General features: G+C 71.2%; 86 protein-coding genes, 1 tRNA gene and 8 pseudogenes (1 of these 95 only partly in view). 56 read left to right on the forward strand and 39 right to left on the reverse strand.

Annotated features, from left to right (window positions below; genetic code table 11):
• From ACFPZI_RS14320 to ACFPZI_RS14335, 4 genes and pseudogenes are all read right to left on the reverse strand, one after another.
• Positions 1-421 carry the start of a restriction endonuclease subunit S domain-containing protein gene (locus ACFPZI_RS14320; protein WP_381363084.1) on the reverse strand. The gene continues 863 nt to the left of window position 1, outside the view, so 421 of the gene's 1284 nt are visible here — the first part of the coding sequence; the start codon lies at positions 419-421; its stop codon lies off the left edge, out of view.
• Positions 421-1902 (reverse strand): N-6 DNA methylase, encoded by a 1482-nt coding sequence (locus ACFPZI_RS14325; protein WP_381363085.1) that lies wholly within the window; start codon positions 1900-1902, stop codon positions 421-423. The genes ACFPZI_RS14320 and ACFPZI_RS14325 overlap by 1 nt, the downstream gene beginning before the upstream one ends.
• A 26-nt stretch (positions 1903-1928) precedes the next feature.
• Entirely contained in the window at positions 1929-2120 is a 192-nt protein-coding gene (locus ACFPZI_RS14330; RefSeq protein WP_381363087.1) for a hypothetical protein, read from the reverse strand.
• A gap of 237 nt (positions 2121-2357) precedes the next feature.
• Positions 2358-3140: pseudogene (locus ACFPZI_RS14335) on the reverse strand (aminotransferase class I/II-fold pyridoxal phosphate-dependent enzyme); the annotation flags it as partial.
• A gap of 139 nt (positions 3141-3279) precedes the next feature.
• Here ACFPZI_RS14335 and ACFPZI_RS14340 point away from each other — a divergent pair.
• From ACFPZI_RS14340 to ACFPZI_RS14375, 8 genes are all read left to right on the forward strand, one after another.
• Complete coding sequence (locus tag ACFPZI_RS14340) at positions 3280-3558, forward strand: hypothetical protein (RefSeq protein WP_381363089.1); 279 nt, start codon at positions 3280-3282, stop codon at positions 3556-3558.
• A 480-nt stretch (positions 3559-4038) separates the two neighbouring features.
• On the forward strand, positions 4039-4557 hold the full coding sequence (locus ACFPZI_RS14345; RefSeq protein ID WP_381363091.1) for a DUF2617 family protein: 519 nt from the start codon (positions 4039-4041) through the stop codon (positions 4555-4557).
• 253 nt (positions 4558-4810) lie between these two features.
• Positions 4811-6397 (forward strand): polyamine aminopropyltransferase, encoded by a 1587-nt coding sequence (locus ACFPZI_RS14350; protein ID WP_381363220.1) that lies wholly within the window; start codon positions 4811-4813, stop codon positions 6395-6397.
• A gap of 112 nt (positions 6398-6509) precedes the next feature.
• Positions 6510-7472 (forward strand): SRPBCC domain-containing protein, encoded by a 963-nt coding sequence (locus ACFPZI_RS14355; RefSeq protein ID WP_381363093.1) that lies wholly within the window; start codon positions 6510-6512, stop codon positions 7470-7472.
• 70 nt (positions 7473-7542) lie between these two features.
• Positions 7543-8340 carry an aldose epimerase family protein gene (locus ACFPZI_RS14360; protein ID WP_381363094.1) on the forward strand — a complete coding sequence of 266 codons (798 nt, stop codon included), beginning with the start codon at positions 7543-7545 and terminating at the stop codon, positions 8338-8340.
• Positions 8341-8387: 47 nt separating this feature from the next.
• Positions 8388-8936 carry an orotate phosphoribosyltransferase gene (pyrE, locus tag ACFPZI_RS14365; protein WP_332429511.1) on the forward strand — a complete coding sequence of 183 codons (549 nt, stop codon included), beginning with the start codon at positions 8388-8390 and terminating at the stop codon, positions 8934-8936.
• 473 nt (positions 8937-9409) lie between these two features.
• Positions 9410-10441 (forward strand): class II fructose-bisphosphate aldolase, encoded by a 1032-nt coding sequence (fbaA, locus tag ACFPZI_RS14370; protein WP_381208013.1) that lies wholly within the window; start codon positions 9410-9412, stop codon positions 10439-10441.
• A gap of 113 nt (positions 10442-10554) precedes the next feature.
• Positions 10555-12072 carry an MFS transporter gene (locus ACFPZI_RS14375; RefSeq protein WP_381363096.1) on the forward strand — a complete coding sequence of 506 codons (1518 nt, stop codon included), beginning with the start codon at positions 10555-10557 and terminating at the stop codon, positions 12070-12072.
• A gap of 29 nt (positions 12073-12101) precedes the next feature.
• On the opposite strand, the gene ACFPZI_RS14380 is transcribed toward ACFPZI_RS14375, so the two are convergent.
• Positions 12102-12524, reverse strand: a complete 423-nt coding sequence (locus tag ACFPZI_RS14380; RefSeq protein WP_381363098.1) for a DUF3151 domain-containing protein — start codon at positions 12522-12524, stop codon at positions 12102-12104.
• Between the two features lie 334 nt (positions 12525-12858).
• Here ACFPZI_RS14380 and ACFPZI_RS14385 point away from each other — a divergent pair, with 334 nt between their 5' ends.
• The 9 genes from ACFPZI_RS14385 to ACFPZI_RS14425 all read left to right on the forward strand — a co-directional run bounded on the left by ACFPZI_RS14385 (position 12859) and on the right by ACFPZI_RS14425 (position 22661).
• On the forward strand, positions 12859-13689 hold the full coding sequence (locus ACFPZI_RS14385; protein ID WP_381363099.1) for a tryptophan 2,3-dioxygenase family protein: 831 nt from the start codon (positions 12859-12861) through the stop codon (positions 13687-13689).
• Complete coding sequence (gene kynU / locus ACFPZI_RS14390) at positions 13682-14923, forward strand: kynureninase (RefSeq protein ID WP_381363101.1); 1242 nt, start codon at positions 13682-13684, stop codon at positions 14921-14923. Before ACFPZI_RS14385 ends, kynU begins: the two co-directional genes overlap by 8 nt.
• Before the next feature lie 181 nt (positions 14924-15104).
• On the forward strand, positions 15105-15992 hold the full coding sequence (locus ACFPZI_RS14395; RefSeq protein WP_381363102.1) for an alpha/beta hydrolase: 888 nt from the start codon (positions 15105-15107) through the stop codon (positions 15990-15992).
• A gap of 170 nt (positions 15993-16162) precedes the next feature.
• Positions 16163-17119: an alpha/beta hydrolase gene (locus tag ACFPZI_RS14400; RefSeq protein ID WP_381363103.1), complete on the forward strand. Its 957-nt coding sequence runs from the start codon at positions 16163-16165 to the stop codon at positions 17117-17119.
• Positions 17112-18359: an acyltransferase family protein gene (locus tag ACFPZI_RS14405; protein ID WP_381363105.1), complete on the forward strand. Its 1248-nt coding sequence runs from the start codon at positions 17112-17114 to the stop codon at positions 18357-18359. Before ACFPZI_RS14400 ends, ACFPZI_RS14405 begins: the two co-directional genes overlap by 8 nt.
• A gap of 22 nt (positions 18360-18381) precedes the next feature.
• Positions 18382-19728 (forward strand): sensor histidine kinase, encoded by a 1347-nt coding sequence (locus ACFPZI_RS14410; RefSeq protein ID WP_381363106.1) that lies wholly within the window; start codon positions 18382-18384, stop codon positions 19726-19728.
• Positions 19725-20387 (forward strand): response regulator, encoded by a 663-nt coding sequence (locus ACFPZI_RS14415; RefSeq protein ID WP_381363107.1) that lies wholly within the window; start codon positions 19725-19727, stop codon positions 20385-20387. The genes ACFPZI_RS14410 and ACFPZI_RS14415 overlap by 4 nt, the downstream gene beginning before the upstream one ends.
• A gap of 163 nt (positions 20388-20550) precedes the next feature.
• Entirely contained in the window at positions 20551-21927 is a 1377-nt protein-coding gene (locus tag ACFPZI_RS14420; protein ID WP_381363109.1) for a sensor histidine kinase, read from the forward strand.
• A 32-nt stretch (positions 21928-21959) separates the two neighbouring features.
• A complete protein-coding gene (locus tag ACFPZI_RS14425) occupies positions 21960-22661 on the forward strand; it encodes a response regulator (protein ID WP_381363222.1) in 702 nt (233 codons plus the stop codon).
• Here ACFPZI_RS14425 and ACFPZI_RS14430 read toward each other — a convergent pair.
• Positions 22631-23080, reverse strand: a complete 450-nt coding sequence (locus ACFPZI_RS14430) for an ATP-binding protein (RefSeq protein WP_381363111.1) — start codon at positions 23078-23080, stop codon at positions 22631-22633. The genes ACFPZI_RS14425 and ACFPZI_RS14430 overlap by 31 nt on opposite strands.
• Positions 23081-23108: 28 nt before the next feature.
• Here ACFPZI_RS14430 and ACFPZI_RS14435 point away from each other — a divergent pair.
• Both ACFPZI_RS14435 and ACFPZI_RS14440 read left to right on the forward strand, forming a co-directional pair.
• Positions 23109-23276, forward strand: a pseudogene (locus ACFPZI_RS14435) (transcriptional regulator); the annotation flags it as partial.
• An 8-nt stretch (positions 23277-23284) separates the two neighbouring features.
• Positions 23285-23485 (forward strand): DUF397 domain-containing protein, encoded by a 201-nt coding sequence (locus ACFPZI_RS14440; protein ID WP_381363224.1) that lies wholly within the window; start codon positions 23285-23287, stop codon positions 23483-23485.
• Positions 23486-23495: 10 nt separating this feature from the next.
• On the opposite strand, the gene ACFPZI_RS14445 is transcribed toward ACFPZI_RS14440, so the two are convergent.
• Entirely contained in the window at positions 23496-23903 is a 408-nt protein-coding gene (locus ACFPZI_RS14445) for a hypothetical protein (protein ID WP_381363112.1), read from the reverse strand.
• Positions 23904-24288: 385 nt separating this feature from the next.
• On the opposite strand from ACFPZI_RS14445, the gene ACFPZI_RS14450 reads away from it, so the two are divergent.
• Positions 24289-25509, forward strand: a complete 1221-nt coding sequence (locus ACFPZI_RS14450; protein WP_381363113.1) for a cytochrome P450 — start codon at positions 24289-24291, stop codon at positions 25507-25509.
• 79 nt (positions 25510-25588) lie between these two features.
• Here ACFPZI_RS14450 and ACFPZI_RS14455 read toward each other — a convergent pair whose 3' ends face one another.
• On the reverse strand, positions 25589-27253 hold the full coding sequence (locus tag ACFPZI_RS14455; RefSeq protein WP_381363115.1) for an ABC transporter permease: 1665 nt from the start codon (positions 27251-27253) through the stop codon (positions 25589-25591).
• Complete coding sequence (locus ACFPZI_RS14460) at positions 27250-28182, reverse strand: ABC transporter ATP-binding protein (protein ID WP_381363116.1); 933 nt, start codon at positions 28180-28182, stop codon at positions 27250-27252. Before ACFPZI_RS14460 ends, ACFPZI_RS14455 begins: the two co-directional genes overlap by 4 nt.
• A 159-nt stretch (positions 28183-28341) precedes the next feature.
• Here ACFPZI_RS14460 and ACFPZI_RS14465 point away from each other — a divergent pair, with 159 nt between their 5' ends.
• Complete coding sequence (locus tag ACFPZI_RS14465; RefSeq protein WP_381363117.1) at positions 28342-28842, forward strand: GbsR/MarR family transcriptional regulator; 501 nt, start codon at positions 28342-28344, stop codon at positions 28840-28842.
• Between the two features lie 184 nt (positions 28843-29026).
• Here ACFPZI_RS14465 and ACFPZI_RS14470 read toward each other — a convergent pair whose 3' ends face one another.
• The gene (locus tag ACFPZI_RS14470; RefSeq protein WP_381363119.1) at positions 29027-29911 is read right to left on the reverse strand and encodes a diacylglycerol kinase family protein; all 885 of its coding nucleotides are present in this window, start codon (positions 29909-29911) and stop codon (positions 29027-29029) included.
• 186 nt (positions 29912-30097) lie between these two features.
• On the opposite strand from ACFPZI_RS14470, the gene ACFPZI_RS14475 reads away from it, so the two are divergent.
• Positions 30098-31381 (forward strand): adenylosuccinate synthase, encoded by a 1284-nt coding sequence (locus ACFPZI_RS14475; protein ID WP_381363120.1) that lies wholly within the window; start codon positions 30098-30100, stop codon positions 31379-31381.
• Between the two features lie 63 nt (positions 31382-31444).
• Here the strand turns inward: ACFPZI_RS14475 and ACFPZI_RS14480 are convergent, their stop codons facing one another.
• The 5 genes from ACFPZI_RS14480 to ACFPZI_RS14500 form a co-directional block, all read right to left on the reverse strand.
• Positions 31445-32098: a TetR/AcrR family transcriptional regulator gene (locus tag ACFPZI_RS14480; protein ID WP_381363122.1), complete on the reverse strand. Its 654-nt coding sequence runs from the start codon at positions 32096-32098 to the stop codon at positions 31445-31447.
• 66 nt (positions 32099-32164) lie between these two features.
• Positions 32165-32455: a DUF397 domain-containing protein gene (locus tag ACFPZI_RS14485; RefSeq protein ID WP_381363124.1), complete on the reverse strand. Its 291-nt coding sequence runs from the start codon at positions 32453-32455 to the stop codon at positions 32165-32167.
• 317 nt (positions 32456-32772) lie between these two features.
• Positions 32773-33423: a hypothetical protein gene (locus ACFPZI_RS14490; protein ID WP_381363126.1), complete on the reverse strand. Its 651-nt coding sequence runs from the start codon at positions 33421-33423 to the stop codon at positions 32773-32775.
• Between the two features lie 183 nt (positions 33424-33606).
• Positions 33607-34314: a GntR family transcriptional regulator gene (locus ACFPZI_RS14495; protein ID WP_381363127.1), complete on the reverse strand. Its 708-nt coding sequence runs from the start codon at positions 34312-34314 to the stop codon at positions 33607-33609.
• A 178-nt stretch (positions 34315-34492) separates the two neighbouring features.
• Positions 34493-35854, reverse strand: a complete 1362-nt coding sequence (locus tag ACFPZI_RS14500) for an aspartate aminotransferase family protein (protein ID WP_381363129.1) — start codon at positions 35852-35854, stop codon at positions 34493-34495.
• Positions 35855-36023: 169 nt separating this feature from the next.
• Here ACFPZI_RS14500 and ACFPZI_RS14505 point away from each other — a divergent pair, with 169 nt between their 5' ends.
• The 4 genes and pseudogenes from ACFPZI_RS14505 to ACFPZI_RS14520 all read left to right on the forward strand — a co-directional run bounded on the left by ACFPZI_RS14505 (position 36024) and on the right by ACFPZI_RS14520 (position 39934).
• The gene (locus ACFPZI_RS14505; protein WP_381363131.1) at positions 36024-36629 is read left to right on the forward strand and encodes a DJ-1/PfpI family protein; all 606 of its coding nucleotides are present in this window, start codon (positions 36024-36026) and stop codon (positions 36627-36629) included.
• Positions 36626-37084 carry a MarR family winged helix-turn-helix transcriptional regulator gene (locus tag ACFPZI_RS14510; protein ID WP_381363133.1) on the forward strand — a complete coding sequence of 153 codons (459 nt, stop codon included), beginning with the start codon at positions 36626-36628 and terminating at the stop codon, positions 37082-37084. The genes ACFPZI_RS14505 and ACFPZI_RS14510 overlap by 4 nt, the downstream gene beginning before the upstream one ends.
• A 77-nt stretch (positions 37085-37161) precedes the next feature.
• Positions 37162-39087 (forward strand): serine/threonine-protein kinase, encoded by a 1926-nt coding sequence (locus ACFPZI_RS14515; protein ID WP_381363135.1) that lies wholly within the window; start codon positions 37162-37164, stop codon positions 39085-39087.
• A 182-nt stretch (positions 39088-39269) separates the two neighbouring features.
• Positions 39270-39934 (forward strand): annotated as a pseudogene (locus ACFPZI_RS14520) (hypothetical protein).
• A 22-nt stretch (positions 39935-39956) separates the two neighbouring features.
• Here ACFPZI_RS14520 and ACFPZI_RS14525 read toward each other — a convergent pair.
• Entirely contained in the window at positions 39957-40709 is a 753-nt protein-coding gene (locus ACFPZI_RS14525; RefSeq protein WP_381363137.1) for an SLATT domain-containing protein, read from the reverse strand.
• A 364-nt stretch (positions 40710-41073) separates the two neighbouring features.
• Here ACFPZI_RS14525 and ACFPZI_RS14530 point away from each other — a divergent pair, with 364 nt between their 5' ends.
• From ACFPZI_RS14530 to ACFPZI_RS37300, 5 genes and pseudogenes are all read left to right on the forward strand, one after another.
• A complete protein-coding gene (locus ACFPZI_RS14530) occupies positions 41074-41415 on the forward strand; it encodes a YbaB/EbfC family nucleoid-associated protein (protein WP_381207932.1) in 342 nt (113 codons plus the stop codon).
• Positions 41416-41474: 59 nt separating this feature from the next.
• The gene (recR, locus tag ACFPZI_RS14535; RefSeq protein WP_381363139.1) at positions 41475-42074 is read left to right on the forward strand and encodes a recombination mediator RecR; all 600 of its coding nucleotides are present in this window, start codon (positions 41475-41477) and stop codon (positions 42072-42074) included.
• Entirely contained in the window at positions 42067-42726 is a 660-nt protein-coding gene (locus ACFPZI_RS14540; RefSeq protein WP_381363141.1) for a DUF5063 domain-containing protein, read from the forward strand. The genes recR and ACFPZI_RS14540 overlap by 8 nt, the downstream gene beginning before the upstream one ends.
• A 94-nt stretch (positions 42727-42820) precedes the next feature.
• Positions 42821-43201: pseudogene (locus tag ACFPZI_RS37295) on the forward strand (type II toxin-antitoxin system RelE/ParE family toxin); the annotation flags it as partial.
• Positions 43202-43213: 12 nt separating this feature from the next.
• Entirely contained in the window at positions 43214-43546 is a 333-nt protein-coding gene (locus ACFPZI_RS37300; protein ID WP_055628579.1) for a helix-turn-helix domain-containing protein, read from the forward strand.
• Here ACFPZI_RS37300 and ACFPZI_RS14550 read toward each other — a convergent pair.
• Positions 43500-43940 (reverse strand): hypothetical protein, encoded by a 441-nt coding sequence (locus tag ACFPZI_RS14550; RefSeq protein ID WP_381363145.1) that lies wholly within the window; start codon positions 43938-43940, stop codon positions 43500-43502. The two genes, ACFPZI_RS37300 and ACFPZI_RS14550, sit on opposite strands and share 47 nt — an antisense overlap.
• A gap of 12 nt (positions 43941-43952) precedes the next feature.
• On the opposite strand from ACFPZI_RS14550, the pseudogene ACFPZI_RS14555 reads away from it, so the two are divergent.
• Positions 43953-44177, forward strand: a pseudogene (locus ACFPZI_RS14555) (helix-turn-helix transcriptional regulator); the annotation flags it as partial.
• 80 nt (positions 44178-44257) lie between these two features.
• Here the strand turns inward: ACFPZI_RS14555 and ACFPZI_RS14560 are convergent.
• Positions 44258-44446, reverse strand: coding sequence for a hypothetical protein (locus tag ACFPZI_RS14560; RefSeq protein WP_381363229.1), 189 nt, complete (start codon positions 44444-44446; stop codon positions 44258-44260).
• Positions 44447-44464: 18 nt separating this feature from the next.
• Between ACFPZI_RS14560 and ACFPZI_RS14565 the strand changes: the two genes are divergently transcribed.
• The 5 genes from ACFPZI_RS14565 to ACFPZI_RS14585 all read left to right on the forward strand — a co-directional run bounded on the left by ACFPZI_RS14565 (position 44465) and on the right by ACFPZI_RS14585 (position 50004).
• Positions 44465-44638 (forward strand): hypothetical protein, encoded by a 174-nt coding sequence (locus tag ACFPZI_RS14565; protein ID WP_381363231.1) that lies wholly within the window; start codon positions 44465-44467, stop codon positions 44636-44638.
• Positions 44639-44888: 250 nt separating this feature from the next.
• Entirely contained in the window at positions 44889-46166 is a 1278-nt protein-coding gene (locus ACFPZI_RS14570; RefSeq protein WP_381363147.1) for an aspartate kinase, read from the forward strand.
• Positions 46166-47242: an aspartate-semialdehyde dehydrogenase gene (locus tag ACFPZI_RS14575; protein WP_381363149.1), complete on the forward strand. Its 1077-nt coding sequence runs from the start codon at positions 46166-46168 to the stop codon at positions 47240-47242. Before ACFPZI_RS14570 ends, ACFPZI_RS14575 begins: the two co-directional genes overlap by 1 nt.
• Before the next feature lie 459 nt (positions 47243-47701).
• On the forward strand, positions 47702-48376 hold the full coding sequence (locus tag ACFPZI_RS14580) for a SigE family RNA polymerase sigma factor (RefSeq protein WP_381363151.1): 675 nt from the start codon (positions 47702-47704) through the stop codon (positions 48374-48376).
• Positions 48373-50004: an Ig-like domain-containing protein gene (locus tag ACFPZI_RS14585; protein WP_381363152.1), complete on the forward strand. Its 1632-nt coding sequence runs from the start codon at positions 48373-48375 to the stop codon at positions 50002-50004. Before ACFPZI_RS14580 ends, ACFPZI_RS14585 begins: the two co-directional genes overlap by 4 nt.
• Before the next feature lie 13 nt (positions 50005-50017).
• Here the strand turns inward: ACFPZI_RS14585 and ACFPZI_RS14590 are convergent, their stop codons facing one another.
• Positions 50018-50836 (reverse strand): SURF1 family protein, encoded by an 819-nt coding sequence (locus ACFPZI_RS14590; RefSeq protein WP_381363154.1) that lies wholly within the window; start codon positions 50834-50836, stop codon positions 50018-50020.
• A gap of 178 nt (positions 50837-51014) precedes the next feature.
• On the opposite strand from ACFPZI_RS14590, the gene ACFPZI_RS14595 reads away from it, so the two are divergent.
• Entirely contained in the window at positions 51015-52949 is a 1935-nt protein-coding gene (locus ACFPZI_RS14595) for a S9 family peptidase (protein WP_381363156.1), read from the forward strand.
• A 116-nt stretch (positions 52950-53065) separates the two neighbouring features.
• On the opposite strand, the gene ACFPZI_RS14600 is transcribed toward ACFPZI_RS14595, so the two are convergent.
• On the reverse strand, positions 53066-55030 hold the full coding sequence (locus ACFPZI_RS14600) for a potassium channel family protein (RefSeq protein ID WP_381363226.1): 1965 nt from the start codon (positions 55028-55030) through the stop codon (positions 53066-53068).
• Positions 55031-55176: 146 nt separating this feature from the next.
• Here ACFPZI_RS14600 and ACFPZI_RS14605 point away from each other — a divergent pair.
• Positions 55177-55327: pseudogene (locus ACFPZI_RS14605) on the forward strand (permease); the annotation flags it as partial.
• 43 nt (positions 55328-55370) lie between these two features.
• Here the strand turns inward: ACFPZI_RS14605 and ACFPZI_RS14610 are convergent.
• Positions 55371-55688, reverse strand: coding sequence for a twin-arginine translocase TatA/TatE family subunit (locus ACFPZI_RS14610; protein ID WP_381363158.1), 318 nt, complete (start codon positions 55686-55688; stop codon positions 55371-55373).
• A gap of 139 nt (positions 55689-55827) precedes the next feature.
• Here ACFPZI_RS14610 and ACFPZI_RS14615 point away from each other — a divergent pair, with 139 nt between their 5' ends.
• Positions 55828-56217 (forward strand): BlaI/MecI/CopY family transcriptional regulator, encoded by a 390-nt coding sequence (locus ACFPZI_RS14615; RefSeq protein WP_381363160.1) that lies wholly within the window; start codon positions 55828-55830, stop codon positions 56215-56217.
• Between the two features lie 6 nt (positions 56218-56223).
• The gene (locus tag ACFPZI_RS14620; RefSeq protein ID WP_381363162.1) at positions 56224-57159 is read left to right on the forward strand and encodes a M56 family metallopeptidase; all 936 of its coding nucleotides are present in this window, start codon (positions 56224-56226) and stop codon (positions 57157-57159) included.
• A 64-nt stretch (positions 57160-57223) separates the two neighbouring features.
• Here the strand turns inward: ACFPZI_RS14620 and ACFPZI_RS14625 are convergent, their stop codons facing one another.
• Entirely contained in the window at positions 57224-58105 is an 882-nt protein-coding gene (locus ACFPZI_RS14625; protein ID WP_381363164.1) for a sporulation protein, read from the reverse strand.
• 140 nt (positions 58106-58245) lie between these two features.
• Here ACFPZI_RS14625 and ACFPZI_RS14630 point away from each other — a divergent pair, with 140 nt between their 5' ends.
• A complete protein-coding gene (locus tag ACFPZI_RS14630; RefSeq protein WP_381363166.1) occupies positions 58246-58368 on the forward strand; it encodes a hypothetical protein in 123 nt (40 codons plus the stop codon).
• A 168-nt stretch (positions 58369-58536) separates the two neighbouring features.
• Here the strand turns inward: ACFPZI_RS14630 and ACFPZI_RS14635 are convergent, their stop codons facing one another.
• Positions 58537-58839, reverse strand: coding sequence for a zinc-ribbon domain-containing protein (locus ACFPZI_RS14635; protein WP_381363168.1), 303 nt, complete (start codon positions 58837-58839; stop codon positions 58537-58539).
• Positions 58840-59036: 197 nt separating this feature from the next.
• Positions 59037-59660 carry a TetR/AcrR family transcriptional regulator gene (locus ACFPZI_RS14640; RefSeq protein WP_381363170.1) on the reverse strand — a complete coding sequence of 208 codons (624 nt, stop codon included), beginning with the start codon at positions 59658-59660 and terminating at the stop codon, positions 59037-59039.
• 75 nt (positions 59661-59735) lie between these two features.
• Between ACFPZI_RS14640 and ACFPZI_RS14645 the strand changes: the two genes are divergently transcribed.
• Both ACFPZI_RS14645 and ACFPZI_RS14650 read left to right on the forward strand, forming a co-directional pair.
• Positions 59736-60578 carry a class I SAM-dependent methyltransferase gene (locus ACFPZI_RS14645; RefSeq protein WP_381363172.1) on the forward strand — a complete coding sequence of 281 codons (843 nt, stop codon included), beginning with the start codon at positions 59736-59738 and terminating at the stop codon, positions 60576-60578.
• Between the two features lie 30 nt (positions 60579-60608).
• Positions 60609-60785, forward strand: a complete 177-nt coding sequence (locus ACFPZI_RS14650; RefSeq protein WP_381363174.1) for a hypothetical protein — start codon at positions 60609-60611, stop codon at positions 60783-60785.
• A gap of 46 nt (positions 60786-60831) precedes the next feature.
• On the opposite strand, the gene ACFPZI_RS14655 is transcribed toward ACFPZI_RS14650, so the two are convergent.
• Positions 60832-61383 (reverse strand): EF-hand domain-containing protein, encoded by a 552-nt coding sequence (locus ACFPZI_RS14655; protein WP_381363176.1) that lies wholly within the window; start codon positions 61381-61383, stop codon positions 60832-60834.
• 146 nt (positions 61384-61529) lie between these two features.
• Between ACFPZI_RS14655 and ACFPZI_RS14660 the strand changes: the two are divergent.
• Positions 61530-61892, forward strand: a pseudogene (locus tag ACFPZI_RS14660) (site-specific integrase); the annotation flags it as partial.
• Positions 61893-61931: 39 nt separating this feature from the next.
• Here ACFPZI_RS14660 and ACFPZI_RS14665 read toward each other — a convergent pair.
• Positions 61932-62924: a GlxA family transcriptional regulator gene (locus ACFPZI_RS14665; protein WP_381363177.1), complete on the reverse strand. Its 993-nt coding sequence runs from the start codon at positions 62922-62924 to the stop codon at positions 61932-61934.
• 52 nt (positions 62925-62976) lie between these two features.
• Between ACFPZI_RS14665 and ACFPZI_RS14670 the strand changes: the two genes are divergently transcribed.
• Positions 62977-63372 carry a cupin domain-containing protein gene (locus ACFPZI_RS14670; protein WP_381363179.1) on the forward strand — a complete coding sequence of 132 codons (396 nt, stop codon included), beginning with the start codon at positions 62977-62979 and terminating at the stop codon, positions 63370-63372.
• Between the two features lie 95 nt (positions 63373-63467).
• On the opposite strand, the pseudogene ACFPZI_RS14675 reads toward ACFPZI_RS14670, so the two are convergent.
• From ACFPZI_RS14675 to ACFPZI_RS14690, 4 genes and pseudogenes are all read right to left on the reverse strand, one after another.
• Positions 63468-66518 (reverse strand): annotated as a pseudogene (locus tag ACFPZI_RS14675) (Tn3 family transposase).
• A 132-nt stretch (positions 66519-66650) separates the two neighbouring features.
• The gene (locus ACFPZI_RS14680) at positions 66651-67565 is read right to left on the reverse strand and encodes a hypothetical protein (protein ID WP_381363180.1); all 915 of its coding nucleotides are present in this window, start codon (positions 67563-67565) and stop codon (positions 66651-66653) included.
• Between the two features lie 289 nt (positions 67566-67854).
• Positions 67855-68004 (reverse strand): DUF397 domain-containing protein, encoded by a 150-nt coding sequence (locus tag ACFPZI_RS14685; protein WP_381363181.1) that lies wholly within the window; start codon positions 68002-68004, stop codon positions 67855-67857.
• Entirely contained in the window at positions 67961-68875 is a 915-nt protein-coding gene (locus tag ACFPZI_RS14690) for a helix-turn-helix domain-containing protein (protein ID WP_381363227.1), read from the reverse strand. The genes ACFPZI_RS14685 and ACFPZI_RS14690 overlap by 44 nt, the downstream gene beginning before the upstream one ends.
• Positions 68876-69052: 177 nt before the next feature.
• Here ACFPZI_RS14690 and ACFPZI_RS14695 point away from each other — a divergent pair, with 177 nt between their 5' ends.
• A complete protein-coding gene (locus ACFPZI_RS14695) occupies positions 69053-69547 on the forward strand; it encodes an ATP-binding protein (protein WP_381363182.1) in 495 nt (164 codons plus the stop codon).
• A 173-nt stretch (positions 69548-69720) separates the two neighbouring features.
• Here the strand turns inward: ACFPZI_RS14695 and ACFPZI_RS14700 are convergent, their stop codons facing one another.
• Positions 69721-70137, reverse strand: coding sequence for a PIN domain nuclease (locus tag ACFPZI_RS14700; RefSeq protein ID WP_381363184.1), 417 nt, complete (start codon positions 70135-70137; stop codon positions 69721-69723).
• A 2-nt stretch (positions 70138-70139) separates the two neighbouring features.
• On the reverse strand, positions 70140-70358 hold the full coding sequence (locus ACFPZI_RS14705) for a type II toxin-antitoxin system VapB family antitoxin (RefSeq protein WP_381363186.1): 219 nt from the start codon (positions 70356-70358) through the stop codon (positions 70140-70142).
• A 393-nt stretch (positions 70359-70751) separates the two neighbouring features.
• Between ACFPZI_RS14705 and ACFPZI_RS14710 the strand changes: the two genes are divergently transcribed.
• Positions 70752-71030 (forward strand): hypothetical protein, encoded by a 279-nt coding sequence (locus ACFPZI_RS14710; protein WP_381363188.1) that lies wholly within the window; start codon positions 70752-70754, stop codon positions 71028-71030.
• Positions 71031-71204: 174 nt separating this feature from the next.
• Here the strand turns inward: ACFPZI_RS14710 and ACFPZI_RS14715 are convergent, their stop codons facing one another.
• Positions 71205-72509, reverse strand: a complete 1305-nt coding sequence (locus ACFPZI_RS14715) for a cation:proton antiporter (RefSeq protein WP_381363190.1) — start codon at positions 72507-72509, stop codon at positions 71205-71207.
• A gap of 656 nt (positions 72510-73165) precedes the next feature.
• Between ACFPZI_RS14715 and ACFPZI_RS14720 the strand changes: the two genes are divergently transcribed.
• Together ACFPZI_RS14720 and ACFPZI_RS14725 are read left to right on the forward strand one after the other, a co-directional pair.
• A complete protein-coding gene (locus ACFPZI_RS14720) occupies positions 73166-73609 on the forward strand; it encodes a DUF6325 family protein (protein WP_381363192.1) in 444 nt (147 codons plus the stop codon).
• Positions 73610-73627: 18 nt separating this feature from the next.
• Positions 73628-73915, forward strand: a complete 288-nt coding sequence (locus ACFPZI_RS14725) for an SHOCT domain-containing protein (protein WP_381363194.1) — start codon at positions 73628-73630, stop codon at positions 73913-73915.
• 672 nt (positions 73916-74587) lie between these two features.
• Here ACFPZI_RS14725 and ACFPZI_RS14730 read toward each other — a convergent pair.
• From ACFPZI_RS14730 to ACFPZI_RS14740, 3 genes are all read right to left on the reverse strand, one after another.
• Positions 74588-74661: transfer RNA gene (locus ACFPZI_RS14730), tRNA-Pro, on the reverse strand.
• 33 nt (positions 74662-74694) lie between these two features.
• Positions 74695-75498 carry a Pr6Pr family membrane protein gene (locus tag ACFPZI_RS14735; protein WP_381363196.1) on the reverse strand — a complete coding sequence of 268 codons (804 nt, stop codon included), beginning with the start codon at positions 75496-75498 and terminating at the stop codon, positions 74695-74697.
• Between the two features lie 128 nt (positions 75499-75626).
• Positions 75627-76553, reverse strand: a complete 927-nt coding sequence (locus tag ACFPZI_RS14740; protein ID WP_381363198.1) for a metallophosphoesterase — start codon at positions 76551-76553, stop codon at positions 75627-75629.
• Positions 76554-76729: 176 nt separating this feature from the next.
• On the opposite strand from ACFPZI_RS14740, the gene ACFPZI_RS14745 reads away from it, so the two are divergent.
• Positions 76730-77194 (forward strand): GatB/YqeY domain-containing protein, encoded by a 465-nt coding sequence (locus tag ACFPZI_RS14745; protein ID WP_381363200.1) that lies wholly within the window; start codon positions 76730-76732, stop codon positions 77192-77194.
• Positions 77195-77330: 136 nt separating this feature from the next.
• On the opposite strand, the gene ACFPZI_RS14750 is transcribed toward ACFPZI_RS14745, so the two are convergent.
• Positions 77331-79655, reverse strand: coding sequence for a transglycosylase domain-containing protein (locus tag ACFPZI_RS14750; RefSeq protein ID WP_381363202.1), 2325 nt, complete (start codon positions 79653-79655; stop codon positions 77331-77333).
• 417 nt (positions 79656-80072) lie between these two features.
• Between ACFPZI_RS14750 and ACFPZI_RS14755 the strand changes: the two genes are divergently transcribed.
• Positions 80073-80411 (forward strand): WhiB family transcriptional regulator, encoded by a 339-nt coding sequence (locus ACFPZI_RS14755; RefSeq protein ID WP_381363204.1) that lies wholly within the window; start codon positions 80073-80075, stop codon positions 80409-80411.
• 313 nt (positions 80412-80724) lie between these two features.
• Here the strand turns inward: ACFPZI_RS14755 and bagB are convergent, their stop codons facing one another.
• Both bagB and bagA read right to left on the reverse strand, forming a co-directional pair.
• Complete coding sequence (gene bagB / locus ACFPZI_RS14760) at positions 80725-82146, reverse strand: ATPase BagB (RefSeq protein WP_381363206.1); 1422 nt, start codon at positions 82144-82146, stop codon at positions 80725-80727.
• Between the two features lie 217 nt (positions 82147-82363).
• Positions 82364-83341 (reverse strand): ATPase BagA, encoded by a 978-nt coding sequence (gene bagA, locus ACFPZI_RS14765; RefSeq protein WP_381363207.1) that lies wholly within the window; start codon positions 83339-83341, stop codon positions 82364-82366.
• An 81-nt stretch (positions 83342-83422) separates the two neighbouring features.
• On the opposite strand from bagA, the gene ACFPZI_RS14770 reads away from it, so the two are divergent.
• The 4 genes from ACFPZI_RS14770 (at position 83423) to ACFPZI_RS14785 (ending at position 85991) form a co-directional block, all read left to right on the forward strand.
• Complete coding sequence (locus tag ACFPZI_RS14770; RefSeq protein WP_019355547.1) at positions 83423-83584, forward strand: DUF4177 domain-containing protein; 162 nt, start codon at positions 83423-83425, stop codon at positions 83582-83584.
• Positions 83581-84051: a RidA family protein gene (locus ACFPZI_RS14775; RefSeq protein WP_381363209.1), complete on the forward strand. Its 471-nt coding sequence runs from the start codon at positions 83581-83583 to the stop codon at positions 84049-84051. The genes ACFPZI_RS14770 and ACFPZI_RS14775 overlap by 4 nt, the downstream gene beginning before the upstream one ends.
• Before the next feature lie 195 nt (positions 84052-84246).
• Positions 84247-85164: an NUDIX hydrolase gene (locus ACFPZI_RS14780; RefSeq protein ID WP_381363211.1), complete on the forward strand. Its 918-nt coding sequence runs from the start codon at positions 84247-84249 to the stop codon at positions 85162-85164.
• Positions 85161-85991: an MBL fold metallo-hydrolase gene (locus tag ACFPZI_RS14785; protein WP_381363213.1), complete on the forward strand. Its 831-nt coding sequence runs from the start codon at positions 85161-85163 to the stop codon at positions 85989-85991. The genes ACFPZI_RS14780 and ACFPZI_RS14785 overlap by 4 nt, the downstream gene beginning before the upstream one ends.
• Positions 85992-86049: the final 58 nt, after the last annotated feature.

Consider the following 86049-nt stretch of genomic DNA (forward strand, 5'->3'; position numbering starts at 1 on the left):
TCACGTCCTCGTCGATGCGAGCCTTCGCCGTGGGTGTCTGTAGCCAGATACGCAGCCATCGCACGATGTGCGACTCAGCGCGGATGATGCCGACCGACCTGGTCGCTGTACATCCCGCGTGCTCGGCGGTGACCAGTGCGGAATCGCCCACCCGTCGGACGAGGACGACGGCCAGGTCGCCCTCCCTGAGGGTTGCCCGGCTGGGCGGGGATTCGTCCGGCCGACACCCGTTGGCCCTGGGCGCGAGGATCCTGCCGTCCTGGACGAACGTCGAGCTGACGACTCCTGCAGTCTGATCGGCAGCCGCGTCGTCGAGGAAACCGGAAGTGGTGTAGATACGCCTGCGGAGCCGCTCGATTTTGATGGAGGTCGTCTGCCAAGCCGCTTTACCCGAGGCGACCTGGTCGTCATTGGCTTCCATCAGATCTCCTCCAAGACGTCCAGCAATCGGAGTTCCAGGTCGCGCATCTGGTCGAACTGATCGGCCAGTTCGAGCTTGAGCTGCTCGACCCGGCTCCGTGTGTCCCGCTCGGGGCTGGGAGGCTCCACGGCGTACGAGGTCGGCATCAGGCTGGACTCGCGGTCGGCGATCTCCTCGGTGGAGCAGCTTCGGGACCAGCCGGCTGCGTCGTTGTACGGCGAGGCCGCGGCACCGTTCTCGGAGAGGCCACGCCAGGCCGCCAGGGTGGTCAGGATCAATGCCGTGTTCTTGTCGCCCAGCCTCCTTGCTCTCGACTCCGGGACCGGTTCGAAGGCTCGCCGCGCGTTGACGAAAAGCACCTGCCGGCGACGGTCCAGGACACCCCAGCCGGGGCGCGCGCTCTTGTCCCTGTTGAGCACCCACAGACAGGCGGGGGCTTTGGAGTGACCGAACACGCGAGGTGGCAGAGCGATCACGCACTCGACGAGATCGTCACGCAGGAGGCGTTCGCGGAGCCTTCGGGTGATGGGCTGTCGGGTGTTGGCCACGCTGTCGGCCATCAGGAAGACGGCACGTCCGGCCGGGGCAAGCGCGTGCGCGATGTGCTGAATCCAGGCAGAGTTGGCAGATCCTCGAGACGGCGGTTCTTCCGGCCACCGGGGATCGACAGGGACAAGGGGAGCCGGTCGGCGAGCGCTCTGCTCCGTCTTGTCCTCCGGCGCCCAGTCGCGCTGGTTGAAGGGAAGGTTGGCCAGGATGATGTCGTGGCGCTCGGGTTCGGGCTCCGCGAGGCTGTCCCCGGGCGGGAAGACGTGGGCCGTGATCCCCCGCACCGCGAAGTTCATCCGGGCCACCTGTGAGGTGTGGGCGTGTTGCTCCTTCCCCTGCAAGGACATGGTCGGGTCCAGCTCGACGCGTTCGCGGACGTAGAGGTGACTCTCGACGAGCAGTCCCCCTGAACCGCAGACCGGGTCCAGCACTCTGTGTCCGTCGCGGGGGACGGCCGCACCGACCATGAGACGTGCCATGTCTCCCGGCGTGAAGTAGTGGCTGCCGTCAGCCTGGGCCTGGTCCGCCGAGAGGTCACGGAGGCACTGGTCGAGCAGGGGCCCGACCCGTTGGGTAGAGCCGATGGCCTGGATGAGAGCGTGCAGTGATCCTTCGGAACCGGAGGGCGGAACGGGCATCAGGCTCCTCGTGCCCATGTCTGCGCTCTGTTCGTCGGCTGCGGGAAGCCAGTGGCTCAGACACTTGCTCACGGCAGCGCGGATTCCCGAACCGCGCTCTGCCGGCTGCCTCAGCAACCACGACCATGTCGGTACGTTGGTGCCGGGAGCGGCGTGCGCCTTCCGGCTCAGGTACAGCAGCCCGATGACGAGGCGCGTCGCGTCGTGGGCGTTCATCAGCCGCGAGAGGTGCGTGCGGTGTCGGCGCACCTCGGCGAGCATCTCGTCGAGCGAGAAGGCACTCTCGGCCTGCACGTGTCCTCCAAGGGCACTCATGTCATTCACGAACCCACCACACCCAGAGCGCCCATGACCACGATGAGGAGCGTCAGGGAGCCGGCGAAGGTCAATGCTCCGGTCTTGAAGGCCGCCGTGGGACGCCCTCCCTCGGCGAGGGTCACGACGCTGCCGGCCAGAGCGGCGACAAGCGCCGTGAGGACCGCGATGATCACGTACATCAGCCTCAGCTGCACGACGTGGTTCCTTCCTGAGGTCGGGGGATCTCCCAGCAGAAGAGTGAGCCGGTGATCCCTGGCTTCAGGAAGGACAGTAGAAGACGTAGGCCACGCGCTGCTGGGCGCACGCCGTTTGGGATTTCTCTAGGCGCGCGCCCGGAGTTGAAGCATTTTCGGTGAGTGCACGCCGTTTGGAATCCAAGACACTGAGTCGGTGAAAGGGTGTGCTCGGGCGTCCGCCTCCCGATCTGAACAGGTAGGTGAAGCAGCCTTGACCCAGCCGACCTTCCAGCCAGTGAACGAGAAGGTCTTGCCGGCGCTGGAGATGGTGACCGTGCGGTCCCGCATGCCCGGGAAGGTCGCCAGGGGTACGTGTTCGGCGTCGTCGAAGACCAGGTGCTCGTACACCTCGTCCGTCACCACCAGCAGGTCGCGCTCCACCGCCAGCGCGGCGATCGCGGCCAGCTCCTCGCGGGTGAGGACGGTGCCGGTCGGGTTGTGCGGGGTGTTGATCAGCAGCAGGCGGGTGCGGTCGGTGACGGCGTCGCGCAGTTCGTCGAGGTCGAGGTGGAAGCGGCCCTCATGGGGGCGCAGGGTGACCGGCACGCGCGTGGCGCCCGCCATCGCGACGCAGGCCGCGTACGAGTCGTAGTACGGCTCCAGGGCGACCACCTCGTCGCCCGGCTCCAGCAGGGCGAGCAGCGACGCGGCGATCGCCTCGGTGGCGCCCGCGGTGACCAGGACCTCCGTGTCGGGGTCGACGGACAGGCCGTAGCGGCGCTGCTGGTGCGCGGCGATCGCGGTGCGCAGTTCGGGGATGCCGGGGCCGGGCGGGTACTGGTTGCCGCGGCCGTCCCGCAGGGCCCGTACCGCCGCCTCCCTGACCTCCTCGGGGCCGTCGGTGTCCGGGAAGCCCTGGCCCAGGTTGATGGAGCCGGTGCGCAGGGCCAGGGCGGACATCTCGGCGAAGATCGTGGTCCCGAACTCGGCGAGCCGGCGGTTCAGGAGGGGACGCGCGCTGGAGGTCATGCGGGCCATCCTGCGCCGAACCTCTGGAGTTGCTCAACTCTGCTTTGGGCCGCGCGGCCACCGGGCATCTCCCGTCCACACGCGTGAGCGAGGCACCCACGGGGGGCGCTTCGGGGGAATCGCGGGGGAACGAAAGGACGGTGACGTCATGGTCATCGGCATCATTCTGGCTCTGGTCCTCATGGTGGTGGTCGTGTCCCTGGTGGCCGCGGGCCGCCGTTCCGGGCGCCGGGCGCGCCGCGGCGGCAGCGGCGGCGGCGGGGACGGCAGTTGGTGGGCGGGCGGCGGGGCCGTCGCCGCGTCCTGCGGCTCGTCGCACGGGGGCGACGGGGGCGGAGGCGACGGGGGCGGGGGAAGCTCCGGTGGGTCGTCCTGCGGGGGCGGGTCGTCGTGCGGGGGCGGCGGCGGATGCGGCGGAGGCAGCTGACAGGGAGCCCGCTGAGGGGAGAGGCGGCCGACGGCTGAACGGGTTGGCCGCCGGCGGCGGAGGCAGCAGACGGGGGAGGCCGCCGAGGGAACAGTGGGGTCCGCGCCTGGGGCGGGCCCCACTGGCCGCGTTCATCACCCGGACGTCGGCATCGCCAGGTGCGCGTCAGTCGTGCGTCAGTCGTGTGCCAGGCACGTGCCGGATGTGCGTCCGTCATACGCCAGGTGTGCGCCACCGTGAACAGGTGATCCGATGAGCCCCCCAGGGGATGGAAAGCGCACGAAGTTGGGTAAAAACGCTGTGGTGGGGCCATAGTTCATGGTTCCCTCTCCTTACCAGCACAGCCCTCGGACCTCCTGCGGACCTCATCCGACCGGCCGACCGGGCTGGCGGGCCGAACCCCGGTACGACCGGGGCGTAACGGGCGCCCGCGTCCCCTTCTCCCCGCCCCTTCTCCCTGTGCGCTTGCGGAGCCGTTCCATGCTCACGACCCTGACCACCTCCTACACCGACACGCGTGCGGCCGATCTCGCCTGGGCCCTGGGGTGCGAGCCGCTGCCCGCGCTGGCCACGCTCGACCTCGAACTGACGGGAGCCAAAGTCCAGCTGAGGCTCCTCGGCGCGTCCCACCAGGTGCTGCTGGAGGAGGAACAGGGCACCTGTTCGGAGACCGTGGCGTGCATCCGGGGCTCCAGAACACCCCTCCCGTTGGGCGTCGCCACCCGGGTGGGCGACTGGGAGTACGAGTTCGCCGCCCGCGTGGAGATGCTCTCCCCGGGTTCCTTCGCGGGCCGCGCCCAGGAACTGCTCGCCCTGGTCTCCGACCATCCGCACGGTCTCGCCGGCGTGTTCCCCGGGAGCCCGCACGCGTTCACCGCGATGCTCGCCCAGCGCCAGGAGAGCCAGGTCCACTGGCGGACCTGGCACGCCTACCCGCAGGACGGCCAGGTGGTGGCGACCCGGACACGGGTGGGCGTACGGGTGAAGGCAGCCGTATGAGCGCCGTATGGGCGCCGTGTGAGAGGTGTCCCGTCGGCGACCCGCGCGAGGTTTCCCGGTCGTGCCACCACCGGTCAACGGTAAACAAACACCACACGTGTGGGTGACGGCCCGCAGTGGAGGCGTGACGTAACGTCGCAGAGTGATCGAACCGCAGGCCCCCGCTCCGCCCGGCTCCACGCAGCTCCGGGACAGGTCGCGCGGCAACGACAGCGACAGCGACAGCGGCGGAGGCAGCGGCTCGGGCAGTTCGCTGCGGCTGCCCGTACGGCAGGGCACCGGGCGGTTCCTGGTGCTCGCGGGTGTGTTCGTCTGCGCGGCCTGCGGACTGGTGTACGAACTCGAACTCGTCGCACTCGCGGCGTACCTGATGGGCGACTCGGTCACTCAGACGTCGGTCGTGCTGTCCGTCATGGTCTTCGCCATGGGCGTCGGCTCACTGGCCGCCAAGCGGCTGCGGCGGTACGCGGCGGCCGGTTTCGGCGCCGTGGAGGCCGCCCTCGCCCTCGTCGGCGGATGCAGCGCGATGGCCCTGTACGCCGTCTTCGCCTGGACCGGCGGCTGGGGCGGCCCGTGGGCGCACGGGCCCCTTGCCCTGCTGGTCGTCTTCTCGCTCGCCGTCGGCCTGTTGATCGGGGCCGAGGTGCCGCTCCTGATGGAGCTGATCCAGCGGATCCGCCGCCAGGACGCGGGCGGCGCGGTGGCCGACCTGTTCGCCGCGGACTACGTCGGCGCCCTCGTCGGCGGGCTCGCCTTCCCGTTCCTTCTCCTGCCGTTCCTCGGCCAGCTGACGGGGACGCTGATCACCGGCGCGGTCAACACGGTGGTCGGCGGCGCACTGGTCCTCGGCCTGTTCCGGCAGGATCTCTCCCGCCGCGCCCGCCGGCTGCTGGTGGCCGCCAACCTCTGCGTGCTGACTGTGCTGGGGTCGGCCACCGTTCTCGTCGACGACTTCGAACGGGCCGCCCGCCACACCATGTACGGCTCGGACGTCCGGGTGGCCCTGCGGACCGACGTACAGGAAGTGGTACTCACCGGCGACCGGGACGGCCGTGCCCTCGGCCTGTTCCTCGACGGCCGGCTCCGGGTCAGCAGCCGGGACGAACCCCGGTACCACGAGGCCCTGGTGCACCCCGCGATGACCGGCCCGCACGAGCGCGTGCTCGTCCTCGGCGGCGGCGACGGGCTGACCGTCCGCGAAGTACTGCGCCACCCCGGCGTGCGGCGGGTCGACGTCGTCGAACTTGACGCGGGCGTGGTGCGGCTGGCCCGCCACGACCCCGCCCTGTCCACGCTGAACGACCACGCCCTCGACGACCCGCGCGTACACGTCACCACCGAGGACGCCTTCGACTGGCTGCGCGGGGCACCCCCGGCCGCGTACGACGTGGTGGTGTCCGACCTGCCGCACCCGGAGATCACCGCGAGCACCAAGCTGTACTCGCAGGAGTTCTACGGCCTGGCCCGGCGCGCCCTCGCCCCCGGCGGACGGCTCGTGGTGCACGCGGGGCCGGTGACGTCCCGGCCCGAGACGTACTGGACGGTGGAGTCGACGCTCCGCTCGGCCGGCTTCCGCACCGCCCCGTACGGCACGGGCGGCCGGCCGGCCGGTCCCGTCACCGGGCCCGGCCGCACCCCGGCGGACACCACCCGCGCCCTGCGCGACCGGGGCTTCGTCCTCGCCGCACGCACGGACCCCGAGCTGCGCCTGGACCCGTCCGGCCCCCGCCCGCGCACCCTCACGGACAGCTCCCTCGCCGTCGGCGCGCGGGCCGCCGAGCGCACCCGCGTCCCCGGTCTCCCGCCGTCGACGCTGGTCCATCCCCGGTACGCGCGATGAGCCACGACCGCTGACGCGCGTCCACGCGGGCACGTGTGCCGAGCCGTGCCCGCTGCGCCTTTCGTGCCGACGGGGATACAGTCCGGCGTTCCCGTGGGTAGGCTCCGCAGTCATGGAGCACGAGGTGTTCGTTCCGGTTCCGGTGGAGCGGCTCAGGGAGGCGCTGGACGATCCCGCACGGGTCGCCCGCGCGGTGCCGGGGCTCCAGCACGACGTCGGAGCCGATCCGGTCGCCGGCCGGCTGAAGGTCCGCATCGGCAGTCACTCCATCACCTACCGGGGCGCCGTCCGGGTGACCCGGCGGGACGACGGTTCCTACGCCGTCGAGGGCGACGCCGTCGAGACCCGCGGCACCGGCGCCGTGAAACTGGCGCTGCGGCTGAGCCTGCGGGACGCGGAGGGCGGTGCCACGGTCGTCGTCGACGGCACGGCGACGGCCGACGGCCGGGTCACGGAGCTGCCGCCGGACGCGGTGGCCTCGGCGGTGGCCCGCCTGCTGAACCGCTTCGCGGCGAACCTGGGGACGACTGCGGGGACAACGGCGGGGGCAACAGCGGGGGAGGACTCCGAGAAGGAGACGCCCGAGAGGGCGACCCCCGAGGAGGCGACGCCCGAGGAGGCGACCCCTGAGGAGGCGACACCCGACGAGGCGACACCCGACGAGGGGACGTCGTCCTCGGAGGAGCCTTCCGCTCCGGAGTCGCCCTCGGCCCCCTCCGCCCTCGACGCGGAGATCCCCCTGCCGTCCCTCGAACCCGGGCTTCCGGACGATGTGGACGAGACAGTGGACGGGACAGTGGGCGGGAGAGCGGATCAGACGGACGGGGAGGACGCGGCCGACGACGTCGACGACGCCGACGAGGGCGCCGTCGCCGAGGCCGCGCACGCGCGCCGCACCATGATCGGCCGCAGCGCCGAAGAGGTGGACCACGCCCCGCCGCGGGGCCGCTACGCGCCCGTCCCCGCCCCCCAGACCGTCTCCACCTCCACCCCGCTGCGCTGGGCCGCCCCGGCGGCCGCCCTGGCGGTGGCCTCGGCGATCGTCGCGGTGCGGGCCCTCCGCAGGCGCGGCTGAAGCCGTATCCGGGTGGCGGGGCCGGCCCGACCGGCGGAGGCACTCTTGATCACCCCAGTAGGGTCGTCCCGTGAGTGACGAAGACATCACGCTGACCGCGGGCGACGCGGAGGTGACCGTACGGCCGGGGAACGGCGGGCGGGTCTCAGGACTGCGGGTCGGGGGAGTCGAACTGCTGCGGCAGGGCGACCGTTTCGGGTGCTTCCCGATGGTCCCCTGGTGCGGGCGGACCAGGGACGGCCGGTTCCGGGACGGGGCGACCGTCCACCAGTTGCCGTTGAACGCCCCGCCCCACGCCATCCACGGCACCGCCCGTGACGCCGCCTGGCGCACCGCCCGCAAGAGCGCCGACGAGGCCGTGCTCACGTACGACCTCGTGGAGCCGTGGCCGTACTCCGGGCGGGTGACGCAGCAGTTCACGCTCGGCGCGGACGCGCTGACGCTGGCCATGGCCGTGGAGACGTACGAGTCGTCCTTCCCGGCGCAGATCGGCTGGCACCCCTGGTTCAACCGCAGCCTCGGCGGCGCGGACGCCCAGGACGTACGTCTCGACTTCACCGCCGCCTGGCAGGAGGAGCGCGGTGACGACCACCTGCCCACCGGCAACCGGGCCGACCCCCGCCCCGGCCCCTGGGACGACTGCTTCGGCATGCCCGACGGGGTCGACGTCACCCTCACTTGGCCGGGGCGGCTGGAGCTGAAGGTGACCAGCCGCGAGGAGTGGGTGGTGGTCTACGACGAGCAGCGCGAGGCCGTCTGCGTGGAGCCGCAGACCGGGCCGCCCAACGGGCTGAACACCCACCCGCGTCTGGTCACCCCCCTGGAGCCGCTGGAGGCCACGACCACCTGGACCTGGCGGCGGCTCTAGAGCGATGCCCTGCGGGGCATGGCTCGGCGCCGTCTACCCTGGCTGCCATGAGTGACGTACGTGGCGCGCTGCTGCAGCAGATCAAGGACAAGGCCGTGGTGCACGGCAAGGTGACCCTCTCCTCGGGGCTCGAGGCCGACTACTACGTCGATCTGCGCCGCGTCACCCTCGACGGAGAGGCCGCCCCGCTGGTCGGCCAGGTGCTGCTGGACCTCACCGCCGAGCTGGACTTCGACGCGGTCGGCGGCCTCACCATGGGCGCGGACCCGGTGGCCGGCGCCATGCTGCACGCCGCCGCGGCGCGCGGTCGGCGGCTGGACGCGTTCGTGGTCCGCAAGGCGGCCAAGGCGCACGGCATGCAGCGGCGGGTGGAGGGCCCGGACATCAGAGGCCGTCGGGTCCTGGTCGTCGAGGACACCTCCACCACCGGCGGCTCCCCGCTCACCGCCGTCGAGGCCGTGCGCGAGGCCGGCGGCGAGGTCGTGGCCGTCGCGACCATCGTCGATCGGGCGACCGGCGCCGCCGAGAAGATCCAGGAGGGCGCCGGAGTGCCGTACCTGTTCGCCTTCGGCAAGGACGAGCTCGGCCTGGACTGACCGGCCGGCACCACCACATCGACCGGCCGGCACCACCACATCGACCGGCCGGCACCACCACATCGACCGGCCGGCACCACCACATCGACCGGCCGGCACCACCACATCGACCGGCCGGCACCACCACATCGACCGGCACCACCACACCGACCGGTACCCAGTACACCGACCGGTACCCAGTACACCGACCGGTACCCAGTACACCGACCGGTACCCAGTACACCGACCGGTACCCAGTACACCGGCCGGCGCCCAGTACACCGGCCGGCGCCCCGGCCCCCGGATCGGCGCCCCGGCCCCCGCCCGACATCCCCCGCCCGACATCCCCCGCATAACGACTCGACCGGCGCCGTCGACGGCCGGGGCAAGTCTGGGAGGATGGATCCGACAACGACGTCGCATCCAAGGTTCCAGGTCAGGACCGACAGTACGCAGTACGCCAACCCGCACGCGCATGCATAAGGAGCGGACAGATGCCCATCGCAACTCCCGAGGTCTACAACGAGATGCTGGACCGGGCGAAGGCAGGAAAGTTCGCCTACCCGGCCATCAACGTCACCTCGTCCCAGACCCTGCACGCGGCACTGCGCGGCTTCGCCGAGGCGGAGAGCGACGGCATCGTGCAGATCTCCACGGGCGGCGCCGAGTTCCTGGGCGGTCAGCACAAGAAGGAGATGGTGACCGGTTCGGTCGCCCTGGCCGAGTTCGCGCACATCGTCGCCGAGAAGTACGACGTCAACATCGCCCTGCACACGGACCACTGCCCGAAGGACAAGCTCGACGGCTACGTCCGTCCGCTGCTCGCGATCTCCGAGGAGCGCGTCAAGGGCGGCCGCAACCCGCTGTTCCAGTCCCACATGTGGGACGGCTCCGCGGAGACCCTCGCCGACAACCTGAGCATCGCCCAGGAGCTGCTGGAGCGTGCCCGCGCCGCGAAGATCATCCTCGAGGTCGAGATCACCCCGACCGGCGGTGAGGAGGACGGCGTCTCGCACGAGATCAACGACTCCCTCTACACCACGGTCGACGACGCGATCCGCACCGCGGAGGCGCTCGGCCTCGGCGAGAAGGGCCGCTACCTGCTGGCCGCTTCGTTCGGCAACGTGCACGGCGTGTACAAGCCGGGCAACGTCGTCCTGCGCCCGGAGCTGCTCAAGGAGCTGAACGAGGGCACAGCCGCCAAGTACGGCAAGCCGGCCGGCTCGCAGCCGTTCGACTTCGTCTTCCACGGCGGTTCGGGTTCCTCGCCGGAGGAGATCCTCACCGCGCTGGAGAACGGCGTCGTGAAGATGAACATCGACACGGACACGCAGTACGCCTTCACGCGTCCGGTCGCCGACCACATGCTCAAGAACTACGACGGCGTCCTGAAGGTCGACGGCGAGGTCGGCTCCAAGAAGACCTACGACCCGCGCACCTGGGGCAAGCTGGCCGAGGCGTCGATGTCCGCCCGCGTCCTGGAGGCCTGCCAGAACCTGCGTTCCACGGGTACGAGGATCAAGTAACCCGGCGACTCACCGGCAGCGCGCACCCGAGCCCGGCACCCCGCCCCGTCCGCACCCGTTGCGGCGCGTGCACAGGGGGTGCCGGGCTCGGCCCGCTTCCGTATGCTCCGAGCATGCCCGGTGTCCGGCTGGCCTCACCGCAGGGCAAGTGGATCCTGCTCACCACGGTGCTCGGTTCGAGCATGGTCCTGCTCGACTCCACCGTCGTCAACGTCGCCCTGCCGCACATCGGCCGTGACCTCGACGCGGATCTCGCCGCCCTGCAGTGGACGGTCAACGCGTACATGGTCACGCTGGCCGGCCTGATCCTGCTGGGCGGGGCGCTGGGCGACCGGTTCGGGCGCCGGAAGGTGTTCGTGGTCGGGGTCCTGTGGTTCGCCACGGCCTCTCTGCTGTGCGGTATCGCGCCGAGCGCCGGTGTGCTGATCGCCGCCCGTGCCCTGCAGGGGGTCGGTGGCGCGCTGCTCACGCCCGGCTCCCTCGCCCTGATCCAGGCGTCCTTCCATCCCGACGACCGGGGCCGGGCGGTGGGCCTGTGGTCCGGCTTCGGCGGGATCGGCGCGGCGGTCGGCCCGTTCCTGGGCGGCTGGCTGGTGGACGGGCCGGGCTGGCGCTGGGTGTTCCTGATCAACGTGCCGCTGGCCGTGCTGTGCGCCCCGATCGCCGTCCGTCACGTACCGGAGTCGGACAGCGGGGAGCAGGCCCGCGGCCGCTTCGACGTGCTCGGCGCGGTGCTCGGCGCGCTCGCCCTCGCCCTGGTGACGTACGCGCTGATCGAGGCCGGTGAGGGCTCCCTCGTGGTCCCGGTCGCCGGGGTCGCCGGACTGGCCGCCGCCGTCGCCTTCGTGCTCGTCGAGAAGCGCCGGCCGCGCCCGATGATGCCGCTGGACATCTTCGCGTCCCGTCAGTTCACGGCGGTCAACGTGGTCACCCTGTGCGTGTACGCGGCGTTCGGCGGCTTCTTCTTCCTTGCCGCGCTCCAGCTCCAGGTCGCCGTCGGCTGGTCCGCGCTCGCCGCCGGTACGGCGCTGCTGCCCACGACCTTGCTGATGCTGCTGCTCTCCGCCCGATCCGGCGAGCTCGCCACCCGGATCGGGCCGCGCATCCCGCTCACCGTCGGACCGCTGCTGTGCGCGGCCGGGATGCTGCTGATGACGCGGGTGGGGCCGGGCGCCTCGTACCTCACCGAGGTGCTGCCCGCCCTGCTGGTGCTGGGTCTCGGCATGGTCACCCTGGTGGCGCCACTGACCGCGACCGTCCTGGCGGCCGTGGACACCACGCGAGCGGGCCTGGCCAGCGGTGTCAACAACGCGGCGGCCCGCGCGGCCGGCTTGATGGCGGTGGCCGCGCTGCCCCTGCTCGTCGGGATGGGACCGGAGACGTACCGGGTGCCGGACGCCTTCAACGAGGCGTTCCACCGGGCGATGGTGCTGTGCGCCGGGGTCCTGGTGGTCGGCTCGGTCATCGCCTTCGCGACCGTACGGCGTCCCGCACCGGGCTGCCGCCGCCCCGAATGCCGTACGCACGGCAGTGTGGCCGTGCCCCCGCTGGAACCCGCGACCGAAGGGGGGCCGGGCGGTGGTGTTTCACGTGAAACACCACCGCCCGAGCCCCGGCAACCCGGAACCTAGGCCCCCCGGGGCAGGCCCTGATGCAGACGCTAGGCCCGCTTCAGCTCCTCGTACGCCTCGGCGCTGCTGTCCTGGAGGAACTGCTTGCAGCGCTCCGCCTCGTCCTTCTCGCCGATCGCCTCGGCGGCGCGGGCGAGGGCGGCGAGGCAGCGCAGGAAACCGCGGTTGGCGCGGTGGCTCCACGGGATCGGTCCGTGGCCCTTCCAGCCGGCCCGGCGCAACGAGTCGAGCCCGCGGTGGTAGCCCGTCCGGGCGTACGCGTACGACTCGACCACTCGCCCCGCCTCGAAGGCGTCGTCGGCGAGCATGGCCCAGGCCAGCGAGAACGTCGGGAACTTCGCCACCACCTCGGCGGGCGGCAGGGACTCCTCGCCGAGCAGGCGGTACGCCTCCTCGTTCTCGGGCAGATGCGTCGGGTCCGGGCCGCCGAGCAGGTTCTTTTGAGTGGTCATGACGCCAGTCTGCCACCTGTCGGGGGCCGTTCTGCCGGGCCGTGGTGCCGCGCCGCGGGCTACGCGCCGTGCCCGGGGCGGGGAGCCCGGGCGGCGTCCGGGGCCGGGGCGGTGGTGCCCGTGCCCCGTGCCCTATGCCCCGTGGTGCCCCCGTGCCTCGTGATGCCCCTATGCCCTGTGCCCCCGTGCCCCCGTTCTCCGTGGCCCGTCCGTGATCGGGCGGAGCTTGCGAGGCTGGGGGACCATTGCGGAGGATGCAGTACGGGGACCGGGGCCCCCGTGTCGGTAACGGCAGGGGCGGACCGCTACCCGGAGCACAATTCAGGAGACAGCGATGTCCCACGAGGCTTTTGAGCCGGAGACCCCGCATCTCGACTTCGAGGGGACGACCCCCTACGAGGACTACGTCAGGGCCGATGTCCTCACCCACCTCCAGCACCCCCTCTCCGAGGACCCCGGAGAGATGGTCTTCCTGGTCACCACCCAGGTGATGGAGCTGTGGTTCACCGTGATCGTGCACGAGTGGGAGACGGCGGCGAACGCGCTGCGGGGCGACGACATCCCCACCGCGGTCGACGCGCTGAAGCGGTCCGTGCGGGAACTGGAGGCGCTGAACGCCTCCTGGAAGCCGCTCGGACAGCTCACCCCGGCACAGTTCAACGCCTACCGCGGCGCGCTCGGCGAGGGCTCCGGCTTCCAGTCGGCGATGTACCGGCGCATGGAGTTCCTGCTGGGCGACAAGTCCGCGTCCATGCTCGTCCCGCACCGGGGCGCGCCGCGGACGCACGCCGAGCTGGAGAAGGCGCTGCACGAGCCGAGCCTGTACGACGAGGTGCTGCGCCTCCTCGCGCGCCGCGGGCACGCCGTCCCCGGCGAGGTGCTGCGCCGCGACGTGTCCCGGCGGTACGAGCCGTCGCCGCGGGTGGAGGAGGTCTGGACGGCCGTCTACTCGGGTGACGAGCGGGACGAGGTCGCCCGGCTGGGCGAGGCGCTCACCGATGTCGCCGAGCTGGTGTGGCGTTGGCGCAACGACCACCTGGTCGCCACTCGCCGCGCGATGGGCGCCAAGGCCGGTACGGGCGGTTCCGCCGGGGTGGCCTGGCTGGAGAAGCGGGCGCGGAACAACGTGTTCCCCGAGCTGTGGACGGCGCGGTCCTATGTCTGAACCGAGGCTCAGGGCGAAGGAGCTGGACGCGGCCGACGGACTGGCCGCCCAACGCGCCGAGTTCGTGTTGGACGAGGGCGGCGAGGCGGTCTACCTCGACGGCAACTCGCTGGGCGCGCTGCCCGTCGCCGTCCCCGGCCGGGTCGAGGACGTCGTCCGCAGGCAGTGGGGCGAGCTGCGCATCCGGTCCTGGACGGAGGGCGGCTGGTGGACGGCGCCCGAGCGGATCGGCGACCGGATCGCCCCGCTGGTGGGCGCGGCGGCCGGGCAGATCGTCGTCGGTGACTCCACCAGTGTCAACGTCTTCAAGGCGGTGGTGGGTGCGGTGCGCCTGGCCCGGTCGGCGGACGGCGCCGCCGGACCCGCCGGACCCGCCCGTGACGAGATCGTGGTCGACGCGACCACGTTCCCCACGGACGGCTACATCGCCGAGTCGGCGGCCCGGATGACCGGCTGCACCCTGCGTCCGGTGCCGCCCTCCGAGGTCCCGGACGCGCTCGGCGACCGTACGGTCGCCGTGCTGCTCAACCACGTCGACTACCGCACCGGCCGGCTGCACGACCTGCCCGCGCTCACGGCCGCCGTGCACGCGGCGGGGGCGTACGTCGTCTGGGACCTGTGCCACAGTGCGGGCGCGCTGCCGGTCGGACTGGACGAGCACGGCGTGGACCTGGCGGTCGGCTGCACCTACAAGTACCTGAACGGCGGCCCCGGTTCACCGGCGTACCTCTATGTGCGCGCGGAGTTGCAGGACCGCTTCGACTCCCCGCTGCCCGGCTGGAACTCCCACGCGGAGCCCTTCGGCATGCGCCCGGAGTACGCACCGGCGCCGGGTGCGCTGCGCGGGCGGGTCGGCACTCCGGACATCCTGTCCATGCTCGCCCTGGAGGCGGCACTGGACGTCTGGGACGGCGGCGGCGTCACGATCGAGGCGGTACGGGCCAAATCCCTTGCCCTGACGGACTTCTTCCTGGAGTGCGTCGAGGCGTACGTCCCCGGGGGCAGGGTCGAGTGTCTGACCCCGAGGCCGCACGGGGAGCGGGGCAGCCAGATCGCCCTGCGCTGTCCGGACGCGGGTGACGTCATGAAACGGCTGATCGAACGCGGGGTGGTCGGGGACTTCCGCCACCCGGACGTGCTCCGCTTCGGCTTCACCCCGCTGTACGTCGGCTTCGCGGATACGGAGCGTGCGGCACGGGTGCTGGCGGAGGTGCTGGCGGAGACCGGGGCGTAGGGCGCCGAGGCGGCGGCCGGCGGGCCCGTGAAAGGGGTGGGATCCGCCGGCCGCCTCCCGGGAGGTTCACCGAGTGTGATATCCCCATGTCCGCGCACATGATCGTCCTGTTACCGGCCCGGCCCACGGACGAATACTTCTCTGGTCCGCCGGATACGTTTCCTTGCTGAGAGGTTGGAGCATGACGGACGACGCCGCAGCCGCCCGGGCCGCCGCCGAGGAGGAGTCGGTCTTCTCCCATCCGCCGGTCGACCCCGACGCGACCGCGGCCTACGGCGACGACCCGGACCAGCTGATCGACTTCTACGTCCCGCGTGCCACGGGCGGTCCCGGCGGCCCCGCGCCCGTGGTCGTCGTCCTGCACGGCGGTGCCTGGCGGGCGCCCTACGACCGGCGGCACATCAGCCCCTTCGCCGATTTCCTCGCCCGCCGGGGCTTCGCCGTGGCCAGTGTCGAGTACCGACGCGGGGCGGGTGAGACCGGTGAGGCGGGCGGCGGGGACCCGGTGGCGGGGCGCTGGCCCGACACCTTCGACGATGTCGCCGCCGCGCTCGACGCGCTGCCCGGGCTGGCCCGCCGGCACCTGCCCGGAGCCGACCCGCGCCGCACGGTGGTCACCGGTCACTCCGCCGGCGGCCATCTGGCGCTGTGGGCCGCCGCTCGCCACCTCCTCCCCGCCGACGCCCCCTGGCGCACCGACCGTCCCGTGCCCCTGCGGGGCGTGGTCGCCCTCGCCCCGATCGCCGACCTCGCGGTCGCCGACAGGCTGGACGTCTGCGGCGCTGCGGTACGCCAACTCCTCGGCGGTGACGAGGGGTTCGTCGAGCGCCGGTCGTACGCCGACCCCGCGCTGCTGCTGCCCACCGGCATCGCCACCGCCGTCGTCCAGGGCCGTTGCGACGCCGATGTCCCGCAGGCGGTCGCCGAGTCGTACGCGGGCGCGGCGGCCAAGGCCGGCGAGGTGGTGGGGCTGACGTTGCTGGAGGGCGTCGGCCACTTCCCGCTGATCGACCCGGCGGCGGACGCCTGCGCGGTGGTGGCGGAGGAGATCGCCCAACTCGCCCGGTGAACATGGTGTGTTGAGGTACGTCCGGCGGGGTCCCTCCCAAGTACCGCCGGTCATACCTGAGAGCCATCCCGGAAGTGAGCTCCCCGGTGGGACGCGGACTACCTGCGCCGATCCGTAACTTCTTTCCCTGACGGGCCCGATGAGCGGGCGAACGGGCAGGGGGGCCGACCATGGGGTACCGGTGGCGCCGTGCCGTACTCGCCGTGCTGGTCGCATCGGCGGTGACGCTGCCCGTGATGGGGGCGGCCCGGCCCTGGGTCCCCGCCCCGCCGCCGGTCACGCTCGCCCCGCCGACCGCGGCCACCCTCGACGCCACCTACGCCGCCCACCGCGCGGGCGCCGGGAAGGCCGCCCGGATGGCCGCGGACCACGGCGACCGGCGGCGCGCGGCGGCCGACCGCGCCCTGGCCGACCCCGCCCGGCAGCTGCTCTCCTTCGACGGCCGCGGCGCCGGGCTGGTGACCGAGGTCCTGGGCGACCTCGCGCACGCCGACCGGGTCGCCGTCCTGGTACCCGGCTCCGACACCGGTATCGACACCTACGGCCGGTTCCGCGCCGCCGCCCGGGCCCTGCACGCCCGGCTCACCCGTGAGGCCTCGGCGGGCACCCGCACGGCGGTCGTCGCCTGGCTCGGCTACGAGACGCCCGCGACGATCGGCCTCGCCGTCGCCACCACCGACCGCGCGGACCGGGCCGCACCCGAACTGCGCTCCCTCATAGCGGACTTACGGACGGTCACCGGCCCGCGCCCGCGCATCTCCCTGCTCTGCCACTCCTACGGCTCGGTCGTCTGCGCCCGTGCCGCCCCCGGTCTGGACGTCGACGACATCGCCGTCGTCGGCAGCCCGGGCACCGGCGCCGACACCGCCGCCGCCCTGCGCACCCGCGCCCGGATCTGGGCGGCCCGGGGCGCCGGCGACTGGGTGGAGAACGTTCCGCACCTCGCCGTCGGCCTGTTCGGCACCCGCGTCGGCTTCGGCACCGACCCCGTCTCCCCGGCGTTCGGCGCCCGGGTCTTCGCGGCCGGCGACGGCGGCCACAGCGACTACTTCGCACCCGGCTCCACCTCCCTGACCAACCTGACCCGGATCGTCCTGGGCGAGACCACGGCGGTGACCCATGACTGACCCGACCTTCCAGAGTTCCCGGCACGGCATACGGCACGGCATACGGCACGGCATACGGCACGGCATACGGCACGGTGCCGAGCGCGTCGACGCGGCCACCCCCGCCCACCGCGACCGCGCCGTGGACGCCCTGCGCGCCGTCGCCGTCCTCGGGGTCGTCCTCGGCCACTGGCTGGTCACCGCGCTGGTCGCGGACGGCCGCACCCTGCGCACGGCCGGCCCGCTGCAGTACATGCCCTGGCTGACCCCCGTCTCCTGGCTGTTCCAGACCCTCGCCGTGTTCTTCCTGGTCGGCGGTCATGTGGCGACCCGCGGGTATGCCTCGGCCCGCGCCCGCGGCGTCCCGTACCGCCACTGGCTGCGCGGCCGTCTCGCCCGGCTGTTCGGGCCGGTCGCCGCCGTCCTCACCCTGTGGACGGCCGTCACGGTCGTGCTGCTGCTCTCCGGAGCGGAGTTCGCCACCGTCCGCACCCTGGTGAAACTCGCCCTGTCCCCGCTCTGGTTCCTGCTGGTCTTCGCCGCCCTCACCGCCGCGACCCCGCTGCTGACCCGGCTCCACCCGCTGTGGCCGCTCGCCGTCGTCCTGCACGTGGACGTGCTGCGCTTCGGCCTCGGCGGCCCCGCCTGGCTCGGCTGGATCAACCTCGCGGCCGGCTGGCTGGTCCCCTACACCCTGGGCGCGGCCTGGACCCGGGGAGAGCTGGAGCACCGCCGTGCGGGCCGGTTCCTCCTCGTCTCCGGTACGGCGGCCACGGCCGCGCTCGTCGCCTGGGCCGGCTACCCGGCCTCCATGGTCGGCGTCCCGGGCGCCGGGGTCTCCAACCTCAACCCGCCGACCCTGGCCGCCGTCACCTTCGGCCTGGCCCAGTGCGGACTGGCGCTGCTGCTTCGCGAACGGCTGCGGGGCGCGATGCGTAGGCCGGTCGCGTGGGCGGCGGTGGCGCTGGTCAACCTCTCCGCGATGACGGTCTTCCTCTGGCACCAGACGGCCCTCATGGCGACCACCGTCACCGCGCTCCTCATGGGCCGCCTCCCCGGACTGCACACCGTCCCCGACGGCCTCGGCTGGGTCGCCGCCCGGCTGGCCTGGCTGCCGGTGTTCGCCGTCGCCCTCACCGTGTGCTGGGCCGCGTTCCGGTCGTGGGAGCAGGACGACGGGCGGCGTCGGCGGACCCGGGTGGTGCGCGCCCACCGGCCGACGGCGGACCAGGACACCCGTCGGGGAGCACGACATGTATAGAACAGAATCTAGGCTGGTGCGGATGACGGAATCGGGGGTCGTTCGAGTGGTGGTCGGCCGGCTGCGGCGCATCTGGGGCGTGCTGCGGGAGGACCTCGGCACCGTCCGCACCGACCCACTGCCCCCGTCCGTCTGGCTGCGCTGGCTACCGCACGGAATGCTGTGCCTGGCCGCGTTCGGGACATTCCTCGGGGGCATGACCCAGCTTCACGACCATGCCTTCATAGTGGCCGGATACGGCGTCCCGATCGCGCTCGGGCAGAGCGGCGCCGTGCTCGTCGCGATGCGTCGGCCGGTCGCCGCCTGGTGGATCTCGCTGGCGGCCACGGTGCTGGGCGCGGTCGTGGTCCATCACCAGATGTACGGCCCGGCGGCCGGGTTCCAGTGGCCCTGGACCGTCTCCGGCATCGCCTCCCATCTGCTCGTCCTGCTGCTGGTCGCGCTGCGCGTGCCCACCCGGGTCGCGGTCGAGGCGCTGGCCCTGACCGCGCTGGTCACCTACGTCCTCCAGGGCCTGTGGGGCGGCCCGGACTACGAGTCCACCGGCATGGTCGCCGTCATCCTGTTCGCCACCGCCGTCCTTCTCGGCACCGCCCTGCGCGGCCGCCGCGAGGCCCGCGCGGAACTGCGGCAGCAGACCACCCTCACCGCCGAGGAACGGGCCCGGCGCACCCTGCTGGAGGAACGCAGCCGCATCGCACGCGAGTTGCACGACGTGGTGGCCCACCACATGTCGGTCATCTCCATCCAGGCCCAGGTCGCCCCGCACCTCGTCGACAACCCGTCCGACGAACTCAGGGAGAACCTGGCCGGCATCCGGCAGAACGCCCTCGACGCGCTCACCGAACTGCGCCGTGTCCTGGGTGTACTGCGCTCCGAACATCCCGACTCCCCTGTGCACGAGGACGGTTCCGGCGCCGCCCCGCACGCCCCGCAGCCCACCCTGGACCGGATCGAGGCGCTGGTGGAGAACACCAGGGCCGCCGGACTCACCGTGACCACCGAAGTCACCGGTGAGCGGCGGCCGTTGCCGCCCGGCGTCGAACTGTCGGCGTACCGGATCGTGCAGGAGGCGCTGAGCAACGTGCTGCGCCACGCCCCCGGCGCCACCGCCCATGTCGTCCTCACCCACGAGCCGCACGGGCTGCGGGTGGAAGTGACCAACACCCGGCCCACGGGCGAGGCGCCTCCGTCCGCCGGCGCCGGGCACGGGCTGCTCGGTATGCGGGAGAGGGCCGCGATGCTCGGCGGCAGCCTCACCGCCCGCCCCCGGTCCGACGGCGGCTACCGGGTCGCCGCCCACCTTCCCGCAGACTCCCGCACCGGGACCGCCGACCAGGCTCCTCAGCGCAAGGACGACACCCCATGATCCGCGTACTCGTCGCTGACGACCAGCAGATGGTCCGGCAGGGTTTCACCGTGCTGCTGAACACCTACCCCGACATCGAGGTGATCGGCCAGGCGGTCGACGGGCTGGACGCGGTCACGCAGGTCGCCGACCTCGCCCCGGACGTCGTCCTGATGGACATCCGCATGCCCGAACTCGGCGGCATCGAGGCCACCCGCCGCATCACCGCCGCCACCCCGCACATCCGGGTGCTGGTGCTGACCACCTTCGACCTCGACGAGTACGTGTACGAGGCGCTGCGGGCCGGCGCCTCCGGCTTCCTGCTGAAGGACGCCTCCAGCGACCAGCTCGCCGAGGCGGTACGGGTGGTGGCGGCCGGCGAGGCGCTGCTCGCGCCCGGCATCACCCGGCGGCTGATCGCCGAGTTCGCCCGCCTCGAGGACAGGCCCCGCATCCCACTGAGACAACGCGTCGCCTACCTCACCGAGCGGGAGACCGAGGTACTGGGACTGATCGCGCAGGGTCTGTCCAACGCGGAGATCGCACTGCGGCTGGTGGTCGCCGAACAGACCGTGAAGACCCATGTGGGCCGCATCCTGGTGAAACTGGGCCTGCGGGACCGCACCCAGGCGGCGGTCTTCGCGTACGAGTCGGGGCTGGTCCGGCCGACGGGGTACTGACGCGAGGGGCGGCCCGCCCGGGTGCCATGTGAGCCGGGGCGCCGGGGGCCGCCGGCCCTCTCCCCGTACGACTTATCGCCCCCTTGTAGTACCTGAGACGGAGGCCCGGGAACCCCTCTCAGCGGGGACGCCCCCGGTCACCCGACCGGCCTAACGTGTGACCGTGACCGAGACGACCCACGCCCACCCCGCGGCCCCGCCGCCCAGGGACGGGGCCAAGACCCGCAGCCCGGAGTACCGGCTGGCCTACCGGCTGGCCCGGAACGCCCTGCGCGGGCTGCGCCACGACCTGATCCACAAAGCGTTCGACTATCGGCCGCTCCCGCGCCGCGAGACGAACGGCCGCCTGGTGCGGCTGCTGCCCGGCCGCCTGCGGGAGTACGCGGGCTGGGCACCGCACGCCCTGATCGTCGCGATCTCCTTCCTGGCGTTCGGAGTCTCCGACCTGGCGTTCGGAGTCTCCGACGGCTCCTTCGGTGTGATCCTCGATCTGCTCGCCGGGATCCCGGTCCTGATGACCCTCGTCCGGCCGGTCGGCGCGTTCTGGATGTCCATGGGGGCGACCGTCGTCTCCACCCTGTTCGGCGACATCGGGGACTACTGGCCGTGGCCGGCCGGCTCCTTCGTCTGCCACCTCACGGTGCTGACCGTCGTCGCGCTGCGGACCAGGCCCCGTACGGCCGCCTGGATGTGGGTGCTCACGGCGCTGTACGGCATGTCGGCCAAAATCCTGATCGGCCCTGTCGATCCGTATTACCACGGCATCAACACCGGCCCCATGCTGGTCCTCTCGGCGTTGATCCTGCTGTGCGTGGCCGTGTGGCACATCCGGCGGACAGCCGAGGAGGAGGTGACCGCCCAGCAGACGGTCACCGCGCACGAACGCTCCCGGCGCACGCTCCTCGAGGAGCGCACCACCATCGCCCGCGAGCTGCACGACGTGGTCGCCCACCACATGTCGGTCGTCGCCATCCAGGCCGAGGCCGCGCCCTACCGGGTGGAGAACCCGCCGCCCGAGCTGGAGCGCGCCTTCGCCACCATCCGCGAGAACGCGGTGGCCGCCCTCACCGAGCTGCGCCGGGTCCTCGGCGTGGTCCGCGCCGAGGACTACGAGGCCCCCGACGCCCCGCAGCCCACCCTCGCCGACCTGGACGCCCTGCTGGCCAACGTGCGGGACACCGGTCTGGACGTGGAGAAGGTGGTGACCGGGGCGGTGCGCGAGCTGCCCCAGGGCGTGGAGCTGTCGGCGTACCGGATCGTGCAGGAGGCGCTGAGCAACAGCCTGCGGCACGCGCCGGGCGCGAGCGCCCGGGTCGAGATCGGGTACGTCCTCGGTGGCCTCGGCCTGCGCGTCGTCAACGGCCCGGCGCCCCAACCGAACCTGATCAAACCCTCGCCCGGCGCCGGTCACGGCATCACCGGCATGCGCGAGCGGGTCACCATGCTGAACGGCGAGATGACGGCGGGCCCGGCCGACGACGGGGGATACGAGATCGCGGTGTTCCTGCCGGTCGACGCGGCGGACAAGGACGAGGCATGAGCGGGGCGGGCGGCATGAGCGGGGCAAGTGGCATGAGCGCGGCGGGCCGAGCCGGGGCCGGCGACGGGGGCACCATCCGCGTCCTCATCGCGGACGACCAGATGATGGTGCGCGAGGGCTTCTCGGTCCTGCTGAACGCGATGCCGGGCATCGAGGTCGTCGGCGAGGCCGTCAACGGCCGGCAGGCGGTGGAGCGGGTCCGTGAACTCGCCCCCGACGTCGTGCTGATGGACATCCGCATGCCCGAGCTGAACGGCATCGAGGCGACCCGCGAGATCGTCGCCGCCGACGGCGCCGCGAAGGTGCTGGTGCTGACCACCTTCGACCTCGACGAGTACGTCTACCAGGCGCTGCGCGCGGGCGCCTCCGGCTTCCTCCTCAAGGACGCCTCCGCCCGCCAACTCGCCGACGGGGTAAGGATCGTCGCGTCCGGAGAGGCGCTGCTCGCCCCCACGGTGACCAAACGGCTGATCGTCGAGTTCTCCAAGCTGTCCGAGGCCCCGCGCCCGATGCCGTCCGCCCAGGCGGCGTACGGCGATCTGACCGAACGCGAGACGGAGGTCCTGGTGCTCATCGCGCAGGGTCTGTCGAACGCGGAGATCGCCGGGCGGCTGGTGGTCGCCGAGTCGACGATCAAGACGCATGTGAGCCGCATCCTGGTGAAGTTGGGCCTCCGCGACCGCACCCAGGCAGCAGTCTTCGCCTACGAGGCCCGGCTGGTGACACCGGGCTGACCGGGCTGACCTGGCTGACCGGCGAGTTCGCACCACACGTACTTGCCCCGGTTGCCGAACCTGGAGAGCGGCTGCCAGCCCCACAGGTCGGAGCAGGCCCTGGCCAGGGAAAGTCCTCGGCCGCCCTCATCGGTGGCGCTGCCGTTCAACTCCGTGGAAGCGTCCGGCGGTTCAGGGTTCGCGTCCCACGCGCCGATCCGCAGCACGCCGGCCGACCAGCGCACCCGCAGCGCGGCGGGCCCCTTGGTGTGCGTCACGGCGTTGGTGATCAGCTCCGCCGCCAGCAGTTCGGCGACGTCGACCAGGCGGATCAGGCCGTGCATCGTGAGGATCAGGCGGAGGGTGCGGCGACTGATGGTCACGGCGCGCGGATCGTTCGGGATGTACAGGGAGTACTCCCAGGACTCGTTTTCGGGCATGCGCCGACTCCGTTCGGTGAGGTGAGGGGTGCCCCAACTGGACACCGGGCTTCGTGATTCGCCCACGGGCGCAGCCTTCTGCGATGCACAGGCTCAACTGAAATGGCTTCGTACGTTGTTCCGTAAGGTGGAGAGCGCGGCGCTGGACCCTGTGGCGTCGCGAGATGTCATCCACCGGTTGGCGAAGGAAGTGTGAGGCACACGATGACGGCGGCCCTGAACTGGCGGAAGTCCACCTATTCAAGCGGCGGCGACGGCGACACCTGCGTAGAGATCGCGGAGTCGCACCCCCGAATAGCCATCCGCGACTCCAAGGCCCCCACCCGCGCCGTCCTCTCCGTTCCCGCCCTCTCCTTCGCGGCCTTCGTCGAGCACGTGAAGCGAAACGCTCGGGCCGGGGCGTGACCAAGGGCGTTCAGTGGCCTCCCTGGTTCCTGACGCAGGGGCCCGTCCCCGGCTGGGGCTCGATGTAGGCGCCGTGCACCTCGCTGGTCAACTCGTCCTCCGCCACGCGACCGGACACGCACGCGACTCCCGTGTGGACGCTGTAGAACCCGGGCCCGACATACACGCCGTGCTCCTCACCGCAGCCGAGACGGCTCAGCGCCGCCGCGATCCGCTCCTCGCCGAAGGCGCCGTATTCACCGGCACCGCCTTCTTGCCGGACCTTCTCCAGCTCTTTGAGGATGAGCTTCGCCGACGCCTCCCCCCAGGCACGCTCGTCCGCCGTCATGGATGCTTGCGTGCGGTAGGCGTGGTTCTCGGCATAGTGGGGAGCCTGGTCCCCGTTCTCCCCGTTCTCCTTCTGGGATGTGCCGGTCACGCTCGGAACGGGAGATGACCGCAGATCCGAAGGCACCTCGACGGGCTCCGCGCACGTCGGTCGGGGCGTCACGGAAGGCGGCGGACTCGCCGACTGCGTCTGCTCGCCCCGCTGGGTTCCACACGCGGCCACAGCGACCGCGACGAGGGAGACCGTGGCTGCCGCGACTGATCGTCTGATGGACATGGCCAGAGTCTGCCGCCTCGCACGGCAGACGCCATGAGCGCGGGTACGCATCCGGCCAAGGTGCTGTGCGAGGCACTGACCGGTCTCGCTCCGCAGGTCGCAAGGGGCAGCCCTTGCCGGCCCTTCCTGCCACCGTCGGGAAAGCCGCTTTTGATGAGGGCTCTGGGCACGGACCCGGTCGACGTCCTATGGTCCGTCCATGACGGCTGAATCCGACCTTGCGTTCGACCCGTGGGACCCGGCGTTCCTCGCCGACCCGTACCCCGCCTACGCCGAACTGCGCGAACGGGGCCGGGTGCACTGGTTCGAGCCGACGCACCAGTGGCTGGTTCCGCACCACGCGGACGTCTCCGCGCTGCTGCGCGAGAGGCGCCTGGGACGGACGTACCAGCACCGCTTCACCCACGAGGAGTTCGGCCGGACCGCCCCGCCGCCCGAGCACGAGCCGTTCCACACCCTCAACGACCACGGCATGCTCGACCTCGAGCCGCCGGACCACACCCGCATCCGGCGCCTGGTGTCGAAGGCGTTCACCCCGCGCACGGTGGAACGCCTGAAGCCGTATGTCGAGGGGCTCGCGGCGGACCTGGTGTCCGCGCTGGTCGACGCGGGCGGCGGCGACCTGCTGCGGGACGTCGCCGAACCGCTCCCGGTCGCGGTGATCGCCGAGATGCTGGGCATCCCCGAGGCGGACCGGGCCCCGCTGCGGCCCTGGTCGGCGGACATCTGCGGGATGTACGAGCTGAAGCCGTCGGGGGAGTCGGCGACGAAGGCCGTCCGGGCCTCGGTCGAGTTCTCGGAGTATCTCCGGGAGCTGATCGCCGAGCGTCGCGCGAAGCCCGGCGACGACCTGATCTCGGGCCTGATCGCGGCCCACGACGAGGACGACGACCGTCTCACCGAGCAGGAGATGATCTCGACCTGCGTCCTCCTTCTGAACGCGGGCCACGAGGCGACGGTGAACTCCACGGTCAACGGCTGGGCGGCGCTGTTCCAGAACCCCGGCCAGCTGGCCGCCCTCCGCGCGGACCACTCCCTGGTCCCTTCCGCCGTGGAGGAGCTGATGCGCTACGACACCCCGCTCCAGCTCTTCGAACGCTGGGTCCTGGACGACATCGAGATCGACGGGACGGTGATCCCCCGGGGCGCGGAGATCGCCATGCTCTTCGGCTCCGCCAACCACGACCCGGCCGTCTTCACCGACCCCGCCCGCCTGGACCTCACCCGCGCGGACAACCCGCACATCTCCTTCAGCGCCGGCATCCACTACTGCATCGGGGCACCCCTGGCCCGTATCGAACTCGCGGCGTCCATGAGGGCGTTGCTGAAGCAGGCTCCGACGCTGCGCTTGGCGGAGGAGCCGAAGCGGAAGCCGAACTTCGTGATCAGGGGGATGGAGGGGCTGGCGGTCGAGGTCTGACCGGCCGGCCGGAGCCGCCTCGGCCCGCCGAGGGCGCGTCCCGCCGAGGGCGCGTCCCGCGGGCAGGGCTCCGGCACGGTCACTTCGTCTCCAGGTCCCGCCGCTGGAAGCCCGCCAGGCCCAGCCACACCAGACCGGCGGCGACGAGGGACAGCAGGAGCAGCGGGGTCCAGTTCATGTCCGCGGCGGGGAGCCGGGGGACATGGCCGAACGGGGAGAGGTTGTTCATCCAGTCCGGGAACTGGAGGATCTGGCCGAGGTAGCCGACCACGAAGGCGTACACCGGCACGATCCAGGCCGCCTGGCTGGCCCGCGGGAACCAGCCGAAGAGCACCACGGCCACGCCGACCGTGACCCACAGGGCGGGCGCGTACGCGAGGGCCGCACCCACCAGGTCCGGCACCAGCCCGGCGTCACCCGTCGAGGCCGCGCCCGCGATGCCGAAGCCGAGCCCGGCCAGCAGCAGCACGAACGTACCGCCGCCCATGGCCACGGCCAGGTGGCCGCCGACCCAACGGGCGCGCGAGAGGCCGGTGGCGAGAAGGGGTTCGGCGCGGCCCGCCATCTCCTCCGAGCGGGGTCGCAGGGCCGCCATGACGACGTACACCGCCGCCACGACCGTGAGGACGACCATGACCATGGAGGCGAACGACTCGGCGATGCCGGCCCCGCCGATGCGGGCCAGGGCCTCCTGGATCTCGTCGATGCCCTTCAGCATGTCCTCGACGTCCCCGAGGATCGATCCGTACATCGCGCCCATCAGGAACAGGCCCGCGCCGAAGGCGATCAGCATGCCGCGGTGCAGTCGCAGGGCGAAGCCGAGCGGTGTGGTGAGCGCGTCGGAGGCCGTGGGGCTGCCCAGCTTCTCCGGACGCAGGCCCGCGCCCACGTCCCGCCGGGTGGAGAGCACGAAACCCGCCGCCGCGCACACCACCGCGAACACCAGGCAGAGCAGCAGCGGCCACCAGCGGTTGTCGACGTACGGGTAGCTGCGCTGCACCCAGCCGATCGGGGACAGCCAGGACAGGGCGCCGTTCTCACCGCTGTCGCCGGCGGCACGCAGCACGTAGGCGACGCCGATGACCGCGAGCGCCATGCCGGACGCGCCGCGCGCGTGCGCGGTGAACTGGACGGTGACCGCGGCGACGGCGGCGAAGACGAGGCCGACGGCGGCGTGGTCGAAACCGTAGAGCAGCGAGCCTGCCGTGCCGCCGCCGTCCTCGAGCCCCATACCGGCCAGGCCGAAGGCCAGCAGCAGCGCCAGGGCGAGGTTGGCCAGGACCGCGACGGACAGGGCGGCGGCGAGGTGGGCGTGGCGGCCCACGACGGTCGAGCGCACCAGCTCGGCGCGGCCGGTCTCCTCCTCGGCGCGGGTGTGCCGGGTGATGACCAGCACGCTCATGAGGCCGACGAGGACGGCCATGAAGCCGAGCATCTGGTGGCCCAGCATGGAGCCGAAGGTGTAGTCGTCGAGGTAGTGGCGGGGGCCGGACATGGCGAGGCCGGCCGGGCTGTCCATGCTCCTGACGGCGTTCGCCCGGTCCTTCGGGTCGCTGTACAGCGCCTTGAAGTTGCCCGCCGTGGCGAGCGTGCCGAGGAACAGGGCCAGGACCCACACCGGGAGCCGGATCCGGTCCCGGCGCAGGGCGAAGCGGATCAGCGTCCGGGTCCCGGCCAGCGCGTTGCCACCCGCGACCGGCCCGGCCGGTGCCGGCGCCTTGGGGACGGCGGTCGCGGTGGTCATCGCGGGTCTCCCTTCGTACCGTGCCCGTTGGCGGCGAGCTCGCTGCCGTAGTGGCGGAGCATCAGCTCCTCCAGGGTCGGCGGGTGGCTGATGAGACTGCGGATGCCGAACTCGGTGAGCTTGCGGACCGCTCCGTCGACCTGGCCGCCGTCGACGGCGAAACGAACCCGGCCGGTGGCCTCGTCGAGGGTCTGAAGGCCGTGGATGCCGGGCAGTTCGCCGAGGCCGGTGACCGGCCGCTCGGTCTCCGCCTCGATGGTGGTGCGGGTCAGGTGGCGCAGCTCGCCGAGGGTGCCGGACTGGACGGTGCGCCCCAGCCGGATGATGCTCACGCGGTCGGCGAGCTTCTCCACCTGGGCCAGGATGTGACTGGAGAGCAGGACGGTCCTGCCGGCCGCCTTGGCCTCGCCGATGACGTCCTGGAAGACGACCTCCATGAGCGGGTCCAGTCCCGCGGTCGGCTCGTCGAGCAGCAGCAGCTCGGCGTCGGAGGCGAGCGCGGCGACGATGGCGACCTTCTGCCGGTTGCCCTTGGAGTAGGCGCGGCCCTTCTTGGTGGGGTCCAGGTCGAAGCGCTCGATGAACTCGGCGCGCCGCCTCCTGTCCAGGCCGCCGCGCAGCCGCGCCAGCAGGTCGATGGCCTCGCCGCCGGTGAGGCCCGGCCACAGCTCGACGTCGCCGGGGACATAGGCGAGGCGGCGATGGAGCTCCACGGCGTCCGCCCACGGATCGCGGCCGAGCACCTGGACGGTGCCCGAGTCGGCACGCAGCAGACCGAGCATGACGCGGAGGGCTGTGGACTTCCCGGCGCCGTTCGGGCCCAGGAAACCGTGGACCTCGCCGGTCTCGACCTCCAGGTCGAGGCCGTCGAGCGCGTGCGTGCGACCGAACGACTTGTGGAGTCCGGACACGGTGATGGCCTTCGTCATGCTTCGGAACGTACGTTGGTTTCACAAATTTGTGAAGTTAATGAAGTGTATGAATGTCGGACTAGACTGCCCCGGCCTCACGTGAGCAGCGGATATGTCACGGACGCGCTGAGCGGGGCGCCAGGACACGTACAGGCCGGGACGAGAGATGAGCGGGTCATGACCGAAGAAACGGGGCGGCCGGAGCGGGACCCCGGAGGAGTCTCCCGGTTCGTCGAGCACTTCGCCGCGCAGCTGGTGGCGGCCGGAATGCCGCGCATGCCGGCCAGGGTCTTCGCGGCTCTGCTGGTCTCGGACACCGGGGCCGGCACCTCCGCCGAACTGGGGGAGACGCTGCGGATCTCGCCCGCCGCGGTCTCCGGGGCGGTGCGCTACCTGGACCAGCAGCACCTGGTCTCCCGCGAGCGGGAACCCGGCTCGCGCCGCGAGCGGTACCGGGTGCACGGCGACCAGTGGTACGAGGCCCTCACCAGCCGCGAGGCCGCCATCCGGCGCTGGCAGGACGCACTGCGCGAGGGCGTCGCCAGCGTGGGCCCCGACACCCCGGCGGGCCTCAGGCTGAGGGAGACGCTGGCCTTCTTCGAGTTCGTCGAGAAGGAGATCGAGACGATCATGAAGCGGTGGCGGGTCCACCGGGACGAGACCTTCGGCCGCGACTGACCCAGGGCCCGTCCGGCGAACCGGCTCCTCAGGCGGCTCCGGCCCGCCACCCGGCACCGGCGCCGGCGCCGAGGTGATCGGCCCCGGCCTGTTCGCCGCACCCGACCGCTCCACCCCGGCCAAGGCCAGGATCGAGGACCACCTCGACTTCCACTTCGCCTGCTCGGTCACGCGGCACTGCGGCTCACACCGGCAGCGTCAGCCCCCAGGCGTCCTCCCGGGCCACCCACGTCCGGGTGCCCACCGGCCCGGACACCAGGGCGTCCGCGCGGTAGCGGAAGTGTGCTCCCGACACCGTCACCGTGTGCCCCTCGGCCAGCAGCGGTGACGCCTTCGCGCCGATGGACACCGGCCGCACCTCGACCCGGGCGATCCCGCCGGGGCCGGGGACGACGGAGACGGCTTCCACCGGCTGGTGGAGGTCGACGAGCGTCTTCCCGTCGACCTCCACCCGCAGCCGGGCCGGCCCGCCCCCGGGGGCGGAGGCGACCCGGGGTGGTCTGACCGGCACCAGGGTCCGTACCAGGGACTGGCAGGTCCGCAGCCACGGATGCTGCCCCGCCCCGGGGTCCCCGTCGGTGTCCTCGGTCTCTTCGGCGGCCTCCTCCCGCACCTGAGCGGCACCGGCCGGCGGAATCCGTACCGCGCCGAGCACTACGCCGTCGCTGTCGTCCACCAGCAGATTCATCCGCCGCTCGGCGCCGTCCAGCACGGCGCGCGCCGCGGCCACCGCCCCCGTGGGCACCCCCAGCGACCGGGCGAGTGACAGCGCGTCCCCCACCGGCACCAGGGACAGCGCGCAGCCGGTCAGCTCCCGCTGCCGGTGCAGCAGCCCCACCGCCCGCATCAGGGCCCGGTCGTCGCCGACCAGCACCGGGCGCCGGGAGCCCCGCCGAGCGAGCGCGCGGGCGAATTCCTCCGGCCCGTCCGGCAGGCACATCTTCGTCGTCGCACCCGCACTGAGCACGTCTTTCGCGATACGCACGGACTCGCCGTCCCAGCGGCGGGCGACCGGATCGATGACCACCAGGAGCTGATCGGACGTCGGAGAAGTCGCCACCTCGGCCATGCCTCGCTTCCTCGGGTAGCATCTTTGTGCAAGAGCCCCTTGCGCTGTTGCGCAGGGGCTTCGTCTATTCCGGGGCATCCGGTCCGACGGTTGGCGGCCAACGGTGGTCGCTGTGTGTGCGCGGCGGAGATCCTCCGCGTACGCCCCTGACCCTGGACATGCCCCGCCCGGAAGGGGTGTACGCGCGTGCCCGCACTTGTGCTGCTCGGTGCTCAGTGGGGTGACGAAGGCAAGGGAAAGGCGACGGACCTGCTCGGCGGATCCGTCGACTACGTGGTGCGTTACCAAGGCGGTAACAACGCCGGCCACACGGTGGTCGTGGGCGACCAGAAGTACGCCCTCCACCTGCTCCCTTCCGGAATCCTGTCTCCCGGTTGCACTCCCGTCATCGGCAACGGCGTCGTCGTCGACCCCTCTGTCCTGTTCTCCGAGCTGAGCGGGCTGAACGAGCGCGGCGTCGACACGTCGAAGCTCCTGATCAGCGGCAACGCACACATCATCACGCCGTACAACGTGACGGTGGACAAGGTGACGGAGCGCTTCCTCGGCAAGCGCAAGATCGGCACCACCGGCCGCGGTATCGGTCCGACCTACGCCGACAAGATCAACCGCGTCGGCATCCGGGTCCAGGACCTGTACGACGAGTCGATCCTCACCCAGAAGGTCGAGGCGGCCCTCGACGCCAAGAACCAGATGCTCACCAAGCTCTACAACCGGCGCGCGATCGCCACGGGCCAGGTGGTCGAGGAACTGCTGGGCTACGCCGAGAAGCTGCGCCCTTACGTCACCGACACCGTGTTGGTCCTCAACCAGGCGCTGGAGCAGGACAAGGTGGTCCTCTTCGAGGGCGGCCAGGGCACCCTGCTCGACATCGACCACGGCACGTACCCCTTCGTCACCTCGTCGAACCCGACCGCGGGCGGCGCCTGCACGGGCTCCGGCGTGGGCCCGACGAAGATCACCCGGGTCATCGGCATCCTCAAGGCGTACACGACCCGCGTCGGCGCCGGCCCCTTCCCGACGGAACTCTTCGACGAGGACGGCGAGGCGCTGCGCCGCATCGGCGGCGAGCGGGGCGTCACGACCGGCCGCGACCGCCGCTGCGGCTGGTTCGACGCGGTCATCGCCCGCTACGCGACCCGCGTGAACGGCCTGACCGACTTCTTCCTCACCAAGCTCGACGTCCTCACCGGCTGGGAGCAGATCCCGGTCTGCGTGGCCTACGAGATCGACGGCAAGCGCGTCGAGGAGCTCCCGTACTCCCAGTCGGACTTCCACCACGCGAAGCCGGTCTACGAGATGCTCCCCGGCTGGTCCGAGGACATCACCGGCGCGAAGTCCTTCTCCGACCTGCCGAAGAACGCCCAGGCGTACGTCAAGGCCCTGGAGGAGATGTCCGGCGCCCCGATCTCCGCGATCGGCGTGGGCCCGGGCCGCGACGAGACGATCGAGATCAACTCGTTCCTGTAGTCCGATCTTCAGTCCGAGCGGTACGTGAAGCGTCCCGGTGCCCCTTGCGGTCGCTGGGGCGTTTTACGTGCTCGGGCCGGGGAATTCGCGGTCGGTGCGGTCGGTGCGGTCGGGGCAGTCGGGGCAGGGTACGGAGGCTTCGAGGCAGAGGTGCAGGGCCGTGCTCAGCCGTTCGTCGACCGCGGCACGTTCGGCGGGGACCGCGGGGAGCCCGGGCGGTGTCAGCGCATAGGGCAGAGCCGTGGTGAGGACGGCGAGCGTGGCCGTGTCCTGCGCGGCGCCGGGCGGCAGATGGCCGGTCACGTGTTTGCTGAGCCAGTGCCAGGCCGTGTCGTGCCACACCGTGCTCAGTCGCAGCACGGCGGTGTGCGTCAGGGCGGGTTCGGTCCGGGCCATGGTGGCGACGACAGGGTGCTCCCGCAGTATCCGGGCCGCGCGCACGACGACGCGGACCGCGTGACAGCGGGGCGGCGGCAGCGGTCCGGGCGCGTCACGGGCGACGTCCAGCACACGTTCCAGTTCCCGCAGTGTCGCGGCCCGGACGAGCGCCTGGGCACTGGGCCAGTTCCGGTAGATGAACGGCCGGTTGGTGTCGGCCAGGCGCGCGATGTGTGTCACGCCGGTGCGCCGCGGGCCGTACTGGGCCAGAGCGTCCAGCGCCGCGCGGTACACGGTGCCCATTCCCGGCGGCGCGTAGAGGGAGGAGAAACCGTTCATACCGGGCAGGGTGGCGCCGGGGGAGGGTGGTTGTCAGGGAAAAGTGTGTCGGTTTCCCCGAAAGTGTCACAGTTTTTTGGAGAGCAGTGTCTCCCGGACGGTCAGGAAGGCGGACCAGGCCTCGCGAGAGACGGTGACCACGGCTCCACCGGCGACCTTGGAGTCCCGGATGCGTATGGCCTCCGCGCCGGACGGGATGGCGGCTTCCAGGCATTCTCCGCCGCTGACGGTCTGCGCCAGGGACTGGCGGGGCGCGTCGGGGCGCTGCCCGCCGTCGAAATCGTCGAGCTCGACTTCGCGGGTGCCTCCACCGCGGGAGCACTCCTGCGTGACGGAGTCGAGTAGCGGCTCGGCCATGCGGTCCCTCTGTCCCGGCCCGCACCGGACTGGCCGAACGGACGTCATGTTCCGACCGCCGATCCGGACCAGTATGCGGACATGCCCCCTCGTCCGCGCCATCAGGCTGCCACGGCAGCGTTGACCGATCCTCTGCGCCGACGACCGCTGCCGTCCGGCCTTCCGTCCGGCTTTCCGCCCGGTCCTCCGTCCGGCCTTCCGCCCGGCGGCAGCGGAGGCCGGCAACCGTGCGACCGGAGGGCGACACGGATATCGGGCACATGTCGAGATTCGGCGCGCGTGTCGACGGGGAGGGACTCTCCCCGCTGCGGTGAGCCTCAGCTGAAGACGATCATCGAGCCCTGGGCCAGGCTGCGGGTGGCCGCCGCGTGCAGGCCGAGCCAGACGTGGCGTTCGCGGGCGAAGGGGCTGGGGTCGTACGGTGCCGGGACGGCGGGCTCCTCCAGCTCGGTCGGCCCCTGCGGGGGCTCGGGCGCGGCCGGCGGGTTCGCCGGGTCGATGCCGAGGGCCGGGGCGACGACTTCCAGTTCCCGCAGCAGTGCGTGGGAGGAGCCCAGCGGGCCGCCGCCGGCGAGGAGTTCGTCGCTGGAGAGCGGGTGCGGGAAGTCCACGGGGACGTAGGCCCCGGCGTGGTCGTAGTGCCAGACCAGGTGCGACTGCTGGGCCGTCGACTCGAACATCTCCAGCAACTGCTCGTAGTCGCCGCCCAGCTCGCCCACCGGGGTGACCGGCAGTCCGCACACCTGGAGCAGATACGTGCGCCGCAGGAAGTGCAGCGCGTCGTAGTCGAAGCCCGCGACCGGGGCGACCTCGCCGGACAGTCCCGGCATGTACTGGTACACCGGCACCGGCGGCAGCCCGGCCTCGGCCAGCACCTCGTTGTACTGCGCGATTTCCTCGGCGAACGGATTGTCGGGGGTATGGCACAACACGTCGACGAGCGGTACCAGCCACAGGTCACAGGCCAAAGAGAACTCCTCGTATAGCGCGTCCACCGCATCCGGTACGTCCGGTACATCCAGTACGGAGGTCAGGGAAGGGTACCGGCGGGGCACGAGGGTGGCACCCCTCGCGCAGATCCTCTACCCATACGAACACAGACGACGCGGGGCCCGGCCCCCGGGCTCCACTTCGCCTTCCCTCCGGGCCGTTCAGTCCGCGGGGAGCCGTTCGACGAGGGCCAGGGAGTGGGCGTTGTACGACGCGACGACCGCACGGGCGGAATCGATGTCACGGCGCACCAGCGCGTCGACCAGATCGGTGTGATCGGACCACAGCTGCCCCCGCAGATCGGGCAGTCGCCGCAGATGCTGGACCACGCAGACCCAGGTCTGGACGCGGAGCCGGTGCAGGAAGGCGGTGAGGAAGGGGTTGCCGAACAGGGCTCCGAACTCGCGCCAGAAGCGCAGGTCGTAGCCGATCAGCACGGTGAGTTCCCCGGCGAGGGCCGAACGCTGGGCCTCCTCGCCACGCCGCCGGACCCCGGCGAGCGCGGCGGCGACCCGGGGCTCCTCGGGCCGGATGTGGGCCAGACGGCCGTTGGCGTCGGTCAGGGCGTGGAACATCCCGTCGATCACCAGCATGCGGGCCTCGATCATGCCGCGGAAGTCGTCGACGGAGTATTCGTGCACCCGGAATCCCCGGTGCTGGTCGGCGTCGAGCAGCCCCTGCGCCGACAGGTCGACCAGCGCCTCCCGTACGGGGGTCGCGGACACCCCGTACTGGTCGGCGATCTCCTTGACGGTGAACTCCTGCCCCGGCTCCATCCGCCCGGCCAGCACCTCCTCACGGAGCGCGTCGGCGATCTGCTGCCGCAGCGTGCTGCGCGTCACCGCGCCGTTGCCGCTGATGCCGGGCATGGTCGGGCTTCTCCCTTTTGCGTTCGAGTGGCGTGACCGTGCAACGCGCGCGTGTGGTGCGTGCGGTGCGTGTTTCCCACGAGCCGGCCGCATGCATCCGGCGCACGCGTCCGTCCACGGTCACGCCACCTTATGTGTTCGAGTGACCTGTGCCTGTTCGAGTCTTCAGGTCACGTCCTCACTGCCGGTCCACGAACTCGTCCGCCGCCGACAGCGCCGAGTCCAGCGCGGCCAGCCCCTCCTTCAGCTCGGCCTCGCTCACGTTGCACGGCGGGACGACGTGGGTGCGGTTCATGTTCACGAAGGGCCACAGCCCGTCCGCCTTCGCGGCGGCGGCGAAGGCGGCCATCGGGGCGCCCGCCTCACCGGCCGCGTTGTAGGGGACCAGCGGCTCCCGGGTCTCCCGGTTCCGCACCAGTTCCAGCGCCCAGAACATGCCGACCCCGCGGACCTCGCCCACGCTGGGGTGCCGCTCCGCCAGTTCGTGCAGCGCCGGTCCGACGACGGACGCGCCGAGCCGTGCCGCGTTCTCGACGATGCCTTCCTCGGTCATGGCGTTGATCGTCGCGACGGCGGCGGCGCAGGCCAGCGGATGCCCGGAGTAGGTGAGCCCGCCCGGATAGGGCCGCTTCGCGAACGTCTGGGCGATCGCACCGGAGATCGCGACGCCGCCGAGCGGCACGTACCCGGAGTTCACGCCCTTCGCGAAGGTCATCAGGTCCGGCACGACGTCGTACAGGTCCGCCGCGAACCATGTCCCGGTCCGGCCGAACCCGGCCATCACCTCGTCCAGGACGAAGACGATCCCGTACTTGTCGCACAGCTCCCGCACCCCGGCGAGATAACCGGGCGGCGGCGGCATGATGCCCGCCGTCCCCGGAATGGTCTCCAGGATGATCGCCGCGATCGTCGACGGCCCCTCGAAGGCGATCGTCGTCTCCAGGTGCTCCAGCGCCCGCGCGCACTCCTGCTCCTGAGTCTCCGCGTAGAAGCGGGAGCGGTACAGGAAGGGCGCCCAGAAGTGCACGACCCCGGCCGTGCCGCTGTCGGAGGCCCAGCGGCGCGGGTCGCCGGTGAGATTCACGGCCTGCTGGGTGCCGCCGTGGTACGAGCGGTACGCGGAGAGCACCTTGGGCCGCCCGGTGTGCAACCGCGCCATCCGGACGGCGTGCTCGACGGCGTCCGCGCCCCCGTTGGTGAAGAAGACCTTGTCCAGGTCACCCGGCGTCCGCTCGGCGATCAGCCGTGCCGCCTCCGACCGCGCCTCGACGGCGAACGCGGGCGCGAACGTCGTCATCCGACCGGCCTGCTCCTGGATCGCGGCGACGACCTTGGGGTGCTGGTAGCCGACGTTGGTGAAGACGAGCCCACTGGTGAAGTCGAGGTAGCGCCGGCCTTCGTAGTCCCAGAAGTACGACCCCTCCGCCCCGGCGACGGCGAGCGGGTCGATCAGCTCCTGCGCGGACCAGGAATGGAAGACGTGGGCACGGTCGGCGGCCTTCACGGCGGCCCCGGCCTCGGGGTTCGGCTGTGCAGTCATACGGCCGAGCGTAGGTCGTTCCTCCCCTTCTTTGACAGCGTGCTGCACGTATGTCAGCGTGCTGTCAATGGAGGTGGAGGCCCCTCCGTTCTTCGTCCTCCGTCCACTGCATCCAATCGGTATTCATCGATACTCGTCGGCATTCATCGGCGCACCCCAGGGAACGGTCATGACCCGCAAGCCCGTCCATCTCGCCGTCTACGACACCTTCGCCGACTGGGAGACCGGTCACGCCACCGCGCACCTCGCCCTCGCCGGATACGAGGTCCGTACCGTCGCCCCCACCGGGGCGTCCGTCACCAGCGTCGGAGGGCTGCGCGTGCTGCCCGGCCTCGCCCTCGACGAGCTGCGGCCCGAGGACAGTGCGCTGCTGATCCTCCCCGGCGCGGGCCTCTGGGACGAGGGCGACGACCTCGCCCCCTTCGCCCGTACCGCCCGAGCGTTCCTCGACGCCGGTGTGCCCGTCGCCGCCATCTGCGGCGCCACCGCCGGAATCGCCCGGGAGGGCCTGCTCGACGAGCGGGCGCACACCAGCGCCGCCTCCTTCTACCTGGCCGCGACCGGTTACGCCGGCGGCGCGCGGTACGTCGAGGCCGACGCCGTCACCGACGGCCGACTCGTCACCGCCGGACCCACCGAACCCGTCGCCTTCGCCCGCGAGGTCTTCCGGCTGCTCGGCGCCTACGACGAACCGGCGACCGACGCCTGGTACCGGCTCTTCCACGACTCCGACCCCCAGGCGTACGCCGAACTCGAGGAGGCCCTGGGCCGATGAGCCGGGAACAGCAGGACCTGCTCAGCCGCGGCGCGCTCGGCGCCTTCCGGCTGAACGGCGAGTTCCTCGCGGTCGCCGAGGAACTCGCCAGGCCCGCCGGACTCACCGCCGCCTGGTGGCAGGTGCTCGGCGCGGTCCTCCGCGAACCCCTGCCGGTCTCCGGCATCGCCCGCGTCATGGGCATCACCCGGCAGAGCGTGCAGCGCATCGCCGACCTGCTGGTCGAGCGCGGTCTCGCCGAGTACCGGCCCAACCCGGCGCACCGCCGCGCCAAGCTCCTCGCCGCCACCGAGCAGGGGCGCGCGGCCGTCGCGGGGATCGGCCCCGGCCACGCGGCCTTCGCGAAACGGCTCGCGGAGGCGTTCGGCGAAACCGAACTCGCACACGCGGTCCAGACACTGGAACGCCTGTGCGCGGTGCTCGACGACCTCGGTCCGCCTGTTACGGAACCGTAGACAACGCCCAGCTCACCCCGGACCGTGCCCGGTTTATCCTCAGGCTGTTGCTCACGGCGGGGGAAGGCGGCGCAACGATGGAGAAGCACGGACCGGGGGACGCGATGGGGGGCCAGGGTGCTCGGCACCCCGGCAGAATCGGCGCGTACCGGCTGCTCGCGCGGCTCGGGGCCGGCGGCATGGGGGAGGTCTACCTCGCCCGTTCCGACCGGGGACGCACCGTCGCCGTCAAGCTGGTGCGCGAGGAACTGGCCCAGCAGGAGGAGTTCCGGGCCCGCTTCCGCCAGGAGGTGCAGAACGCCCGGCAGGTCGGCGGCGACTGGACCGCGCCGGTACTGGACGCGGACACCGAGGCCCCGGTGCCCTGGGTCGCCACCGGGTACGTCGCCGGGCCCAGCCTCCAGCAGGTCGTCGGGCACGATCACGGCGCGCTGCCCGAGCGGTCGGTACGCACTCTCGCCGTCGGTCTCGCGCACGCGCTGAAGGACATCCACGCCGCCGGCATCGTGCACCGTGACCTCAAGCCGTCCAACGTGCTCGTCACCATCGACGGGCCGCGCGTCATCGACTTCGGGATCGCGCGGGCCCTGGAGACCGTGACCGACGGTGGCCTCACCCGCACCGGGGCGCTGGTCGGCTCGCCCGGGTTCATGGCACCGGAGCAGGTGCGCGGCGATCGCATCACCCCCGCCTGCGACGTCTTCTGCCTCGGCTCGGTGCTCGCCTACGCCGCCACCGGCGAGCTTCCCTTCGGCACCGCCAACAGCGGGGTGCACGCCCTGATGTTCCGCATCGCCGAGGAGGAACCCGATCTCGGCCGGGTCCCCGAGGGCCTCGCCGACCTCGTGAAGGACTGCCTCAGGAAGGACCCCGCCCAGCGGCCCACCCTCGACCAGATCCTGCTGCGCACCGGCGCCGAGGAAACCGTCGCCGACGGCCGCTCCCGTGAGCCCTGGCTGCCGGGCGCCCTGGTCGCCCAGCTCGGCCGGCACGCCGTACGGCTCCTGGACGCGGAAGACCCTCAGGCGCCGCTGTCCGCGCCGGACGGCCCCGCACCCGCCGCCACCCCCGAACACGCCCCCGCCGCAGACGGCTCCGCCCCGCCCGCGCCGGGTGACGGTGCGCCGGTGAACCACCTGCCCACCCTGGTCGCCGGCCCGAACGGCCCCACCGCGCCCCCGGGCCCGGCCCCGGGCACCCCGGCGGCCGGGCGGAGTCCCGCCGCGTACGGCCATCCCCAGCAGTATCCCCAGCCGCACCCCCAGCAGCACGCCCAGCCGCACCCCCAGTCCCCCGGCTACGGCTACCCCTACAACGGCTACGGGGTCGCCGGCGCCACCCCTCCTTACGGCCCGCCGCCCTTCGGTACGAATCCGCCGCCGTACGGCCCGGCGCAGTCCCCGCGCAACGACCGTTCCACCGCGCTGCTCGTCGTGATCGCGCTGGTCGTCGCGCTCGCCGCGGGCGGCACGGTGTACGCGCTGATGAACGACGGCGACAGCGACACCGCCGGCGGCAATCCCTCGGGCACGCCGACCGACGGCACGTCCCAGGGCGCCAACCCCTCGCCCGACGGGAAGTCCTCGACCGGAACGGACGGAACGGACGGAACGGACGGCGTCGCCGGGACGGGGCAGCCGCCCGACGACGGGGCGATCCCGACCGGATATCTCGGCAGTTGGTCGACGACCATCGACAACGCGAGCGGGCTGCACACCCGCAGGCTGACCATCCAGCAGGGCGAGACGGGTGACACGGTCATGTCCCTCGTCGCCGACGGACCCACCGGGAACGGCACCTACCACTGTGTGTTCGAGGGCGACCTCACCCGTGCCCCGGGCTCCGGCGGACGGCTGGAGATCGGCCCGACCACCGTGACGGTCGGCCAGCCGCGCAGCGCCTGCACCCCGGGTGCCGCGACCGACATCACCCTCCTGCCCGACGGCACCCTCCAACGCGTGAACACCGGCAACGGCGACCAGCTCACCTACACGCGGGACTGACAAGGCACACCAACGGCACACCCGCAGACCGCTGTTGAACGTTCGGCGAACTTCGCCCCGCGACGCTCGCCCGCCTCATTGGTACAGCCGTACGGTGGCCACCCGATCCCACGTGCGGCAGCGGGGGCGATGTCGTGGACGAGTGGCTGAGCGCGGAAAATCTGGTGGCGGTGGCGACGGCGATGCTCGGCATCGCCGCCTCGGGCGTCATGGTCTGGTACGAACGCCGGATACCGCGCCGCAAACGGATCGGGTACCGCGTGCAGTTGGAGAGCCCGATCGGCGACGACGCCCGGTCCGGCCGAATCAATCGCCGGCTCGGCCTGTTCGACGAGGCACCCGGCATGATCGATGCCACCCTGGTGCTGATCCGCATCGAGAACGACGGCTCGCGGAGCATCGACCGCGACGACTACACGGGCCCCGAACTCCACGGCCTGACAGTGCTGTTCGGCCCTCGACTGCCGGCACAAGGGCGACCCCACGGCACCGGTCCTCCGCTGCGAACTCGACTCGACGGAACTGGTGCTGCGGACCGTCGCCGACCTCTCCGGCTCGATCGGGTACAGCGAGTTCAACCGGGCCGTCGGCGCGAAGGGCGTGAACCGGCTGAGCCTGGACGGCAACGCCCCGTCCGTCGAGGCCCTGGAACGGGGGGGACCACTCCTACCCGCTCCGCGAGATCGAGTACGCCTACACCTACGGGCGGCCGCCGTCGAACTCCCTGGCGTCGAGCTTCCTGACGTACCTGACCCGCGGCATCGGTCAGGACGTGATCCACACCCACGGGCATCTGCCGTGCCTGAACCCGGGAGTCCAGCGCCTCTGCGCCGACCCCGAACTCTGAGCCCCGGCACGCCGGGGAGCGCTCACCTCGGCTCCGGCGGCCGCTGCCGGGGCATGTTCGGGCGGGTCGCCCCGGGCGTGGACGGGAAGCGGCCGTGGGGCTGCCCGGTCGACTCGGGCCGGCCCGTGCCCGCCGGCGCCCCCTGGATGCCCGGCGGCACGCTCGCGCCCGTACGGAAGTCCATCATCCAGTCCGCCGTCTCGACCCGCACCAGCTCGCTCACGTCCTCCGAGAACCGCCGCAGTACCGACAGGCACCGCTCGGTCGCCTCGCTCGCGGTGCCCTCGGCCGGGCCCAGCACCTCGCGGACGCACTCCGACGCCCAGTCGAACTGGAACGCCTGGAGCCGCCGCTGTACGGCCTGCGCGGTCGCCACGTCCCGCATCCAGCCGGACGTGACCCCGAAGAACCGGTCCGCGGCCGCACAGACGACCGCGAGCAGCAGCGCCATATATCCCCACGGGGCAATGCCGTCGGTCGCTCCGGTCAGATCCAGCAGCGGCAGTGCCGCCCCGGTGGCCGCCCCCGCCGCAGCCCCCGTACGCAGCGCCCGCGCGCACCGCCGCTTCCAGGCCCGGTCCGCGAGATACCAGGCGGCGGTGTCCAGCGCCCCGCGCTCCACCCACCGGTACAGCTCGTCCAGCCGGGGTGCGGGTTCACCCCAGTCCCCTAGCGGGAACACCCGCCCGGCCAGATCGCCCGGCCGCAGCCCGGCCGCCCCCTCGCCGAACCCGTCCTGCGGACGGCCCTCGGGCTGCATCTCCGGCTGAACCACCCGGTACTCCCTACTGACCTTGGAACCTGATCCCGGGCCCGACCCTGTGCTGACCCGACCCCTACTGGACTCCTGAGCCCCCTGCCCGACGCCTGTCCGGCGCCGGACAGGGACGTTGACGCGGACGTTGACACGGATGTTGACACGGATGGTGAACCGACGTGCCGGCTCCCTTCCTACCGCCCAACGGGTGGCCGCGTCGGGGGTTCGGGCGTCACTTCCGCCCAAAAGGAGGCTGTGATCAGGTATAAGACCCGACCCGTGACTCACTCGAAAGAGTGCTGGGGCGACGGCCGCCCGGACCACGTAGGCTCGTGCCGAACGGAAAAGTCCCGTACGGACGGACCGACCAAGGAGCTGAATCGTGATCCCCGGTGGTGGCCAGCCCAATATGCAGCAGCTGCTCCAGCAGGCCCAGAAGATGCAGCAGGACCTGGCCCAGGCGCAGGAGGAACTCGCGCACATGGAGGTCGACGGCCAGGCGGGCGGCGGTCTGGTGACGGCCACCGTCACCGGCGCCGGTGAGCTCCGCGCTCTGAAGATCGACCCGAAGGCGGTGGACCCCGAGGACACCGAGACCCTCGCGGACCTCGTCGTCGCGGCCGTCCAGGCGGCCAACGAGAACGCGCAGAACCTCCAGCAGCAGAAGCTCGGCCCGCTGGCCCAGGGTCTGGGCGGCGGCGGCATCCCCGGTCTGCCTTTCTAAGACGGGCCGCGGGCCTCTACGGTACGTACTGAAGGAACCCCAGGAAGGACGGCAGTCCGTTGTACGAAGGCGTGGTACAGGACCTCATCGACGAACTGGGGCGGCTGCCCGGCGTCGGTCCCAAGAGCGCCCAGCGGATCGCCTTCCACATCCTCCAGGCGGAGCCGACGGACGTACGGCGTCTCGCCCACGCCCTCATGGAAGTGAAGGCGAAGGTCCGCTTCTGTGCCGTCTGCGGCAACGTGGCGCAGGAGGAACGGTGCAACATCTGTCGTGACACCCGCCGCGACATCGCCGTCATCTGTGTCGTGGAGGAGCCCAAGGACGTCGTGGCCGTCGAGCGCACGCGCGAGTTCCGGGGCCGCTACCACGTCCTGGGCGGTGCGATCAGCCCGATCGACGGGGTGGGCCCCGACGACCTGCGTATCCGGGAACTGCTGGCCCGGCTGGCGGACGGCACGGTCACCGAGCTGATCCTGGCCACCGACCCGAACCTGGAGGGTGAGGCCACGGCCACGTACCTCGCCCGCATGATCAAGCCCATGGGCCTGAAGGTCACCCGCCTGGCCAGTGGCCTTCCGGTGGGCGGAGACCTGGAATACGCGGACGAGGTCACCCTCGGCCGCGCCTTCGAGGGGAGACGACTCCTAGATGTCTGATGCCACGCTGCACGCGACCGACCGGGATCCGGACGACTTCTCGGTCCAGATCGCGGATCAGGTCGAGAGCTTCCTGGTCGCCGTCACGGAGGTCGCCAAGGGCGACGAGCCGGACTCGGCGGTCCCCTTCCTCCTGCTCGAGGTCTCCCAGCTCCTGCTGGCCGGCGGCCGGCTGGGCGCGCACGAGGACATCCTCCCCGACGAGCGCTACGAGCCCGACCCGGGCCCCGAGGGCGACGTGGACGAACTCCGCGAGAACCTCGCCCGCCTCCTGGAGCCGATCGACGTCTACTCCGAGGTCTTCGACCCCTACGAGCCCCGCAAGGCGCCCGTCCCGGCCCGGATCTCCGACGACCTCTCCGATGTCATCACCGACCTCCGCCACGGCATGGTCCACTACCGTGCGGGCCGCACCACGGAAGCCCTGTGGTGGTGGCAGTTCTCCTACTTCTCCAACTGGGGCTCCACCGCCTCGGCAGCCCTGCGCGCCCTGCAATCCGTAGTGGCCCACGTCCGCCTCAACCAGCCCCTCGCCGCCCTGGACGGCCTCGACACCGACCAGGGCCTCGGCGACGACACCCTGGAGATCGAGGCGGGCAAGGTCATGATCGAGGAAATCGGCACCCCACTGGGCATGCGCACGGTGAAGTAACGGCGCGTGCTGCGCACAGCTTCAAGCGAGCGGTTTCACTCGCTTAGCTGAGGATATAACGATTCCCTTATGTTGGTCCGGGTTCTATGCTCGGATGCGAAGCATGAACCGGGAGATCAACCTCCATCCCTCGGTGGAGTCGTGGCTGCTCAAGCTGGCGGAGGAGGATCCGGTGTCGGCGGACCTTGTTGAAGCGGCGATTGACATGCTTGCGGACAACGGGCCGGCACTGGGGCGCCCGCTCGTCGACCGGCTTTTCGGCTGCCGTACCCACAACCTCAAAGAGCTGCGGCCGGGCAGTTCAGGAGGTACCGAGGTACGGGTCCTGTTCGTATTCGACCCCAAACGGGAGGCGATCCTTCTCGTAGCAGGAGACAAATTCGGCCGCTGGCAGGGTTGGTACCGCGAATCGATCCCTCTCGCCGAGGCCCGCTATGACGAATACCTGGCCGCCGCAGACGAGGCAGAAATGGACGGGAAAGCCCTGATGAGCCGGTACAGCAGCTGGACAGATGCCAAGCGCCGGATCCGGGAGAACCAGCCCGAGGTGTCCGACGCCGAGTGGGAGTCCCGCAAGCAGGTCGCACGCACGGCGACCGAAGCCTACGTGGTGGGACACCATCTGCGGGAGATCCGCGAGGAGCAGGGGCTGACGCAGGCGCAGGTGGCTGCGTCGGTGGGAATCTCCCAGGCCAGGGTCTCCCAGATCGAGCGTGGAGAGATCCACAACCTGGAGTCCATGCGTGCCTACGCGGAGGCACTCGGGGCCAGGGTCACGGTGACGATCGAGTACCGCGATCGAACGGTGGGTGCGGCCTGACCGGGGCGCGGAGCAAGGGGAGCAGTGCCTCGGGCTCGACATGGGGTGCGGTTGCCGTCGGTGCGCTGTACCAGCGGAGCGGCCAGGTGTTGCCGTCCAGCGCGGGGATGCCGACGTAGGTGACCGTGCGGTCGCCCCGACCGCCGAGCCGCTGCACTCCGAGCGGCCAGTCGTACCGCTGCGCGGCTCCCGGCGGAAGCAGGAAGTACACCCACCTTCCCCGTGCCGCCTCGCACACGATGGGCCCCGCGTCCTCGTCGGTCGCCTCGATCAGATGATCGGCGACCAGCCCCCCGTGCAGGCCCTCGATGCGTACGGCGTCGAAGTGGACGCCGGTGACATGCAGCCGGTGGCCGAGGAGGGGGACCCGTTCGGGGGGAATCGCACTCGCCATGGTCACACGATGATGCAGCTCGCTCTACGCTCGGTAGCGACCGTGGGGTTACCCGCCGGTGTGTATCGATCGGAGGCGGGTGCCGTGTCGGGCCAGTGCAATTCCCAGCCGCCTGTTGCCTGGCGGTACAGCGGCAATCAGCTGAAGCGCCGGCGGACCAAGGCGAAAATCAGCCGGGAACAGCTCGCCGAGGCCGCCAACTACTCGCCGGACACCATCAAGTCGATGGAGCAGGGGGTCCGGATGCCGACCCCGCGCGTGCTCGACGTCGCCGACGAGCTGTGCCGAGCCGAGGGCTTGTTGAGTGCCGCGAAGGACTACTTGCAGCGCGAGAGGTTCCCGGCGCGGGCACAGGACTTCATGGAGCGGGAGAGGGAGGCGATCAGCTTCTGGTCATACGAAGCCACGCTCGTGCCGGGGCTGTTGCAGACGAAGACCCGTACGCGGGCGCCGACTTCGCACATCTGCTCCCCCATGACGCCGAGGTCGCCGTCTTCATCGACCACCTCGACACCGGCCACTCGATGGCCCACAAGGTCCTCGCGGCGGAGCACCCGCGCTACGGCCAGCAGGCGATGCGCACGTCTCTGGCCCGCATCACCGAGGCCGGCCACCTGCGCTGGATCAAGGAACACATCACCGTCGAGGACCACACCATGCGGTGGGTCACGCGTACCTACTGGTCGCGTACTGGGTGACATCAGGGCACTGGCCGCTTGCGCGGGCCGGGAGGGCATTGTCGTCGAGCGTCCGTGAGGATGTGACGCAGGTCGCTTTTCCGAGTGGTCGGCGTCGGGCTGGGCATGAGCCCTCCTGCGCGGGTGCCCGGAAGTCTCACGATGCGATATCGAGGAGGCGATTTTCGGGCGCTCGATAGAATGAGCCGACCACGCCGGGCACGCATGTGCGCACAGCGTGGGACAACGACGGAATGAGCGAGGAGCGCACGTGGGCCTTGTCGTGCAGAAGTACGGAGGCTCCTCCGTAGCCGATGCCGAAGGCATCAAGCGCGTCGCCAAGCGGATCGTGGAAGCCAAGAAGAACGGCCACCAGGTGGTCGCCGTGGTTTCCGCGATGGGCGACACGACGGACGAGTTGATCGATCTCGCCGAGCAGGTATCCCCCATCCCTGCCGGGCGCGAGCTCGACATGCTGCTGACCGCGGGAGAGCGGATCTCCATGGCCCTGCTGGCCATGGCGATCAAAAACCTGGGGCACAACGCCCAGAGCTTCACCGGCAGCCAGGCGGGTGTCATCACCGACTCGGTCCACAACAAAGCCCGCATCATCGACGTCACGCCCGGCCGGATCCAGGCCTCGGTGGACGGGGGCAACATCGCCATCGTCGCCGGTTTCCAGGGTGTCAGCCAGCAGGGCAAGGACATCACCACGCTCGGCCGCGGTGGCTCCGACACCACCGCGGTGGCCCTGGCGGCCGCTCTTGGCGCCGAGGTGTGCGAGATCTACACCGACGTCGACGGCGTGTTCACCGCCGACCCGCGGGTGGTGACGAAGGCCCGGAAGATCGACTGGATCTCGACCGGAGACATGCTCGAACTGGCGGCCTCCGGGTCCAAGGTGCTGCTCCACCGCTGTGTGGAGTACGCCCGCCGGTACAACATCCCGATCCACGTCCGCTCGTCCTTCAGTGGACTGCCGGGCACGTGGGTCAGCAGTGAGCCGATTCAGCGAGGGGGCAAGAAGGTGGAGCAGGCGCTCATCTCCGGTGTCGCGCACGACACCTCCGAGGCCAAGGTCACGGTCGTCGGTGTGCCGGACAAGCCGGGCAAGGCGGCCTCGATCTTCCGCACGATCGCCGACGCCGAGATCAACATCGACATGGTCGTGCAGAACGTGTCCGCCGCCTCCACCGGCCTCACGGACATCTCCTTCACGCTGCCGAAGACCGACGGCCGCAAGGCCATCGACGCGCTGGAGAAGAACAAGGGTTCCATCGGCTTCGAGTCCCTGCGCTATGACGACCAGATCGGCAAGATCTCCCTGGTCGGCGCGGGCATGAAGACCAACCCCGGGGTCACGGCCGACTTCTTCACCGCGCTGTCCGACGCGGGCGTGAACATCGAGCTCATCTCGACCTCCGAGATCCGCATCTCGGTCGTCACCCGCAAGGACGAAGTGGACGAGGCCGTCCGCGCCGTGCACACCGCCTTCGGGCTGGACTCCGACAGCGACGAGGCCGTCGTCTACGGGGGTACCGGCCGCTGATGACGCGGTCCGGGCGACCGGCGCTCGCGGTCGTGGGAGCGACCGGAGCCGTCGGCACGGTCCTGCTCCAGCTCCTGTCCCAGCGGGCGGACGTCTGGGGCGAGATCAGACTGATCGCCTCCCCGCGCTCGGCCGGCCGCAAGCTGTCCGTGCGCGGTGAGGAGACCGAGGTCGTGGCGCTCACCGAGGAGGCCTTCGACGGGATCGACGTCGCGCTGTTCGACGTCCCCGACGAGGTCGCCGCGCGGTGGGCGCCCGTCGCCGTCGCGCGGGGCGCGGTGGTGGTCGACAACTCCGGTGCCTTCCGCATGGACCCTCAGGTGCCCCTCGTCGTCCCCGAGGTCAACCCGCACACCGCGCGGATCCGCCCGCGCGGGATCGTCGCCAACCCGAACTGCACCACCCTGTCGATGATCGTCGCCGTGGGTGCGCTGCACGCCGAGTTCGGGCTGCGCGAGCTGGTCGTCTCCTCGTACCAGGCGGTCAGCGGCGCCGGGCACGCGGGCGTGCGGACCCTGCGGGAGCAGCTTTCCCTGGTCGCGGGCACGGAGCTGGGGACCGGCCCCGGTGATGTACGGCGGGCCGTGGGGGACAACACCGGGCCGTTCGCGGAGCCGGTCGCGCTGAACGTCGTTCCGTGGGCCGGGTCGCTGCGCGAGGACGGCTGGTCCTCGGAGGAGATGAAGATCCGCGACGAGTCCCGCAAGATCCTCGGTCTGCCCCGTCTCCCGGTCGCCGTGACCTGCGTACGGGTGCCGGTGATCACCGCGCATTCGCTCACCGTGCACGCCCGCTTCGAGCACGAGGTCACCGTCGACGGCGCCCGCGAGATCCTCGCCACCGCGCCCGGTGTCGTGCTGTACGACAATCCCGCCGCGGGTGAGTTCCCCACGCCCGCCGATGTCGTCGGCACCGACCCGACCTGGGTGGGGCGGGTACGCCGTGCCCTGGACGACCCGACGGCGCTCGAGCTCTTCGTCTGCGGCGACAACCTCCGCAAGGGCGCCGCTCTCAACACCGCGCAGATCGCCGAGCTGGTGGCGGTGCCGGACCGGCTCCGACCTTCCGCACCGTAAATAATCCTGGTCACAGCATGTGTTTTTGTAGGATCTGTGCGAGTGACGTGAACGGGTCATGTGTCTCGGGTCTCTTGATCCTGACCGGCCCGCGGTCAAGGATTTACCTTTCGCCCCCACGCAACCGCGTGCCGGGCGGAGAGCGTCTCTGCGGGCACCCCCTTTGGGGCGCGCGTGGGGACGAGGCGGTCTTTTCCGGACGTGGGGACGTCCGGAACCGGACGTGGGGACGTCCGTCCATATGAGGCATAGGGGAAGAGCGGGACGCATGAGGGCATTCGGTGTGCTGTCGGTGGTGCTGCCCGGCGTGAACGGGGAGTGGTCGGCGCGGGACGGTGTACGACCGGCATGGGGCGGTGATCGGCAGGGCCCGGACGGCGTCGAGCGGCCTGTACCGGGCGCCGTAAATGTGACGTCCGGCACGTACAACCCTCATGGGGGGAAGCGTGTCCAACTGGCGTGGCTGAGGTACTCGACTTCGCAACGCCGCGCGGCCCGGCTCTACGCCCGCCCCGCCAGGCTCTCCGACCCCGCAAGGCCGGTGCGTCCGGTGGCATGCCGGTGATCGCGCCGATGCCCGCAGCGCGGCCTGCCCGCATACCCAGTCAGCGTGACGGCGGTGCCGACGACGTAGTGGCAGCCGGCACGACCGTCGACCATCTCACCGAGACCTATCGGGCGCACTACCGCTCGCTGCTGGGCCTCGCCGCGCTCCTTCTCGACGACACCGCCTCCTGCGAGGACGTCGTCCAGGAGGCGTTCATCCGCGTCCATTCCGCCCGCAAACGCGTCCGGGATCCGGAGAAGACCCTGGCGTATCTGCGCCAGACGGTCGTCAACCTCTCCCGTTCCGCGCTGCGCCGCCGCATCCTCGGCCTCAAGCTGCTCTCCAAGCCCATGCCCGACATGGCGAGCGCGGAGGAAGGCGCGTACGACCTGCTGGAACGCGACTCCCTCATCAAGGCGATGAAGGGGCTCCAGCGCCGTCAGCGCGAGGTGCTGGTGCTGCGCTACTTCGCCGACATGACCGAGGCGCAGGCGGCGGCGACACTCGGCATTTCGCTGGGCTCGGTGAAGGCGTACGGCTCGCGCGGGATAGCGGCGCTGCGGGTGGCCATGGAGGCGTCGGTATGAGCGGCGGGAAGGACGCCCGCGGCGAGGACGTGCGCGGCGAGGAGCGCGAGCAGGAGGGGCGCGGGGCGGAGGAAGGCACGCCCGAGCGCACCCCCGGGGGTGCGCAGTGCGAGCCCGAGCCCGAGGGCGACGAGCGAGAACCCGAGGAACGCGAACCCGAGGAACAGGAGCCCGAAGTGCGTGCGTCCGGGGAGCGCGAGCCCGAGGAGGGCGCGGCCGAGGAGGGCGCGGCCGAGGAGGGCGCGGCCGAGGAGCGGGCGGCCGAGGAGGGCGCGGCCGAGGAGCGGGCGGCCGAGGAGGGCGCGGCCGAGGAGCGGGCGGCCGAGGAGCGGGCGGCCGAGGAGCGGGCGGCCGAGGAGCGGGCGGCCGAGGAGCGGGTGGCCGAGGCGCATGCGTCCGAGGGTGCGTCCGAGTCCGAGGGGGTGACCGGAGCCGACGGCCCGGGTTCGTCCGACGGGGACGGTCCGCGCGTGCCGCGTGGGCCGGTGTCGCCGCTCGGGCAGCAGACGAAGCAATCGCACGCTGGGAACGGAACTGTGAACGACGGCAGCGACCACAACGCCGACCTGGACGCTCAAGGGCCCGAGCAGGGAGCTGGGCAGGGAGCCGGCCTGCTCGACCCGGACGAGCTGGAGCTGCGCAGCCTGCTGCACAGCTCGGTGAGCGTGGTGGAGCCGAGCGAGGGCTCGCTGGACTACCTGCGGCGCGCCGTGCCGGCCCGCCGGGCACGCAAGCGGCAGATCCTCGTCGGCGCGGCAGCCGCCGCCCTCTTCGTCGGCACGGCCGTACCGGCTCTCGTCCACGTTTCCCAGTCCACCGGCCTCGACGCCGACCCGTCCGCCATCGGCCATGCCTCGCAGGCACAGGGCGGCACCGGTAAGGGCGTGGGCCCCGACGGTGGCGAGACCACCGCGGGCGGCACCTCGGACCAGGTCGAGAAGGGCCGGAAGGACGGCAAGAAGGACAAGGAGAAGGACGCCGGCACCGGGGCGAGCACCGGCGTGACGGAGGGGGCGAACCCCTCGGCGAGCGCCGCCGCGGGGTCACCCGCCTGCACGGTCGCACAGCTCGGTCCGGCCGTCGCGAGCAGCGGCGCACCCGACTCCACCGGTGCGGTCTACGGCTCCTTCCGGGTGGCCAACGTGTCCACCGCCGGCTGTACGGTCGGCGGCCCGGGAAGCCTGAGCGTGACGCCGCTGGGCGCGGCCGACGCCGCCAGGGTGGGACCGGCCCGGCATGTGGCCGGGGACGCGGCGGCGGGTCTGCCGGACTCGTCCCTGGAGGCCGGGCAGCTGATGCTCAAGCCGGGTGAGTCGTACGACGTGAAGTTCGCCTGGGTGCCCTCCGAGCCCTGTCCCGTTAACAGAGGGGGCGGCGACACCGGCGGTACCGGCGACCCCTCGCCCGACCCCAGCCCCTCCGCGGAACCGACGGTCGGCGACGGCACGTCCACGGGCGACGACACGGCTACCGTGACCCAGCTCCTCACGGCGGACGGCACGGCCGACGGCAGCGTGACGGTGACGTACACCCCGGCGTCGGGAGCGGGCACGGCGACCGTCACGGTGTCCAACGCCTGCGCGGGGACCGTCTACTGGACGGGACTGCTGCCGACCACGGCGAGCTGACCGGGCCTGCCCGTCAGACCCCTGACGGACTCGGCTGCTCCTGCTGCCGGCCCGACCCGGGCTTCGCATCCTCGTCCGGGACCAGGCCCAGTTCCGTGTCCCGGACGAGTTCCGCCTCGCGGCGTACCAGCCGGAACCACATGAAGATCACGAAGCCCACGAAGGCGAACCACTCGGCGGTGTAGCCGAGGTTCTGGAAGGCCTTGAGGTCCAGCCCGGTACCGCCGGGCGCGACCGCGGGCACCGCCCGCATCCCCGAGTCGCCCTGGTTGAGGGTGATCCACGCGTCGTACACGTCGTGGGGCACCAGATTCACCAGGGACGCCGAGCTGATCGCGCCGGTCTGTCCCTCGGGCAGGCCGCTGAGAGCGATGACGCCATTGCTGCCGGGAGTCTCGGACGCCTGAAGCGCCCCGGTGACGGTGACCTCGCCGTCCGGTGGCGCGGGCGTGCCGGCCGGCTTCGGGCCGCCGGGCAGCCAGCCCCGTACGACGGGCAGCACCTTGCCGGTGTCGGTGTGCAGCAGCGTCAGGACGTAGTGGCCGGGCTCGCCGTCGAGGTCGCGGTCGGGCACGAGGAGCTGTTCCTGGTAGCGGCCGCTCGCGGTGGCCTGCTTGCCGGAGGTCTCCTTGGTCACCGGCAGCAGCGTGTCCAGCGGCCGGGCTTCCTCCTGCCGGCTGGAGGCGACGTTGTCCTGGGCGCCGCGGTGGTCCTCGACGCGGTCCTCGAACCGGCCCAGCTGCCATGAACCCATGAAGATGCAGAAGGGGATGGCGAGCAGCACGAAGACGTTGATTCCCCACCATCGGGGCGTCAGCAGAAACCGGTACACGCCCCCACCGTACGGTGCCGTGCCCGGAAACCGGCCCGCGGGGCCGCCTTGGAGCCCGTGTTCCCGCCGGTTGTCCACAGGCCGAGGATCCCGGTTGTCCACAGGGTGGGGGCCTCGGTTGTCCACAGGGTGGGGACCTCGGCGGCGCGATACCCGCTGGGGCGGGCAGTATGGGGCCATGACTGAGAGCCACGGGTCCGGCGCACCGGCGGGGCGGACGGACCGGACCGAGCGAGTACATCAGGGCGAGCAGATGCCCGACTGGGAGAAGCGCTTCCGGGCGCCCCGGGTGTCGCTGCCCGACTGGGCGGAGGACGCCCCCGACCGTTCCCTGTTCGTGTCGAACGCGACGGGGACGTACGAGCTGTATGCCTGGGACCGGTCGACCGGTGAGCAGCGCCAGGTGACGGACCGGCCCAACGGCACCACGGACGGCGCGCTCTCGCCGGACGGCGAGTGGATCTGGTGGTTCGACGACAAGGACGGCGACGAGTTCGGCGTCTGGCGCCGCCAGCCGTTCGCGGGCGGCCCGGACGAGCTCGCCGCTCCGGGGCTGGACGCCTCGTACCCGGCCGGTCTCGCCCTCGGCCGGGACGGGAGCACGGCCGTCGTGGGCCGCTCCACGGACGAGGACGGTACGACGATCCACCTGGTGCGGACCGTCTCAGGAGCCGAGGGAGCCGAGGGGGCCGAGGGGGCCGAAGGAGCCGAGGGGGCCGCGGCGCCCGCGGCGCCGGTGGAGATCTACCAGCACCGTGAGTCGGCGGGCGTCGGGGACCTCTCGCACGACGGTTCACTGATCGCCGTCGAGCACACCGAGCACGGCGACGCGATGCACTCGGCGCTGCGCGTGCTGCGCCCCGACGGCGCCAAGGTCGCCGAGCTGGACGACACCAAGGGCGGCACCGAGGAGCTGGGTCTGGAGGTGCTGGGCTTCGCCCCCGTGGACGGTGACACGCGTCTGCTCATCGGTCATCAGCGGCGCGGCCGCTGGGAGCCCCTGGTGTGGGACGTGGCGACGGGCGAGGAGACGGACCTCTGCCTGGAGCTGCCGGGCGACGTGAGCGCCGAGTGGTTCCCGGACGGCACGGGCCTGCTCATCGCGCACAGCTTCGAGGCCCGCAGCGAGCTGTTCCGCTACGACCTGGCGGGCCCGGAGCTGGTGGAGATCGACACCCCGCCCGGCACCGTCTCGGGCGCGACGGCCCGGCCGGACGGCAGTGTGGAGTACCTGTGGTCGTCGTCGGCCCAGCCGTCGGCGGTCCGCTCCACGACCGGCGAGGTCGTCCTGGACCCGCCGGGTATGCGCTCGCCCGGTTCGGTGCCGGTGGAGGACGTCTGGGTGGAGGGCCCCGGCGGCCGTATCCACGCCCTGGTCCAGAAGCCCGAGGGCGCGACCGGCCCGCTGCCCACCGTCTTCGACATCCACGGCGGCCCCACCTGGCACGACAGCGACTCCTTCGCCGCCGGCCCGGCCGCCTGGGTCGATCACGGGTATGCGGTGGTCCGCGTCAACTACCGGGGCTCCACGGGCTACGGCCGCGCCTGGACCGACGCGCTGAAGCACCGGGTCGGGCTGATCGAGCTGGAGGACATCGCCGCGGTCCGCGAGTGGGCGATCGGCTCGGGCCTCGCGGACCCCGACCGCCTGATCCTCACCGGCGGCTCCTGGGGCGGCTACCTCACCCTGCTCGGCCTGGGCGTCCAGCCCGACGCGTGGACGCTGGGCATAGCGGTGGTCCCGGTCGCCGACTACGTCACGGCGTACCACGACGAGATGGAAGCGCTGAAGGCGATGGACCGCACGCTGCTCGGCGGCACGCCCGAGGAGGTGCCCGACCGGTTCGAGGCGTCCTCCCCGATCACCTACGTCGACCGGGTGAAGGCGCCGGTCTACATCTCGGCCGGGGTGAACGACCCCCGCTGCCCGATCCGGCAGATCGAGAACTACGTCCACCGCCTCCAGTCCCGCGAAGCCCTCCACGAGGTCTACCGCTACGACGCGGGGCACGGCTCCCTGGTGGTCGACGAGCGGATCAAGCAGGTCCGCCTGGAACTGGACTTCGCGGAACGTCACTTGGGGACGGGGACGGAGACGGAGAAGCAGGGCTGAGGAATTCCGGCGCGGGTGCTTCCCGGGCTCCGGCCCGGGGGCACCGGCAGGTCGTGTCCCTGGTCGTCCGGGTCGCGTCCCCGGCCGGTCACCTCCCGACCGTCACCCCCGGCCGGTCACCTCTCCGGCCGTCCCCGTCCCCTTCCCCTGCGCCCGAGCAGTTCCGCCAGCCCTCGCCGGGTGGCGCCCAGCACCACCCGGTCCTCGTTCCGCAGGACGTACGTGTCGGGCAGGTCCCAGACCAGCCCCGACGGCTCACCGACCGCCGTGCCGCCGCCGGCCCCGGTGCCGGCGGCGTTCCCGGAGCCGCTCCCGTTCGCGCCCGGCGCCACCGCCCGGTTCGCCGCCGTGTCCAGGGCGAGCACCCGCCACGCCCCGGCCCGGAACGCCTCGCCGACCGTCTTCCCCTCCAGCTGCGGATGCCCGCCCACGGTCAGCGCCGCGAACAGCAGCACCCGCCGCTCGACCGGGATGGCCCCCAGGATCTGCCGGCCCATCATCGCCCCGGCGAAGGCGGGCGCGGCCAGGTGGGAGACGCTGCGGCTCCGGGTCACCGCGTCGGGGTGCGCGGCCCGCAGGGTGCGGTACACGGCCGTCGCGAACTCGTCGTCGTACAGCCGCAGGACGACCCGCAGGTCGGCGCGCAGGGCCCGCCCGTACAGCACGGCCTCCAGGTTGGTGGTGTCGGCGCTGGTGAGCGCGAGCAGCGCGTCGGCCCGGTGGATCTTCGCGGCCTCCAGTACGCCCTCCTGCGTGACGTCCCCGAGCACCACCGGTACGCCCAGCCGCCGTGCCGTGGCCATGCCCCGCGCCTCCGGGTCGGCCTCGATGCACACCACGGGGATGTGCAGTTCGCGCAGCCGGGTCAGCACCCGCGTACCGATCTTGCCGAGTCCGAGCAGCACCACGTGCCGGCTCAGCCCGCGCGGCGGCTTCCGCAGCGCCGACACGGTGCGGAAGGTGCCCAGCGCCTCGAGGACCGCCGCCAGCATCACCGGCAGCAGCAGCAACCCGACCAGCCCGGACAGCAGTTGCAGGATCTGTCGGCCCAGGGAGTCATGATGCGCGGGCTCGTTGATCGCGAAGAGGTCGAGCAGGGTGACGTAGGTGGCGTGCAGCGGGTGGTCGTCCGTGACCAGGGCCAGCACGACCGTCAGTGCCACCACCGCCGCCGCGAGACCCGCCAGCGACCACCGCAGCCGCTGCGAGAACAGCGAGGCGAACGGCGGGACCCCGGCCCGTACGGCGGGCAACGGCGGTCCGGAGTACGACACCTGCTCCAGCACCATCGTGCCGCGTCCGGTCGCCGCCGCGACGGCCGCCGCGTCGGGCAGCATCTGCGGCCCCTGGTCGCCACTGTCCTCCGAACCCTCCGAGCCGGCCGGGTCGTTGCTCGTCGCGGACAGCAACGCCAGCGTGCACAGCCCGGGATCGGCGACCTCGCCGGGGCGCGGGGGATGCCGTTCCACCGCGCGCAGCATCAGCCCGTCGGTGTTGACGATCTTGCTGGTGCCGACGAGGGCGGTGGCGACCAGGGCGGGGGCGGCCGTGTCGGCGTCGGACAGCACGGTGGTGGAGATGTCGGCCCTGGGGTACCCCCGTCCCTGCGTGTCACCGCCGGACAACTCGGCGGCCTGATCGAGCAGTTCCTCGATGTGCCGGCCCAGGCGCCGGTTGTAGAGGCGCAGGACGAGGCGGATCCTGGGGTTGATCCGGCGGGCGTTGAGGGCGGCGCGGATGTTGGTCTCGTCGTCGTCGTACACCAGGGCCAGTGCGGCGGCCCGCGCCACACCCACTTCGGCGAGTACGGCGTCGGTGGGTTCGGCGGCCTCCACCAGCCGTTCGTCGGATGTGTCGTCCGAACCGCCGTGGTCACCGACGCTGTTGCCGCCACCGCGGTTGACGGTGGCGTTCACGAACCGGTCGAGCAGCGCGGCCGACGCGGCACGGGCCCGCCCCACCACCGGTTCCCGCACCCGGAGTCCGGAGGGCGGTACGACGAGTGTGACCTGTTCGCCGTACACGCCGCGGAGTTCGGCGGCGAGGCGGTGCGCCAGTCCGTCGTCACCGCACACCACCATGTGCGCGGAGGGATCGTCCGGCGGGGTCTGATGCGGAAGGCTCACCACAAGAGGGAAGACTGCCGTATACACGCAGACGGTTCCAGGGGCATGCGAAGGCCGGCGTACGAACCGTGCCGAACGGTGCTGAACGCGCCCGCCGTCCGCCCCGCTGCGAGTGCGCGTCCGTCCCGGTGGCGGGGGCGCTGGTGCGCAGGGGAGTGGCTCCGGCGGCGGCCCTGGCGTTCCCGCTGTCCGCTCCCCGCGATCAACCCGATCGTGCTGACGGCGACGGCGGTCGCCTTCCCGGGCGACCCGTACGACGAGGTCTGGAACGGCTGAGCAGGCAGGCACGCTGCTGCTACCGCTGCTGCTGCTGGGTGCGGCTGCCGTCGGCGGCCGTGTCCCGGGTGACGGTCTCGTCCTTGATGACGGTCTCGCCCTGGATGACACGAGGGGCGTCCGACTGCTCCCCCTGCGGCTGGTGCGACTGCGGGGACGGGGACCGCCGCTCGTCCTCCTGCGCCTCCTCCTGCGCCTCCGCCTTCGCCGCGCGGGCCTCGGCCTTGAGGATGCGGGCGGACTTTCCGGCCGAGCGGGCCAGGTCGGGCAGCTTCTTCGCCGCGAGCACGGCGATGACGACGATGAGGATGATCGCGAGTTCGCTCAGTCCGAACATGAGGGTCCGTCCGTCCTTCTCGTGAGCCGTTGCCGGATGCCGCCCGTAGAATCTACAGCAATGTAGAGAATTTGACGGTGTCCGCTCGTCTATACGATGACCGCCCGGGAACGGGAGGGCGACGGAAGGGAGACAGGCCGTGGTCGAACACAGTCGGCGTCACCGGCGGCGGGCGCAGGGCGAGTTGGAGGCGCTGGTGCTGTCGGCGCTGCGGGAGGCGGACGGCCCGGCGACGGCCGGCCGGGTGCAGCAGCGCCTGGGTGAGGACCTCGCCTATACGACGGTCATCACGATCCTCACCAGGCTGCTCGCGAAGGGCGCGGTCACCCGTGAACGCGCGGGCCGCTCCTTCGCCTGGACCCCCGCCTCCGACCACGCCGGCCTCGCCGCCCACCGGATGCGCAGGGTGCTGGACGCCGAGAGCGACCGGGAGGCGGTCCTGGCCAGCTTCGTCACCGGCCTCGGCCCGGACGACGAACGGCTGCTGCGGGAACTGCTGCGTCAGCCCCGGAGCGATGGGGAAGACTGAGGCCTCATGGGGGTGTTCGTCTTCCTGCCGCTCGTCCTGCCGTTGACGGCATGGCCGATCGCCCGGCTCGCCGCACAGCATCTCCACCCGCGGACCGCGACGCGGATGCTGACCTGGGTGGCGGCGGTGATGGCGGTGTGCAGCACGCTGTGCCTGGGTCTGGTGATGGTGGTCGGCACCGCCACCCTGCCCGGCAACCCGCTGCCCGACGGCTGGTCGGACCCGGAGGTGCGGGAGGCGGTCCCGTACGACGAGGTCGTGGGGAAGGCCGCCATCCCGGCGCTGTGCGCGGTGCTGCTGGCCTGCGCCCGGACCCTGTGGCGGCATGTCCGTACCCGCCGCCGCGCCCACCGTGTCCTGGACGGCCTGCCGGACACGGAGGTGGCGGTCCTGCGCGACGGCACCCCGTACGCGTACGCCCTTCCGGGCGCCGGACCGCGCCGCGACCGCGTGGTGGTCACCACCGCGCTCCTGGACCACCTCGCCCCCGCCGAACGCCGCGCGCTGTTCGCCCACGAGCGCGCTCACCTCACCGCGCGCCATCACCGGTTCCTGCTGGCCGTACGGCTGGCCGCGCACGCCAACCCGTTCCTGCGCCCCCTGCACACGGCGGTGTCGTACGCGGCGGAGCGCTGGGCGGACGAGGAGGCGGCGCGTACGGTCGGCGACCGCCGTACCGTCGCCACCGCCATCGGCAAGGCGGCCCTCGCCTCCCGGGCCGGCGGCCCGCCCCTGCCCGCGTTCGCGGCGCCGGGACCGATCCCCCGCCGGGTGGCGGCACTGCTCGCCCCGGCTCCGGCGACCGGGCCCTGGCCGGAGGTGTTCACCTCGGCGGGCCTGGCGGCCTGGGGAGCGGCCGCCGGTACGGCCGCGTCGGCGATGTCGTCCGCCAACGCGGCGGTGACCCTGTTCTGGATCCTGTGGACAGCGACGCCGCTGTGATGACGCTGCTGCTGTGACGCCGTTGCCGTGACGCCGCTGCAAGGCGGTGGCGGGAGCCGGACTCTCAGCCGATACCCGACCCGGAGGAGTGCGGTCCGCCATGCCCGTACGCACTGTCGCTGCCGTACGCCTCCCGGTGCTCGACCAGCTCGCGCACCCAGCCGTCGACCTCGGTGGTCCAGTCGCGGGCGTCGTCGTGGCCCACGGTGAACCGGCTGAGCGCGTCGTGCCCGGTGTCGTCGCCGCCGCCCGCGTTCGCGCCGCCCCGCTTGTCGGCCTCCAGGACGACGTCGATGCCGCCCGGGTGGGTCAGGAAGGTCAGCTCGATCTCCTCCACCCGGTCCGCGTACGAGGGCGCCGGGGTGAGCCCGATCTCCTGGTGGAAGGGCAGCCGCTGCCCGGTGCCGCCGATGCGGCCGTGCTCGAGACCGGCGGACCGCAGCCCGTACCCGAGCCGCCGGAACGCGCCGAGGATCGCCTCCTGGGCGGGCAGCGGGCCGACACCGAGCGGATCGAGGCCGGGGTCGGGATCGGGGTCGAGGTCGGGGTCGTTGCCGGCCTCCGGGTCCTGTGCCCCGGCGACCGCCAGCTCGGTCCGTACACCGAGCTGGACGTCCAGTTCCCGGCCGTCCAGCTCGGTGACGGGTGTCTCCCACGGCAGCGTCACCCCGAACGGCACGGTGCGCGCCTCACCCTCGTCCAACCGGAACCCACCCCCGATGGCAAAGCGCTCGAACGACACGGCGACCCCCCTCCCGCCCTCCCCGTCCCGCACCCGGGCCACGAGTTCAAGGGCCACCTGCTCGACGTCGAACGCGGTGTCGCCGCCCACGAGCCGCACCTGCCCGGCGAGCGTCCCGCCGGGCAGGACGGGCCCCGGCTCCAGCACCGTGTCGACCGAGGGCCCGCCCACACCCGGCGAACCGAGCAGCCGCTTGAACACCATCGAGGCATCCGCTCCTTACCTGTCACTTGCGTACACCCGCTGCGTACACCTGCGTGCAGCTGCGCACAGGGAACAACCGCGTGGAGCATAGAGGGGTTGCCCGGAAGGGGCCGTGCAGCCGCTGTGGTTATCATCCGGGCATGACCATGCCTGAACAGGTACTTGACGCGGGCCGATTCGGCACCGGGGCGAAGTGGCTGGTCGTCGGCGCGCTGGTGGTCCTGTGGGTGCCGGCGTGGTTCGTGGCGATTCCGGAGATCTGAAGGCTCCTCGACCGCGCCGAGGTACTGGGAGCGGCGGCCCTGGCCTTCGCGTTCACCCGCCCGCCCCGCCACCAGCCCCGCTGGATCCTGCCCTGGTCCCCGTCGCCGTGGCCGCCCCGTGGGCCGCCCTCGCGGGTCCGTACTTCTGAGGACCCGCGGCGTGCGGCATCACTGCTGGTACGGCTGCTGGTGCTGCTGGGGCGGCTGTCCGTACGCCTGACCGCCGCCGGGGCCGCCCGCGGCCTGCGCCTGCAACTGCTCGGCCTGCTCCGCGGTCACCTTCGCCTCGGCGCCGCAGAAGGTGCACTGTGTCGCGTACTTCGTCGAGACCGGGAACAGCGGCACGAAGAACAGCGTGAACTTGGTGACCCGCTTCCTGAGCGTGTGCGCGGAGGGATTCCCGCACTGGGAACACACCAGCGTGAGTATCGCGAGCTGGTAGAGGTACCCCTTGGTGCCAAAAATGATCATGCCGCCGCTCCTGTCCCGGGCCGCCGCCCAACCGCCCAACCGCCCAACCGTCCACTGCCACTGCCACTGCCACTGCCACTGCCACTGCCACTGCCACTGCTACGAAAGTACTGCTCGTAAACCGTTTCCGGCCCGGCGTACCGGCGATCCTGCCGGACTGCCCTGCTTGACTGCTTCAGTGCCGGACGGCTCGGCTCTCAGGCCAGCAGGTGGGAGCCGAGAGTGTCGCGGGCCCAGCGCTCCCACTTGTCCGCGGGCCAGGCGCGGTCGCGGGTCAGCACCAGGAAGAGTTCCGGGCTGAGCAGGGCGTAGACGATGTCCGCGGCTTCTTCGGGGGAGAGGCCGGGGCGGGCGCCGGGCTTCCCGGCCAGGGCCCGCGCGGCCGTCGAGAGGACCGTGTACCGGGGGTCGGTGGTGTCCGGCCACAGTTCGCGGATCTCCGGGTTGGTCGCGGTCGCGGCACGGACCATCTCGTTGATGGCCGCGACGCGTTCGAGGGTCCTGCGGGCACCGGCGACCAGGACGGCCAAGGCCGATTCCGCGGTCGGCGCGGTCGTGACCTCATCGAACCAGGGCCGGTCCATCGTGGCCAGGGGCTCGTCGTCACCCGCGACGGCGACGTCGACCAGTTCCTTGAGCAGCGAGGGCTTGTTCCGGAAGACGAAGTAGATCGTCTGCACCGCGACACCTGCCCGGTCGGCGATCTCCTGCAGCTTGGTCGCCCCGTACCCCTGCTCCACGAACAGCTCGGCGGCCGCGTCGATGATCCGCCGCCGCGTCTCCCGGGCCTTGTCGCCCCGTTTTCCCTTGACGTCCGCCATGCCCGGAGCTTATATCTGGAGTTGAACTCTAGAGCTGAACTCTAGTAGCCAATTCTCCTCACCGGAGGTACGCCCGTGCACACCGTCGCCAACCGTCAGCAGGCAGAGGCATGGAACGACTGGGAGGGCATCCACTGGGCCGAACACGCGGAGCGCTACGACGCGATGATGGGCGCGTTCAACGCACCCCTGTTCGCGGCCGCCGGCATCGCGGCCGGCCACCGGGTCCTGGACGTCGGCTGCGGCGCCGGCCAGACGACGCGCCTCGCCGCACGTCAGGCGCATGACGGAGAGGCCGTCGGAATCGACCTGTCCGCGCCCATGCTGGACCGCGCCCGCCGTGACGCCGCCGCGGAAGGCATCGGCAACGTCACCTTCGTACAGGGTGACGCCCAGATGCATCCGCTGTCCGGCCGCGACTTCGACGTCCTCCTCAGCCGCGGCGGGGTCATGTTCTTCGCCGACCACGTCGCGGCCTTCACCCACCTGCGCCACTCGCTGGCACCCACCGGCCGCCTCGCGTTCCTCGGCCCGCAGCCCGGGGGCCCGGACAGCGCCTACGCCCGCGCGACCGCCGCACTCTCCCCGTTCCTGCGCGAGGCGTCCCCCGCGGCCAGGGGCATGGGGTCCCTGCTCGACTCCGCCCGCATCCGCGAGGTACTCACCGCCGCCGGATACACCGACATCGACGTGACCCCTGCCGAGGCCCCCATGACCTTCGGCACCGACGCGGCCGACGCCACCGACTTCATCCTGGCCATGGGCCCGGTACGCCACAACCTGCGCGACGTCGCCCCGGAGACCACCGCCCGCATCCGCACCGAACTGCGCGAGGCGCTGGGCGAGTTCACCACCCCGGACGGCGTCCGGATCCCCGGCCACGTCTGGATCGTCACGGCCGCCGCCCAGGCGAGTTGATCCGCGGTCTCCGCGGTCTCCTCGACCTCCGTGTCCGCCGCATCGCCGGCGGCGCAGCACTTCGACGAACTCGCCGCCCTGGCACGGAAGGTGACGGCGGAGGCCCGCTGCGGTGAGCACTTCGAGACGATCTCGATGACTCGGCGTGCGGTTGTGCAGGCACGGCGACGGCCGCCCGCTGGGACCGAACTCCAGGGGCGGCCGTAGGAGGCTCCCGGTCGAAACTGGCGAACGCCGGAAAAGCGGGTGCGGGTCAGACGTGTCCGAAGAACAGGCTGCCCGGTGCGTCCGGGTCGTTCGAGAGGAAGTGCTCGCGGACCGCGCGGATGAACTCCTGGCGTGAGATGGCGCCGTCCCCGTCGGTGTCCAGCTTGGCGAACATGTCCATCGCGTCGGGCGCGTCGCTCCTCCACACGTCCCTCAGGAAGCGGGCGAACTCGTCCTTGCTGATCTCGTTGTCGCCGTTGGCGTCGATGACGTCGAAGATCGCATGGCCGCCACCCTCGGTCACGTTGAGCCGGCTGGTGTCGATGACCGCGAGGCGGTTGGCCGTGACGAACTGGTCCTTCGTGAGCCGCTCCCCCTCTACGCCCGCGTGGCGCAGCAACTCCAGGAAGTAGATCTGGGTGAAGGTCTGGATAGCCCTGGCCCGGCGGTCGTCCTTGCCGAGCCGGTACGCCTCGATGTAGCGGTCGCCGAGCTTCTTGTAGTCCGTCCAGTCCACGTAGCCGTCGTGGTTGGCGTCCATGGAGTCGAAGGTGCGCTCAAGCTTGGTGGTGACTACGTCCTGAGTCAGGGTGGTCATGTGCCGAGTCCTTCCGTGATCTTCTCTTGCGGTTCCCCAGCGTGAGGCAAAGCGCCCTAAAAGCACATCAAAACACGCATATGGCACACGATGGAGTGATCACCCCTCGCATCCAGCCGCTCGCCAGGCATGCGAGCGGCCGGACGCGGCTGCTCAAAGGCCGCAACCGCGGGCCGGTGTTCGTCACCCACCGCCGCCCCGGACCGGGGAAGGTCGTCAGCCCCCGTGACATCTGCCCGGACACCGGCTTCGCCCGGCTGTCGTACGGTCAGGCCCGCGCGCTGCTGGACGAGCACACCGCCGTACGCGGGCCCGGGACGGGCTGGGATCTGCACGAGTACCGGCACTCCTCCCTGACTCATCTTGGCGAGGCGGGGGCGTCCCTGCTGATGCTGATGGCGAAGTCCCGGCACAAGAAGCCGGAGAACGTCCGCCGCTACTTCAAGCCCTCCCCGGAGGCCATCGCCGAGCTCACCAGCCTTCTCGCCCCTGGCGATAGTCGACGATGAAGCACGTTCTCGTGGTTCGCCGGAAGGGGATGCCCGCCGTCAATTCACCTCCGGCCCGAACCGGCGCTTGTATGCCGACGGAGTGATGCCGGTCTCGCGGCGCATCAGCGTGCGCAAATTGGCAGCGGTGCCAAGCCCGCTGCGCCGTGCGACCGCCTCGAAACGGGACTCACCTCGCTCGATCAACCGGCACGCCAGGGCAAGTCGTTCCCCCGTGAGCCACGTCAACGGCGTCGTGCCCAGTTGCGCCTGGAAGCGGCGATGCAGCGTCGCCGGACTGACCACCGCACGCGCCGCAAGGTCAGACACGGTGAGCGGTGAGTCCAACCGTTCCTGGGCCCAGGCCAGGACAGGTGCCAGGGACTCGTCCGGCAGGTCGGGCATGGGGCGCTCCACAAACTGCCGCTGCCCACCGTCCCGGTGCGCCGCGAAGACCAGTCGCCGGCTCACAGAGTTGGCGACCTCCGCGCCGTAGTCGCGGCGGACCACATGCAGCCCAAGATCGAGCGCAGCCGCGCTTCCCGCGGCGGTGAGGATGTCACCGTCATCCACGAACAGCACGTCAGATTCGAGCCTGACGGAGGGGAAGCGGGCCCGGAAGGAATCCGCCCACTGCCAGTGCGCGGTGGCCCGGCGCCCGTCGAGGACCCCGGCCTCGGCCAGTGTGAAAGCGCCGCTGCAGAAGCCGACCAGGCGCGCGCCGCGTGCGTGCGCCCGTCGGACGGCATCCAGCACGGCGGGACGGCGGGGTACCTCGATGTCCGGGCGGTTGGGGACGATCAAGGTGTCCGCCACGTCGGCCGCTTCCAGATCGGCGACTCCCGTGAGCGTGAAGAATCCGTCTCGCATCAGGGTGCGGGGCTCGGGGGAGCAGAGCCTGAAGTCGTAGAGATCACGGCTGATCTCCGGTCTGCGTAGGCCGAAGATCTCGGTGGCGCAGCCGAGCTCGAAGGGGTTCGAGTTCTCGTCCACGATCACGACGACCCGGTGTATGCCCGCCGCGTGAACTGCGTGCGAGGATTCTTTCGCCATGTGCAATTCCTAGCACTCACACCGGCCATGCGAAACGGCTCAGGATGAGCCCATGAGTAACGAACCCATCCCCCTCAGCAAGGCTCTGGCCTCCTTCGATGCCCTGTGGAGCCCCCGCATCGTCACGCGCGTCAACGACTATGACGTCCGCATCGCCAAGGTCGAGGGCGAACATATCTGGCACGTCCACGACGAGACCGACGAGTTCTTCCTGGTACTCGACGGAGAGCTGCACATCTCCTTGCGCGAGCCCGCCGGGGAGCGCACGGTCCTGCTCCCACAGGGTGCGGTCTTCACGGTCCCCCGAGGCACAGAGCACAAGCCGTACGCTCCGTCCGGCGCCGCAATCCTTATGTTCGAGCCCGCCGGGACACCGACCGTGGGCGATCGCCACGACGAGATCCCGGATCACGTGGACTCAACGACCGGGCACGCACTCAACACCTGAACCGACAGGCTTCGGGCGCGCGCCCCTTCCAATGGCGTCAGCCCGTCACCGGGTCGGTTCCGTTCACCGACTGCCCGGCGAGAGCGGCGCGGGACTCACTCCTCGGCGGTGTCCGGATCGCGCAGGGGGCGCATTCCGCCGGGCAGGTCGGGGAGCTGGAAGGAGTACCGGCCGAGCATGTTGACGTGATGCCGGACGAACGGCGAGAGGCGGGCCAGGTCCTCGTCACGCACGTCGAATCCGTCCGCCCGCAGCTGGGTGACCGCGGCGTCCATGTACCGCGTGTTGAACAGCACGAGCGCATTCAGGACCAGGCCCAGGGCGCCGATCTGGTCCTCCATGCCGTCCTGGTAGCGCTGGTAGAGCTGCCCGGCCTTGCCGTGAAAGATCTTCCGGGCGAGCGCGTGACGGCCTTCCTGGAGATTGGCCTGCACCTTGATCTGGCGCCGGTATCCGGGCTCGTCGGCCAGGCGCAGGATGTGCAGGGTCTTCGCGATCCGCCCGTAGTGCGATCGCGTCCCCCAGCTGGGTCGGCCTGCCGTCGCGGGAGAGCATCCGGATCACGTCGTAGGCGCGGACGGCACCGGTGTGGATGGAGCCGATGATCCGCAGGATGTCCTCCCAGTGCCGCTCGATGCGGGCCAAGTCGACCCGGCCGCGGGCCGCGCTCTGGAAGGCGCCGTAGTTGGCGGAGCGGTCGATGCGCCACATCTTCTGGTCCGGCAGGTCGGCCGGCTGCGGCGCGTACGCGAACCCGGCCAAGGTCAGGAGCCCGAAGACGATGTCGCTGTACGAGGTGGTGTCGGTGACGATCATCTCCGGACGCTTGCCGCCGTCGCGGTCGTAGAGGACGTCCAGCACGTACAACGAGTCACGTGGGGTGCCGGCCACCACCTTCCCGCCGAGGCCCGCCGCCTGGTCGTTGATCAAGTTGAGCCAGGTGGCGCCGCCCCGGCGGCCGAAGTACTTCGGGTTCGGCCGGGCGTACACCGACGGCACCGGCACCACGAACCGCATCCCGTCGACGGAGGCGACCAGGCCGCCGCCCCACGCCTGGGCAAGACCGATGGACGCCTGAGTTTGGATCAGCGTCGCGTTTGCGGCCCGGTACGTCGCGAGCCGCAGATACGTCTGGTCGACGTGGGACAGCCGCCCGTACTTCAGCGCGTCGATGCCTCCGATGACCGGGGTGTATCCCACGTTGCAACCGTGTGCGACCAGCAGCGCCGCGATCGTCACGGGCAGGTCCCTGAGACGGGCCTCGCCGCCGGTAACCGAGGTGAACGCCTGGTCGGCCCCGGTCCAGGAGAACACCTCCAGCAACACCTCGGGCAGGTCGACACGGGGCAGCATCGCGTTCACCGCCGCCCGCAGGTCCAGCAGCGACGCCGGTTCGGGCTCCGGCTCCAGGGCGGCGAAGTGCAGCCGTCCATCGTCGTCGAACACGATCTGCGTGTTGTCCGGCAGCCGCCCGGCGACCTCGCGATACGTGCCGTCCAGCAGAGCCGCCCGCGCGGTCAGGTGCTCGCCCGCCCCCGCGGGCAGGTTGAGCGAGGCCAGCACAGTGGGCTTGGCCTGCTCCCACGCCTCACCGGCCGGCAGCTTCGCCCTGGGATCACCCCACTTGGAGGAGTTCTTCGCGAACACCTCCCGCCGCCGCAGCATCCGGTGGAACTGCTCCAGAATGCAGAACGTGTACGCCTTCCAGTCCACGGTGCCCGGCTCCAGGTGCGGCGCCGCCAGGACCAGGCGCCGCCAGGAGCCGACGAGCAGATCGGTGTCGATCTCCCTCGGGTCGACCTTCTTGCGGCCCATCAGATCCGGCAGCGACTTCAGCGCAGTCAGCACCGGCAGCCCTTCCGGGGTCGCTCCAAAGTCGACGACCTTGACCAGGAGCTTGAGGAACGGACGCACGGTGCCGAACCGGTTGACCAGCATCGCCCGCCACGCCTCGTCCGCATCGGAGTCCAGCGGCGGAGTCAGCTCGAACAGGGCGGCGATCGCGGCGGCCAGCTCGTGACGCGGCACCCCCGCCTCGATCCGCTCCCACATCGCCGTCAGCGTCTCCACCTTCGGCGGGCTGACCTCCCCAGTGTCGGTGTCGACCTGCTCGCTCGTGGTGTCGAAGACGACCTGGAACGCCGTCGCCAGTTTCGCCCCGGCCCGCTCCACCTTCGGCAGCGTCTTGATCTTCTCCTTGACAGTCTCCCGCTCGGCCTTGGCCAGCAGCTTCGTCGCGATCAGCACCTCCAGCAGGTCCAGCGCGTCGTCCACGGCCCTGGTCGTCAGGTAGACCGCGGTGGCCAGCAGCGTCGCCAGGCGGCGCGAGTCGCCGTGCCGTTTGAGGAGCGACGCCTTGCCGTCCACGCCGTACCGCGACAGCTCCGCGAGACGCCGCGGCGGTATCCCCGACACGTCCAGCGCACGCATGTCCAGGTCGGCGATCTCCTCGGCCCGGTCCAGGGCCCACTTCATCTGTGGGCCGGACACCCGCACCGGCCCGCGCCGCAGCCGGTCCAACTCGGAGACCCGCCCACCGGGCGGCACGGTCAACAGGGAGTCCAGCACCGCCCGCTGGCCGATGCTCAGCATCCCGTACAGGGTGTCCCACAGCCGCTGGTTCGCCGCCTCCCGCATCGAGGCGACCAACCGGGTCAGCGTAGTCACGCCGGGCGGCAACACCCGCCGCTCCCGCAGCTGTCCGACCGCCGCGTCGAACAGGGCCTTCGGGCCCTCGCCCGTCGTCCAGGCCCGTGCGTCCACCCAGGTCCGCAGGTCGGCCTCCGTCTCGGCGAACTCCTTGTACTCCAGGACCCGCCGCAGCCCACGTACGTGCTCCAGACGGGTGTTCTCCCGCTCGCCATAAGCCTTCAGTACCGACACCTCGCCGATGTCGAGCTGCTCGGCGAGGTAGTCGACGACTTCCGCCGGCACGTCGGTGGGGTCGTCGAAGAACACCCCCAGATACCGCGCGGTAGTCAGCTGTAGCGCGTAACCCAGGCGGTTATGGGACCGCCGCTTGCCTTCGATCAGTTCCCGGTCCGCATCGTCCAGGAAGAAGAAGCGCTCCAGCTCCGTGCGGGACGGCGCCCGCGAAACGCCGCGTACGCGGCGGCCTGCTCATCCGTCAAAAACTCGACCGGCACCCCGGACCTCCAAACAGTCGATCAACAACGACTGCCGAAGCTTCCGTTGCCACAGAAGCCCAGGTCAAAGCCTCCCTGAGCGCCACCGGGGCTTAGCACCGGTTTTCGTTCCGATGTTCCTCAGCCCCCGACTCAGGCAGCGGCGGGCAGCTTCTCCTCGCGCCGTCGGCAGTCCCGGCAGCGGGCGGGCACCGGTGCGCGGAAGGCGCGCTCACAGCCGTCGCAGGTCTGGAACGGCAGTACGGCCGGGCGGTCGGGGGTCGGCGGGAGAGGTGCCGGGGGCGGCGCGGGCAGGGGCGTCTCCCGGAGGCGGAAGGCGAGGATGCCCGCCGGGCGGGTCAGGAAGTGGTCGGGGAGCCGTGCCGTGAGATGTGCGGTGATCTGGGAAGGCGCGACGCCTGCCGCGAGCCACTGCCCGACGGCCGGCGCCAGCCGCACGGCCTCCCGCTCGGACAGGACGAGACGCGGATCGACGCGGCGCAGCGAGGTCAGCACGGCGATTGCCTGCGGGTCGGCGTCGGAGAGCGACGCCGGTTCCTCCGGCCGGTCCGGAGCGGAGACGGGCGCCTCTTCGATGACGGCTGCCGAGGAGGGCGTCGGGCGCTCCGCTGTGGACGACCTTCGGGGCCGGGGCGGCTTCGGCGGGTCCGGGGGCCCGCCGGGGGCTGGGGGCCCGTCCGGGTCCGGGTCCGGTCCGCCGCCGGGGACGTCGTAGAAGTACGTCCGGGTGCGGATCTGCCCGGAGGGGAGGCGTTCACGGCGGCGTTCCAGGTAACCGGCGGCTTCCAGCTCCCGCAGGGCCCGGGAGATCAGGATCTCCCCCTCGCTGAAGTGCTCGCACAGGGCGTCGATGGATACGGGGGTGCCGGTGGGCAGGGAGAGGATGTACACCCCCACTCCGACGGTGACCGCGCTGCCGGGCCGCTGGGCGAGGGCGTTGGAGATCACGGTGAAGTCGGCGGTGAGCCGGGTGCGTACGTGGATCACGCCGGAGGTCGGTGCTCCGGCGTCGGCGCGCAGGCGCGCGTTAGACTGCGAGTCAGCCATCGGGAAGGTGCTACTTCCTGGTCGGTGAGGCCCTCGTTCGGGATTGCCGTCCCGGCCGGGGGCCGTATCTGTTTGCGGTTGTCGAGCTTGTTGCGGTGAACGTAACCGCCCATGTCCCGCGCCCGCAAGCCGGTCACTCGCACGAGTGACGCGAGCTTTCCGGCGGGGAGGGTGGGTGGGCGGGTAGTTCTTTCCCCCGGTTCTTTCAGGAGGTCAGCGGCCCGCCGGACCCTCGCGGACAAGGACCCGGCGGGCCCGGCGGACGGACGGCTGCCGGAGCCCGGCCGCCTCAGGGACGGTAGGGGCGGTGCTGCCCGTCGCCCTTCAACTCGCCTATGAAGGCGGCCCAGGAGGCGGCTTCGAAGCACAGCGCCGGACCGTACGGGACCTTGCTGTCACGGACGGGCACGACGGCCCGGAACCCGTCGGCCACCTCCACGCAGTTGCCGCCCTCCTGATTGCTGTAGCTGCTCCTGCGCCAGGCGACGCCGGTCGGATCGGGATGGGACCTTCGCTCCACGGTGGTTGTCCTCCATCACGGATCGGATCATGTCGAGCGACATGAGCGGGGGCAGCGCTGCCGCCCGGAGCCGATCGTAGGTCAGCGCGAAATTCCTGACCTCGTCCGGATCCTCGATGAGTTGGCCGTAGTGCGCGCCCTCCGTGTAGGCGGTCTCCGAGCCGTCCGGCAGGGTGAGCACCGTGAGCGAACCGCCCATGACGTCGTGCTCGCCCTGGTCGAACGGCAGTACCTGCACGGTGATGTGAGGTTCCGTCGCGGTCCCGAGCAGTCGCTCCAACTGCTCACGCATCACCACTTGGCCGCCGACGGGACGCCTGAGCACCGCCTCGTCGAGAACCACCCACAGCTCGGGACGGCAGGGCGTGCCGAGGCGCTCCTGTCGTCCCACGCGAAGGGCGACTCGCTCCTCCAACTGCTCTTCGCCGCCCAGCGTTCGACCGACACTCAGCACCGCCCGCGCGTAGCCCTCCGTCTGCAACAGCCCCGGCACCACATGAGCCGCGTACTCGTGAACGGCCACTGCCCGCCCCGAGCACTCCATGAACTTCCGCGACCAGTCCGGGAACGCCTCCCGGTACACGTACGGCCACAACTCGACCAGCAGATCGTCCGCACCGAGTACGACGTCCAGCGCACGGGCCAGCTCCAGCGTCGGCTTCGCGCCGGACGCCCGCTCGATCTGCGTGATCCGTGTGCTCACCACATGCGTCCTGGCGCCGAGTTCGGCCTGGGTCAGTCCGGCCGCAGTACGGAGCCTGCGCACGCGGGCGCCGAACAGCGCCGCCATCGACGTACTCGGATCAATTCCGTTGGCCAAAGCGTCACTTCCGTTCCTTACCGCCTGAAAGGTAATGCTGTGTCACCTTTCGAGCGTAGGGCGATCGGACGACTCTTGTTCACGGAACGTAATGAACCGCGTACATCGCGAGATGTCTCAGCTCAAACGGACAAGGACGGGCAAACTGTGCTGACAGGAACGACCACCCCTGGAGAAGGGCCGCGCCGGACCGCGACCGCTGCCCCACTCGACGGCACTGCACACGAACCCCAGTCCTGGGCCGGGCAGTTCGTCTCCTCACCGCGAGGTGCGCAGCTCGCCCGGCGTCTCGCCGTCCGGCGCATGGAGGACTGGGGCCACCCACCGGAGTCGGACGCGTCGTGCGCGGTCGCTCTGGTCGTCGGCGAACTCGCGGCGAACGCCGTACAGCACGGCAGGGCCCCCGGTCGCGACTTCCGTCTCCGGCTCGCCCTGGACGCGGCTGCGGGCCTGATGCGCATCGAGGTCACGGACGCCGCCTCGGCGAAGCGGCTGCCCTCGACCCCGCCCACGTCGTGCCCGGAGGGCGAGTCGGGCCGGGGCCTGCTCCTGGTGGACACCCTGGCCCTGCGCTGGGGCTCGACACCTCGCCGACCCGTGGGCAAGACGGTGTGGGCGGAAGTGCCCGTAGGGGCAAGCTGATCCCGGCTGACCCCGGAAACCGCTCAGGGCCGACCCGTACCGGCCCCAGGAGGCTCCCGATTTCTCTGGTGAGAGCCCGTTGGTTTCGCTGCGCCTGGAATGGCTCGGGAGGGGAGCCGGGGAGCGCTTCGGCTCTCGAATGGCTCCCGCCCGCAGGGGAGTACGGCTTCCGGTCAGTCGGCTGTGCCTGCCGGGACGACCCAGGCTGTCGACTGCCCCGTAGCGGCGGCGATCATGTCGAAGTCGCCGTCGTAGTGCAGGACGGTCGCCCGGTGGCGCTCGGCGGTGGCCGCGATCAGGAGATCGGACAGGGAGAGGGCTCTCCAGTTTCCGTTGCCGACCAGCATCGCCTGGATCTCGAAGGCTCGGTCCCACGTCTCGTCCGGTGTGGGCAGCCAGTCGAAGCCGCGCATTCCTTCGCGAATGCGGTCGGCGTCGGCCTTGGAGCGCGCGCTGCGCAGGATTTCGAGTTGGACGGCGCCGCAGACGGCGAGCAGTCCCGCGTTGTGCAGTGGGTACAGCACGGCTCGTACGGCGGGCTTGGGGTAGCGCGCCAGGGCAGAGGTGTCGATCAGGTAGTGCTCGGACATGTTCAGGCCGTGTGGTGCGCGTCGGAATCGTCTTCTCGGGCCGGACCGGTGAGGTCGGGGAGCCCTCCTTCGGCCAGCCAATTGAGGAACGATTCCCGCTTGCGGCGCTTGATCGCGTCTTCCAGGGCCGCGTTCACCGTTGCGACCTTGGTGGTCGTGCCGAAGATCCGCGCGGCCTCGGCGAGGTTCTCGTCGTCGATGTCGATCACTGTTCGGGACATGGGTGGCCTCCTTCGCCGGTCCAGCGGTTGATATCAAGTCTGCCGTAATTTGATATCGCTGTCGACCTCGAGGGTGAGGGGCCCTGCACGTGCGGGGTCTTCAGCCGTATAGCGAAGTTACTGAGGTGCCGTGTCTCCTCGCCGGAGAGATGGTTCTCGTTCATTGCGGACGCTCCACGAAGTGGTCGCCGACGCGCAGCGCGTTGAACGTTGGCGATGGCGGTCAGCGAGGGAGTGACGGCCCCGGTCACCGGCGACTCCTCGCCTGCCGCCAGGGCCGCACCTACCAGTACGGGGGCGCTCCGGCTTCTTGTGCCGTTGCCCGGGATGCGAGTGCCCCGGATGCGAGTGCCCGGGATGCGAGGTGGTCACCTGCCGTTGGATGGTGGAGTCATGAACCATCACCAGCCCCTGCAATCGATCGACATCGACACCCGGCTCGTCACGACCGGTGCCGTGCTCACCGCGGCCGGTGCCGTGGTGGCGTGCACCGGCATGGTCATCGCGGCCGTCGCCGTGTTCGCCGCAGGTCGGCGCATGATCCGCGACATGGACGTGCCTCCGGCCCAGCAGGCGGCCATGAAGTGGCAGCAGGCCAAGGAGGCGTCCCGAGCGGGCATACAGGCGTGGCAGTCCGCTTCCGACACCCGCAACGGGTCGCTCGCCCGCTAGCCCAGGCCCGGCCCATGGCTGTTTCAGGCCCGGCCCATGGCTGTGTGAGGCGCGGAAGGAGAGCTGCTGCAACCGCCGACGCCTGCGGAAGCACTCGGCGCGGGGCTGTCTCGCACAGTCTGGGGTTCGCCATCGGCGAGCTCGAACGCCACGGGGGCACAGTCGCCGTGTTCGTCAAGGGCTGTGGGGGCCTCGTATACCGGGGGCGTTGTCGGCGCTGAGTGCGTTCTCCCGCAGGCCCGGTTCGGTGCGGAGCGTCCTGGCGAACCAGTCGCCGTAGCGGTTTCCCAGAAACGGGGCCGTGGCGCCGTGGAGGAGAACGCTCAGGCCCACGGTCACGGCGATGACGCCGTTCAGCAGAGTCGTCCCGGGCAGGTGCTCCGCGAAGGCCAGCAGGCCGAAGACCAGGGAGGCGAGCCCGCGTGGACCGAACCACCCGATGTAGGCGACGGAGGCGGCCCGCAGACCGGTGCCGGCCATGGCCAGCGCGGCCGGCAGCATCCGGACCGCGGTCAGGCTGATCAGCGCGTAGACCACCATCCGCCACGTCAGGTGCTGAAGGGCCGGCCCCAGGATGACCGCGCCGAAGACCAGGAAGCTCACCGAGGCGAGCAGGAGCCCGAGCCGCTCGCTGAACTTCGCGCTCTGCGTGGGACCCGGGCCTTCGGCCCGAGCGGCACGTCCTGACGACGCGCCACGCAGCCGGCTTCCGAAGGCCAGTCCGGCGACCCAGGCACCGATGAAGCCGCTGCCTTCGACCACGGTACACAGCGCGTAGGTGATCACGGGAACGGCGAACGTCAGGAACTGCCGCCACGCAGGAGTGCTCCAGTCCCGAGCAACCGACCAACGCAACACGCCCGCCCCGGCCCAACCGGCGGCGAGTCCGATCGCACCGCTCAGCAGCAGCGCACGCAGGAACGTCACGACGACGCCCGGATGCCCCTCCGCCTCACCCGCCGCCGCCAGCGCCAGCACGAAGAACGGAAGCGCCAGACCGTCGTTCAGACCCGATTCGACGCCCAGGCCGCCTCGGACCAGCACCGGGACCCGCTTGTTGGAGAAAGCCTGCTGCCCGAGCGCGGCATCCGTCGGAGCCAGGATGACGCCGACCAGCGCCAGCTCCCACACGCCCAGACCGGGCAGGAGGGGCCAGGCCACCAGCCACCCCAGCGCCATCGTGACGGGCAGTCCGACCACGAGCAGCCGCAACGGCAGGAACCCCTCCCTGCGCAGGTCCCCGATCCTGATCGCCGCCGCGTCCGTGAACAGCACAAGGGTGAGCGCGCTCTCCAACAGCGTCCGGATGACCTCCGGATCCCGGTCCGCGTTCAACAGGTCCAGGCCCAGAGGTCCGATCGCCAGCCCGCACACGACGAACACCAGGGGCCCGGACAGCACGGTCGTCGACAGCCGCCGCGAGAGCGCCCCGTAGCCGACGACCACGCCACCGGCCACCACCACACCCCACTGGCTCATCCGTACTCCTCACCCGGGACCGGGGTTACCGCCCGGGCAGCTGTGCCGGGGCGACGCGCCACGTGCCCGACCACGCCATCCGTCATGGTCACACAATGACATGACCTCTCACTCTACGTGTTGGTTCGGTCGAGCCGGGGACCCTCGGTCCTGGCACGCAGAGCCGGGGGAAGGGGGCCTTTGCCGGTTCGCGCGAGGCCGCACACCGGCCGAAAGCGGGCCGGTGCCGGCTCTGACCGAGGTGTGCGTGCCGATCGCGGTCGAGATCTGCGCGAATCCTCGCCCACCCGACGGGGCTCGGGGAACGGACGGGCGGACGCCCGGCGGGCCTGACGGCCGCCGTCCGTTCCCGGGACCACAACCCGCAGCAGGGCCGGCCGGAGGGCGGGCAGCCCAGAACCGGCCGACCGCCGCGAACCGCGTCCGAGTCCAGGCCCGCGACGAGCGAGCGGGGCCGAGCTGGACGTGAGGTGGCTCCCTGGGAGTGGACACCAGCAGATCCGCGCGACGCGGCACGCGCGACCCGGGCGGACCAGGCGGACCATGCGGACCAGGCGGGTGAACGGTTCACCGAAGTGCGAACGCCACGGCCCGATGGTGCAATTGGAATACGGGGAGAGCTGCGAGCACCAGACGCGAGCACCAGAGGTGACGCCGTGAGCGACGAAACCCAAGAAGTGGGCCCGATCGACTATCTGGTCGTCGAGTTTCCCGGTAACCGAATGACGGGCAAGGGTTTTCCCCTGCTGGTCGATCTTGTGGACCGCGGCCTGATCAGGATCCTCGACCTGATGTTCGTCAAGAAGGAGGCCGACGGTTCCGTGATCGGCATGGAGATCGCCGATTTGACCGGCGACGGCGAACTCGACCTGGCCGTCTTCGAGGGTGCTTCCTCCGGTCTCCTGGGCCAGGACGACATCGAGGAGGCGGCCACCGCGCTGGAGCCCGGCAGTTCCGCCGGCATCCTGGTCTACGAGAACCTGTGGGCCGTGCCCTTCGCCACCGCTCTGCGCCGAGGCGGGGCCAGGATGGTCGCCTCCGGGCGGATCCCGGTGCCTGCAGTCCTCGACGCCCTCGACGCGGCTGAGGCCGCTCCCTGAGCAGAAGGGAAACAACCCATGTCAGGTCTCATCCGCGGGGTCGCGCGTACCGCCGCCGTCGCCGGAACGGCGACCGCCGTATCGAACCGCGTGTCACGCCGCCAGCAGGGACGCTGGGCAGCGCAGCAGGAATCCGAGACACCCTCGCCTCAGCCGACGTCCCATGCCGCGCAGTCTCCGGCTCCGCCGGCCCCCGACATGACCAGCAAGATCGAACAGCTGAAGCAGCTCGGCGAACTCAAGGCGCAGGGCGTGCTCACCGAGACCGAGTTCGAGGAGCAGAAGCGCAGGATCCTGGGATCGTGACCGGCTCCCGTCGAGGGCTCCACGCGGCTTTCCTCCAGGCACCCTGACGGTGCCGTGGACACGCACCATGATTCAGCCCCGATCGGAGGCACTGCCGAAGCGGTCAGGGACAGACATCGCCATACCGGCGCTGTCTCGGCGCCGCCTGCCACGGGCGCCACGCCGCCATGTGGGCCACTCCCCGTCCTACCCGCCGGTCGCGGCGTCAGGGCGGGGCATTTTGTGGTGCCGGACGGAGGGGACGGTGCCGTGGGCGCATCCGAACGCGGTGCTCACGGTGCAAGGCATCCTCGAAGCCAACGGCGCGAGTGGGCGGCGATGGTGGGCATCGGTGTCACGGAGCAGACCCGTCCCCAGGGGCATCCGCCGGCAGGTGGGGCAGGTGGCCGAGGGCTCACCGACCAGGTGGGTTAAGGGCGGAGAAGGGGGGCGTGGGACACGCAGACCTTCGCGGTGAGCCCGGCGAGCGCTCATCGACACCAGGCCCGTGGCGTTGGCACGAGGTCTCAGCAACTCGTCGAGGGTGTGGCGGGGGCTGCCGCCGACGGCATACGCAGTGATCAGGTGAGTTGTTTGGGAGCCCCCACGGAAACCGGCTCCCAAACGGCCCCACAAACCACCCAGGGGCCCGACCCGCGCTGCGGATCAGGCCCCTGACATGGTACTTCTCTGTCGGGGTGGCGGGATTTGAACCCACGACCTCTTCGTCCCGAACGAAGCGCGCTACCAAGCTGCGCCACACCCCGATTTTCGCTGCTCTCGCGGCGACGTCGTTTACTTTAGCCCACCGGTGGCTGGAGACGAAATCCGGTTTTGGCGCCCAGGGGGACGGGGTTCGGGCGGGTGCGGTCCACGGTGATGAGGGCGAGGGCCAGGCAGTAGAGGGCGACGAGCAGGAGGAGGGAGACGCCCAGGACGTACTGGTAGCCGTGCAGGTCGGTGTCCTGGAAGGGGTAGAGGTGGCGGGCCGGGTCGGCGGGGAGGAACAGTCCGCGGGCCAGGGTGAAGGCCAGGTAGGCCGTTGGGTACAGGAGCCATGCGGGGGCGTGGGCGAGGCGTATGCGGGCCGGCGGGGAGAGGAGCAGCCAGTCCAGTACCGCCGCGATCGGGAGCACGGTGTGCAGGGTGGGAGGTGCGAGCGCGGCCAGTGTGCCGGCCGGGCCGGTCAGGGCTGCCGTCGCCGTCGGGCCCGTCGTCGTGAACGCCGGTGTCGCGTCCGCCAGGAGTACGTGGTGGACCAGGGCTGCCCCGACCACGTACAGCAGCGTCGCTCCGGTCAGGGCGCCAGGGAGAGGGCGGCGGGCGGTCCAGGACCGGCGGGCCGAGGCGAGCGTGACCACGGCCAGCAGGAGCGTGCTCTGGACCGCGAAGTGGCTCAGGACTCGTGTGGGGCTGCCGAGCAGGATCTCGACGGTCACCGCCGCGAGCGCCGCCAGCGCCAGGAGCAGGCGGTACGCCGCTGCCAGGGGTCGGCGTACCGGTGGCACCACGGCTCCCGCGGGGGCGGACGAGGGCAGGAGCTTCGGTCTTCTCCCCGGGATGACGGGGAGGTCAGGGATGTCCCTGGGTATCGGGGTGGTCATGGACCCCAGAGTGGATGAATGACCTGGCCGGGGCGATGCGGGCGGGCCGGACGGGTGACATGGGGGTTGGCTCGGCCGCGTCGGTCCCCGTCCGGCCTGCCCCGGCCCCGTCCGGCCCCTCGGGCCCGTTACTCCCGGCCCACCAGGGTCATCAGCGTCGCCTCCGGCGGGCAGGCGAAGCGGACCGGGGTGTAGCGGTTGGTGCCGCAGCCCGCGGAGACGTGGAGGTAGGACGTGCGGCCCTCGGACGTGTGCGTGGACAGGCCCTTCACCCGGTCGGTGTCCAGGTCGCAGTTGGTGACCAGGGCGCCGTAGAAGGGGATGCAGAGCTGGCCGCCGTGGGTGTGGCCGGCCAGGACCAGGGGATAGCCGTCAGCCGTGAAGGAGTCCAGGACGCGCAGGTAGGGGGCGTGGACGACGCCCATCGAGAAGTCCGCCGTGCCCGACGGGCCGCCCGCCACCTCCGCGTAGCGGTCCCGTTTGATGTGCGGGTCGTCCAGGCCGGTCAGCTCGATCGTGACGCCCTCGATCTTCAGGGTGTTCCTGGTGTTCGTCAGGTTCCGCCAGCCCGCGCCGTCGAAGCCGTCCCGCAGGTCCTCCCACGGGTTGTGGATCACGTTGGCGGCCGGGTCGTTGCCGTTCAGGCCGTGTCGGCCCTGGGCCTTCTCGATCAGGTAGCGGGCCGGGTTGCGCAGCTTGGGACCGTAGTAGTCGTTGGAGCCGAAGACGTACGCGCCCGGGAACTCCATCAGCGGGCCCAGCGCGTCCAGCACCTCCGGGACGCCCTCCGGATCGGACAGGTTGTCGCCCGTGTTGATCACGAAGTCCGGGCGCAGGCCCGCCAGCGAGCGCAGCCAGCGCTGCTTCTTGCGCTGGCCGCTCACCAGGTGGATGTCGGAGACCTGCAGGACGCGCAGGGGGCGCATTCCGGCGGGCAGGACGGGGATCGTCACCCGCCGCAGCCGGAAGGAGCGGGCCTCGAAGCCCGCCGCGTACACCAGTCCGGCGGCGCCGGCCGCCGTGATTCCCAAGGGGATTCCGTATCGCGCGCGCATACGCCCCATCGTGTCAGATCCGGGGGGAGGGGATGTCCGCGGTACCTTTCCGGCGGCCGGCCGGAGCCGGTACCCGTCCGCCCCAACACGCTCGGGGACGCCGGGTCTTGGGGGAGTCCTGGGGCGGGGAGGAAATACGCGGGCGTCCTTCCTCCCCTTCCTGCGACAATCGGGGCATGACCACGCTCAAGTCGAAGCTGCACGACGACCTCAACGTTGCCATCAGGGCGCGCGACGAGCTCAGCTCCTCGACGCTCCGGCTGACGCTCACCGCGATCACCAAGGAAGAGGTCGCGGGGAAGGAGAAGCGCGAGCTCTCCGACGACGAGGTCCTCAAGGTGATCACCCGTGAGGCGAAGAAGCGCCGTGAGGCGGCGGACGCCTTCGCGCAGGGCGGACGTCCCGAGCAGGCCGAGCGGGAGAAGGCGGAGGGTGAGTTCCTCGCGCGGTACCTGCCCCAGCAGATGTCCGACGACGAGCTGAACGCGATCGTCGCTCAGGCCGTCGAGGAGACGAAGGCGGCCGGCGTGGAGGGCCCGCGGGCCATGGGGGCGGTCATGAAGATCGTCAACCCGAAGGTGGCCGGGCAGGCCGAGGGCGGCCGGGTGGCCGCCGCGGTGAAGAAGCTCCTCGCCGGCTGAGCCGGCCGGCAGTGACCGACCGAGCCGGCCGGCAGCGAGCGGCCGGTCCAGCCGACAGCGAAGGGCCCCTCCCTCCCGGTGCGGGAAAGAGGGGCCCTTCGCGATGCCGTCGGTGTGCTATGCCGCCGGTGTGCCGTCAGCGGCGTCCGCCCGGCCCGTTGCCGTTGCCCCGGAAGAAGCCCTCGGGGATGGAGATGGTCGGGTTGGGTTCGGCTCCGCCGTTGGTACCGGTGCCGCCGTTGCTACCGTTCCCGCCGTTCCCGCCGCCGACCAGGCCGCCGATGATCCCGCCGGCGTCGTTGTTGTTGCGGTCGTCGTCACGGTTGTCGTCACGGTTGTCGTCACGGTTGTCGTCCCCGCGGCCCCGGCCCCGGCCCTTGTCCTCGTCGGGCTTCTTGCGGTCCGGGATGTGGACGAGGTTGAAGTCGGGCTCGTCCTTGCCGTCCAGCGCGCCGCTCATCATGTCGCGCCAGATCGGGCCGGGCACCTGACCACCGAACACCTTCGCGTGCCAGGTCCCGCCGATCGAGATGTCGACCATCTTCCGTTTGTGCTCGGGGTCGCCGACCCACACCGCACCGGCCAGGTTCGGCGTGTAGCCCACGAACCAGGCGGCGTAACGGAAGTCCGTCGTACCGGTCTTGCCCGCGCTCGGGCGGCCGCCGAGACCGGCCTCCGTACCCGTACCGTCCTCGACCACGCCCCGCAGGAGCGTGTTGATGGTGTCGGCGGTCTTCTCCGACATCGCGCGCGAGCACGTCGACTTCGGGACCGGGAGCGACTTCGACTTCTCACCGACGCGCTGGCTGATGGACTCGATGGCGACCGGCGTGCAGTACATGCCGCGCGAGGCGAACGTGGCGTAGCCGTTCGCCATGGTCAGCGGGGACATCTCCTGGGTGCCGAGGGCGATGGACGGCGCCTGCAGCATCTTGTTGCCGTCGGCACGCTCGATGCCCATCTTCTTCGACATCTGCGTCACCGGGCAGATGCCGATCTCGCTGATCATCTCGATGTAGTAGGTGTTGACCGACTTCGCGGTCGCTTCCTTCATGTCGTACGGGCCGACCTCGGCCTCGTTCTCGTTCTCGACCGGGACGCCCGACTCGTTCCACGTCTTGCCCTCGCAGGCCTGGACCGGGGCCGGGTAGTCCATCTGGTACGGCGAGGCGTACGTCTTCGTCGCCGGCATCCCGCCCTCGAGGGCGGCCGCGGCCACGATCGGCTTGAACGTCGAACCGGGCTGATAGCCGGCGCCGCCGCCCATGCCCTGGTCCACGGAGAGGTTGATCTGCGTCTCGTTCTTGCCGAAGCCGTACGGACGCGACTGGCCCATGGCGAGGATCTTGCCGGTGCCGGGCTCGACGACGCCGGCGGCGGTGGCCACCTCGTCGCTCTTGTTGACGTGGTTCTTGACCGACGCCTGCAGCGACTTCTGCGCCTGCGGGTCGAGCGTCGTACGGATCGTCAGACCGCCGTGGTTCCAGACCTTGGCCCGCGCCTCCGGGGTCTTGCCGAAGTCCGGGTCGTTCAGGAACACCTGGCGCACGTAGTCACAGAAGAAGCCCGCGCCGTCGACCGCTGTGATGCAGCCGTTCTTCGGCTTGCTGACCTTCAGCCCGAGCGGTGTCTTCGTCGCCTCGGCGGCCTGCTCCTGGGAGATGTCGCCGACCTGGGCCATCCGCGCCAGGACGACATTGCGCCGCTTGGTGGCCTCCGTCTCGTCGTTGACCGGGTCGTACCGGCTCGGCGACTGGACGAGGCCGGCGATGAGCGCGGACTCCTGGAGGCTCAGGTCCTTGGCGGGCTTGGAGAAGTAGCGCTGGGCGGCGGCCTCCACGCCGTAGGCCTGCTGGCCGAAGTACGTGATGTTCAGGTAGTTCTCGAGGATCTTCTTCTTGCCCAGCTCCTCCTCGACCTGGATCGCGAACTTCAGCTCACGGATCTTGCGGCCGATCGTCTGCTGGGTGGCCTGCGCGACCTTCGTCGGGTCGTCGCCGGCCTCCTCCACGAAGACGTTCTTCACGTACTGCTGCGTCAGGGTGGACGCGCCCTCGGAGACACCGCCGTTCTGCGCGTTGCGGTTCATCGCGCGCAGTACGCCCTTCAGGTCGACCGCGCCGTGCTCGTAGAAGCGCGAGTCCTCGATCGCGACGATCGCCTTCTGGAGGTGCGGCGAGATGTCCTTGAGGTCGACCACCGTGCGGTCGCGCGAGTAGACGGTGGCGATCTTGCCGCCCCCCGCGTCGAGGATGGTGGTGCGCTGGCTCAGCGGGGGCGTCTTGAGGTTGATGGGGAGCTCGTCGAAGCTCTCCACCGACCCCTTGGCGGCGAGGCCCAGCGCCCCCACGGCGGGCAGCGCGATACCGGCCAGCACGGCCCCCGACAGGACACTGACACCGAGGAACTTGGCGGCCTGCTGTGTTGCCGACAGGCCACCGCCCGAGCGCTTCTTTGGCATGGGGGCAGCCTACGTTCTCATTCGCCGGACACGCGTATAGGCCTTGGCCTAAGCTGCCCACAACTGTCACAGCAGTGAGGTCACGTATCAATACGTCGGGCGGCCCCGAATCGTTCCGTATCTCTCCGACTTTTTTGTCGGGGCGCGTTGGATGCGTGTCCGGATCCACCTTCCGTGTCACATGGTGTCCGTTGTGGCGCAAGTGAAACGACCCGAAACGTCGGGATTGCCGCACATGTCGTCAGCTCACTCCCCTGGGTGATCTGCCGCTTACCCATAGTCCGTTCGGGCCATTCAAGATTGGGCCCGTTGGGGGTGTTGCGCTGTGCCCACCTTCCGTAACGTCCTCAACTGGCGGCGGTGAATATGCCGCTGCCGCCGTGGGGGAGCCTCGATTCGGGAGAGGACGGCGCCGGTATGGGCTGGGTTACCGACTGGAGTGCGCAGGCTGCCTGCCGCACTACTGATCCGGATGAACTGTTCGTTCAAGGAGCAGCGCAGAACAGGGCCAAGGCGGTGTGCACCGGATGTCCGGTACGCACGGAGTGCCTGGCCGACGCGCTCGACAACCACGTCGAGTTCGGCGTGTGGGGAGGCATGACGGAACGTGAGCGCCGCGCACTGCTGCGCCGGCGGCCCACGGTGACGTCCTGGCGCCGGCTGCTGGAGACGGCGCGCACGGAGTACGAGCAGGGGACAGGTGTCGTGCCCCTCGACGACGACGAGGTGTACGCGAGCTTCGCTGCGGTGGGCTGAGGGCTCTCGGGGGCCTTGGCCTCCGCTTCGCTCCGCGTGAGCGGGACTCCGGGCGGGGCCTTACCGGCACCCGCAGCTGGGCGGGCCTCCGAACAGGCTTTTGGGTGCTCCTTCCGGCATTCTTCCGGCGGTCTTCCGGCAGTCTCCCGGCAGTCTTCCGGACGGGTGGTGCTCGGCCGAGAGCGGCAGGACGCGTCCGTCAGGGCATGTCGGTGCGCCTCAGGGCGTGTTGGCGCCAGTGTGTGGGTGAAAGACGCCAGTGTGCCGGTGAAGGACAGGGCATGGCGCCGCCGTCAGGGCGTGCCGACGCGTGTCAGGCGCTCGCCTCGGGCAGCTCCGGCCGGTTGGCCGCGAGCCGGTCGCCGATGTCCCGCAGTCCCGTGAGGTCGTGCACGTCGCCGGGCAGCGCGGCCACTTCCGTCACCGCCACCTCGGGGTGGAGTGCGGTGAAGCGGTCACGTGTGCGCTGCTCGCGTGAGAGCAGCTGCATCCGCTCGGCGTGCAGCCTCAACAGGCCCGCGGTGAGCTGGTCGACGGTCCGCTCCGCGTCCACCTCGTCCGCCCTGTCGGCGCCGGTGTCGTCCACGGTGGCGGGGGAGCCTCCGTCGGGGATGTCGTCCGGTGCCGGTGTCTCGGGAGTGGGAGTCTCCGCAGCGGGGTCGTCCGAACTCTCATATGTGTCGGGGGAGTTACGAAGTCCAGCTTTCCCGTCCTCCTGATCCACAATGCGGGAGTCCTCAAGATTTTCCGCGGCGGTGAGTGCCCGCTCGGCCGACAGCCGGTCGGCGCCGCTGCCGTGGACCCGGTTGAGGACCAGGCCGGCCAACGGCATGTCCTCGGCGGCCAGCCGTTCCACGAAGTACGCGGCCTCGCGCAGCGCGTCCCGCTCCGGGGCCGCGACCACCAGGAACGCGGTCCCGGGTGCCTGGAGCAGCTTGAAGGTGGCGTCCGCGCGCGTACGGAACCCGCCGAACATGGAGTCCATCGCCGCCACGAACGTCTGCACGTCGCTCAGCAGTTGACCTCCGAGCACCTTCCCCAGAACGCCGGTCATCATGGACATCCCGACGTTCAGGAATTTCATCCCCGCCCGGCCGCCGACCTTCGCCGGGGCCAGCAGGACGCGGATGAGCTTGCCGTCGAGGAAGGAGCCGAGCCGCTTCGGCGCGTCCAGGAAGTCCAGCGCGGACCGGGACGGCGGGGTGTCGACGACGATGAGGTCCCACTCGTCACGGGCCCGCAGCTGCCCCAGCTTCTCCATCGCCATGTACTCCTGCGTGCCCGCGAAGCCCGCCGAGAGTGACTGGTAGAAGGGGTTGCCCAGAATCGCGGAGGCCCGCCCGGGGTCCGCGTGCGCCTCGACGATCTCGTCGAAGGTGCGCTTCATGTCGAGCATCATCGCGTGCAGTTCGCCGCCCGCGGAGTCGTCTATGCCCTTCACCCGGCGGGGGACGTTGTCGAGTGAGTCGATGCCCATGGACTGGGCGAGTCTGCGGGCCGGGTCGATGGTCAGGACGACCACCTTGCGCCCCCGCTCGGCCGCGCGCAGGCCCAGCGCCGCGGCGGTGGTCGTCTTGCCGACCCCGCCCGAACCGCAGCACACCACGATCCGGGTGCCGCGGTCCTCGATCAGTGGGTCGACGTCGAGCGTGGGGACGGGGGAGAGGCGGTGGCGGGCCGAGCTGCCCGAGTGGGCCGGGTCGTGCGCGTGCGCCGGTTCCGGACGACGACTCATGACATCCCCTGCTTCCGATACGTCCGACTCGGTTCCTGGCTCGGTTCCTGGCTCGGCTTTCGATACGTCCGACTCGGTTCTCGACGCGTTTCCCGGTTCGGCTTCCGGCTCGTCACGGGGGGCGGTGCGACAGACGGCGCGACGAGCACGCCCGCGATGGCGCCAGGGTCGAGCACGCCCGCCGGCGCCGCGACGCCGGCGGGAGGGTTTTGGCCGGTCACGACACGCCCTGTGCGCGGAGTTCCTTGGCCAGCGCGTACAGGCCCGCCAGGTCCATGCCCTCCGCGAGCAGCGGCAGCTCGTGCCGAGGCAGATCCACCTCGGCCAGCGCGGCACGCTGCTCGGCCTCCAGCGCGTATCGCTCGGCGTACTCCTCCGCCTGCGCGAGCAGAGGGTCCACCAGCCGCTCGGCGTGCCCCCCGCGCCGCGCGCCGCCGAGACCGGCGGAGGACAACGACCGCGCGACAGAAGAACGCGTGACCGCCCCCACGAGTTCCAGATCGGCCGCGTCCAGCAGCTCAGGGCGCACCATGTTCACGATGATCCGCCCCACCGGCAGCCGGGCCGCCCGCAGCTCGGCGATGCCGTCCACGGTCTCCTGGACCGGCATCTCCTCCAGCAGCGCGACCAGGTGCACCGCCGTCTCCGGCGATTTCAGCACCCGCATCACGGCCTGCGCCTGATGGTGTATCGGGCCGATCTTGGCGAGTCCGGCGACCTCGTCGTTGACGTTGAGGAAACGGGTGATGCGCCCGGTCGGCGGGGCGTCCATCACGACGTAGTCGTAGACGAACCGCCCGCTCCTGTCCTTGCGCCGTACCGCCTCGCACGCCTTGCCGGTCAGCAGGACGTCCCGCACACCGGGCGCGATGGTGGTCGCGAAGTCGATCGCGCCGAGCTTCTTCAGGGCCCGTCCGGCGCTGCCCAGCTTGTAGAACATCTGGAGGTAGTCCAGAAGGGCCCGCTCGGTGTCGATGGCGAGGGCGTGCACCTCCCCGCCCCCGGGAGCGACGGCGATCTTCCGTTCCTCGTACGGCAACGCCTCCGTCTCGAAGATCTGTGCGATGCCCTGGCGGCCCTCGACCTCGACGAGAAGCGTCCGCTTCCCCTCCGTGGCCAGAGCCAGCGCGAGGGCCGCGGCCACCGTGGTCTTGCCGGTTCCGCCCTTGCCACTGACGACCTGAAGCCTGCTCACGCCTTTGAGCCTAATTCCTCCCCGCGCGCCCCGGCGGCTCCGGGGGAGAGTTCCCCGGAATCCAGCCGCTAGAGTCGCCGCATGACGAAATGGGAGTACTCCACGGTTCCGCTGCTGGTCCACGCCACGAAGCAGATTCTGGACACCTGGGGCGAGGACGGCTGGGAGCTCGTGCAGGTCGTTCCCGGCCCGAACAACCCCGAGCAGCTGGTGGCCTACCTGAAGCGGGAGAAGCAGGCGTGAGTGCGGTCGAGGCGAAGCTGGCCGAGCTCGGGCTGAGACTGCCCGAGGTCGTACCGCCGCTGGCCGCGTACCGTCCGGCCGTGCTGTCCGGGCGGTACGTCTACACCGCCGGCCAGCTTCCCATGGTGGACGGCGAGCTCGCGCTGACCGGCAAGGTCGGTGCCGAGGTCACGGCGGAGGAGGCCAAGGAGCTGGCGCGCACCTGCGCGCTGAACGCCCTCGCCGCCGTGAAGTCCGTCGCCGGTGACCTGGACCGCGTCGCGCGCGTGGTCAAGGTCACCGGGTTCGTGGCCTCGGCCGCGGACTTCACGGGCCAGCCGGGCGTCCTCAACGGCGCGAGCGAGCTGCTGGTCGACGTCCTCGGCGACAAGGGCGTCCACGCCCGCAGCGCGGTGGGCGTCGCGGTACTGCCGCTGGACGCTCCGGTGGAGGTCGAGATCCAGGTGGAACTGACCGGGACGGACTGACGGCTGGAGGCTGACGGCTGGAGGCGGACACTCTGGTGGCCGATGGAAACGGGTTGACGGAAACGAGTTGACGGAAACGGACTGACGGCCGCGGGCGGCCGATGATCCGGTGGCCCACGGAGACATGGGCGGCTCGGTCCCCTCTCCCTCCGTCGGCCACTCGAACATCAGCCCGTCACGGGATAGCCTCCGGCCATGGCGAATGCGCAGGCTGATGGGCAGGCCGGGGGCCAGACGGGTGGTCGGACCGGTGGACAGTGGTATCCGCCGGAATGGCCGGAGCGCATTCGTGCGCTCGCGGACGGCAGTCTCGTCCCGGTCACGCCGAAGCGCGCGGCCACCGTCATGCTCCTGAAGGACAGCGGCGACGGCTATGCCGTCCACATGCTGCGCCGACGCGCCTCCATGGCCTTCGCCGGAGGCGCGTACGCCTACCCCGGCGGTGGCGTCGACCCGCGCGACGACGACCTTCACGTCCGCTGGGCGGGCCCCACGCGCGCGTGGTGGGCGGACAGGCTCGGCGTCGACGAAATGGCGGCCCAGGCGATCGTCTGCGCCGCCGTGCGCGAGACGTACGAGGAAGCCGGTGTGCTGCTGGCAGGCCCGACGCCCGACTCCGTGATCGGCGACACCACGGCCCCGGACTGGGAGGCGGACCGCGTGGCGCTCGTCGCGCGGGACACGTCCTTCGCGGAGTTCCTCGACCGCCGGGGACTGGTCCTGCGCTCGGACCTGCTCGGTGTGTGGACCCGGTGGATCACCCCGGAGTTCGAGCCCCGCCGCTACGACACCTGGTTCTTCGTCGCGGCCCTCCCCGAGGGGCAGCGCACCCGGAACGCCTCCACGGAGGCCGACCGTACGGTGTGGATCGCCCCGCGCGAGGCGGCCGCCGGATACGACCGGGGCGAGCTGCTGATGATGCCGCCGACGATCGCGACCCTGCGCCAGCTGACGGCGTACACGGCGGCGGCTCAGGCGCTCGACGCGGCACCCGCGCGTGACCTCGCGCCGGTGCTGGCCACCGCGCGGCTCGACGAGGGCGAGATCGTGCTGTCCTGGCCGGGGTACGACGAGTTCACCCAGCACATCCCGAACGGTGGAGCCACGGTATGACGGACGCGGCAGCCCTTCCCGGTCGCCCGCGCGGAGGGGTCCTCTCCGGACCCGCCACCGCGCGGGCGGTCAACGTCCTGGCCCCGAACGCCTCGGCGATGACCCTGGACGGCACCAACACCTGGATCCTGTCGGAACCCGGCTCCGCGCGCGCGGTCGTGATCGACCCGGGCCCGCTGGACGAGGGACATCTGCGCAACGTCGTCGACACCGCCGAGCGGGCCGGCAAGCGCGTCGCCCTCACCCTGCTGACGCACGGTCACCCCGACCACTCCGCGGGCGCCGCCCGCTTCGCCGAGCTGACCGGCACGAAGGTACGGGCACTGGACCCGAAGCTGCGCCTGGGGGACGAGGGACTGTCCGGCGGGGACGTGGTCACCGTGGACGGCCTGGAACTGCGGGTCGTTCCCGCCCCCGGCCACACCGCCGACTCGCTGGCCTTCCACCTGCCGGCCGACGGGGCCGTCCTCACCGGCGACACGGTCCTGGGACGCGGTACGACCGTCGTGTCCCACCCCGACGGCCGCCTCGGCGACTATCTGGACACGCTGCGCCGTCTGCGCTCGCTCACGGTCGACGACGGCGTCCACACGGTCCTGCCGGGCCACGGCCCCGTACTGGAGGACGCCCAGGGCGCCGTCGAGTACTACCTGGCCCACCGCGCGCACCGCCTCGCCCAGGTGGAGACGGCCGTCGAGAACGGCCACCGCAGCGCGTCCGATGTCGTCGCCCGCGTCTACGCCGACGTGGACCGCTCCCTCTGGCCGGCCGCGGAGCTGTCGGTCCGTGCGCAGTTGGAGTACCTGCGGGAGCACGGGCTCATCTAGGCCCGGACTTCGCGGGTCACCGTTTCAGGTTTGTGGCCAGCGGGTTTGTCCGATGTCG

The sequence above is a fragment of the Streptomyces chlorus genome (genome assembly GCF_042655885.1).
Classification (GTDB): domain Bacteria; phylum Actinomycetota; class Actinomycetes; order Streptomycetales; family Streptomycetaceae; genus Streptomyces; species Streptomyces chlorus.

Bases quoted from the DNA above. Each gene is read 5' to 3' on its own strand.
- ACFPZI_RS14340 (WP_381363089.1), top strand. From the start codon at position 3,280: ATGGTCATCGGCATCATTCTGGCTCTGGTCCTCATGGTGGTGGTCGTG.
- ACFPZI_RS14345 (WP_381363091.1), top strand. From the start codon at position 4,039: ATGCTCACGACCCTGACCACCTCCTACACCGACACGCGTGCGGCCGAT.
- ACFPZI_RS14355 (WP_381363093.1), top strand. From the start codon at position 6,510: ATGGAGCACGAGGTGTTCGTTCCGGTTCCGGTGGAGCGGCTCAGGGAG.
- pyrE (WP_332429511.1), top strand. From the start codon at position 8,388: ATGAGTGACGTACGTGGCGCGCTGCTGCAGCAGATCAAGGACAAGGCC.
- fbaA (WP_381208013.1), top strand. From the start codon at position 9,410: ATGCCCATCGCAACTCCCGAGGTCTACAACGAGATGCTGGACCGGGCG.
- ACFPZI_RS14375 (WP_381363096.1), top strand. From the start codon at position 10,555: ATGCCCGGTGTCCGGCTGGCCTCACCGCAGGGCAAGTGGATCCTGCTC.
- ACFPZI_RS14380 (WP_381363098.1), bottom strand. From the start codon at position 12,524: ATGACCACTCAAAAGAACCTGCTCGGCGGCCCGGACCCGACGCATCTG.
- ACFPZI_RS14385 (WP_381363099.1), top strand. From the start codon at position 12,859: ATGTCCCACGAGGCTTTTGAGCCGGAGACCCCGCATCTCGACTTCGAG.
- kynU (WP_381363101.1), top strand. From the start codon at position 13,682: ATGTCTGAACCGAGGCTCAGGGCGAAGGAGCTGGACGCGGCCGACGGA.
- ACFPZI_RS14395 (WP_381363102.1), top strand. From the start codon at position 15,105: ATGACGGACGACGCCGCAGCCGCCCGGGCCGCCGCCGAGGAGGAGTCG.
- ACFPZI_RS14400 (WP_381363103.1), top strand. From the start codon at position 16,163: ATGGGGTACCGGTGGCGCCGTGCCGTACTCGCCGTGCTGGTCGCATCG.
- ACFPZI_RS14405 (WP_381363105.1), top strand. From the start codon at position 17,112: ATGACTGACCCGACCTTCCAGAGTTCCCGGCACGGCATACGGCACGGC.
- ACFPZI_RS14410 (WP_381363106.1), top strand. From the start codon at position 18,382: ATGACGGAATCGGGGGTCGTTCGAGTGGTGGTCGGCCGGCTGCGGCGC.
- ACFPZI_RS14415 (WP_381363107.1), top strand. From the start codon at position 19,725: ATGATCCGCGTACTCGTCGCTGACGACCAGCAGATGGTCCGGCAGGGT.
- ACFPZI_RS14425 (WP_381363222.1), top strand. From the start codon at position 21,960: ATGAGCGCGGCGGGCCGAGCCGGGGCCGGCGACGGGGGCACCATCCGC.
- ACFPZI_RS14430 (WP_381363111.1), bottom strand. From the start codon at position 23,080: ATGCCCGAAAACGAGTCCTGGGAGTACTCCCTGTACATCCCGAACGAT.
- ACFPZI_RS14440 (WP_381363224.1), top strand. From the start codon at position 23,285: ATGACGGCGGCCCTGAACTGGCGGAAGTCCACCTATTCAAGCGGCGGC.
- ACFPZI_RS14450 (WP_381363113.1), top strand. From the start codon at position 24,289: ATGACGGCTGAATCCGACCTTGCGTTCGACCCGTGGGACCCGGCGTTC.
- ACFPZI_RS14455 (WP_381363115.1), bottom strand. From the start codon at position 27,253: ATGACCACCGCGACCGCCGTCCCCAAGGCGCCGGCACCGGCCGGGCCG.
- ACFPZI_RS14460 (WP_381363116.1), bottom strand. From the start codon at position 28,182: ATGACGAAGGCCATCACCGTGTCCGGACTCCACAAGTCGTTCGGTCGC.
- ACFPZI_RS14465 (WP_381363117.1), top strand. From the start codon at position 28,342: ATGACCGAAGAAACGGGGCGGCCGGAGCGGGACCCCGGAGGAGTCTCC.
- ACFPZI_RS14470 (WP_381363119.1), bottom strand. From the start codon at position 29,911: ATGGCCGAGGTGGCGACTTCTCCGACGTCCGATCAGCTCCTGGTGGTC.
- ACFPZI_RS14480 (WP_381363122.1), bottom strand. From the start codon at position 32,098: ATGAACGGTTTCTCCTCCCTCTACGCGCCGCCGGGAATGGGCACCGTG.
- ACFPZI_RS14485 (WP_381363124.1), bottom strand. From the start codon at position 32,455: ATGGCCGAGCCGCTACTCGACTCCGTCACGCAGGAGTGCTCCCGCGGT.
- ACFPZI_RS14495 (WP_381363127.1), bottom strand. From the start codon at position 34,314: ATGCCCGGCATCAGCGGCAACGGCGCGGTGACGCGCAGCACGCTGCGG.
- ACFPZI_RS14500 (WP_381363129.1), bottom strand. From the start codon at position 35,854: ATGACTGCACAGCCGAACCCCGAGGCCGGGGCCGCCGTGAAGGCCGCC.
- ACFPZI_RS14505 (WP_381363131.1), top strand. From the start codon at position 36,024: ATGACCCGCAAGCCCGTCCATCTCGCCGTCTACGACACCTTCGCCGAC.
- ACFPZI_RS14510 (WP_381363133.1), top strand. From the start codon at position 36,626: ATGAGCCGGGAACAGCAGGACCTGCTCAGCCGCGGCGCGCTCGGCGCC.
- ACFPZI_RS14515 (WP_381363135.1), top strand. From the start codon at position 37,162: ATGGAGAAGCACGGACCGGGGGACGCGATGGGGGGCCAGGGTGCTCGG.
- ACFPZI_RS14540 (WP_381363141.1), top strand. From the start codon at position 42,067: ATGTCTGATGCCACGCTGCACGCGACCGACCGGGATCCGGACGACTTC.
- ACFPZI_RS37300 (WP_055628579.1), top strand. From the start codon at position 43,214: ATGAGCCGGTACAGCAGCTGGACAGATGCCAAGCGCCGGATCCGGGAG.
- ACFPZI_RS14550 (WP_381363145.1), bottom strand. From the start codon at position 43,940: ATGGCGAGTGCGATTCCCCCCGAACGGGTCCCCCTCCTCGGCCACCGG.
- ACFPZI_RS14565 (WP_381363231.1), top strand. From the start codon at position 44,465: ATGGCCCACAAGGTCCTCGCGGCGGAGCACCCGCGCTACGGCCAGCAG.
- ACFPZI_RS14575 (WP_381363149.1), top strand. From the start codon at position 46,166: ATGACGCGGTCCGGGCGACCGGCGCTCGCGGTCGTGGGAGCGACCGGA.
- ACFPZI_RS14585 (WP_381363152.1), top strand. From the start codon at position 48,373: ATGAGCGGCGGGAAGGACGCCCGCGGCGAGGACGTGCGCGGCGAGGAG.
- ACFPZI_RS14595 (WP_381363156.1), top strand. From the start codon at position 51,015: ATGACTGAGAGCCACGGGTCCGGCGCACCGGCGGGGCGGACGGACCGG.
- ACFPZI_RS14600 (WP_381363226.1), bottom strand. From the start codon at position 55,030: ATGGTGGTGTGCGGTGACGACGGACTGGCGCACCGCCTCGCCGCCGAA.
- ACFPZI_RS14610 (WP_381363158.1), bottom strand. From the start codon at position 55,688: ATGTTCGGACTGAGCGAACTCGCGATCATCCTCATCGTCGTCATCGCC.
- ACFPZI_RS14620 (WP_381363162.1), top strand. From the start codon at position 56,224: ATGGGGGTGTTCGTCTTCCTGCCGCTCGTCCTGCCGTTGACGGCATGG.
- ACFPZI_RS14625 (WP_381363164.1), bottom strand. From the start codon at position 58,105: ATGGTGTTCAAGCGGCTGCTCGGTTCGCCGGGTGTGGGCGGGCCCTCG.
- ACFPZI_RS14630 (WP_381363166.1), top strand. From the start codon at position 58,246: ATGACCATGCCTGAACAGGTACTTGACGCGGGCCGATTCGGCACCGGG.
- ACFPZI_RS14635 (WP_381363168.1), bottom strand. From the start codon at position 58,839: ATGATCATTTTTGGCACCAAGGGGTACCTCTACCAGCTCGCGATACTC.
- ACFPZI_RS14640 (WP_381363170.1), bottom strand. From the start codon at position 59,660: ATGGCGGACGTCAAGGGAAAACGGGGCGACAAGGCCCGGGAGACGCGG.
- ACFPZI_RS14655 (WP_381363176.1), bottom strand. From the start codon at position 61,383: ATGACCACCCTGACTCAGGACGTAGTCACCACCAAGCTTGAGCGCACC.
- ACFPZI_RS14665 (WP_381363177.1), bottom strand. From the start codon at position 62,924: ATGGCGAAAGAATCCTCGCACGCAGTTCACGCGGCGGGCATACACCGG.
- ACFPZI_RS14670 (WP_381363179.1), top strand. From the start codon at position 62,977: ATGAGTAACGAACCCATCCCCCTCAGCAAGGCTCTGGCCTCCTTCGAT.
- ACFPZI_RS14680 (WP_381363180.1), bottom strand. From the start codon at position 67,565: ATGGCTGACTCGCAGTCTAACGCGCGCCTGCGCGCCGACGCCGGAGCA.
- ACFPZI_RS14690 (WP_381363227.1), bottom strand. From the start codon at position 68,875: ATGGCGGCGCTGTTCGGCGCCCGCGTGCGCAGGCTCCGTACTGCGGCC.
- ACFPZI_RS14700 (WP_381363184.1), bottom strand. From the start codon at position 70,137: ATGTCCGAGCACTACCTGATCGACACCTCTGCCCTGGCGCGCTACCCC.
- ACFPZI_RS14705 (WP_381363186.1), bottom strand. From the start codon at position 70,358: ATGTCCCGAACAGTGATCGACATCGACGACGAGAACCTCGCCGAGGCC.
- ACFPZI_RS14710 (WP_381363188.1), top strand. From the start codon at position 70,752: ATGAACCATCACCAGCCCCTGCAATCGATCGACATCGACACCCGGCTC.
- ACFPZI_RS14715 (WP_381363190.1), bottom strand. From the start codon at position 72,509: ATGAGCCAGTGGGGTGTGGTGGTGGCCGGTGGCGTGGTCGTCGGCTAC.
- ACFPZI_RS14725 (WP_381363194.1), top strand. From the start codon at position 73,628: ATGTCAGGTCTCATCCGCGGGGTCGCGCGTACCGCCGCCGTCGCCGGA.
- ACFPZI_RS14735 (WP_381363196.1), bottom strand. From the start codon at position 75,498: ATGACCACCCCGATACCCAGGGACATCCCTGACCTCCCCGTCATCCCG.
- ACFPZI_RS14740 (WP_381363198.1), bottom strand. From the start codon at position 76,553: ATGCGCGCGCGATACGGAATCCCCTTGGGAATCACGGCGGCCGGCGCC.
- ACFPZI_RS14745 (WP_381363200.1), top strand. From the start codon at position 76,730: ATGACCACGCTCAAGTCGAAGCTGCACGACGACCTCAACGTTGCCATC.
- ACFPZI_RS14750 (WP_381363202.1), bottom strand. From the start codon at position 79,655: ATGCCAAAGAAGCGCTCGGGCGGTGGCCTGTCGGCAACACAGCAGGCC.
- ACFPZI_RS14755 (WP_381363204.1), top strand. From the start codon at position 80,073: ATGGGCTGGGTTACCGACTGGAGTGCGCAGGCTGCCTGCCGCACTACT.
- bagB (WP_381363206.1), bottom strand. From the start codon at position 82,146: ATGAGTCGTCGTCCGGAACCGGCGCACGCGCACGACCCGGCCCACTCG.
- ACFPZI_RS14770 (WP_019355547.1), top strand. From the start codon at position 83,423: ATGACGAAATGGGAGTACTCCACGGTTCCGCTGCTGGTCCACGCCACG.
- ACFPZI_RS14780 (WP_381363211.1), top strand. From the start codon at position 84,247: ATGGCGAATGCGCAGGCTGATGGGCAGGCCGGGGGCCAGACGGGTGGT.
- ACFPZI_RS14785 (WP_381363213.1), top strand. From the start codon at position 85,161: ATGACGGACGCGGCAGCCCTTCCCGGTCGCCCGCGCGGAGGGGTCCTC.